Origin of the sequence: Chitinophaga sp. S165, from assembly GCF_003182155.1 — a bacterium.
Classification (GTDB): Bacteria; Bacteroidota; Bacteroidia; order Chitinophagales; family Chitinophagaceae; genus Chitinophaga.
The window spans coordinates 115,343-212,557 of sequence record NZ_QGTG01000012.1; the positions used below are offsets into that span (position 1 = coordinate 115,343).

At 44.2% G+C, this 97,215-nt stretch carries 76 protein-coding genes and 1 tRNA gene (1 of these 77 running past the window's edge); 34 read left to right on the plus strand and 43 right to left on the minus strand.

The features are described from left to right. Window positions 1–91 carry the start of a metallophosphoesterase gene (locus C7475_RS29820; protein WP_110057095.1) on the minus strand. The gene continues 992 nt to the left of window position 1, outside the view, so only the first 91 of its 1,083 coding nucleotides appear in the window; the start codon lies at window positions 89–91; its stop codon lies beyond the left edge, outside the window. 68 nt (window positions 92–159) lie between these two features. Here C7475_RS29820 and C7475_RS29825 point away from each other — a divergent pair, with 68 nt between their 5' ends. Continuing rightward, window positions 160–387: a hypothetical protein gene (locus tag C7475_RS29825; protein WP_110057096.1), complete on the plus strand. Its 228-nt coding sequence runs from the start codon at window positions 160–162 to the stop codon at window positions 385–387. On the opposite strand, the gene C7475_RS29830 is transcribed toward C7475_RS29825, so the two are convergent. Beyond that, window positions 388–669 carry a hypothetical protein gene (locus tag C7475_RS29830; protein WP_110057097.1) on the minus strand — a complete coding sequence of 94 codons (282 nt, stop codon included), beginning with the start codon at window positions 667–669 and terminating at the stop codon, window positions 388–390. It lies immediately after the preceding gene. A 1-nt stretch (window position 670) separates the two neighbouring features. Continuing rightward, complete coding sequence (locus tag C7475_RS29835; RefSeq protein WP_158286654.1) at window positions 671–886, minus strand: hypothetical protein; 216 nt, start codon at window positions 884–886, stop codon at window positions 671–673. 100 nt (window positions 887–986) lie between these two features. On the opposite strand from C7475_RS29835, the gene C7475_RS29840 reads away from it, so the two are divergent. From C7475_RS29840 to C7475_RS33455, 6 genes are all read left to right on the plus strand, one after another. After that, window positions 987–1,841, plus strand: a complete 855-nt coding sequence (locus tag C7475_RS29840) for a DUF4349 domain-containing protein (protein ID WP_110057099.1) — start codon at window positions 987–989, stop codon at window positions 1,839–1,841. A 116-nt stretch (window positions 1,842–1,957) separates the two neighbouring features. Next, window positions 1,958–3,613 (plus strand): c-type cytochrome, encoded by a 1,656-nt coding sequence (locus tag C7475_RS29845; protein ID WP_233260014.1) that lies wholly within the window; start codon window positions 1,958–1,960, stop codon window positions 3,611–3,613. Window positions 3,614–3,834: 221 nt separating this feature from the next. Beyond that, entirely contained in the window at window positions 3,835–6,375 is a 2,541-nt protein-coding gene (locus C7475_RS29850; protein ID WP_146217705.1) for a hypothetical protein, read from the plus strand. 5 nt (window positions 6,376–6,380) lie between these two features. Next, entirely contained in the window at window positions 6,381–10,907 is a 4,527-nt protein-coding gene (locus C7475_RS29855; RefSeq protein ID WP_110057101.1) for a TonB-dependent receptor plug domain-containing protein, read from the plus strand. 383 nt (window positions 10,908–11,290) lie between these two features. Next, a complete protein-coding gene (locus tag C7475_RS33450) occupies window positions 11,291–11,413 on the plus strand; it encodes a DNA/RNA non-specific endonuclease (protein WP_255412675.1) in 123 nt (40 codons plus the stop codon). 7 nt (window positions 11,414–11,420) lie between these two features. Continuing rightward, window positions 11,421–11,660, plus strand: coding sequence for a hypothetical protein (locus C7475_RS33455; protein ID WP_255412676.1), 240 nt, complete (start codon window positions 11,421–11,423; stop codon window positions 11,658–11,660). A gap of 125 nt (window positions 11,661–11,785) precedes the next feature. Here C7475_RS33455 and C7475_RS29865 read toward each other — a convergent pair whose 3' ends face one another. Continuing rightward, on the minus strand, window positions 11,786–13,186 hold the full coding sequence (locus C7475_RS29865) for a right-handed parallel beta-helix repeat-containing protein (RefSeq protein ID WP_110057102.1): 1,401 nt from the start codon (window positions 13,184–13,186) through the stop codon (window positions 11,786–11,788). A gap of 846 nt (window positions 13,187–14,032) precedes the next feature. Between C7475_RS29865 and C7475_RS29870 the strand changes: the two genes are divergently transcribed. Beyond that, a complete protein-coding gene (locus tag C7475_RS29870) occupies window positions 14,033–14,455 on the plus strand; it encodes an immunity 22 family protein (RefSeq protein WP_110057103.1) in 423 nt (140 codons plus the stop codon). Between the two features lie 68 nt (window positions 14,456–14,523). On the opposite strand, the gene C7475_RS29875 is transcribed toward C7475_RS29870, so the two are convergent. The 3 genes from C7475_RS29875 to C7475_RS29885 all read right to left on the minus strand — a co-directional run bounded on the left by C7475_RS29875 (window position 14,524) and on the right by C7475_RS29885 (window position 17,518). Beyond that, entirely contained in the window at window positions 14,524–15,540 is a 1,017-nt protein-coding gene (locus tag C7475_RS29875) for a cytochrome d ubiquinol oxidase subunit II (protein WP_110057104.1), read from the minus strand. 11 nt (window positions 15,541–15,551) lie between these two features. Next, entirely contained in the window at window positions 15,552–16,871 is a 1,320-nt protein-coding gene (locus C7475_RS29880) for a cytochrome ubiquinol oxidase subunit I (protein ID WP_110057105.1), read from the minus strand. 116 nt (window positions 16,872–16,987) lie between these two features. Next, window positions 16,988–17,518 (minus strand): isoprenylcysteine carboxyl methyltransferase family protein, encoded by a 531-nt coding sequence (locus C7475_RS29885; protein ID WP_110057106.1) that lies wholly within the window; start codon window positions 17,516–17,518, stop codon window positions 16,988–16,990. A 169-nt stretch (window positions 17,519–17,687) separates the two neighbouring features. Here C7475_RS29885 and C7475_RS29890 point away from each other — a divergent pair, with 169 nt between their 5' ends. Continuing rightward, window positions 17,688–19,022: a rhodanese-like domain-containing protein gene (locus tag C7475_RS29890; protein ID WP_110057107.1), complete on the plus strand. Its 1,335-nt coding sequence runs from the start codon at window positions 17,688–17,690 to the stop codon at window positions 19,020–19,022. A 424-nt stretch (window positions 19,023–19,446) separates the two neighbouring features. After that, window positions 19,447–21,705: a sugar-binding domain-containing protein gene (locus C7475_RS29900; protein WP_110057109.1), complete on the plus strand. Its 2,259-nt coding sequence runs from the start codon at window positions 19,447–19,449 to the stop codon at window positions 21,703–21,705. Between the two features lie 66 nt (window positions 21,706–21,771). On the opposite strand, the gene C7475_RS29905 is transcribed toward C7475_RS29900, so the two are convergent. The 3 genes from C7475_RS29905 to C7475_RS29915 all read right to left on the minus strand — a co-directional run bounded on the left by C7475_RS29905 (window position 21,772) and on the right by C7475_RS29915 (window position 24,787). Beyond that, window positions 21,772–23,112 (minus strand): DEAD/DEAH box helicase, encoded by a 1,341-nt coding sequence (locus C7475_RS29905; protein WP_110057175.1) that lies wholly within the window; start codon window positions 23,110–23,112, stop codon window positions 21,772–21,774. 63 nt (window positions 23,113–23,175) lie between these two features. Beyond that, entirely contained in the window at window positions 23,176–23,670 is a 495-nt protein-coding gene (locus tag C7475_RS29910) for a hypothetical protein (protein ID WP_110057110.1), read from the minus strand. Window positions 23,671–23,887: 217 nt separating this feature from the next. Continuing rightward, window positions 23,888–24,787 carry a glycerophosphodiester phosphodiesterase family protein gene (locus C7475_RS29915; RefSeq protein WP_110057111.1) on the minus strand — a complete coding sequence of 300 codons (900 nt, stop codon included), beginning with the start codon at window positions 24,785–24,787 and terminating at the stop codon, window positions 23,888–23,890. A 197-nt stretch (window positions 24,788–24,984) separates the two neighbouring features. Here C7475_RS29915 and C7475_RS29920 point away from each other — a divergent pair, with 197 nt between their 5' ends. Beyond that, on the plus strand, window positions 24,985–25,806 hold the full coding sequence (locus tag C7475_RS29920) for a hypothetical protein (RefSeq protein WP_110057112.1): 822 nt from the start codon (window positions 24,985–24,987) through the stop codon (window positions 25,804–25,806). Between the two features lie 5 nt (window positions 25,807–25,811). Here C7475_RS29920 and C7475_RS29925 read toward each other — a convergent pair whose 3' ends face one another. From C7475_RS29925 to C7475_RS29935, 3 genes are all read right to left on the minus strand, one after another. Beyond that, window positions 25,812–26,732, minus strand: a complete 921-nt coding sequence (locus C7475_RS29925; protein ID WP_110057113.1) for a c-type cytochrome — start codon at window positions 26,730–26,732, stop codon at window positions 25,812–25,814. A gap of 17 nt (window positions 26,733–26,749) precedes the next feature. Beyond that, on the minus strand, window positions 26,750–27,460 hold the full coding sequence (locus C7475_RS29930) for a hypothetical protein (protein WP_110057114.1): 711 nt from the start codon (window positions 27,458–27,460) through the stop codon (window positions 26,750–26,752). Window positions 27,461–27,820: 360 nt separating this feature from the next. Next, window positions 27,821–29,164: an alpha-L-fucosidase gene (locus C7475_RS29935; RefSeq protein WP_110057115.1), complete on the minus strand. Its 1,344-nt coding sequence runs from the start codon at window positions 29,162–29,164 to the stop codon at window positions 27,821–27,823. Between the two features lie 185 nt (window positions 29,165–29,349). Between C7475_RS29935 and C7475_RS29940 the strand changes: the two genes are divergently transcribed. The 3 genes from C7475_RS29940 to C7475_RS29950 all read left to right on the plus strand — a co-directional run bounded on the left by C7475_RS29940 (window position 29,350) and on the right by C7475_RS29950 (window position 33,338). Next, complete coding sequence (locus C7475_RS29940; RefSeq protein WP_110057116.1) at window positions 29,350–30,255, plus strand: lysophospholipid acyltransferase family protein; 906 nt, start codon at window positions 29,350–29,352, stop codon at window positions 30,253–30,255. Between the two features lie 44 nt (window positions 30,256–30,299). Then, on the plus strand, window positions 30,300–31,310 hold the full coding sequence (locus C7475_RS29945) for a fatty acid desaturase (RefSeq protein WP_110057117.1): 1,011 nt from the start codon (window positions 30,300–30,302) through the stop codon (window positions 31,308–31,310). Window positions 31,311–31,664: 354 nt separating this feature from the next. Continuing rightward, complete coding sequence (locus C7475_RS29950) at window positions 31,665–33,338, plus strand: C25 family cysteine peptidase (RefSeq protein ID WP_110057118.1); 1,674 nt, start codon at window positions 31,665–31,667, stop codon at window positions 33,336–33,338. Window positions 33,339–33,397: 59 nt separating this feature from the next. Here the strand turns inward: C7475_RS29950 and C7475_RS29955 are convergent, their stop codons facing one another. From C7475_RS29955 to C7475_RS32850, 3 genes are all read right to left on the minus strand, one after another. Further along, window positions 33,398–34,567, minus strand: a complete 1,170-nt coding sequence (locus C7475_RS29955) for a hypothetical protein (protein WP_110057119.1) — start codon at window positions 34,565–34,567, stop codon at window positions 33,398–33,400. Then, window positions 34,564–35,541 (minus strand): DUF2157 domain-containing protein, encoded by a 978-nt coding sequence (locus C7475_RS29960; protein WP_110057176.1) that lies wholly within the window; start codon window positions 35,539–35,541, stop codon window positions 34,564–34,566. The genes C7475_RS29955 and C7475_RS29960 overlap by 4 nt, the downstream gene beginning before the upstream one ends. A 140-nt stretch (window positions 35,542–35,681) precedes the next feature. Then, a complete protein-coding gene (locus C7475_RS32850; protein WP_146217706.1) occupies window positions 35,682–36,032 on the minus strand; it encodes a hypothetical protein in 351 nt (116 codons plus the stop codon). Window positions 36,033–36,681: 649 nt separating this feature from the next. Between C7475_RS32850 and C7475_RS29970 the strand changes: the two genes are divergently transcribed. From C7475_RS29970 to C7475_RS30015, 10 genes are all read left to right on the plus strand, one after another. Further along, window positions 36,682–38,352: a C1 family peptidase gene (locus C7475_RS29970; RefSeq protein ID WP_110057121.1), complete on the plus strand. Its 1,671-nt coding sequence runs from the start codon at window positions 36,682–36,684 to the stop codon at window positions 38,350–38,352. 108 nt (window positions 38,353–38,460) lie between these two features. Next, complete coding sequence (locus tag C7475_RS29975) at window positions 38,461–38,760, plus strand: protease inhibitor I42 family protein (RefSeq protein ID WP_158286655.1); 300 nt, start codon at window positions 38,461–38,463, stop codon at window positions 38,758–38,760. Window positions 38,761–39,043: 283 nt separating this feature from the next. After that, a complete protein-coding gene (locus tag C7475_RS29980) occupies window positions 39,044–41,485 on the plus strand; it encodes a PKD domain-containing protein (protein WP_110057123.1) in 2,442 nt (813 codons plus the stop codon). A gap of 31 nt (window positions 41,486–41,516) precedes the next feature. After that, window positions 41,517–43,475: a gliding motility-associated C-terminal domain-containing protein gene (locus tag C7475_RS29985; RefSeq protein ID WP_110057124.1), complete on the plus strand. Its 1,959-nt coding sequence runs from the start codon at window positions 41,517–41,519 to the stop codon at window positions 43,473–43,475. 439 nt (window positions 43,476–43,914) lie between these two features. Beyond that, complete coding sequence (locus C7475_RS29990) at window positions 43,915–44,724, plus strand: SDR family oxidoreductase (protein ID WP_110057125.1); 810 nt, start codon at window positions 43,915–43,917, stop codon at window positions 44,722–44,724. 334 nt (window positions 44,725–45,058) lie between these two features. Continuing rightward, entirely contained in the window at window positions 45,059–45,742 is a 684-nt protein-coding gene (locus C7475_RS29995) for a response regulator transcription factor (protein ID WP_110057126.1), read from the plus strand. After that, window positions 45,739–47,073, plus strand: a complete 1,335-nt coding sequence (locus tag C7475_RS30000; RefSeq protein WP_110057127.1) for a HAMP domain-containing sensor histidine kinase — start codon at window positions 45,739–45,741, stop codon at window positions 47,071–47,073. The genes C7475_RS29995 and C7475_RS30000 overlap by 4 nt, the downstream gene beginning before the upstream one ends. A gap of 29 nt (window positions 47,074–47,102) precedes the next feature. Then, window positions 47,103–48,503 carry a TolC family protein gene (locus tag C7475_RS30005; protein WP_110057128.1) on the plus strand — a complete coding sequence of 467 codons (1,401 nt, stop codon included), beginning with the start codon at window positions 47,103–47,105 and terminating at the stop codon, window positions 48,501–48,503. A gap of 4 nt (window positions 48,504–48,507) precedes the next feature. Continuing rightward, window positions 48,508–51,723 (plus strand): efflux RND transporter permease subunit, encoded by a 3,216-nt coding sequence (locus tag C7475_RS30010; protein WP_110057129.1) that lies wholly within the window; start codon window positions 48,508–48,510, stop codon window positions 51,721–51,723. A gap of 1 nt (window position 51,724) precedes the next feature. Next, entirely contained in the window at window positions 51,725–52,852 is a 1,128-nt protein-coding gene (locus C7475_RS30015) for an efflux RND transporter periplasmic adaptor subunit (protein WP_233260015.1), read from the plus strand. Window positions 52,853–52,924: 72 nt separating this feature from the next. On the opposite strand, the gene C7475_RS30020 is transcribed toward C7475_RS30015, so the two are convergent. The 5 genes from C7475_RS30020 to C7475_RS30040 all read right to left on the minus strand — a co-directional run bounded on the left by C7475_RS30020 (window position 52,925) and on the right by C7475_RS30040 (window position 61,802). After that, window positions 52,925–54,340, minus strand: coding sequence for a T9SS type A sorting domain-containing protein (locus C7475_RS30020; RefSeq protein ID WP_110057131.1), 1,416 nt, complete (start codon window positions 54,338–54,340; stop codon window positions 52,925–52,927). Window positions 54,341–54,692: 352 nt separating this feature from the next. After that, window positions 54,693–56,546 (minus strand): T9SS type A sorting domain-containing protein, encoded by a 1,854-nt coding sequence (locus C7475_RS30025; RefSeq protein WP_110057132.1) that lies wholly within the window; start codon window positions 56,544–56,546, stop codon window positions 54,693–54,695. 81 nt (window positions 56,547–56,627) lie between these two features. Beyond that, a complete protein-coding gene (locus C7475_RS30030) occupies window positions 56,628–59,996 on the minus strand; it encodes a glycosyl hydrolase family 18 protein (protein ID WP_110057133.1) in 3,369 nt (1,122 codons plus the stop codon). 435 nt (window positions 59,997–60,431) lie between these two features. Further along, window positions 60,432–61,265, minus strand: a complete 834-nt coding sequence (locus C7475_RS30035) for a S1 RNA-binding domain-containing protein (protein WP_110057134.1) — start codon at window positions 61,263–61,265, stop codon at window positions 60,432–60,434. A 30-nt stretch (window positions 61,266–61,295) separates the two neighbouring features. Then, entirely contained in the window at window positions 61,296–61,802 is a 507-nt protein-coding gene (locus tag C7475_RS30040) for a YdeI/OmpD-associated family protein (RefSeq protein WP_110057135.1), read from the minus strand. Between the two features lie 64 nt (window positions 61,803–61,866). Here C7475_RS30040 and C7475_RS30045 point away from each other — a divergent pair, with 64 nt between their 5' ends. Continuing rightward, window positions 61,867–62,370, plus strand: coding sequence for a GNAT family N-acetyltransferase (locus C7475_RS30045; RefSeq protein ID WP_110057136.1), 504 nt, complete (start codon window positions 61,867–61,869; stop codon window positions 62,368–62,370). Between the two features lie 8 nt (window positions 62,371–62,378). Here the strand turns inward: C7475_RS30045 and glgX are convergent, their stop codons facing one another. Next, the gene (glgX, locus tag C7475_RS30050) at window positions 62,379–64,511 is read right to left on the minus strand and encodes a glycogen debranching protein GlgX (RefSeq protein WP_110057137.1); all 2,133 of its coding nucleotides are present in this window, start codon (window positions 64,509–64,511) and stop codon (window positions 62,379–62,381) included. Window positions 64,512–64,590: 79 nt separating this feature from the next. Further along, entirely contained in the window at window positions 64,591–66,408 is a 1,818-nt protein-coding gene (locus C7475_RS30055; RefSeq protein WP_110057138.1) for an alpha-glucosidase, read from the minus strand. Between the two features lie 241 nt (window positions 66,409–66,649). Between C7475_RS30055 and treZ the strand changes: the two genes are divergently transcribed. The 4 genes from treZ (at window position 66,650) to C7475_RS30075 (ending at window position 72,795) form a co-directional block, all read left to right on the plus strand. Then, window positions 66,650–68,443 carry a malto-oligosyltrehalose trehalohydrolase gene (gene treZ, locus C7475_RS30060; protein ID WP_233260016.1) on the plus strand — a complete coding sequence of 598 codons (1,794 nt, stop codon included), beginning with the start codon at window positions 66,650–66,652 and terminating at the stop codon, window positions 68,441–68,443. Next, entirely contained in the window at window positions 68,430–71,054 is a 2,625-nt protein-coding gene (gene treY / locus C7475_RS30065) for a malto-oligosyltrehalose synthase (RefSeq protein ID WP_110057140.1), read from the plus strand. Before treZ ends, treY begins: the two co-directional genes overlap by 14 nt. Before the next feature lie 62 nt (window positions 71,055–71,116). Then, window positions 71,117–71,200 (plus strand) — tRNA-Leu (locus C7475_RS30070). 473 nt (window positions 71,201–71,673) lie between these two features. Continuing rightward, window positions 71,674–72,795: a site-specific integrase gene (locus C7475_RS30075; protein ID WP_110057141.1), complete on the plus strand. Its 1,122-nt coding sequence runs from the start codon at window positions 71,674–71,676 to the stop codon at window positions 72,793–72,795. 51 nt (window positions 72,796–72,846) lie between these two features. Here the strand turns inward: C7475_RS30075 and C7475_RS30080 are convergent, their stop codons facing one another. After that, the gene (locus C7475_RS30080) at window positions 72,847–73,086 is read right to left on the minus strand and encodes a hypothetical protein (protein ID WP_110057142.1); all 240 of its coding nucleotides are present in this window, start codon (window positions 73,084–73,086) and stop codon (window positions 72,847–72,849) included. Between the two features lie 228 nt (window positions 73,087–73,314). On the opposite strand from C7475_RS30080, the gene C7475_RS30085 reads away from it, so the two are divergent. Beyond that, window positions 73,315–74,124, plus strand: coding sequence for a DUF2971 domain-containing protein (locus C7475_RS30085; protein ID WP_158286656.1), 810 nt, complete (start codon window positions 73,315–73,317; stop codon window positions 74,122–74,124). Window positions 74,125–74,215: 91 nt separating this feature from the next. On the opposite strand, the gene C7475_RS30090 is transcribed toward C7475_RS30085, so the two are convergent. From C7475_RS30090 to C7475_RS30175, 18 genes are all read right to left on the minus strand, one after another. Further along, entirely contained in the window at window positions 74,216–75,679 is a 1,464-nt protein-coding gene (locus C7475_RS30090) for a hypothetical protein (protein ID WP_110057144.1), read from the minus strand. Window positions 75,680–75,705: 26 nt separating this feature from the next. Then, window positions 75,706–80,508, minus strand: a complete 4,803-nt coding sequence (locus C7475_RS30095) for a strawberry notch C-terminal domain-containing protein (protein WP_110057145.1) — start codon at window positions 80,506–80,508, stop codon at window positions 75,706–75,708. A 69-nt stretch (window positions 80,509–80,577) separates the two neighbouring features. Continuing rightward, the gene (locus C7475_RS30100) at window positions 80,578–80,784 is read right to left on the minus strand and encodes a hypothetical protein (protein ID WP_110057146.1); all 207 of its coding nucleotides are present in this window, start codon (window positions 80,782–80,784) and stop codon (window positions 80,578–80,580) included. Between the two features lie 24 nt (window positions 80,785–80,808). After that, window positions 80,809–81,780 carry a hypothetical protein gene (locus tag C7475_RS30105; RefSeq protein ID WP_110057147.1) on the minus strand — a complete coding sequence of 324 codons (972 nt, stop codon included), beginning with the start codon at window positions 81,778–81,780 and terminating at the stop codon, window positions 80,809–80,811. An 88-nt stretch (window positions 81,781–81,868) separates the two neighbouring features. Then, window positions 81,869–82,495 (minus strand): hypothetical protein, encoded by a 627-nt coding sequence (locus tag C7475_RS30110; protein WP_110057148.1) that lies wholly within the window; start codon window positions 82,493–82,495, stop codon window positions 81,869–81,871. Window positions 82,496–82,545: 50 nt separating this feature from the next. Further along, window positions 82,546–83,025 (minus strand): hypothetical protein, encoded by a 480-nt coding sequence (locus tag C7475_RS30115; protein ID WP_146217707.1) that lies wholly within the window; start codon window positions 83,023–83,025, stop codon window positions 82,546–82,548. A gap of 11 nt (window positions 83,026–83,036) precedes the next feature. Further along, a complete protein-coding gene (locus C7475_RS30120; protein ID WP_110057150.1) occupies window positions 83,037–84,083 on the minus strand; it encodes a peptidoglycan-binding protein in 1,047 nt (348 codons plus the stop codon). A 1-nt stretch (window position 84,084) separates the two neighbouring features. Continuing rightward, window positions 84,085–84,801: a hypothetical protein gene (locus C7475_RS30125; RefSeq protein ID WP_110057151.1), complete on the minus strand. Its 717-nt coding sequence runs from the start codon at window positions 84,799–84,801 to the stop codon at window positions 84,085–84,087. A gap of 51 nt (window positions 84,802–84,852) precedes the next feature. Continuing rightward, window positions 84,853–85,035, minus strand: coding sequence for a hypothetical protein (locus tag C7475_RS30130; RefSeq protein ID WP_110057152.1), 183 nt, complete (start codon window positions 85,033–85,035; stop codon window positions 84,853–84,855). Continuing rightward, window positions 85,032–85,841: a hypothetical protein gene (locus C7475_RS30135; protein WP_110057153.1), complete on the minus strand. Its 810-nt coding sequence runs from the start codon at window positions 85,839–85,841 to the stop codon at window positions 85,032–85,034. Before C7475_RS30135 ends, C7475_RS30130 begins: the two co-directional genes overlap by 4 nt. Before the next feature lie 11 nt (window positions 85,842–85,852). Next, window positions 85,853–86,167, minus strand: coding sequence for a hypothetical protein (locus C7475_RS30140; RefSeq protein ID WP_110057154.1), 315 nt, complete (start codon window positions 86,165–86,167; stop codon window positions 85,853–85,855). Beyond that, a complete protein-coding gene (locus tag C7475_RS30145) occupies window positions 86,160–86,513 on the minus strand; it encodes a hypothetical protein (RefSeq protein WP_146217708.1) in 354 nt (117 codons plus the stop codon). The genes C7475_RS30140 and C7475_RS30145 overlap by 8 nt, the downstream gene beginning before the upstream one ends. 154 nt (window positions 86,514–86,667) lie before the next feature. After that, window positions 86,668–87,042 carry a hypothetical protein gene (locus C7475_RS30150; RefSeq protein WP_110057156.1) on the minus strand — a complete coding sequence of 125 codons (375 nt, stop codon included), beginning with the start codon at window positions 87,040–87,042 and terminating at the stop codon, window positions 86,668–86,670. Window positions 87,043–87,146: 104 nt separating this feature from the next. Beyond that, a complete protein-coding gene (locus C7475_RS30155; RefSeq protein WP_110057157.1) occupies window positions 87,147–87,881 on the minus strand; it encodes a hypothetical protein in 735 nt (244 codons plus the stop codon). Window positions 87,882–87,941: 60 nt separating this feature from the next. After that, window positions 87,942–88,601 (minus strand): hypothetical protein, encoded by a 660-nt coding sequence (locus C7475_RS30160; RefSeq protein ID WP_110057158.1) that lies wholly within the window; start codon window positions 88,599–88,601, stop codon window positions 87,942–87,944. 37 nt (window positions 88,602–88,638) lie between these two features. Further along, a complete protein-coding gene (locus C7475_RS30165) occupies window positions 88,639–90,381 on the minus strand; it encodes a hypothetical protein (RefSeq protein ID WP_110057159.1) in 1,743 nt (580 codons plus the stop codon). A gap of 2 nt (window positions 90,382–90,383) precedes the next feature. Then, window positions 90,384–90,863, minus strand: a complete 480-nt coding sequence (locus C7475_RS30170; RefSeq protein WP_110057160.1) for a hypothetical protein — start codon at window positions 90,861–90,863, stop codon at window positions 90,384–90,386. Beyond that, window positions 90,860–91,045, minus strand: a complete 186-nt coding sequence (locus C7475_RS30175) for a hypothetical protein (protein WP_146217709.1) — start codon at window positions 91,043–91,045, stop codon at window positions 90,860–90,862. Before C7475_RS30175 ends, C7475_RS30170 begins: the two co-directional genes overlap by 4 nt. Window positions 91,046–92,574: 1,529 nt before the next feature. On the opposite strand from C7475_RS30175, the gene C7475_RS30185 reads away from it, so the two are divergent. Continuing rightward, a complete protein-coding gene (locus C7475_RS30185; RefSeq protein ID WP_110057163.1) occupies window positions 92,575–94,056 on the plus strand; it encodes a PLP-dependent aminotransferase family protein in 1,482 nt (493 codons plus the stop codon). A 91-nt stretch (window positions 94,057–94,147) separates the two neighbouring features. After that, window positions 94,148–94,351, plus strand: coding sequence for a hypothetical protein (locus C7475_RS30190; RefSeq protein WP_110057164.1), 204 nt, complete (start codon window positions 94,148–94,150; stop codon window positions 94,349–94,351). Between the two features lie 169 nt (window positions 94,352–94,520). On the opposite strand, the gene C7475_RS30195 is transcribed toward C7475_RS30190, so the two are convergent. Continuing rightward, window positions 94,521–94,925: a hypothetical protein gene (locus C7475_RS30195; protein ID WP_110057165.1), complete on the minus strand. Its 405-nt coding sequence runs from the start codon at window positions 94,923–94,925 to the stop codon at window positions 94,521–94,523. Window positions 94,926–95,639: 714 nt separating this feature from the next. On the opposite strand from C7475_RS30195, the gene C7475_RS30200 reads away from it, so the two are divergent. Both C7475_RS30200 and C7475_RS30205 read left to right on the plus strand, forming a co-directional pair. Next, window positions 95,640–96,608, plus strand: a complete 969-nt coding sequence (locus C7475_RS30200; RefSeq protein ID WP_110057166.1) for a sensor histidine kinase KdpD — start codon at window positions 95,640–95,642, stop codon at window positions 96,606–96,608. Window positions 96,609–96,732: 124 nt separating this feature from the next. Then, on the plus strand, window positions 96,733–97,017 hold the full coding sequence (locus tag C7475_RS30205; protein WP_146217710.1) for a hypothetical protein: 285 nt from the start codon (window positions 96,733–96,735) through the stop codon (window positions 97,015–97,017). Window positions 97,018–97,215: the final 198 nt, after the last annotated feature.

The following is a 97,215-nucleotide window of genomic DNA, read 5'->3' on the forward strand; positions in this document are numbered from 1 at the left end:
GCGTTAACGACTCGAACACTAACTTCTTATCCGGCCTTGATGAAACTGAGTTTGACAATCGTACGATGATGTTCCTTATAAATTTCTTCATATAACTAATGGCTAAGATTGCTTATCGTTCTGGCATAGTTTTCAGGGAACTAAGTAAAACATAAAACAATGAACCACAAAACATTTTATATCACCTATAATGGGGAGAAAACCCGGGTAGACGTTGACGAGACCTCCGGTACACGAGCATTCCTTGTGTATGTGTCGGGCGAAGACGGACATCTGAACATCAGCATTAAAACAGACGGGAATGGGAATGAGAACTGGTATGAAGGGGAACAGCCTACGCCCCGCGCAAAAGAGATCGGGGAGTTGATTGAACTGGAAACCATGTGATCAGATCCGCTGAAAATCTGCCGGCCCTACCAGATACCATTCTCCGTCCAGTTCAAATACATCTCCCGGTGCTACAGACCGTGTACCTTCCGCCACAGCGGTATCGGGCGTCACCTCAGTTCTGGCCGTCCAGGGTTGATCCGCATTTTGACAAAGCTCGAAAGCTTCGCGCAGATCATTGACGTCTACATCTGCAACATGCTGCAGATTTTCAATCTTTACTTCATTACCAGTCAATGGGAAATCCAGCGTATAATCAGGATTAAAATATACACGTACCATATTAATGCTTTTCCATTTTATCTTCTGCTTCCTCCTGATCGTCTGCATCAGGGACATCTTCAATATTCCCTGCTTCCTTTATATATCTTTCTGCTCTTTCATCAATGGGCTGCTGCCCTTCTGTTTTTTGATCATTGGTTTCCTGATCAGTCCTTTTTTGTTGATCCTGGTTCGATTTATCTGGCATCTTTACAAGTTTAGACTTTTTCAGCAACAAAAAGGATTCCAATTAAAATCGCCGGTTCCCTTTCGACTTTAACATTTCTTTTACGGGTTACCTTTTACCAGTTTATGGTATAAAATGTAAACACCATTTTATGCGCCGTCCCCTATATTATATAGCACCAGTGCTACTGGTAGCTGCATGCTCTGCTGGTCCGTCCAGCTATATCAAAGAAGAGGATTCACCCGCTGCGACAGCCGATTCCACGAACTTTTCCAATGACATTACAGCACTTAATTCTCCTTCCCGGAAAAGGGTTAGGACAGCAGATGTCCGGTGCCGTGTTAACAACGTGTTCAATGCTGTATCAGTTATGGAGCACACCGTTCTTGGCGTAAATGGTATGATTGCAGAAAGCACTATGCAAAATGAATTAGGCCAAATACAGGATGTGCCTTATTCTGCAGATTCGCTAAAGCGCGTACAGTTGTATACACCTACAGCTAACCTTACTTTGCGTATCCCCGTAGCAAGTCTCGATTCTGTTGTACACACGCTGACATCAATGGCCACGTTTATTGATTCCCGTACACTAAAAGAAGACGACAGAACACTGCTTTATCTGCGTAATGCGCTGAAAAATGATGCGCCGGCACCTGCTGCTATAAATCCCGCAGCAAAGGGTACTACATTAGACGTTGTTACCTACAAGGACGAACAACATGACGCAGCTACCGATCGTAGAATTGAGAACCTGGCTATTCTGGATGATGTACACTATGCCACTTTCTCTGTTCAGCTATTTCAGTCGGAGCGTGCAGACATACAGGTGGTCGTTAATCCGGAACGTATTACCAGGGCCGGGTTTGGTACAAGAATATTAACAGCGCTGGCTACAGGAGCCAACGTGCTAAGCAATCTTTTCCTATTCATTCTTTCCTGCTGGCCATTCGTTATAGTGTTAATCGCTGCTTGGTTCGGTTACCGTAAGATCGCCGTAAAGAACTAATATGCTTCCAAAGTGTCCTGTGATCGGGACACTTTTTTAGGTTGTTTGTAAAGATGACTTTCATCATATTCTGATAGATAGTGTCATCTTACATTCACACCATGTAAACTATTACCATGAACAATTTATTCCGTACCTGTGCCTTGCTGCTGCTGTTAGCGAGCTGCAACTCTTTGCCGTCGCTACCACCCCTGCCGGCAATGCTTAATACAACCAAACTTCCTTCTCAATTACTGAACATCAATACAGAAAGGGACACCACATTAACGCTCAAAGGAGGTACCGTCATCACTATTCCTGCAAATGCATTAAAAGCGGAAGATGGTATAGCACGGCTGGAAGTGAAAGAAGCGCTCACTATTGAGCAGATATTAATTGCCGGTTTGCGTACACAAAGTAATGGAGCACCCTTGCAAAGTGGAGGTATGATCTATATCGATGCCGCTAAAGATGCAAAGGTCAGCATACTTAAACCCATTCAGATACAGGTCCCCACTAACACGATCGTTGATGGCATGCAACTGTATAAAGGAGAAGTCGAAAAGAATGGTATTAACTGGGTAGATCCACAACCCTTGTCCGCTAAAACCGATACTGCTATTGCGCCCACTGCGTCAGCAGCACCTGTAACACCGGATCTCGCTACAGGCAACGCGCAAAAAGGAAGGGTACTATTTTACCAAAATTGTGCAGCCTGTCACAATGTACATAAAACAGTTATCGGCCCCGCCTTAAAGGGAGTAATGCAGCGCTGGAACAATGATACATCAGCCGTTTATAGCTTCATCCATAACAGCGGCGCCATGATTGCAAGCGGTCATCCCTATGCTGTCAAGCTTTTTCATGAGTATGGCAAAGTAGTCATGCCGGGATTTCCTTCTTTTACATATTATGATGTCAAAGATATACTAGCATATATACAAGACCCTATCTGTTACGCACCCGCACAATCTCAACCGGATAGTTGCCAGTACTATTGCGAAATGTTGAATATGGCCTATAATACTTATGATGAGGACCAGTTCATAAAGATAACAAACTCTTTCGCAGATACAGCGAACGAGCTCTTAACCGGCAGCGAACTAACAGATACCACAGATTGGACAGATACAACTGATCTGGCAGAAATAGTTCCCGTCACGCCTGATGTACCTATTCCAAACTTTGTCATTCCAAAGTTTAACAGATCTTATTACTATAATATTGAGATCGACAAATTCGGATGGTATAATCTGGACATGTTATTAAAAATGGACAATGAGGTTTTTCAAAGTGAATTGAGCATCGATATCCAGGAAACGGAAGAACAAAGCATTTCGGTATTCCTGATTATACCCTCCCACAAAATAATGGTGGAAGGAGGATATCTGAAAGATGGTAAGCTGTATGGATTTGATGACGAAGATGGCATCACTTCTCTTCCCCAGGGTGTTAAAGCCTATATTGTAGCGATCGGAGAGAACAAATACAAACCTGAACTGTATTTCGGCCGTACGACTTTCATTACATCGAAAAAGCAGGCACTTCATCTCACCCTGGAAGTTTCATCTGAAGCAGATATACAAAAGCAGATCGCAACGCTGCAGCTACCCGATTTTTTGATGAAGACCAATAAAAAAGAAGTTAGCGCCCAAATGCAGGCACTAAGGCAGGAGGCCTTACGGATACAGGCTGACGCTTTGAATGCGCCCTGCGATTGTGGAGGCTACGGAGATACATCTTCCGCCTTGTTACAAGCCAACAACTCGTCCTTTGAAGCTATCTACAACTGAGAGGACAACACCAGAAAGACACCCCGTTAAATAATCAGAACCCGGCTAAAAGCAAACAAGCTTTTAGCCGGGTTCTTCTCTCCGCCCCACACAACAACCTAAAAGCCATCAACTTACATTTTTCCTATCCCATTTTATGGAATCCAATTTCTTCCCGCATCATACAGCCGGAACATGGACCAGCGGAATTACTATATTTATATCACCTAAAATCTGATACCTTGAAATGTACTCTACTCCTTCTCTTATTCCCTGCCCTCGCATTTGCACAGGTCAAACAGAATGTTGAACCTGTAATATCCTGGGATTATATGGAGCAGGTAAGAACGCTCAGAGGTAGCATAGACCCTGTAGATTCTGTCAGTAATAGCAGAAATGTGCTTCTGAAGCTGAAAAGCCAGTTCTATCCGGGTATCCCAATCAAGCGCGTAAAAACATCTGGTGAATACGTGCATATATTGCCACAATCCACACGTTATATTTCTCTTTCAACCACATATAACGGAACAATAGAGATTAAAACCCATAACCGGTTGCCGGAATTGCAAACAGATTACGTACAGGGCCGTTCACTTAACGGAGCCGCCACCTGGAGAGGCCCTGAAACCAGAGAACTGTTTAGTTTTGGTCCCGACATCCACACACTTGAATTTGACGGAAGCAACTATGCCTACGACCAGAACGGCAGATTGATACCGATAGGCACAGGTAATGGGAAACCTGCCACAGTATATAATAACAGCATTTTCAGAACTGCTGTCGCTCACTCCCACCAGTTAAAGGTAAATGGGGAGCTATTCAGATATGGCAAACGTACCTGGAACTTTGGTTTAAAGCTGGGGCAGAACAACGAAAGCACGATCATCAAAGAAAATAAAAGTAAATCCCATACCCTGGGAGCCGACATCGGTACAAGCATCAAATGGTTAACGGTTAAAGGCTCCTACCTATATAACAATCACACGCTTTCAAACGGTAACCGGGCTGGTTTTCTGAACAGAGCTTACCAGAATGCACTGCTGACGCCTTCGTCTTTCAGTAATGCACAAGGCACATTGATAGGGACCGTACAACGTAGCTATAGTAGTATGGCCGATAATCCCCTGTTCCTGTTAAAAGACAATGACAACCGCTACCGCTTTACTGAACAAAATGCCTCCCTCCTTTTAAACCTGGTTTCCGGGACATTCAACGTTAAACTCACCCAATCCCTCCAACATGTGCAGGAGAAAACAATTGAGAGTTATAAACCCGGCACCGCAGAATGGATTACCGGCATGTATACAGACAGGAAAAAAAGAGACCTTAACTATCTGTTACAACTACAGGGTGTTTACAACGTTCAACACAATATTGACGACCTGAATTCCGAATTGGCGGTCTACTATACCTATGGCAATGCGAACACCCGTATAAGGTATAAACCGGATGAAAGTCTGTATAATTATCAGCGGTCCTCGCAAGATATATTCCTCAACCTGCACAATCAATTTACTTGGGACAATGCTCAGTTGAAGGTTAATACTGGAAATAAAGCGTACTTGTCAAACACGGCATCAGAGAATCTCTTTCTCTTACCGGCAATTGATGCCCGCCTGGTATTAGTGAATATACTCCCCAGGTTTGTCGTGAATGTATTATCCTCCTATCATGAAACAAGCAGTGAAGCCCCCATTGATAAATCAATGGCCTATACCAATCTGCTCCACTATACTCCAGGCAATGTATTCAGCTATCGTCCTGTTATAGAAATATCGGGTTATAATGACCTGACGCCGGTCAATCACAGAGAATGGGACGGAGGATTCAGCCTGGTCTATAATTCACGGTTTGAATTCAGCGCCAATGCTTACATAAAGAATACCCGTAATGACGTCTTCCCTGTTTTCGGGAATGGAACGCTTCACCTGAAGAACATGGCTGACCTGCAAACTAAAGGCATTGAGCTTTCACTGCAAGCCTACCAAAGGAACTATATCGGGAACGTCGCCCTTGCCGGTACCTTCTCATTCTTTGCTTACAACAGCAGGGTAACCAGGGTTAATGAAGAAGATAACTATACGCCGATAGCTGGTTTCAGCAATGTACATAAAGCCATTGTACAGGGACAACCACTTGGCGTGATCATGGGGAATGCGTATTTAAAAGATGCTTCCGGCAACGTAGTGATCGGTAACGATGGCTTTCCCCTTACAAACCCTACCCCACAGATCATTGGTAACCCGATACCTGACTTTGTAGTAAAGTTCAGTAATACAGCCAAATGGAAGAACTCAACACTACAGATAAACTGGGAGTGGAAAAAAGGTGGTGAAACCTGGAATGGTACACAGGCTGCACTGGACTACTATGGCAGATCTGCTACTACCGGCACACAGAGGATGATTACAAATTATGTGTTCCAGGGCGTACAACAGAATGGTCATGTAAACGATATTCCCGTCAGCTTTTACGACGCAGCCCAGCCAGTTGAAAAAAATCGCTGGATCAGATACGGCTTATCCGGCGTAGCAGAAGCATATGTGCAGAAAACGGATTATCTAAGGCTAAACAACATTTCGCTTGCTCAAAAGTTCAATCTCAATCGCAGACAACAGGTGCTCACCCTCTCAGCATATGTGACCAATATCCTGCTATGGTCGCCTTACAAGGGAGCAGATCCTGATCAGCTGTTGTTTGATCAGCCCAATACCTCAGGTCTGGACTTTTTCAACCTGCCTGCACTGAAGACCTATGGACTTAACGTTTCACTCCAATTTTAAGACCGATGAACAATTATACAAAAGCTTATAGTTCACTGATACTATTCCTGCTTGCTTTTATGGGCAAGGGGAATGCGCAGCTGGCAGCATATAACGATAATAAGGAAAAGATCTACATACAGACCAACCACGTCTTTTTCAAACCGGAGGAAGATCTGTTCTTTAAAGTCTACCTGGTAAATGCAAAGAACCAGTTGATCTCCGTCATCAGCAACGTCGTGTATGTGGAGATTGTCGGTCCTTCCGGTAGTGTATTACAGAAGATGAATTACCGGATTGAAGATGGATATGCCGAAGGGCACTACCAGTTCAGTAAAGAAGCCACGGGAGGATTGTATAAAATAAGAGCGTATACAACCTGGATGTTGAATGAAAAAGAAACAACCTGGTTCACAAAAGAGATCACTTTACAAAAGGTGATCTCTCCCAGGGTATTAATGAAACTCGATTTTCCCAGAAAAGGTTATGGCCCGGGCGATGAAGTAACTGCTGCTTATTCCATCCGTGATCTGTCAAATAAAGCCATTCCCGACTATGAAATAAAATATGCCGTATCTATTGGTGGGAAAGAGGTCCAGAGAGAAAAATTACGGACTGATGCGGCAGGTAAAGCAAATATCCGGTTCAGATTACCTGCAGGCCTCAATACAAACGATGGTATCCTGAATGTGACTGTTAACTACGCCGCATATACAGAAGCCATTTCCCGAAGTATCCCGATTGCTCTTAATAAGATTGATCTGCAGTTTATGCCGGAAGGTGGTACGCTCGTTGAGAACATCACCACCAACGTCGCATTCAAGGCCATTAATGAATATGGTAAACCCGCTGATGTAGCTGGAGAAATACTTGACAACCTGGGAAATGTAGCCGCTACATTTAACAGCTATCACGATGGTATGGGACAGTTCTCTTTTACACCACAGGCAGGAAAGATCTATAGTGCGCGGGTAATTTCTCCTTCGGGGATAAAACAGCCTTTTGACTTGCCTCCCGCCGCGAAAAAGGGCATTGTCATGAACATTGACAGAAAAGAAAACCTGCTGCAATTTAAAATAAATACCACGCAGGATATGAAGATAAGGCTGACCGGCCAGAGTAAGGACGATGTGTATTACAACAAGGAGATCTCACTTAAAAAAGGCGAACAGCTCATTGAAGTAGATCCAGCAAAATTCCCCACTGGTATTGCACGGTTCACCATCACTGACGAACAACGGATGCCGCTGGCTGAACGGATAGTATTCCTGCATCCTAACCGGATCTTACAGGTAAAAATAACAGCCGATAAAAATAAATACCAGCCCCGGGAGAAGGTAACGCTTCACCTTAAAACGCTGGATGAAAACGGCAGCCCTGTAACATCTAATTTTTCACTGTCCGTAATAGATGATAAGTTATGGTCGCTTGCAGATGATAAACAGGACCATATCCTCTCCTGGTTGTTAATGAGCTCAGAACTGCACGGTAAGATCGAAGAGCCTCAGTTCTATTTCAAGCAAGAGGAAAAAGCGGCCGTTCCTTCCCTTGACCTCGTGATGCTTACACATGGCTACCGCTATTTCGATTACATTGACTATATCGAGAAAACCGGTAAACCAAAATATAGCCCGGACCTGAATAACATACTGAGTGGAATAATACTTGATAAGAACGACCAGCCGGTCCGGTCAACGGTGTATCTCGTCAGCAGTACGGACAAGTCCATTTATACAACTGGTAATGTTGTGGAACAACACACAGGCGATGACGGCCTTTTCTTCTTTACAGATATCTCTCCCGCGATGAGTTATCATCTGATAGCCCGGCCTGAGAGTAAGAAGAAGTCGGTTACTATCAAGGTATTGGAACAAGGTAGCGGTTATGCACCGATGCCTGCCAGAAAGACAAGAGATCCTTTCGATGATGATGATCGCCTGCCTCCTCCTATGCTGGCATTAAACAATCCTGTTGAAAACAAACCTGCCAAACCTGAAGTTTTCTGGCAGAACAGGGATGGTCTCCAGAATAACCAGGGACTTAATGAAGTTGTTGTTGTGGGCTACGGTACGCAGAGAAAAAGCGAACTATCAGGCGCGGTAACTCAAATATCATCCAGTCAGGATGTCGTAACCAGTGCACTGAATTCTTTACAAGGCAGGGTTGCAGGTGTGAACATTTCCCCTGCTACAGGAAATCCTGGTGGAGGTGCCAACATAACGATCAGGGGGGCCAAAACGGTTTCGGGATTAGATCAGCCATTGGTTATTCTGAATGGTATCCCCGTCAGCAGCCTGGAAGACGCTATTAATGTTGCTGATATTGAAAGCATCTATGTACTCAAAGATGCAGCTGCCACCGCCATATACGGCAGCAGAGGCGCCAATGGCGTTATCCTGGTTAATTCGCGGAATGCAAAGTTTCCAAAAACAGTTATTAATCTGGATCGCAATTACAATTATACCTCACAGGCCGTACAGGTTAAAAACAATGCATACACAATTGCCAGACGTTTCTATGCACCTAAATACTATTCTCCTGAAACAACAGAAAGAAATGACTTCCGGGAAACCATCTATTGGAACCCTGTAGTTCAAACTGACAAAAACGGAGACGCTACAGTTGAATTCTATAACTCAGACGCCACAACCACTTTCCGCGCTATTGCCGAAGGCATTGGCTTTAATGGAAAGATCGGCAGAACAGAAATGACCTATGCTGTAGCACCACCTATGAGTGTGGACGCCAAGATCCCGCCTTATATGACTGTTGGCGATAATGCGCTCATTCCGCTTGTTATCAGGAATAGCAGCAACAAGGCCATTCCGGCAAACATCAGCACACAGTTACCCAATAACATAATAGCAGGCAGCTACCGGAATACAGTTGAAATCCCGGCTGATAGCGCAATACAGGTACTTATTCCGATAAAAGCCACTGCTGCTGTAAAAGGAGATATCAGGTTTATTGTCTCCACAGCAACAAATACCGAAAAGCTGTCACTGCCTATTACAGTGAATAGTAACGGCTTCCCTGTTATTACGACTATTTCGGGGAACAAGTCAACTGCTACCAGTTTTACGATCGGCAACATGATGGAAGGTAGTCTTGCAACCGACCTCAAAGTGTTCAATAGTCTTGAAGGACAACTGTTAAATGATATCGAATCGATGCTGAGAGAACCTCATGGGTGTTTCGAACAAACATCCTCGAGCACTTATCCTAACATTTACATCCTAAAATATCTTCGGTCGTCCAATAAGAGCAATCCTGACATTGAGAATAAAGCACTGACCTACATCAAAACCGGCTACCAGCGGTTGATCGGATTCGAAACCAAAGAACAGGGCTTTGAATGGTTCGGCCGGACACCACCACACGAAGCCCTGACGGCCTATGGTTTACTGGAGTTTACTGACATGCAGCAGTTCCTTGATGTCGATAAACAGATGCTTGCACGTACCAAAAAATTCCTGTTAAGTCGCCGGGATGGTAAAGGCACCTTCAACATCGTTAAGAACGGATTGGACGCCTTTGCATCTGTACCTGATAAGATTGCTAATATCTACATCGTCTATGCACTCACACAAGCCGGCATTGGCAACGAGATACAACTGGAATATGAAACCGCAGTCAAGCAGGCATTAAACAGCAAAGATGCTTATCAGCTGGCGATGATGGCACTTGCAGCCAGCAACATGAAGAATGAAACAAACTTCTCTCAATTGATGAAAGCCTTGCAGGAAACAAAACTGAAATCAGAAACCAGTGTAACAAATTCCAGGGAAACATCACTGAGAGTAGAAACCATGGCCCTGTATACGCTGGCGCTTACAAGAGTAAAATCACCTGACCTCGGCGAAATTGCCAAAATGGTATCCCGCATACTTAGCGAAAAAACCTACTATGGTTATGGTTCCACACAAGCTACCATACTGGCATTACAAGCGATCGTTGAATACAGGCGATTAATAGGTGAAGTCGCCGCCGCATCTAAAATGGAAATAAAAGTAAACAACAAGGCAACCCTCGCAGGGAAAGATGTAATTACTAATATCAAAGAAGGCGACAATACCTTTTCTGTAATATACACCAATGAAAAGGAGACCATCCCTTACCAACTCGAGTTGGCGTATTATACGTTACTACCACCGGACAATCCGGAAGCAGAACTGAAACTGTCTACACAACTTTCCACCAATAATACCAAAGTAGGTGAAACGGTGAGATTGCAGATAGAAGTGAAGAATACCAAAAACAGCCTGCAGCCAATGAGCATTGCGAAGATCGGCATACCGGCAGGTTTAACAATACAACCCTGGCAGTTAAAAGAGATCGTTGAAAAAAATCAGATAGCTTACTACGAGATCTTCGATAATTATCTGGTATTATATTGGATGGGATTTTCGGAAGAAGAAACAAAGACTATTAACCTCGACCTCAAAGCAGAAATCGCAGGTAAGTACAGAGGAAAAGCAAGTACTACCTTTTTGTACTATACTCCTGAATACAAACATTGGAATGCTGGTACCCAGATAACAATAACAGAGTAATCTGTCTTGCATTGATCGCAAAGAAGGCTGTTCTGCTCCGGCGGACAGCCTTTTTTCATACGTACTTCGGTGATATATAACGCTGACAATCGGTTGTCATATTCACAGATATCTGATTTGAAGATAGGGGCAGTCAAGGAAACTAACGGCTATCAAAATTTGCCTCCCTCACTATATATATATTTAAGATCACATAAGTCATTAGCTAGCGTACAGAGCCATGTATAAATTTTTTGTTATGCACAAGATTGTATCATGTAATAAACCAGATAAACGGTTTTAGTAATCCTTTAACTAATATTATTTTATTGCAAACCAATATAATCCTGTTCCGTATTGCGGGGCCTATCCATACAAGGTAGGCGCCAGCAGCTACTCAGGCAGTGGATCGCGGGCACAATTGTCCTTCTGCAGACAGGACCTCCACTACCGCCAATTCATCAACTTTCCTGATGACCAATATGATCCCACAGGCGCCACAGAATAATCAACAGACATGGGAATAACCTTGAAATGTACATCCGCACGCTTTTAACAAGCGGTAATAAAGTATATGTAATAATGGGGAATTATGGTACCGGAGGCACGGGAAGTAATGGAGGGACTACAACCACTATTGATAATGGTCATGTAACAGTACCGGTATGTGTATGGAAAGTAATGTTGTTATCTCTAATGGCAATAATGATCTCAGCAGTATTACCACATCCACACGGGTATGATCTGTTATCCAATGTTTCTGTAACTGTATAACAGGTTGTAGAAGCACAGGTAGATATTCTGTAACAGAAATTAAGAATTACGGTTAGCATCATGATTTGATACGAGGATCACCCATAGTATTCAAATCATGATGCTATTTCGTAATTATTGGCCTACTAGAGTTTTTTCACAAACCCGGCAGTGTAACCGCCAGTAAGCGTCTTGTTTGTGATCTGGTACAAGCTGCTGGCAGAAGTACCGGCTTTAGCCACTGTAGGGAACTTGAAGTTCGCCAGTGAGCCTGTTCCTTCAGTTACAACTGCACCATTCTCAAGATAGATGTAGTATTTAGTGTAGATCGTACCAACGCCTTTTACCGGAGCGATGAACACATTGCCATTCACAATGTTCTTACCGGTCTGGCCGCTGTAACCGTTGATACGGAGGTTATTACCTTTGGTGTTAGCAACAGTATTGTTCAAAAACTGTACGCTAGCTCCGGCAGCACCTCTCATGCTTACGCCGTCACCTTCATTATCAGCGAACAGGTTGTTCTTGATAATGTGAGCCGTACCTGAACCATAGAACTGGCACAGTTCACCCCAACCGTTACGAACGATATTGTCGTGCGTATTGGTACCGGTTGTACGTCCGCCGATCAGGATACCACCATTGTGAGCCGAGTTGTGCTGTGTAGCCCAATTCGTCACGGTGTTACCATAGATTTCAACGTTGTCCATCGCAGATGTCTGAATACCATCCAGACCACTGTTAGATACAGTGTTGCTGTAGATTTTCACACCATTCCATTTGATTGGCTGTACGTATGTGTGACCTGCAGTCATACCTGCTGTAGTACCATAGTAAGGCACCCACGCCGTAAGGTCCCAATAGGTTGCAGTGTGACCGAGATACATCGCCTCGTTCCTGGTATTGTTGATGGAAATACCGTGGATGGACAAGTTGTACATAGTTGAGTTAGGATACGCAGTAGATGCATCGCCTTTAACTGGTTCTGTCTTCGCTACGATACCTGTACCACCATTGTTGATGCTCAGATTGTAGATCTCGAAGTTGTCAGTATGGTTGCCCAGGTGAATGTTGAAGTAGGCTTCTCTCGCAGCGCTGGTAGAACCATTCACTACGAAATAAGCTTTACCATTCGGGCTACCTAGTTTAATGTAGTGGCAATTTGAAAAGTCAAGTGCGCATGGATAACCACCACCACTCCATGAAGGATCTCCAAAATAGGAAATTACGCCTGCTGGATTACGGAAAGTGATCGGAGCTGCTGCCGTTCCACTCATGTTAGAAATAAAAACCGCTTTAAATGTCCCTTTCAGGTTTATAATGTCACCCGGCTTGTAAGTACCATTCTTATTGTCTATGATCAATCTTCCGTTCGCATCCGGTACCAACGTAAAAGTCCTTCCAGTTGTAGCGGTAACACTCGTTGCTGAATTTTCGATCGTCTTATCAATGCTTTCGTCTGCTTCTTTTTTACATCCTGCAACAAACGATAATAGTGCTGCTGCGGCAATAAGCGTATGCCTGCGGTAGTTGTGTGTAATTTTCATGGTTTTTCTATAATGTTATGGTCATGCAAGCCGCCATCTTGCGTTTTTCCCCCTGCAAGCGGCTCTAGTGATATGGTTTAAATATTAAAAATACCTCTAATGTTGTTTTACTCTAGATTTTCTCAAAAATTTGGCAAATTTTCTCTGCAATGCATTTAACTTATAACAATACCCCCTTTTTTTTTAGATGTTTTCAAAAAATAAGCAAAAGTACTTTCTCCAAAACGGGAGCGAAGTTAAAATATTATGCCCGGAATAAAACTTTTTTTTCGCCCCAAAAGCCAGACTATCAATAACTAATATACAAAATAAATATACATAAATTTATATAATGTGTTAATTTATTCTAAACTGATTTTGACTTGGAAAAATTAGACCGCTTATTCTGTAACGGAGAAGAATATATTTAAAATCAGCCATTTTCTAACGGCAAAGTCTGTATTTATTTACACTCACTTCTAACGACAAGGGATATACAAAAGAAATATATAATACATAACTGAATTCTAATAATTGCTGGTCTTTATACGAAAGATCCAGCCTTATAGACCAGAACAACGTAGACTATACACGTGAAATATGAGCGTCCCGGAAACCACCTTTTTGTTATCACTATTTATATTCCGATGAGCAATAGTTTATCCTCTTTTGAAGTAAATAATTTAAACAAAACGTAATAAAATTGCATAATCCCTAATGAGCCATTCGGGAAAGATCTATCAAACTAATCTTCTCAACGAACCATAACGAACTGATAATTAACAAACAACACATCTGGAACCGTTTTTGCAAGCACTACCGTATAATCATTTTTGAAAAGCCTTTTATTCAGCAAAACATCTTTATATGAGGACGAAAGCGCAATATGTCGTTGCAGTTTGGCTGGCAAATTTTAACCACGAGAAAGAACTGCATCATTACCTGGAAGTAACATACGATGAAGATGGCAGCCGCCAGTCAGGATTTGGCGATGCTGTCGGCTTGAAACACTTTGACAGTGACTTCCTCGAACATACATCTTTCACCGATACAATGAAGGCTGAAGAGATCATCAGTGGCGTGTCCTTCAGTGAATACTTCAAACAGGACCTCACACCGCTTCTCAATCATGCATCACTATCAGCGCACAATACGATCATATTCCTGTATGGCAAACAGGATGTATATGGCACCATCAACGAGCATATATTCTCGCTGGTTGAAATGCCCAGGAAACCGCTGCCATTCAGTTTTATTGGTACTATAAAATTTGAGATCGAAAACCAGTGACCTGGTTCTAAAAGAGGGTACTAATAAACGAAGGTCTCACTATATGCGAGACCTTCGTTTATTTAAGACTAATGCCATTGTCCTTTATTCTTCTGAAAACTGTAGATCAGGTAAAATAAGGCCGGTAGGATAAAGACGCTGCCCAGCAACAACGCCATTCCTAATGAGTAGATCGTTTTCTCCTGTCCTGCGTGTTCCATTAACGAAAGATACTTCCCTCCTTTCAGGATCACAATATTTGGATAATGCCTTAAGGTAATGGCCAGGAGTATCATAGTTACCTGAAATCCCGCCAGCACACGGATAATATATACTTTGCCTTTCTTCAACAACAGGTACCACAGCAGTGCCAGCGAAAGCAACGCTGCGACCAGCGCAATCACGCCTATTGCACTATCAAACAGCCATTCGTTAAGAGGGATCCCTTCACTATGCGCTACCCAGAATACCAATGCACCTAATATTCCCGCCGCTACGTTCATCTGTTTGGCCTTCCTGATAAAACGGATACGACTGGCATCATCTTTTGTTTCCCCGATAATAAAGATGGCCGCCAGGTAACCGCAAATGGCTACCGTAAAAAAGCCGACCGTTACAGAAAACCAGTTCAGCCAACTAAAGATATAAGCAGCGCCAAAGTCTGCTGCACTGGTATCTATTTTACCCGATACTGCACTAGCGGCGATCACTCCCAGGAAAAATGGCGTTACAAAACTTGAATACACAAAGATCTTATTGTAGACCTTCTGCATATTATCCACTACTGCATCATAATTCCTGAATGTAAAAGCAGTGCCTCTGGCAATAATACCGAACAACATAATCACCAGCGGAATATGCAGATGCGTAGACACTGTTGTATAGATCTCCGGGAAACCAACAAATAATACAACAATGGCAATGATCAGCCACATATGATTTGCCTCCCAAACCGGGCCTATCGCCTGGTACATGGTCGTACGCGTATATTGTTTATTCTTACTTGATGTGAATAATTCAATGATCCCCGCTCCAAAGTCTGCTCCTCCCAATAATATATATAACAAAATGGCTGCCCATAAAAAAGCGATCACTACGTAAATCATGATACTGAAATTTAAGCTGTCGGTGAAACATCATACAATTTATCCACCATTTTGATCTGCCGGTACAGCAGGAACGTTACTATCAGCGACAAGGATATATATACTGCAGTGAAAATGTAGAAAGAATAAACGATCCCCGGCATTGGCGTAACGGCATCTGCTGTGCGCATAATACCATTAATGATCCACGGTTGACGTCCTACCTCTGTTACTGTCCATCCTGCCTCTACTGCAATGAATCCCATTGGCGTAGCCAGTACAAATAAGCGTAACAGCCATTTATGCTGTAGCCAGCTTTTCTTCTTCCAGATTGCTACAAAATAACACAGGGATATTAGCAACATCAATACTCCCAGCCCCACCATTATCTGGAATGCGAAGTGTGTGATCGCAACCGGAGGCTGGTCCTGCTCCGGAATTTTATCCAGTCCGGTTACCGGTGTCTGGAAGTCGCTGTGCACCATAAAGCTCAACATCCCCGGTAATTTAAGCGCATATTTTACTTCCTTCGCTTTACTGTCCGGTATACCTCCTACTATCAGCGGTGCAGCCGCCTCCGTATGAAAATGCGCCTCCATAGCCGCCAGCTTAGCCGGTTGCCTTTTTGCCACATCCTTCGCAGAGATATCTCCGCTCAATGGCTGAAGCAATGCCGCCACACAGGCAAAAACAGCTGCTATCCTGAAAGACTGCATATGAAAACGTACGTTCTTTTTCTTAAGGATCATTAACGCATGAATGCCCGCCACTGCAAATCCCGTGGCCACAAAGGCTGCAATACACATATGCAATGCCTGAGAGAACCATGCATCATTAAACATTGCCTGTATAGGATCTATATTCAGATACTGCCCATTCACATAATCAAATCCCGCCGGACTGTTCATCCAGGCGTTGGCAGCTACTACCAGTATTCCCGACACCAATCCGCTTACTCCTACTACCACACCGGTGAACCAGTGGAACCACTTATTAAATCTTCCCCATCCATACAAAAAGAATCCTAACGCAATCGCCTCTATGAAAAACGCTGTTCCTTCCAGTGAAAACGGCATGCCGAATATCGGGCCTGCATGTTTCATAAACTCCGGCCATAACAATCCCAGTTCAAAAGAGAGTACAGTGCCAGATACTGCCCCTGTGGCGAAAAAAATAGCCACCCCTTTGCTCCATGCTTTCGTAATGTTCCTGTATACAACGTCGTTGGTCCTGAGCCAGTAAAAGTGCGCAACCGCCATAAAAAAAGGCATTACCATACCGATACAGGAGAACACAATATGGAAACCTAATGACAGCGCCATCTGAGACCTGGCAGCTATAAAATCATCCATTGGCAATTTCAATTTACATGTCAAAACTACTAAATACACAACAGGCGACTATGACAAATATCATTTCAGTACAAACAGATATAAAAAAAGCGCTAAGTTGTATTAGCGCTTTCATATTAATAATCGTTAAACTCCAATTTCATTACCTTTTCCTCTTCCCTTATCCGGTTCACCAACGGGATCAGATAAATAGCCATCCCTATCAACAACGTACCCCATGCATGAAAGAATATCGCAAAACCGACCAGTTCCGGTATCACACTTAAATAATAGTTAGGATGTCTTACGATCCTGAACAATGCTGATTTGTTAATTGTATGATAACCGGGAGGAGCGAGGATCAGTTTCAATGTCCAGATATGCCTTATAGAATAGATTACATAGTATAATACCGCTACAGATGCCACAAAGATAGCCAATCCCGCATAACTTATATTGTCATAAAAGAATGCTCCTTTTAGTGCCCCCTCGGTGATACAGGAAAGATAGAACAATATGTGGGCTACTATCAGGAACATCGAATTCCGCTTGCCATATTCCACAGCTCCCATTTTTTTGAGCTTGCGTTCATTGATCCCGGAAATAACCATGCTGACAAGACGTAGAAGAACGGTTAAGAAAAATACGGTTAGAATAATGGTATTCATGAGTAATTATTAAACATTTATATCACAAAATAACGTAATTCTTTTCATGCACTGACATGTATCTGTCCGGACCAATATTTGCACTATCAGACCAGCAATTAAATCGTTTACACGAGCAGCACCATAAAAGACCATCCTCCTTATTAAAGGCATTCAAAACACAATAACCATGAAGATTAAACAATTTGAAGATAAAGCACTATCACAGTATTCATACGCTGTTCTTAGCGAAAACCAATCAGCTGTTATCCTTATCGATCCGGCCAGGGACATCCGTCCTTACCTGGAATACGCCACCGCCTGCCATGCAAAGATCATTGCAGTCATAGAAACACATCCACACGCTGATTTCATCAGCAGTCACAAGGAATTACATGAACAAACAGGCGCCATTATTTATTGCTCGGCGCAAACGGGAGCAGCTTATCCACATCAGGCTTTTGACGACGGACAAACCATTACATCCGGACCGGTCTCCTTTAAAGCGATCAATACTCCCGGCCACTCTCCCGACAGCATTTCCGTGCTCCTCACGTATAATGGAAAAGATCATGCGGTATTTACCGGCGACACCCTTTTTATTGGTGATTGCGGCAGACCTGACCTGCGGGAAAATACCGGTAATCAGAAAGCACTGCGCATGGAGCTTGCCAGACAGATGTACCATTCCCTCCGCGAAAAACTAATGCCCCTCGAAGACCATCTGATCGTTTATCCGGCTCACGGAGCCGGCACGCTTTGCGGAAAGGACCTGCGGGATGCCAATCAGTCTACCATTGGCGAGGAAAGGAAAAACAACTGGTCATTGCAGAAAATGAATGTTGATCAGTTTGTGGCCAAATTATTGGAAGACCCGCCATTCATTCCGCAATACTTTCCATATGACGTGGAGGTGAACCGGCAGGGCGCACCGGCGTTGCAAGCCTCCCTATCAACGATCCACATTACTAAACCGGACGCCGGCTTCATACCCGATGAGATCGTGATAGATACCCGGCCTGCGGCTGACTTTAAAGAAGGACACCTGTCCGGCTCCTTTAACCTGATGTTGAAAGGCAAATTTGAAACATGGTTAGGATCTATACTACCTCCCAATGAGCCGTTCTACCTGCTGGCCGCTGATATGGCTACCCTGCAGCAGGCCCTGGAACGCGCTGCCAGTATCGGCTATGAGCCCTTCATCAAAGCCGGGCTTATTATGCGCACCAGTTCTGAAAAACAGACGCCTTTTGACGCAGAATACTTCAAACAGCACCTTGATGAATTTACTATCATCGATGTCCGTAATGCTTCCGAGGTGAAACACCGGCAGATATTCGACCATGCCATCAATATTCCCCTTCCGGAGTTACGGTTGAGGCTGAAGGAAATACCGCTGGATAAACCTATCGCCGTCCATTGTGCCGGAGGATACCGCAGTGCGGCAGCCAGCAGCATTCTGGAAGCTGCCTTGCCGGATAATATGGAGATTACCGATATCGGCGAACATATCAAATCCTTCTGACAACCGTATTGTGATGAGTGTTATGGTTACATAAAGCGCGCTTTTACCTCCTCAAGTCCACCCATGAAGCATGGATACGTCATGTATACGTCGGGTATAAGCCATGTATAAAGCGTACTTTTAGTCCTGTGCACCTCCTCAAGTCCACCCATGAAGCATGGATACGTCATGTATGCGTCGGGTATAAGCCATGTATAAAGCGTACTTTTAGTCCTGTACACCTCCTCAAGTCCACCCATGAAGCATGGATACGTCATGTATGCGTCGGGTATAAGCCATGTATAAAGCGTACTTTTAATCCTGAAGCATATTCATTTCCTGTGCAGCCACGGAGTATTATCTAACCGGACAGTATAACTATACTGCGGCAGCATTGCCGGATGGTCAGTTATATTGCCAGACTTAAACCACCTGCACTTTATAGATGAAACGTCTTGTAAAAACCATTCTGCTGTCAGGCCTCTCCTGTATAATCTATGCCGGCAGCTATAGCCAGTCCTCCTGGAAGATGCAGCCTGTCGCTATACAGACCCGCTGGGCCAAGGAGGTCACTCCCACGAATGTGTTGCCGGAATATCCCCGTCCCCATATGGGGCGCAAACAATGGGTCAACTTGAACGGACTATGGCAATATGCTATTACAGACAAGGCAGCAGCGCAACCTGCCTCCTTTGACGGGGAGATCCTTGTGCCTTTTTCTGTAGAATCAGCCCTGTCAGGCGTTAAAAAGCCGGTATTGCCAACCCAACGCCTATGGTACAAGCGCAGCTTTGACCGCCCGGCCAAAAAGGACGGAGAAAGAGTATTATTGCACTTCGGGGCAGTTGACTGGCAAACGAAGGTGTATGTAAATGGGAAGGAAGCAGGGCAACATACCGGCGGCTACCAGAACTTCTCTTTTGACGTCACCCCGCTACTGGTCAATGGTAAAAACGAGCTGGTATTAGATGTTTACGATCCTACGGATCAGGGACCCAATCCTCACGGCAAACAGGTATTGGCCCCGAAAGGCATCCGGTACACTGCGACTACCGGCATCTGGCAGACGGTATGGCTGGAAACCGTACCCTCTGTTTCTATTACCGGCCTTGCGACCACTCCCGAAGTCGACGGCGGCTACCTCTCACTCACTGCTCAGACCTCCGGCAACAGTGATTATACCATTGAAGCCACAGCCAGTACGGCAGGAAAACCGGTCAGTACTGTAAAAGGCCCCGCCAATAGGCCCCTCAAACTGCAGCTGCAACATGCGCACCTCTGGAGTCCCGAAGATCCGTTCCTCTACGACTTATCGGTTAAACTACTGAAAAATAATGTCGTAGTAGACCAGGTGACATCCTATTTCGGCATGCGTAAAATAGAGATCAGGAAGGACGACAAAGGACAGGAACGCATTTTCCTCAATAACACCTATACTTATAATCTAGGGGTACTGGACCAGGGCTTCTGGCCGGATGGAATATATACCGCCCCTACCGACGAAGCACTGCGGTTTGATATTGCCGCAATAAAAGGTATGGGATTCAATACCATCCGCAAACATATCAAAATAGAACCGGCCCGCTGGTATTATCACGCAGACAAACTGGGCATGCTGGTTTGGCAGGATATGGTTACCTGCGCCAGCCTGGAACCGGATGCCAAAACTGCTTTTGAGGCCGAAAACAAAGCCAATGTAGACCAGTTGTACAACTATCCTTCTATCATCTGCTGGGTATTGTTCAATGAGGGATGGTACACTTACGATCAGCCCCGCCTCACGCAATGGCTGCAGGAAAGGGACCATACCCGGCTTGTCAATGGCCATACCGGTGAAAACTATGGGAAGGACGGTCCGCAGGACATGGCAGGCAAATGGGCTAACAGTGACCTTACGGACATACATGACTATCCTGGTCCGGGCATCGCTCCTCCCCTTCCCGGTAAAGCCAGGGTACTGGGCGAATGGGGCGGCGTAGGCGTACCCGTAAAAGGACATCAATGGAATGCTGCTGCAGGATGGGGATATGTTAAGATCACCCCTTCCGAGATGACCGATAAATATTCTTCCATGGTTAAACGCCTGAAGGAATATGAAAGCGCTGGACAGTCGGGATCAATCTATACAGAACCTTTTGATGTTGAAATAGAAGAAAACGGGTTGATCACCTACGACAGAGAGGTCGTGAAAGTTCCATTAGAAATACTACGTAATATCCATGCTCCTTTCATCGCCCAGGACCGTAGCAAACTGCTGCTGCCAACGCTGGCGTTGAAAAATGCAGATACGACCTCTATTCCCGATCCACACCGCCGTCAGTTCCTTGCACTGCTGGAAATGGATGCAGATGTAAAGAAAACCAGGAATTACAAAATACTGACTGATACCCTGACCGATTATCTAAGCAGTGGCGGTACCAGTTTTTCCCCGGCTAAGATCAGCAGCATTTCAAAGAAAGTTTTCGAAGGCACTGATGATCCTACCTTGTTGAACCAGGCACTAAAATGGATGGAAAAAGCGGTAGACATGGAAAGAAACTCCTTTACAATGAGCACTTATGCTAACCTGTTATATAAACTGGGCAATAAAGAAGAAGCCTTGAAATGGATGGATAAAGCAGTTGTCCTGGCGCCTGAAAATGAACAACCCGATTATAAGGTGGTAATGGATAAAATGCAAAAAGGAGAAAATACCTGGCCATAACAGCAACCGACATATAACGAAGAAGGCGCCCCGTTACAAAGGGCGCCTTCTTTATGCTCATTCTTTTTATCGTTTTCTCTTTGGCTTTGCCCCTCTGGTTTTGGGCTTGCCATATTTCAGCTTCATCTTATCCGCATGCGAGATCTTTACATTCACTTTTTTATTCTTCGCTGACTTTTCATGAAAAGCAGGCCCTGATTCATCCATAGAAGGCAGTTTGATGAGGAAGTTCTTCATCTTCACCTCCGGCTTTTCGTCATCTGTCAATACATCGGAGATCACCAGGTCTTCCGGTAATGGTGCCATAGGTATCTGGTAGTTCATCAACGCCTCTATCTTCTCCTGGCGCTCCCTTTCTCTGTCAGCAATAAAAATGATAGCGTTTCCTTCTTTATCCGCACGTCCTGTTCTACCGATTCGATGCAGATAACTTTCCGGTACTTCCGGCGTATCAAAGTTGATAACATGCGATACTTCTGCGATGTCAAGTCCGCGGGCTATAATATCCGTAGCAATAATGAACCTGTAAGTGCCATCCTTGAACCTTTTCACCGTATTGAAACGGTGGTTCTGTTCTTTGTTAGAGTGGATCACACCCGCCTGTTCAGGATACTTTGCTTCCAGCTGTTCATATAACTGGTTCGCCATTTCCTTTGTAGCGACGAATATCAACACTTTCGTCATGGAGCTGTCTTTTACAAGCAACAGCTCCAGCAAATTAACCTTCGTATAAAAGTTAGGAACATGGTAGCCTGTCTGGGCGATATTCTTCAGCGGCGTACCTACCGGCGCAGCTTCTACCGTTACCGGGAAATTAAAATGCGTCTCTATCAGTTTCTCTACATCTTCAGTAATAGTAGCAGAGAAGAGCAGATTTTGCCGTTTTACAGGCAACAGGTCCAGGATATGCTGAATCTGCGGACGGAATCCGAGGTTCAACATCTCATCCATTTCATCTATCACAATCCTTTTGATAGCCTTTAGCTTCAGGGTGCCGCTCAACACGATATCCACAAGGCGTCCCGGGGTAGCCACTACAACGTCCAGTTTACCTGCCGCAATGTCCATCTGCGGATTCATATTCACACCTCCGTAGAAGCCCGCAACCTCCACACTCATATATGGCGTCAGCTGTTTTACTGCATCTACAACCTGCACCACCAGCTCACGGGTAGGCACTACGACCAGCAGCTGCGGAAAACGTTCTTTGGAAAACTTAAACTGTCGCAGACAGGGTAACAGATAAGCGAATGTTTTACCTGTACCGGTCTGGGCTATTCCACATACATCCTGCCCGGACATTACCACTGAAAAGACCTTCTGCTGAATGACCGTAGGCGTTGTATACCCCAGATCACTCAATGCATTTAATAAAGGCCGGTTCAGGTTTAATTCATCAAAAGTCATAATACTGATAAAAATGAACGGCAAAGGTACTGCTAATCCTGCACATTCATTATTGGACGGGCATTATCTGTCAAACCGGAGCCAGGAAGGGAGGTAATGTTCCAGGAAAGCCGCACCCGCCTTTGCCCTGATCAGGGGACTAAATATCTGAAGGACCAACAGGAACCCAATGGTCATGGCCAGGGTAATACAACAAAAGATACCTGCTGGTATCTCCCTGGAATACAGGTACATATTCCATTCCTGGGTATTCATCAATAGAAATACCACTGCCCCTGCGGCGTAAGCAAAGATCACTGTCAACAGGGATTTCATAATCCGCAACCAGTAACGGTCTTCTTTGGAAGATAACAGTTCCGCAAAGTTCAGCATCAGCAATATAATACTAAGGCCATAGGTAAAGATGTGTTCCTGGTAAATAGTTTTTCTGTCTGCCTCCAGCAAACTGCTCTTGAAACCCAGGTATAAGATATTGTTCGGGATCATCATTGTTAACCAGTAAATTACGCCAAACCCCACAACAATGCCGATATAAGGAAGAAACCCGCGGAATGCCATTAAAAAAATATTTAATACAAATATATAAACTTAAGAATATATATGTTACTCCCGGTTGCTGTTTAGTTATACAGAACTTATCCCGATCCATCTGTAATGGGGACCCGATTTCCACCAAACACTTAACTATCCATGATAATCAATTATTTAGCTCAGCCAGGCTAACAAAAAAAGGAGCCTGACTAAGCTCCCTTCTCCATTTATAGTACTCATAGATCTATTTTTGCTGATAGCTGCCTGCAACCTTTACAAGTCTGTCAGGATAGTCTGTAATGATTCCGTCTACATGAAGGGAGATCATTTTTTCCATATCCGCCACCTCGTTTACGGTCCAGGGTAATACCTGTACCTTTTTGTCATGCGCCTCTTTTATCAGCTCCGGCGTCACTAAAGAATAATACGGGCTATAGATAGCGGGTGTGAATCCCAGTTTCTCCAGGTTGCCTGCAAAAGTTTCCTTATTCATGATGAGCAGCGCCAATGTCTGTTTCGGATCAGTTTTATGGATCACCTGTAACGTACGCACGTCGAAAGATTGTACAGTTACTCTTCCGGCAATCTTCTTTTTCTTGATCACGTCCATCAGCATTCCAGTAAACACAGCTGGTGCAGGATGATATTTTCCATCACCCTCCGGAGAACATTTCGTTTCAATGTTATAATATACCGGCTTCAGATGATGCTTCTTCACATAGGTTTCAACGCTATCGATCAGGTCTGCCAGCAAAGGCTTATATGCTTTCATTTTCACCTGTTCAGGGAACTGCGCATGAGTTTTCGTACCAACATCAAACTTACGGATGCTATCATAGGTCATCGTGTACAATGCATATCGTTTTTCCTCTTCCTTTGTGATATCTGTACCATCCGGTTTCCGGATAAAAGCGGAAGACATGAATACATCATGAGATACTACGACCTTGTTATCTGAAGAGATCACACAGTCCAGCTCCAGTGTCCTGACACCGAGATCAATGGCATGTAACATGGCAGGAATGGTATTCTCAGGCATTAAACCTCTTCCGCCGCGATGCGCCTGTACATCTGTTTTCTGTTGAGCGGAAGTATGTGCAGCAATCGATACAATTGCAATCAATGAGAGAAAAGTACGTTTCATTATAGTCCTGTTATGTAAGCAAGTTGGTATTTAAAAAAAGAAAACTGAAATTATCTTAATGTTAAGTGTATGAGCAAATAATTTTCTATAGTTTTGTTTTACTATGTAAAATATAATATTTTTGAATCCGCTGTTATAGCGAATGCTTTCTCTTTATTTCCCCTAATTAGTATTTATTGAATTGTTAACTGACAACTATGGGGAATAAATCTTTTTATGATCTCGATTACATTATCGAAATCAACGAACAACGGCTGGAGCAATATGCAAATGCTCATCAGAAAAGTGTCGAACGGTTTACGACTTTGCTGGTGATCTATTCTGCATTATGCATTTTCCTGGTACCGATCATTCAGACATTGTTTTTTACGAAAGAGCAGTGGCACTGGTCCTATTACTGTTCATTTTATGTATTCTGCATTCTTTTCAGCATTTCTATTGTTAATTGCATATTGTTGTTGTCACCTGTATCATCAGATGTACTGCGAGCTCCGCGTATATACTACAGAGAACTCAAAGAGAACTACGAAGAAGCAGGTATCCTTCCTCAAAAAACAGACACCATCATTAAGAATTCGTACATAGTAGAACTTGAGAATGCTATTAATAAAAATGAGAATAAACTGCAACGCAAATTTGCATATTATAACCGGGCATTTCATTATGCAATACTAGCTTGCATTCCTTACCTGCATTGCATTTGGATGCAAATAAACTATGATAAAAAAACGATTAGCAAAAGCGAAATTAGTACAGATTTAAGTAGTTTTACCAAAAATCAATCATATATGTGGAAGTGGAAAAAGAAACCAAAATTCAAAGAAATAGATGAGGTTATGCTTACGCTTGTAAAGTATGGAGGCTTGGGAGGAGTGCATCCAAAAGATATAATACGCGTTGAACCAATACATGGGAAAATGTATTGGTTCGGATTTGTACCTAACAAATTCCAGCCAAAACCAATGCATGAAATTTTATTAGAGCAATTGAGGGAAAGGAAAAGAAATAGCCGCACATAAAACGGCTATTTCTTTTTCCTACTCTGTACAATAGGCCCAAAAGGCCCATACCTGTGTTGCATGACAGAGAATGTATCAGGAAACGGACCAGTAGCTACATCCGCGGGTTTAGTAGACAATACCGGCCAATCGCCTTCAAATATCTTTACAGGCCTCGGCTGAGAATTAATAAACGCCGCTACATCCCAGGCTTCTTCCTCACTCAGATGTGCATCTCCAAAAGGCATATTCGCTTTAACGTATCCGGCCAGCTTTGATAACCTGAAAATACCAGCACCTGTATTGTAACTATGTGGTCCCCACAAAGGAGGGTACAAATAATTTATTGCCGTTGAATCGTATTTCCCCGCGCCATTACTTCCATGACACTGCACACAGTTGCGCTCAAAAACGAGGCGCCCTCTTATTGTATCAGCAGCTCTTTCGAGATAGCGTAGTTCTTTAATGCCACTACCCGGTGGTTTAAATCCTTTAGGCACATCCTTTCCCAGCCATTGCATATAGGCTACTATCGCCCTCATCTCCCTGCTGGTACTGTCGAGCGGACTGCCGTTCAGACTTCTGATAAAGCAGTCGTTGATTTTTTTCTCCAATGATTCTATGGTACCGCTCCGCTCCCTGAACCGTGGATAATTTGCTGCTGATGCCGCGTAATTATTTCCCATGAACTTCGTACCCGCATCGAGATGGCAATTCTGGCAATTCATTCCATTGCTGATATTAGCGACCTTTCCAGCAGGTCCCAGATAAACAGCCGTACGCGCTATCAGCTCCCGGCCATATAAGATCAGTTCACCACCGGCCGTTTGGGGCAGATCGGCAGTGTCAGGAGGAGTCCAATACGTTGCAGTGTTCCTGCAAGTTTCATGCATGACAATCACAACTACTGCCCAACAGATGAGCAGCATCAGCACAACAGATCGCATAGGTCGTGATTAACGGATCAACCGGCGAAACAATAACCACAGTTCTTTTCCTGCGCGCGGCTAATAGCCCATATACCGGATGGAACTATTTGTATGCCCGGCAGCAGTCCTGCTATCCATTCCTTCTTTACTTCTTCGGCTTCAACTCCCATCTGCTGGGCTACGACAGCGCTGTAAACTGTTAATGCCATGTTGCACACACAGAACATTACGCCGCTTGCCTGTAATTCATTGATACCGATGTTAACGTTGCCAACTCCCGGTACTTTAAAATCGCCTTCCTTAGGCTGCCAGAAGGGGTTCCTGGTAGAGGGAGCCTTTGTAAGCGGATCATCTGCTTTAAATACCTCACCTAACTTATACTTCGCCCAGAGTTCATCTTTCATCGCGTAAGGAATGGCATCATGCCGCAACACCACAACCACACCACAATCCTTTTCGGGTACACCTGTCGCCTCATTGGTTAACAGAAATATCTTTGCCCATGCAAAAGGATATATAGCATGCGGGCGGGGCACATCCAATACCAGGCGATGTTTTCCCTTGATGCTGTTGATCCAGGCATCGGGATCTTCTCCCCCCGAAGTAGTAGCATCAGCAGAAGCAAGCGCTTCCGCATGTAATGGTAACGATGCAAATGCAGGCAAACCAAATGCGGTTGCACCCAGCATCATCTTACCCAGGAAGTCACGACGGTTCGTGAACAGTTCTTTGTCTGAATTTTCCATATGGTCAGTATTTAGATATTGTCGTGTTGTGGCATACCAATACCTCGCTGTTTGGGGAACAGATTATATCGGTTTTTCTGAAATAGGCCGGTTACATGTGAAGTGTAGGATCGATGTGATTAGCAGAACAAAAATAGGGAACTTTGATTAAAGTATCAATATTTTCACCAATTGAAAAAACAATCTATCTGTTTCAGTATTACTATCTTATGTAACATTACGCCGATCAATCATACATACGGAAACAGCACGATATATTGATCGGTTTTGGTAACAGCGTATAACCAATACAGGGAGTATCAAAAAAAAATCCGCCGGACTGTATATACTCATACAGTCCGGCGGATGAATATTCACTTTCTATTTAGCGCCGTCGATAGTACTCTGTTTATAATTTGCACTTACCGGACGGTATTTCACGTTTTCAATCTTTATCACCACAGGGTTCGGCCATTTCCTGTCGGTATAGAAGCGTTGTCCGTTCACAGCACTGATCAGCAGTCCCACTGGCGTTGACTGCGAATAGATCCCCGCGTCAAATCCTTCCTTATACTCGACCAGTTCACTGGCATATCCCAGGATGGACACTTTAGTTTTCGGCGTGCCTTCCAGTGAACGGATCACCAGGTCTTTCCTTTCTCCATATTTCCAGTCTTTCCCGCCGGGTACAAATGCGTATACAGTACTGGTATCCGTTCCCCGGGTGAACCATATGTTTCCCTCCCGTGCAATATTCCAGGGTCTTACTCCCTGTACCGACTCTCCGTTTGCCAGGTTCCAGAGCGCCAGTTCACGCAGCAGCGCTTCCTGTTCTATCTGGATCTCGCCATCAGGTTTAGGCCCCACGTTCAGTAACAGATTTCCTCCTTTGGCGCGGGTTTCGATCAACATATTGATCATTTCCGTTCCCGACTTCTGCGGGTCATTGGTAGGCTTGTATTGCCAGTCCGTACCCATAGTAAAGCAAGCCTCCCAGGGTCCCGGCATTATCGCATCAGGCAGTTCCTGTTCAGGGGTGTGCATTTGTCCGCGGGTCACTACAATATCCGGCTGTAGCTCCCAGGCATATTCCTTCAATCCTTCGGCCGGTCCATCAAAGAAAATAAAGTCGATCTTACCATAGTTGGTCAGCAATTCCTTTAACTGCGACTTATCATAAGCCATCAGTCCGGGGTTCTTTTCAGGGAAATGTTGTGGTAACTGCATTCTGCCAATAGGCACCTTATGTTTGTAGAGATAATAGAAATCTTCCGGAGAAAAATAGACGCCTATAGCAATACCCTGCTTACGGAAAGCATCGAAAATAGCACGGGTAGCATCCTTTTTGAAGGGAGTATTCATGATGTTGAAAGGCGTCGTCTTGGTATCCCACATACAAAATCCCGCGTGATGTTTGGCAGTGAAGACGATATATTTCATCCCGGCCAGTTTAGCGAGCACCGCCCAATCGTCCGGATTGAACTTATGGGGATTAAATGTTTTGGGCAATTCGGTAGTAAAACGTTCCAGGTAATCGTCTGAAGCACCAGCCATAGAGTGGCTGATCACCGCCCCAACCTGTACATCTACGCTCCAGTGAATAAACATTCCCAGGCCCAGGTCCATAAACCATTTTTCTTTCGCGGGATCATTGGCCGTTTTTTGTGCGTTCGCATTGATACACATGACAAGGCAGCAAACTGCCGGTAAAATTCGTCTCAACATATTTCGTTCACTTTTGCATGAATGCTAATAATACACAGAAATACCAGCAAATACAAGCAAATTCGGGTGTGCGGATGGGGGTTGTGACAGGGATGTCCGTTACCTATATAGCTGGAAGGATTTTAGTGCATATACAACTAAAATACATTGCTTTATATTAATTTTTAATTTGTATTTTTGGGCCAATGCTGACTTATTATATCGTATTACCGTTTATCTATCTTATATCCCTATTACCGTTCCCGTTATTTTACGGTGTCTGTGATATAATGTTCCTATTGCTTTACTATGTAATCGGTTATCGTAAAAAGGTAGTACTTCAGAACCTGCAAAACGCTTTTCCGGAAAAATCAGCGAAGGAGATCGAACAGATCCGCCGCCATTTTTACCGTTATTTCTGCGACCTGCTGCTGGAGACGTTTAAAACGCTGACCATCTCCCGTAAGGCAGCTATCAGACGTTGCAAACTGACACCGGAAGCACAGTCCCTGTTTGACAAGTTTGCAGCCGAAAACAGAAGCATTATGATCGTAATGGGTCATTATGGCAACTGGGAATGGGCAGGTAACACATTTAGCCTGCAGGGCAAACATCATCTCTACGTGGTATACCATCCACTCAGCAATAAATACTTCAATGGGCTGATGTACCGCATGCGTACCCGTTTTGGTACAGGTCTTATCAGCATGAAAGATACCTTCCGTGATATGGTCGCCCATAAAAATGAGCTGGATGCAACAGCATTCATAGCCGATCAGACTCCGGCACCTAATAGCGCCTATTGGACCAACTTCCTTAACCAGGATACGCCGGTTTTCCAGGGAACGGAAAAGATTGCCCGTAAAATGAACTATCCCGTGGTATATGTGCGGGTACAGCGTGTTAAACGTGGATACTATGAAATTTCCGCACGTACCCTATTTGACCAGCCGGCATCCACCAAAGATGGTGAGATCACCACAGCCCATACTAAAGCGCTGGAGCAGGACATCTGTGCTCAACCTGAAATCTGGTTATGGAGCCACAGAAGATGGAAGCATAAACGTCCGGAACCTGTCAGAGAACCAGCAGCCGAAGCGACCGCCGTCTGATTATCAATACACTATCCAACATAGATTTTTTACTTACAGAACCAATGCTAACCGGAAAACAACTGATCCTTGCCACAAAACCTTTTGCAAAAGAAACCCGTTGGAAAAGCTGGTATTATACCTTCTCCACTGCGGTTATCCTGGCAGGACTTTTTGCAGGGACCGCCTTTCTTCCCTGGCTACTTTTGCGTATTCTCTGCAGTATACTGTCAGGGCTGGTGATCGTCCGTATGTTTGTGATCTACCATGATTATCAGCATCACACCATCCTTTACCAGTCAAAGACTGCAAAAGTACTTTTCAGCGCCTTCGGCGTCTTTATTCTGGCTCCTGCCAGCATATGGAAACGCTCGCATGACTATCACCATGCGCACAATTCCAAACTGTTTACAGCCAGTATCGGTTCCTATCCGATCATGACGCAACAGAAATTCCTGGAATCCACTCCCGCTGAGAGGCGCTCTTACCTGGCTGCCCGTCACCCGGTAACCATCCTGTTCGGATATTTCAGCATGTTTATGATAGGTATGTGTGTACGCTCATTTAGAAGCAGCCCTTCCAGACATCTGGACTCGCTGCTGGCATTAATCCTTCATTTCGTAGCAGCTACCCTGCTGTTTGTTTATATGGGCTGGCTTAGCCTCGTATTATTGTTGGTCGTGCCGTTTTTCATCGCCTGCGGTATTGGTGCTTACCTCTTTTACGCACAACACAACTTCCCCGGAGTGACCTTCAGGGACAAAGAAGGCTGGTGTCATGACAATGCCGCTATGGCTTCCTCAAGTTATATGAAAACGAACGCTTTCTGGAATTGGGTGACCGGTAATATCGGCTATCACCATATTCACCACCTGAACTCCCGTATACCATTTTACCGCCTGCCCGAAACAATGGCGGCAATTCCTGAATTACAGCAGGCTAAAACAACGTCCTTTTCTCCGAAAGCGATCGCTGCCTGTCTGAAATTGAAAATATGGAGTCCGGAAGCAAATAAAATGATCACTATCAAGCAATTACAGACGCTTTCTGTGCCAACACGCGCAATGGCAGTTTGAGCGAGCCACTATACGTAAATAGTAAGCGAGCCGTTCCTTACTGGTATTTTTCGTTTTGAATAGGTCCAGATACCGCTTATGTACCGCTTAGATACCGCTCATCCTACGTTAATCCTACGTTCATGAACGTAGGATTAACGTAGGATGAGCGGTATCTAAGCGGTATATAAGCGGTAAAAAACCGGTCAAGCCTTAATACAGAAAAACTTTACAGTTTGTATTCCCTTTCTCACCTACCCTCCCGCACTTTCTTTTCACGTATAAATACGCTGAAGTCACGTATTTCCTACCTAACCGGTTACCTTTCAGCATCTTAACTTTGTTCTCATCGTTAACAACCAAAACAACCCCAAAATGTCTAAAGAGAAGAAAAACCAGGTATTGGCGGATGAAAAGCAGGCGCTTGTTGACCTGCAACATATCCGCACACAAGTCGTACAGGACAGGACCATCTTCAACCTCGAAGCCGTGGGCCGTAACTATAAACTCGGACAAGCCTATAAGAGCGTCCGTAACCTGAAACTGACTGACAAAGAAAATATACAACTGCAAACCTATAGCGACTACCTGCTACGTTATAAGAAGTTCCTGGACCTGACACCATTGATAGAAGAAAAGCCCCGGCCTTCTTTCCCTGCCGGAGAAAGCTATCTGAACACCTATAACAGGCTCCGGTTTACCCGTGGAAAGGTATTGGTGATGGTACATGCAGATATCTATATACAGGTGAAAGACCGTATTGACCGTTATGTACTTGACCTCGGCCGGGACGGATTCTGGGCTACCATTCACGTAGTAAAAGGTGGCAAACCTGCCTACATCCGGAATTACATCCGTGACAAAGCGCCAGCAGGCGTCGTAATGGTAGGCGCTATTCCTGTGGCCTGGTTTGAAATGGACGACGATTTTTACGGCGCGCATTCCGAATTCCCCTGCGATCTGTTTTATATGGATACCAATGGTACCTGGACAGACGCTGATGGCGATGGTAAATACAATGCCGTAAGTGGCGATGTTACACCCGAAATATGGGTAGGACGCATCTGGACGCCAACGTCAGGTGGCAATGATGTAGCCCTGATCAATAATTACTTTGACCGTAATCATTTGTTCCGTATTGGCTCACTGGGTCATTCCCGTTCAGCGCTGGCATATGTGGAAGATGACTGGACTGGTTTTGACGATTGTGAGATGGACCTGATGACCCCTTCTGCCTATATCACCAAATACACCAACCCTGACATTACGGATGCTGACCTGTATAAAACAGAAATTAACAGGACCCGCTCCTTCGTGCAATTATGTTCACATTCATCTCCTCACGTACACTCTTTCCGTGTTCCGGCAGAAGGTACTACAGAATGGATCGACAGGTCCTATTTCAGAGATGAACGTTGTCCAAACGCTAATTTCTTTAATCTGTTCTGTTGCAGTACGGCACGTTTTACAGAGAACGACTATCTCGGCGGCTGGTATATTTTTGACAAGACAGGTGGAGAAACCAATATGGGATTAACTGTTGTGGGCAGTACTAAAACGGGTTCCATGCTTTTCTTTGCAGACTTTTACGAGCCTATTGGCAAAGGTAGCTGTATAGGTACGGCGCTGACAGAATGGTGGCAGGCCCGTGGCGCAGATCATGACCTGGGAGAAAGACAATGGTTCTACGGCATGAGTATATTGGGAGATCCTACATTGACCTGGTGGAAAGGTGCGGTACCAAGATTACAGGAACCAGTTAACGGATCAGTATTCAATCACTATCCACGGTCAATGACCTTCCGCTGGGCGCCGGTGAATATACCCGGAGTTACCTATTCTCTGGAAGTAGATGCCTTTGGCGCAGTCAATGCCGGTCAGTGGGCAGCACAATCTTTCCGCAGTTTCGGCGTATACCACAACATTACAGGAACTACTTTTAATCACAATTTCGTTGGCGCACAACCCGGACGCTGGCGCGTAAGAGCAAAAGTGGGCGACCGCTATTGCTCCTGGTCCGAATGGTCCTATTTCCGATTCACCATCTGATAATCACCACAAAGCAGGCAAATGCCGGTTGGCCGTTCCTAAAAGGGACGGTCAATCTTTTAATAATCGCCAGAAGCACCACCGCCGCCACCTGAACCACCACCAAACTGCATTTGGTCAGGGCGTGGTGTAGCAGCATGGCTCATGGTTTGTGCTATTATCAGCGATTCTATCTGTATTGCTTCTATTGCATGCCTTTCGTCTGATGATGCTGCAGTAAAACCGTGACGAGGTTCCTTCAGATAACGGATCAATCCATAAGCAATGCCGAGCATCACCATACCGCCCAGCGTCATTGCTACTTCTATCGGCGCTACACTATGATAATAACGGATAGTATACACCATAGCGGCAATCAGCAACAGGCCTACACAAATCAGTATCCTGTCTTTTTTCCGGATACCTGCGTAAATATATACCAGTGGCAATGCCACTGTCAGTATCCAGAAGATCCATCCTCCGGGAATACTTTGTCCGGATTGCAGGTCCAGATTGAACATTTCAATACTTACTTCCCTCACCACGAAATAATTCCCTCCCAGGTACAGGGTGATCAATGCACAGACCTGCAACATCTCCAAACATCTTTTATAATGCCGGTAGGTATGTATTCTTGTCAGTATCACTGATTGAAAATATACACCCGCTGAAGTTATGATCACCATAAACGGAGTGACTACCCTTGTCATACCACCACCACTTTCACAGAGGGAAAAGACCAGTCCGAGCAGGGACAAATGAGCAATGATGATCATGCTGACATCTGCGAAGCGTAATACAAAGAAGATGGATAAGATCAGTGTTACAAAACACCATACCCAGCCGGGGGCATCAAGGTCTGTCGCCACTCCCAGTCCGGAAAGTATGCCGATACCTGCGGCCCACAACAGGGCAGCATCTGCTCCTGATTTATAATGCTTTTTGTCACGTACCATGAATTCCGCTAAAGCATAAGCGCCAGCGCCAAAAATGAAACATAATACGCCCATGGCGGCCTCTCCTCCCGCGTTGAACATTAATGCAAAGAGCCCGAAAGAAAACATCAGGATAATGATCGTTAGAATAAAAATGCCAATACGCATATAGGGATTAGGCATATAGAGATCTACCGGATAGGCAGCTTTGATAGCCTGGTATTCCTCGGGTGTGACACAGTTTGTCTCCCTTGCCTTCTCAGCCTGCTCCTGTACATGCAGGTTATCCAATGTCTTACTGTTATATGCGATCATGCTTTTTTCAGTTTTTTGTTGAGGTTAATCAGTAATAGAATAGCGCCTATTCCAGACACGATGAAATATAACAGGCCAGCATAAATACTGCCCTCATCACCCGTTTCTATCAACAATCTTACTATCATAAAACTCAGGCCTATGTATGCATATAAAGTAATGATCAATACGAAATAGAATGAGCGCTGTTTTATAGCATAGTAATAAAAAAATACTACTGCAGCAACAAGCAACAGGAACCATAATCCGTATGGACCATCATAAGCCGTAAACATTCCTGCAAGATTTGCAATAAGAAAAATATGCGTCCCGAAATTGCTATAGGTAAATGCATAGTGAGCTTTGAAGTTTGACTTGTAACTCAGCAACGCGGTGCCTATCAGTAAAGCGCCCAACAATAATCCCGTGTATATCAGCGTATGGCTGGAAAAGTCGTTAGCGCTTAGTAATTGAAGCGGTGTAACCGTTACTCCCATCCAGGCAGCCAGGTTAGTAATACCCATACTTAATACTCCCAGATGATCAAAGTAGTAAGCCGAGAAAAACAATATCAGCATCGGGATAAAAGTAGCAGCTCCGTATCTGGTACCAAATACGTTGTACTGCACCTGCAGATAAGTGATAAAGGTGAGCATCAGCAAACATCCCAGCAACAGTATATAATCGAAAAAACCATTGGGAGCCGGTACCTTCTCCCGGGAGAAAGGTAACTTATGGCGGAAGCTATAATAAAAACAACCGCCACATGCTAATGCTATCGCCGCCAGGATGGCCTGATGACCTATGGTGTCTATGTTCTTATATATCAGTATTCCCAAGCCACCGCTTAGTAATAAAACGCCCAGGTACAAGATGGTCTTGAGCTCCCAGTGTACAGAGAAAAGCCTGCTGGCTGTGATGGTGCGTACTTTTTCCGCTGATTCAGCTGAAATAGTCCCCTCTTTTTGAAGTCGTTCAAACAATTCAATATCCATAACCTTCGAAATGATGCGAAAAAGTATAACAATAAATTCACATGAACAAGTAGTGATACTAAAATGCCTGTTTTCAGCTACCAAAACCTCCACCGTGATATTTTCTGCAGCAACCAACGCGGCCAGCAAACTTTTCTTTATCAAGACGCTACAATAATACGCCTGACAGTATTGTTCAATAATGCTTTGATCCTTGCTCTCTTTTCGTTAAGTTCTTTTTCCGGGAACTCGTTATAACGTTGGTATACATAATCAAACAGATCTACAAAATCCTGTCTGGCCTCTGCCCGTGTCCTGCCAACGGCGATCATTGCCAACATATCATTCAGGATCATGTATTGGCCAGCTTCTTTGGTCATGACGGAAAGTAAAGGAAAATTTAAAACGTACTTCCTGCCCTCTCCATTTAACACTTTTATTGAAAAGAGATAAGACTTAGGTCGTTTACGTTTGGGTGTGCACTTTTTCTTTTTTACTAAGGCATTTTCCATATGTGTAGTTTTTATTTACGGCATTCGGGAACCTAACAATTGGAAATTATTGCAACAATTGCTGCAGACAAATCTTTGAAAAAAATATGGCATGCTGTAAGAGGAAACCGGGTACAATGAATATCAGCTCTTCATCTTACAAACAATGGCGTTCACGTTCATTCGTTACAGTTACAATCAAACTGTACACAATTATAAAAAACAATTTACAGGATTTAGTTAATTGGAAGTTAATAAGTATTTTATTTTTTCCTCCTGCGATCCATACCTGTCGCAGGCTGCCATGCGCCCGACAATCTTTGTAATTACACCACATCCTTGCATCAGAAATATATTTTACCGCCTGCAATCGTTAGCAATTAAAATTTATTTTTTAAACTTCTGACAATCATATAGCTTTGTTGATACGAGAATGGAAGTATCCCCTTTTTAAGCAAAACCACATCAAGAACCTTATTTTTCTTTCACTAGCTACTCAATCAGAAACACCAGACCGGCAGCACACTGAATAGTTTCCTTTGTGAAGATGATGATATACTCATCAAGAGTAAATCCTGCACGTGCATTCCTTTAGCACTTTTACTTACTTCAAATTCAACTTTGAATTTCGGATCGTTATTTCAGTTCACTCCAAAACATCACTACTCAAATGTCTAAGATCAAGATCTCAGAATTGGTAGCCGACCTTCAAAAGGCCGATACCCAGTGGCAGGCAAGAGAAACTACTGTTTCCCAGCTGCCCGATCCTCAGCAAAAAGCGTTACTGGGTGTTGTCGTAAACACTGCGGAACTCGCATCTGTTATGAACAAGCGTGCTGCCGCAGCTCCGGTAGCCAATTTTGCACAACAGGTGGACTGGCGCAATCGTAATGGTAATCACATCACTCCTGTTAAAGATCAGGGTGGTTGCGGCTCCTGCGTATCATTCTGCGCTACCTCCGTTACTGAAGCAATGGCGTCCATTGAAAAAGGACAATTGCTTAACCTCTCAGAAGCAGACCTCCATTTCTGTTCTTCGCATGGCGCTAATTGTAACGGATGGTGGCCTACTGATGCTTTCAGCCAGATCAAATCAAGAGGTATTCCAGATGAGCCCTGTTTCCCTTATGAATCAGCTTTTCCGGATAATAATATCTGGAAACAACCTCCCAGTTGTAAGGTAGGCCCTAACCGCGATGCAAGGGCGGTAAAGATCACCAACTCTACTACTATTGCAAACATCACAGAAAGGAAAAACTACCTTACCAACAATGGTCCCTGTTCTGCCGTTATGCATGTTTACGAAGACTTCTTCTCTTATGCAGATGGCGTTTACAAACATGTCAGCGGTGCTGACTACGGTCTGCACTGCGTAACAGTGATCGGTTATTCTGAAATAGAAAACTGCTGGATCTGCAAGAACTCCTGGGGCACCGGATGGGGTAAAGGTGGATTCTTTAAGATCGCTTACGGACAAGCAGGCATAGATACAGAATTCCCATTCTGGACTGCAAGCGGTATTAAACTTCCTGCTCCTGCACATGGATGGCATGGATATGAAAACCTGGGCGGATTATTATCATCCAGACCAAATGCTGTATCATGGGGACCAAACCGCATAGATGTTGTTGTACGCGGTATGGATTCTGCCGTTTACCACAAATGGTGGAACGGTACTTCATGGCTCGGTTGGGAATCACTGGGTGGACAGATCCAGGGCGCTCCTGCTATCTGCTCATGGGCATCCGGACGACTGGACATCTTTGCGCTGGGCCTCAATCACCACCTGTATCACAAATGGTATCAGGGTGGATGGAGCGGATGGGAGGATCTCGGTGGATTGTTATCTTCAGAACCTGCCTGTGTTAGCTGGGGGCCAAACCGCATAGATATCTTCGCCCGTGGCATGAACTCTTCTATGTGGCATCTTTGGTGGAACGGCGCATGGCATGGCTGGGAAGATCTCGGAGGCGTTATCAACTCAGCGCCTGCAGTGTCTTCATGGGCGCCGGGACGGCTGGATTGTTTTGCCCGCGGCCTGAACAACACCCTCTGGCACAAATGGTATGATAACAAATGGAGCGGATGGGAAGATCTCAAATCCAGCATGTTTGGCAGTCCCGGTGCAGTATCATGGGGAGCAAACAGGATAGATGTATTCTACCCCGGACAAACTTACAACATGATGCATAAATGGTGGGATGGCTCGAAGTGGAGCGGAGACGAAAACCTTGGAGGTATACTTTCTTCTGACGTAGGTGTATCTTCATGGGCAGCTGGCCGCCTGGACTGCTTTGTACAAGGCACTGATTCCGCCATGTACCACAAATGGTATGTATAAATAGTAGCTTATAATTGCGAATTACGGTCTGCTATATGACCTTCTGGCCCGATGATTGCCGGATGTTATATAGTGACTGTAATTCGCATTTTATCAAAACCCAAAACTATGGAAAGCGAGGCTAAAGAAATAAAAGCTGGGAGTACCCTACCTGTTATTCTGCCAGGACTTGGCACTGCAGGCTTTCAGTGGTTTTACCAGGTCAGCGATACGGCATGTGTTGAGGTAAGACCGTACGACCATGCAGTTGATACCTTCAAACAAAATGTTGGCACCAGTAATGAAGAAGCCTTTGTCATCCTGGGGAAAGCTCCCGGACGGGCGACCGTTACCTTTGAACAGCGCCGTGTCTGGGAAAAAGAAGGCCAGGCCATTAATGGAAGAAGATTAGAAATAACCGTAACCTAATCATTTTTAAATCCTACACCCTTTTAAAAGTGCCCGCTTTAGAACCCGGTAGCTGTAAAAAACAGCCTATCCCTTACCCGTTTTAACTATTGAAATAAAAAATATATATCCCCCTACCCACCCATTTTTCTCTTCTCCGAGTATTTACTGGTGAAAGTTAACTGTTGCTGGCGGAAGCTTCCTTCAGGGGCCTCCGGCGTTGTGCATGGCTATATGCCTATACCCTGCCAATTCATAGAGTTGGACAAAAGCTATAAAAGACCGAAATCTATAATGACCGTTCATGAAGCGTATCTTTACCCTATTATTATTCATCCATACCGGCACACAGCTACTGTATGCGCAAAACTATACTCCGGTGCCTGTTACCGGGTTCAATGCCGACATCGTAGCTGAAGCAGGCACCAATGCTGTGGCTGTCACATCTACCGTTATAGATGGCAGTAATCACATTCTGCATACACAGGCCTTCGCTGCTACTAATTTCATTGGCGGTGGTATCATCAACTCCGGCACTTTTGTAAGTGGCACGCGCACCTACCAGATGAATCCCTATACCGGTCCAAACGCATTATATCTTTCTGCAGGGGGTAATGTGGCGAACTCTCTACCTGCAGGCACACTTACACTGGCCACTCCGGGCAGTTTCAGCAAACTGAGTATCCTTGCTTTCGGCACAGAAAATAATAGTACCGTTACCGTGACATTGAATTATACAGATGGTACGTCCGCGAATGCAGGCAATCTCCAGATCAAAGACTGGTTCTTCGGTACGCCTTTTATATTCAGTGGTATGGGGAGGTTAACCCGCACTACCGCTTCTCCCACTGTAGATGGTCTTCCTTCTAATCCGCGGATGTATGCATTTGATTTTAACATTCCCTGTGCTGATCAGGCGAAACAGATCAGGTCTGTTTCGTTCCTGTATGTACAAGGACCTAATATCAGTTCGAGAGCACTGATCATGGCACTTTCCGGTGTATCGTATACGCCGCTTACCTATACACATACAGTAACGGATGCCATTTGCGGAGGTGCCAGCGGAAGCATCGCTGTAACAGCTGCAGGTGGAACACCGCCGCTTAACTATTCATGGAATACAACTCCGGTGCAAACAACGCCTACTGCCACAGGGCTGGGCGCAGGTTTCTATACGTTGTCCATCAGAGATGCTAATAATTGCATCACTACTATTACGGATACCGTGGAAATGTCATCGCTGGTAAGCCTCACTGCAGCGGCCAATCCTACAAAGATCTGCGCAGGAGAAACGGCTACTCTATCTGTCACGGCGACAGGTGGCACTGCAACGAATTATTCATGGACGCCGGGAGCCGGTACAGGAAGTACCGTATCCGTTAGTCCTGCTGATACGACAGCTTATATTGTTTCCGCGCAGGATGCCTTTGGCTGCCTGATAAAAGATACTGTGGAAGTGGATGTTAAACCTACACCTGTGGCAGACTTCTCTGTGTTACCCGATGTTGTATGCCTCGGTTCAGGCAACACATTAACATTCACCGGAACTGCCGGTACAGCTGCAACCTATGACTGGCACAATTTTTCAGGAGCTACTATGCAAAGCGGTACCGGTGCCGGGCCATATGACATCCGCTTTGATGCAGCTGGTGTTTACCCCGTACGACTACAGGTTACGGAAGATGGTTGCGTATCTGACATTGTCACTCACGATATCAATGTAGCACGGCCGCCAATTGCCGGTTTTACTGTCAGTAAAACGCCTGTTTGTGCAGGTGAGTCCACCACTATTAATTTCAATGGCAATTATACCGGCAACGCTACTCCTGTATGGGATTGGGGAGGTGGCGTCGTGCAAAACGGAAGCGGCTTCGGACCATATACTGTTACTTACCAGCAGAGCGGCACAATACAACTCATCGTACGGGATAATGTATGTACGGATACAGCCAACCCTGTTACGGTTACTGCCATTCCTATACCGGTAGCTGATTTCACCACAGATCTCACCACGGGTTGTGCTCCGGTTGATATCAGTTTTACCAATCGTTCACAACTGGCAGACAGCTATGAGTGGTCGCTCGAAAACGGCTACAATACAAACGATACGGATCCTGTGTATAGTTACAATACTCCAGGAACTTATACTATCACACTGACAGCCACCGCACAGGGCCAATGCTCTACAACCGTTACCAGGACAGCTTTGATCAAAATACTGGCACCGCCTGTGGCAGGTTTTACAGCTACACCAGGAGAGAACGTTCCTGTAGAATTTAAGAACGGCAATTTCGTCTTCAACAACATTTCACAATATGCCATAGATTATAACTGGGATTTCGGAGATGGTAATACCTCTGATGCCGCTGCTCCACAACATAAATATGAACTGCCAGGCAGCTACCGGGTAACACTATATGCAAAAAATGAAATTGGCTGTACCGATAGTGTCAGTCATGCATGGTATATCGTTACGCCAGACCTTGTACTGGAAATACCTAATGCGTTCAGTCCGAACGGAGACGGTATCAACGACCGCTGGAATATAGACGGATTGAAAGCAAGACCGTCTGCTACGACAGAGATCTACAACCGCTGGGGCCAGATCGTGTTTACAGGTATCGGTTATGCTCCATGGGATGGTACCCGTGCGGGCAGGTTGCTACCGGAAGGCACCTATTATTATGTCATCAAAACATCGGCAGACGAGAAGCCTTATACAGGATGGCTCGCACTGCTACGGTAATAAATTTAGTATCAACCAAAAATACAATTGAATGAAACGTGTTCTTATTGTTGCCTCCATGCTGGTAATATGCGCCTGCAGGTTATACGCTCAAACCTATACGCCCATTGCCGTAACAGGTTTCAACAATGACGGAGTAGCCGAAACAGGCGTCAATGCTACAGCTGTGACCACCACAGGGCTTGACATCCAGGAAAAAATACTCTACACATTTGATTTTGCTGCCGCCAATAGTTTAGACGCAGGGATAGCGAACGATGGTGTTTTTTCTACCGGATTGCGTACTTATCAAATGGCGGGTTTTGCAGAAAACAATGTACTGTATCTGTCCAAACTGGGCGGCGTCCAGAATACAGTCGGTACAGGCACCCTGGCATTTACTACGCCCGGTGCATACAGTAAGATAAGCCTGTTATGCTTCTCTACCGAACAGGGAAGTACGCTGGGGATTACGTTCAACTATACAGACGGTACAACATCACCACAGGTCGTTGCAAGCATCCTTGACTGGTTTGGCGGTATCAATCCTGTTTTTGATAGTTATGGCCGTATCAAAAGACAGCCTGCCGGACCGTATGCAGTAGAAGGACTTACCTCCAACGATCCACGTATTTATTGTATTGACATTGCTCCTGCATGTGAAAACCAGGCAAAGCCAATAGCATCTATCACTATAGAATACCTCATAAGCGGCGACTTCAATAACCTGTCCAGGGCCGTCTTTCTTGCTGTATCAGGATTGGCTTATGTTCCCGTTGCTGTTACTCCAGATGTAACGAAAGCCACCTGCGGCAACAGCGACGGTAGTATTGCCATCACCGCTACCGGTGGTGCATTCCCGCTTACTTATTCATGGAATACCACGCCAGTGCAAACCACAGAGGTAGCTACCGGCCTGCCTGCAGGCACGTATACCTGTACTGTTACAGATGCCAATGGTTGTAACGCCGATTTTGCTGCTGATGTTAGTGAAGAATCCATGACGCTGCTGAAAGCCCTTGCCAAACCGGCCGATATTTGTTCCGGCACCACTACAAAGCTGTATGCAATACCTACCGGCGGCAATATGAGATCATACACATGGGAACCAGGCAATATAACTGACTCCAGTTTTACCATTACACCTGATACCACTACTACCTTCAAGCTTACTGCGGAAGACCAGAATGGTTGCCGTGTAATAGACAGCATCAAAGTGACCGTTACTAAAAAACCGGTTGTGCCGCTTGTATCAGCACTGACCATCTGCCCCGATAGTACAGCTACTTTAAAAATAGATAATGCCACAACACCTTTTACCTACAACTGGTACTCCTATCCTTCCGGCGGCGACGTGGAAGGACAGGGAGCAACCTATATCACACCGGCAGTGGGAGCTGAAACCACATGGTATGTGGAAGCAGTAAATGGTCCCTGCAGCAGCGACAGAACAGCGGTAACTGTTACACCGTATGACCGGGCTATCACGCCGGTAGTGAAAGCAGGAAATATTACTACTAACGGTGTTACCTTCACCTGGGAGCCAGTACCCGGTGCAACCGGCTATATTGTTTCTGTAGACGGCGGTACATATGTAACACCAAGCACCGGAAACAACGGTACATCACATCTGGTAACCAGTATTACTAACCAGGAGTCGATATCTATTAAAGTGATCGCTCTTGGCCCTATAGCCTGTCAGAATAGTTTGCCAGGCCTGGCTTCCGCAAAACCGAAACCAGGAGAAATATTCATCCCGAATGCCTTTACGCCCAATGGCGACGGTAAGAATGACAATTTCAAACCGGAGGGCACTACGATATCCGCCATTGACATGAAAGTATTCAATCAATGGGGAGAACTGATCTATCAGACTAATCAGCTGACTGGCTGGAATGGTACCTATAATGGTAAACTGCAGCCTACAGGAGTATACACTTACACTGTAAGAATTACACTGAATAATAAAACCGAACTGACAAAAAAAGGCGCCATAAACCTTCTACGATAGACACTGTTAAAGATCCGTTTTATTCAAGGGCATTCTGAAAGTAGTATACTTTCGGAATGCCCTTCTTTATTATAACACCGTTAGATAATGAGGACCGTACATCATTCCGCCCTGAAAAAACATTCAATGTATCTGAAACACAATCATTCATATAGTAATAGCCCAGACTACTAAAAAAGATAGTACCTTGCCGGGGGAATATTTAACAGCGGGATAAGCGTTTTCTACTCATCTTTGCGCCGTTGCATTTATTAACCTCCCATCAGGTTAAACGTCATGAGAATAGACACAACGGACATGTTGCAGCATATAGAAACCACATCCACCATTAATCATTATAAAAGAAACAACATTAAAGCAGTGTGTATTGAGCATCATGGCTTCAATCTTCTCCAGATGTCTCTCCGTGCAAACACTAAAATTCTGAACTAATCTGACAATGAAAAAAGTAATTCTCGTTACCGGCGCATCTACAGGCCTGGGTTTCGCTACTGCCAAAATACTGGCAGCAGAAGGGCATACCGTTTATGGCACCAGCCGGGATATCAAACGTATTAAAGATGCTCCTTTCAAGCCGCTGCAGATGGACATTACCGACGATGCTTCTGTAAATACTGCCATTGCCCAGATCATCAAAAATGACGGCCAGATAGATGTGGTGGTTAACAACGCCGGTAATGGCATTGTTGCACCGCTGTATGCAACGCCTGTGGACGAAGCCAAAAGACAATTTGAGGTAAATTTCTTCGGTATGGTGCGTGTGAACAGTGCTGTTCTTCCCGGAATGATCGAACGGAAAAGTGGCATGATCGTGCAGATCAGTTCATTGGGCGGTCTGTTCGGTTTGCCTTACCAGGGCATGTACTGTGCTTCCAAATTCGCGGTGGAAGGATACTCAGAAAGCCTTCGCATGGAACTATTATATACTGGCGTTAAAGTAGCTGTTGTAAATCCGGGCGACTTCAAAACCTCATTTACAGACAACCGCGAGAAATTACCGTTTTCCCTGTCGCACGAGAAATTGCAAAAAGACTTCGATGCCGCCGTCGCCTGTATGGGAAGGGATGAACAGAATGGCAGTCATCCGGATGTAGTGGCCAAAAAGATCAGTAAGATCATCTCCAAAGCCAATCCGGCACACAATTATCTGGTAGGCGCCCTGGGACAGACCATAGTACCGACGCTGAAAGCCATCCTCCCCGGAAAGATGTTCGCGAAGCTGATGAACGGCCACTATGGTATTAAATAGCCACATGCTCCTTTGAAGCACTCAGGAATTAGTATATTTTGTAATAGGGTTGATTAATAGCCATTGCGCTTAATCAGCCCTATTTCTTTTCAGAGGCCCTTAAGCAACCCCGTCCGTAAAAAACTTTGATTTTTACAACTATTCATTTGAATGAAACAATAAAACGAACAGGATTCTTGCCAACTTTACATCGTATTTGAAGGTACTCAACGGACAGAAGACAGTAAAAAAGAACCACGTTTGACGGGTGGTTCTTTTTTTATAGAATGTAACAGATATATAAAGTCATTACTTCAAGATTCCTTCAAAGTTTAAAACGAATTATGCAGTTGATATGAAAGTACTGCTCGTTGAAGATAATATGGAGCTGGCCGGCAGCATTAATAATTTTCTCGAAAAAGAAGGTTATCTGTGCGAAGTGAGTTACACCAGCAATGAAGCACATGATAAATTGGTTTCGTTTCAATATGATTGTGTGCTGCTGGATATTACATTGCCTGATGGCAACGGGCTGGAACTTCTTCAGTTTATTCACCTGGAGAAGATTGACTGCTGTGTGCTGATCATTTCTGCAAGGAACTCTTTAGACGATAAGATAACAGGATTGGAGGGCGGCGCCGATGATTATCTGACCAAACCATTTCATCTCACCGAATTGCACGCCCGCCTGAGAGCGATATACAGGAGAAAGAAATTACAGGGTAACAACATTATTACATTTAACGAGATAACATTGAATACCGATACCCTGGAAGCCGTCGTGAATGATGTGAGGCTGGACGTGACACCAAAGGAATTTGACCTCCTGCTTTATTTCCTTGTCAACAAGAACAGGGTCTTATCGCGTCAGTCTATTGCCGCGCATCTGTGGGGCGACTATACCGACAATCTGGCCAATTTTGATTTCGTATACCAGCATGTTAAAAACCTCCGCAAGAAGATACATGCCGCAGAAGGCGGAGATTATATTAATACGGTATATGGATTAGGGTACAAATTTAATACTGCCATGTCATGAAACTGATCAACAAATTCACCTTGTGGTACCTCTGCATCACACTGGCAGCAATGCTTGTAGGAGTGGCGATCGCTTACAATAAAGTAAAGTCAGGGATTGACCAGGCAGAGATCAACAGGTTGAAAGTATTCAATGACCAGATGGCCCGTCAGATGCAAAGAGGCGTATCCCCTGATACCTACATGCGTGGCAGGCCTGCAGAAATTACGCTGTTGCAAAATGAGATACCGGTGAACAGGTTCGAAGTGCATGAGCATACATTCTACAATACCATGTTACAGCACAGGGAATGCCGGCTGACTGTTACTTCTTTTTATAAGATAAACGGGCAGTATTATAGCATCTCCTCCTATAATTATATCACCAAAGCAAAAGAGATCCTGCAGGGATTACTAAGTTCCTTCATCTGGATCTTTGCCATACTCCTGGCACTGGCAGTATTGTCTGCCCGCTTTGTATCACGGTTGATACTGGCGCCTTTTCATCACACGATGAAAAAAGTCCGCTCGTTCAACCTGAAAGATAAGAAGCCATTACAACTGCCGGAGGTCAATGCAGCAGAACTTAAAACGTTGAACAGCTTTCTGAACGGGATGACTGACAAGGCGCTGGACGATTACCGCTCACTGAAAGAATTCACCGAAAACGCATCCCATGAATTACAGACGCCGGTGGCCGTACTGCGGAACAAACTGGAACTGATGACAGAAGCCTACCTGCACGGGAAAGAACCAGATACTATTACGGGGCTGATCGCGGATATGCAAAACGCCATTGACAAGCTATCGAGAATAAACAGTTCACTGACCTTACTAGCCAGGCTGGAAAACAATGAATTTGGCAATAAGCAGTCTATTTCCTTCAGTCAGCTAACGACAGATGCGTTGCAAAGCTTTTCCGAGCTGATAGACATGAAAGCCATTACACTGGATACGAAGATCACGCCAGGCGTATCTGTACAGTTACATCCCGCGCTGACAGATATTCTGCTGGGCAACCTGCTCAGTAATGCGATCCGGCACAATGTACAAGGTGGTACTATCAGGGTAAGCCTGGTTAAATCAAGGCTGATCATCAGCAATACGGGAAACCAGCCGGATGTACCTACTACAGAGCTGTTCAAGCGTTTCAAGAAAGGCAGGAAGAACAGCGACTCGATAGGAATAGGTCTGGCTATCGTGAAACAGATCTGTGCCGTCAACCATTTTAATATTAAATATGACTATGCCGGTGGATGGCATACTATGCAAATAATTTTCGAGGAATCAACAGAGAGCACAATGTCAGATAAGGAAAACGCCAACGCACTATTTCCTGAAAAGCAACATTAGTGTTCATGGTCTAATGTTCAAGTATTATCATGCAAACAAAAAGAATCGTCGTGATCCTGTTCCTGCTGTTATGGCACGGATCGATGGAAGTTTTACACGCACAACAGGTACTGACGTTGAAAGAGGCTGTACAGACAGCACTAGCCAACTACGGATCAATTAAGGCCAAGGCTAATTACCTCAATGCCTCAAAGTCCACCGTCACACAGGCAAAGCGGGACTATCTACCGAACCTTAACCTTTCGGCCCAGCAGGATTACGGTACAGTAAACGGACAGTTCGGTCCATCTTATGGTCTGAATGGGCTGGCGGTATCCTCATCAGGTCCTACCCTGCCATCACAAAACTGGAACGCTGCATTTGGCGGCCTTTATCTTGCCAACGTAAACTGGGATTTCTTTGCTTTCGGCCGTGCCAAAGAGAAGATCAAAACAGCACAGGCAGTAGTAGCCAGAGATCAGGCGGATTGGGAACAGGAACAATTCCAGCAATCAGTAAGAGTAGCTGGGGCCTATCTCAATCTACTGGCAGCACAACGCCTCACCAGGTCATGGTGGAACAACCTGGAACGTGCGGATACATTTCGTGCAGTGGTCGTAACAAGAGCCAAGAACGGATTGATACCAGGTGTTGATTCTACCCTGGCTAATGCAGAAGTGTCCAATGCAAAGATCGCTTATACAAAAGCAAAAGATGTGGAACAGACACAGGCAAACCAGTTGGCAGTATTGATGGGCGTACCTCCTACTGAATTCACACTGGATACGCTGTTCATTGCACGTATTCCCGCAGCACTGACGGATAGTGTGAATACGGCAGTACAGGGGCATCCTTTGCTGAAGTATTATGAAAACCGTATCAAACTGAGTGATGAACAGACACGCTATATACACACACTGAACTTTCCTGCGTTCTCCGTATTCGGTGTTATGCAGACAAGAGGTTCAGGCTTTGACGCCAACTATATAACAGACCAGACAGCATATAACAAAGGCTACTGGGATGGTGTAAAACCCGATCGTAGTAATTATTTACTGGGCGTAGGCGTAACCTGGAACATTACTTCTCCGCTGAGAGTGAAACACCAGGCAGCTTCCCAGAAATTCATATCTAAGGGCCTGCAGGATGAATATGAACTGGTACGTCAGCAACTGACAGCACAGTTATCACTGTCTGACACCCGGATCCAGAATGCACTTGTTAACTATGCAGAAGCTCCTATACAGGTCAATGCGGCGACAGAAGCCTACCAGCAAAGGACTGTCCTGTACAGGAACGGGCTGAATACGATCGTAGACGTAACACAGGTCTTCTACACACTGAACCGTGCGGAAACAGACCGTGATATCGCCTACACTAACGTATGGCAGGCACTGTTACTGAAAGCTGCTGCTACCGGCAATTTCTCTCTATTCATCAATGAATTCTAATTAAATGAACCTGATAAGATCAGCATTACGCAAACCAATATCCATACTGGTAATAGTGGCTGCCCTCTTCTTCTTCGGCATAGGCGCTGTAAGAACGATCAAGGTAGACATCTTCCCAAAACTGGACCTGCCGGTGATGTATATTGCCCATCCATTCGGAGGATATACTCCTACCCAGATGGAAGCATACTTTGGTAAACAATATATCAACGTCCTGCTTTACGTAAATGGTATCAAAACCATTGAAACAAAAAATATACAAGGGCTTACACTCATCAAGGTGAGTTTTTATCCAGGTACGAACATGGCACAGGCACAAGCAGAACTGAGTGCCTTCTGTAACCGTATACAGGCCATTTTCCCTCCAGGCTCACAACCACCCTTCATTATCCGTTTTGACGCCTCTACCCTGCCCGTGGGCGAGCTGGTATTAAGCAGCGAAAAACGTAACAATAACGAGTTGCTGGACCTTGCCAACACTTATGTACGTTCCTCTTTCACCTCCATTCCCGGTCTGGTGTCTGCACCTCCCTTTGGTGGTAACTTACGTACTGTAGTGGTGAAGGCAGATCCTGAACTGCTCCGTTCTCATAATATGACGCCGGATCAGCTGGTAGAAGCATTGCGCATCAACAACCAGACCTCACCATCCGGTAATGTACGTATCGGCGATATTAACTTCATTACACCCGCTAACACCGCGATTCGCACAGTAAAGGACTTTGAGAACATCCCGATTTTCAAAGGAGGTGTACAAAACCTTTATCTGCGTGATGTAGCGACAGTAGAAGACGGAGCTGACATCACCACAGGTTATGCACTGGTGAACGGACGCCGTTCTGTATACTTAAGTGTGGCAAAATCCGGTGATGCGTCTACCTGGGATGTGGTTCAGAAACTGAAAAAAGCATTGCCTAAATTCCAGTCACTGCTTCCGGAAGATGTGAAACTGACATATGAATTTGACCAGTCGGTATATGTGATCAACGCTGTAAAAAGCCTTATCAGCGAGGGTGCTATCGGTGCGATCCTTACAGGGCTTATGGTACTACTCTTCCTCGGAGATCCGAGAGGAGCGCTGATCGTGATACTGACTATTCCGACCTCCATCATAGCGGCAGTACTCTGCTTGAAAGTAGCAGGACAGACCATCAACATCATGACACTAAGTGGTCTTGCACTGGCTATCGGTATCCTGGTGGATGAGAGTACGGTAACGATAGAGAATATACACCAGCATCTTGACATGGGTAAACCGAAAGGACTGGCCATCTGGGATGCGTGTAAGGAAATTGCCTTCCCGAAATTGCTCATCCTGTTCTGTATCCTTGCGGTATTTGCACCGGCGTTCACAATGGGTGGTATTCCGGGATCACTGTTCCTGCCACTGGCGCTAGCTATTGGCTTCGCAATGATCATTTCTTACTTTCTGGCGCAAACCTTTGTTCCTATCATGGCTAACTGGCTGATGAAGGAACATCCGCATACGGGACATGAGCCGGACCATATCCTGAGTAAGAAAGAACTTGCAGAAAGAGCTGATATAAACAGTAACGGTAAGCTTTCGATGTTCGAGCGCTTACGTAACCGTTTCATGCGTTTCATGGAGCGGATCATGCCGGCCCGCAAACTGATCGTATCGGTATATGTTATAGCGGGTATAGGATTGGTTGCGCTGATGCTCAATACTATCGGAAGGGACGTACTGCCGCGTGGTAACGGCAGCCAGTTCCAGTTGAGATTGCGTGCGCCAGAAGGCACCCGTGCTGAAAGAACAGAAGAGATCACCATAAAAACGGTCAATGCTATCAGAAGCATTGTAGGACCGGAAAATGTATCTATTTCATCATCTTACGTGGGACAACACCCCGGACAATTCTCCATCAGCCCGATCTACCTGTTCATGCCAGGACCGCAGGAAGCAGTAATACAGGTTGCGTTGAAAGAAGACTATAAGGTGAATATGGACGAACTGAAAGATAAGATCAGGGAAAAGATGAGGGCAGAATTACCGGGTGTTAGTCCTTCATTCGAGCCGATAGAACTCACCGATAAGATCCTCAGTCAGGGTTCTCCTACGCCAATAGAAATAAGACTTTCCGGCAGGAACAAACAGCTCAATGAGCAATATGCTGCGAAGGTAATCGACAAACTGAAAAAGATCCCTTATCTCAGGGATGTGCAGCTTGGACAGTCTACCAAATATCCTTCTCTGAGGATCACTATTGACCGGGTACGTGCAGCACAGCTGGGAGTGGATGTAAGTGACATCTCCCGTTCGCTGATCGCGTCTACTTCTTCCTCCCGTTACACAGAGAAGAATATCTGGATAGATGAGAAATCAAACTTAAGCTACAGTGTTCAGGTACAGATACCGGAAAATAAAATGACCGCTATTGAGGACATCGCAGAAATTCCTTTGCTGAAGAACGCCAGCAGACCGGTATTAGGAGATGTGGCTACAATAACGAGAGACACTACTTACGGTGAAGCAGATAACCTGGGTGCTATTCCTTCACTTTCTGTTACGGCCAATACAAACAATATTGACCTGGGTACGGCGACTGACGATGTAAACAAGGCGATTGCTTCTATCGGAGAACTGCCACGTGGTCTCAGCGTTGAACTGATCGGTCTGAGCTCAACACTCACTGAAACACTGGACAGCCTGCAATCAGGATTGGTGGTAGCGGTGATAGTGATCTTCCTCATGCTGGCAGCTAATTTCCAGTCCTTCAAGGTATCAATGGTAGTACTGGCCTCTGTGCCGGCAGTATTGATCGGTTCACTGACCTTACTGATTATCACCGGGTCTACGTTGAACCTGCAGTCTTATATGGGTATCATCATGTCGGTGGGCGTATCCATCTCGAATGCCGTGTTACTGATCACGAATGCGGAGCAATTACGATTGGGCAACGGGAATGCTTTACTTTCTGCAAAAGAAGCAGTAGCATTACGTCTCCGTCCGATCCTGATGACCAGCCTTGCGATGGTAGCAGGTATGATCCCGATGGCGAGCGGCCTGGGAGAATCCGGCGACCAGACATCCCCGCTGGGACGTGCCGTGATCGGCGGGTTGATCGCCTCAACCTTCAGCACCCTCTTCATACTACCGCTGGTATTCGCATGGGCGCAGGGCAAGGCTAACACACAATCGGTATCGCTTGATCCGGAAGATAAAGAAAGTAAAAACTATGTACCATCCTTACATGAATAATATGAACAGTCTAAAAGCACTTGCTATCACGATAATATGCAGTTTACCTGCTACTATGCTGCTCAGCAGCTGCAGCCACACAGAAGGTAAATCAGAAAGTAAAGAGGCCGCCGCGCCTGAAGAAGCAGCCATTTCCGCTATCACCCTGCAAAAAGGCAAATTGTCTTCTTCTCTCCAGATACCTGGTGAGCTGATCGCCTACCAACAGGTAGACATCTATGCAAAGGTGAGCAGCTTTGTAAGAAAGCTGCATGTGGATGTAGGCTCGGAAGTAAGCACAGGCCAGTTGCTGGCCACCATGGAAGCGCCGGAGATCACCTCTCAGCTGTCAGGTGCGGAATCAAGATTAAAAGCACAGGAAGCAATATACCTGGCCAGTAAAGCTAATTATGACCGTCTGTACTCTACCAGCCTGACACCGGGAACTGTGTCCAAGAACGACCTGGATATTGCACTGGCCCGTCAGAATTCAGACAAGGCACAACTGGATGCTGCAAGGGCTTCCTACAGGGAAATTACCGATACCCGGAACTACCTGGAGATCAGAGCACCATTTTCAGGCGTTATAAGCGCGAGAAATGTCAGCGCGGGCGCTTATGTCGGTCCAACGGGAAAAGGCTCTGAATTCCCTTTATTTACCCTTCAGGAGCAAAAGAAACTGCGTCTTGTGATATCTGTGCCAGAGGCATACACTGCCTATCTCAATAATAACAGTGAGGTAAACTTCAATGTTAAGGCGTTCACAGGCCAGTCATTCACCGCCAAGGTGAATCGTCTTTCCGGCGCTTTGGATACCAGGTTACGTTCACAACGTATCGAAATGGATGTGATCAACAATGATAAAAAACTGCTTCCAGGTATGATCGCAGAAGTGAACATTCCAATGAACAGTGCTGACAGTGCATTCCTGGTTCCTAAAACAGCAGTCGTAAATTCTACCCTGAACATATTCGTAGTGAGAGTGACAAACGGCAAGGCTGAAAGAGTACAGGTACAGACAGGACGTGAAGCAGACGGAAAAATTGAAATATATGGAAGTAATCTCAACGAGGGCGATACGATCGTAACTACCGCCACCGAAGAGTTAAGAGACGGCGCTGAACTAAAGCATGTAAAAACAGGCAAGTAAGTAAGGATGTAATCAACGAAAAAGGCTGTCACTTGCGGACAGCCTTTTTACATATATATAGGGAGCCGAATACTATTGGATCAATACTTTCTTTGTATATACTCCGGAACCGTTTGTTACCACCAGGATATAGAACCCGCTGGCGATATTACCGGTTGCAAGCGATACACGCTGTGTATTGGTTTTCTTATAAGCCGCTACTTTCTTATTCACATCCAGTAACTGTACCTGCACAGGTTTTGTGGCATCATATTTCTCTACGTTTACAGTCAGGGTCCCACCGCTTACAGATGGATTTGGGAATACACTGATACCGGTACTTTCTTCATGTTGTACATCTGCTGGCGACAATGCAGCAATAACTACAGAAGAAACCTTATCATTCCAGTTAGTCGGATCCAGTAAAGACACATCTGATGTAATTGTCGTACTGGCGCCTGAAAAGTTATTATTAGCATACAATGTAACCTGGTATCCGGCTGTTACTTTCAGTGAAGTAATATCATCATTACGCGCGCCATATGCCTGTAGCTGGGCCAGGGTATAACTACCCACAGGTAAGTGCACACCATAGCCACTGTAGTTGATGTCCTGGAACATGCTCACAGCAATTGGCTGTGGTGTAGAATAAGTAAACGGATACGTTTGTTGTGCCTGCACGAATTGTGTTTCATACTGGGTGGTCCATCCGAAAGCGGTTGTAGCCAATGATTTCAGGTTCACGCCCGCGGCAGCGCTCCAGAAATGTACGAACTCGCCCATATTCATGCTGTTGTAATTGTTACCTGACCTTGAGAAGTACAGGGACAGCTGATTGAAGTAACGGTTCAGTACTTTAGCACCACCGTATTGGTTGTAGATGGGATAAAACCAATCTTTGAACCAGGCAGTGTTAGCTCTCGGGAAATTGTCGCGGGTAGCGGTGAAATCATTGTAAGCTGAAGTAGCCCTGCTTTCCAGACCTAACCCTTTGTACACATCATAAATAAAGATCTCGGCCCATTTGCTGTCGCCCCAGATGCCAAAGGCAGGTGAGCCGTGCATGTTCTTGCCTCCTATTTCCACAATATGGGCTACTTCGTGTGTAAGCAGGTTGTAATCTCCCTGAGTAGCGCTTGTCCACGGACCAGCGCCGGCATCGATCACGTTTCTGTTGTCGTGACTTGCATCGAAATAAGTAGAGGGGTGTCCGCCGCTATATTTGTTCGTATGCAGGATGGCGAACAGGTGCGGGTCGGTACCAAAAGAGCCATAGGTCTTTTTGGTATAACGCCATACATCGCCGAGGTACTGGCGCGGCCAGGTAACAGACGTGCTTACGTCATTGTCAAAATAGAGGGCCAGGTCATTGTCATAAAAAACGCGGGAAATAAGCTGGTTGTGTTCAAACCAGTGCTCCTGCCAGGTAGCAGGAGGTGTTTGTGCTTTTACCTGGGTAACGGGAAATGCCAGGCAGGTCAGGAGTACCAATACGTAGAACTTTTGCATAAAAACGGATTGAATGTTGAAAAAAAACTGACGGACGGTCTGTCCTACAGTGTTATATGAATAAATGATCTTATTGCATAACTACTTTCTTCTTGTATTATTTCTTGCCGTTTACTGCTACCAGTATAAGAATAGCACCGGCCATCACGCCGGTGCTAAAAGGAAACGCAGGATAGAATTGCTTTCTTATAAACCACTGCGGTCCTGCTGACACCCATCAGAAATTTATTTCTGATCTAAACGCTTAAGCGAATCGGGTGCCGGTTGGTCTACACATAGTAATGGTTGAATCTTGAGGGAAAAGCTGCCGGACAAACGTCCGGCAGCGGTATATGAAATCAGGAATATGTCATTACTGAATCAGTACTTTACTGGTATATGTGTTGATACCATTGGTTACTGTCAGTATGTAGAATCCGCTGGCCATGTTACCGGTACCGATATTCACTACAGCAGCATTAGCCTTTTTATAAGCTACTACCTTTTTGTTCACATCAATAACAGATACATTTACCGGAGCAGATGCATTGTATTTTTTAACATTCACAACCAGTGTGCTTCCTTTTGCAACCGGGTTTGGATATACCAGCAGGCTGCCATTAGCTTCAATACTCAGATCTGTGGTTTCAGGCACATGTACAGCTGCTACTGTTCTTGGCGTTGCAAGACCAACGATGCCATAACTGAATTTTTCCCAACCATCGATAGCGGGCCTGGTACAGGTCATTTCAGCTACACCGTTCTCGGAAGAAACATACATACCGTTGTTACCACGCAGGGAAACAGTACCGTCGCTATTAACGATCCAGTCAAACGCCTCCCATCCCTGTACAGATGGCCTGTTGCAGGTGATACTTTTTACGCCGTTCTCAGAAGAAACGAACAGACCGCCATTGCTCAGTGCCACTTTGCCGTTACCTGCATCTGTTACCAGGAATTGGTTCCAACCTTGTACAGCAGTAGCATTTGTCCACATAGCCCCTACACCGCCTTTTGAACTCAGGTAACCGCCATTGTTACCTCTCAGCCACACAGTTTGTCCGACAGGTGCGGGATTTTCAGTAGATCTTTCAACGATAATAGAAGACACCATGTCGTTCCAGGAAGCATCAATCGCGATAGCATCGGCAGTAAACGTTTTGCTGGCGCCGGTGAAGTTATCATCAGCATAGAAGGTCACTTTGTAACCTGGCAAGACTTTTATTGAAGAGATATCGTCATTGCGACCGCCAAAGGCCTTTAACTTAGCCAGGTTATAACTTCCTGGCTGCAGGTATACGCCATAGCCACCGTAATTGATGTCCTGAAACAGACTTGCAGCTGTAGGTCCCCAGGAGGTGTAGGTAAAGGGATATTTCTGTTGCGCTGCTACAAACTGGTTTTCAAATTCGGCCGTCCAGCCAAAGGCGTTTGTCGCCATCGGCTTCAGGTTTACGCCAGCTGCGCCGCTCCAGAAGTGGACGAATTCTCCCATGTTCATACTTGGGTAGTCAGTACCTGACCGTTGAAAATAGAGTGCTAACTGTATAAAATAGCGATTCAGCACCTGTGCTCCGCCGTACTGGTTATAGATTGGATAAAACCAATCTCTGAACCAGTAGGTATTAGGTCTCGGAGAGTTATTCGTTTGCGGATTAAACAGGTTATATGCGCCTGTAGCCCTGCTTTCTAAACCAAGTGCTTTATAGGCGTCATAAATAAAGATCTCTGCCCACTTGCTATCGCCCCAGATGCCGAAAGCAGGTGAATTATGCATGTTCTTACTGGCCCCCTCCACGATGTGTGATACTTCATGTGTAAGCAGATTATAATCATTTTCCGTAGCACTTGTCCAGGGACCGTATCCGGCATCGATGACATTTCTGAAATCGTGACTGCCGTCAAAATAAGTTGAAGGATGACCACCGCCATACTTGTTTGTATGCAGGATAGCATATAATTGCGGTTCAGTTCCGAATGAACCGTAAAGTCTTTTGGTGTAGCGCCACAATGCAGACAAGTGCTGCATGGGCCAGGTAAGAGAGCGGCTTACTTCACTGTCATAGTAAAGGGCCAGATCATTATCAAGGAATACACGGGATACCACCTGGTTATGTTCAAACCAATGCTCCTGCCAGGTAGCGGGAGGCGTTGTTTGCGCCTGTGTTGTTTGAGATGTGATTGCCAGGCTGCCGGCAATCAGTGCCAGCATAGAAAGTTTACGCATTATACAGAGGAAATTATGAGGGAAAATGAAAACTAATAAAGAAGAAGGACTACCATAACTGTAGCCCTTCTGTAATAAATATTACTGGATCAGTACTTTGCTGGTATAAGTGTTTTTACCATTGGTTACTGTCAGTATGTAGAATCCGCTGGCCATGTTACCGGTACCGATATTCACAACAGCAGCATTAGCTTTCTTGTAAGCTACTACTTTCTTGTTCACATCAATAACAGATACATTTACCGGAGCAGATGCATTGTATTTTTTAACATTCACAACCAGTGTGCTGCCTTTTGCAACCGGGTTTGGATATACCAGCAGGCTGCCATCAGCTTCAACACTCATACCGGTAGCAGGTGTGTGTGCAGCCGCTACTGTTTTAGCTGCTAAACCAACAACGCCGTAGTTGAATTTCTCCCAACCATCGATAGTAGGTCTGGTGCAGGTCATTTCAGCCACACCGTTCTCAGAAGAAACATACATGCCGTTGTTGCCACGCAGGGAGATGCTGCCATCACCGTTATCGATCCAGTCAAACACTTCCCATCCCTGTACGGTTGGTCTGTTACAGGTCATGCTTTGTTCTCCGTTTTCAGAAGATACGAACAGACCACTATTGCTCAGCGCAATCTTACCATTACCAGCGTCTGTTACCAGGAACTGGTTCCAGCCCTGTACAGTAGTAGCATTTGTAAACATAGCGCCTACACCGCCTTTAGAGCTCATGTAGCCACCGTTGTTACCTTGCAGCCAGATCGTTTTTCCGATCGGAGCTGTGCCCGGATTTGGATCAGTACCTGGATCTGTACCAGGATCAGTTGTACCGCCTCTCTGTACTACTACTTCATTGATAGCGCTTAAGAGTGAATTAGCACCGGTAACGTCCTGAGAAAGTTCCCAGATCATGATACCACCACCCTGATCGAATGCCAGGTTAGTTTTAGCCTTGATAGTTGGAATACCGTTGTAACCTACGCCCTGGTAAGTATCAGCATTAGGGCTTGCGCCTCTTGCCAATAACTGAGCATAAGATTCCCAACTATCTCTACCATAGAAAGGCACACCGAGGATCGCTTTCTCTTTAGGCAAGCCACGGCCAACCCAATAGTTCAGGGAACGCTGTGCGTAGCTGTAGGTAGAGTGCTGATATGTATTCTCATCATAAGCCATCAGTGTCAGGTAATCTACCAGCGGGAACACACTACTGAGGATGCTACCGCCATTCTCACCAACAACAGCAGCTGTCAGCGCCTTACCACGGCTATGCAGCTGGGTAGACAGTTGAGTCATCAGCAATACATAGTTATTGGCAGAAGCACCATTATCAGGATATTCCCAGTCGATGTCGGCACCGTCCAGGTTATATTGATTTACGAATGCAATTACAGCGTTTACGAAAGTAGTACGACTGGTTGCATTAGCAGCCAGGTTTTCAAAGCCCTGGTCGTTACCACCGTTCCATCCACCGATAGAGATAGATACTTTTACGCCGGCAGCATGTGACTGGGATACCAGCGCCTGCAGCGCAGCCGGGTTATCCAGCGCCTGTAAAGTACCGTTATTGTTAGGCAGGAGGAATGCATAGTTGATGTGTGTCAGTTTACCATAAGGCACTTTTGCAGTGCTTGGGCTACCTGCCCATCCTGGCCAATAACCAACTACTTTGAATTTATTCGGAGAAGGATTATTTACGGAAGTATCAGGAGTTTCCGGATCTTCAACAGGAGGAGTGCCTGTTACGATACCGAAAGAAAATGCTTCCCATCCCTGTACGCTTGGCCTTGTACAGGTCATAGCAGTTGTACCGTTCTCAGAAGAAATGTACAGACCATTGTTACCTCTCAGCGCTATCTTGCCATCGCCGGTTTCCATCCAGTCAAATTGCTCCCAGCCCTGAATTGTTGGTCTGGTAGCAGTAATTGCCTGTTCGCCGTTTTCAGAAGAAACATAACCGGAATTACCTTTCAAAGCAATCTTACCATTACCGGCATCAATTACCTGGAAGAGTTCCCATGCCTGAGGAGCGTCAGCGTCGCACCACATAGCACCTACACCATTCTTGGTTGTAACATATTTACCATTGAAGCCCTGCAGCCACACGGTTTTACCAATCGGCGCATTCGGGGAGCTTTTGCCAGGAGCAACAGCTGCGATGGTATTCGTATTCTTTACGTTATTGGCGAATTTGATGTTGTTCAATACTGCATTCATGTTACCTGCACCATCCACCAGGTATGGAGGAGGGATACGCAGCAGTGCAGCATTTTCACCAGCATCAAAACGTTTGTAAGTCCAATGGAACCAACCCACTCCGGCAGCATTCATTGCAGTGATATTACCGCGCAACCAGTCGCTGTTATTCTCACCGGTTTCACCTACTACAACTGGTACATTATGTGTGTTACGGAAATTGCTGATATTACCCAGCTCATTGATCTGGTTAGCATCGCCATTAGTAGTGGTAGTAGAAAGAGAAGTGCCATAACGGTGTGCATTGTACACCAGGTTACTTCTGTTGGTAAAGGTGAAAGGCTCGAGGTAGTTGTACTGGTTACCCCAGCCATTACCTTCGATCATGAGCAGGTGAGTATCACCTTGAGCGCGGATAGCGTTGATCAGTCTTTCAAACAGTGCATGGATGCTCTGATTAGCAGGCACGTGGTTAGGCTCGTTGATCAGGTCATAAAATGCGATTCTGTCATCATTGATGTAACGGGCAGAAATACGTTGCCATAAACGTACGGTGATGTCCTGATAGATCGGCTTGTTCCACAGGTCATTGCCTACAAATGCATCAGCGATGTTTGCGTCAGTACCAGCGGCGCCAGGAGCAGCATGCAAGTCTAATACAACATACATATTGTTGGCAGAAGCCCATTTCAACAAACTGTCAGTCAAACGGAAACCTTCCAGGTTAGCGTCGTTGAACAGGCTGTTGCTGTTATACCAGGAAGTCAGCGAGCTTACATAACTGTTGTAAGTGTTGAAGTTACGCGCTACACCATTCCTTACTGCACGCTGTGCAGAAGTCAGGAACAGGTCATAGTGCAATGGCAGGCGGATACTGTTGAAACCGAGGGACGCGATGTAATCAACGTCAGCTTTGGTGATGAAGTTATTACGCCAGTTCTGATAGAAAGCTTCTACAGCTGCATCACTCTGGCCCTGATCATACAGGCCCTTTTTAACGGACCATTGGGTGCCGCCACCACCAGGTCTCATCATGTAACCTTCCTGCAATAACCAGCCACCAACGTTGATCCCTTTAAAGATCACTTCCTGGTTACTGGCATTAACAATACGTTTCCCATCGGCCCGGAGGCGGGACAACTGGGAATAAGCCTGCCCGGCCCCAAGACACAGGGCAAGCAAAAGCAGTGAACAAAATAGTCTTAGTTGACGCAAACTTCGTGGAAGGACGCACAACCGGTTTGTGTAATGGATCTTCATAGAGGGTGTTTAAGGTTTTCACATAGAATAATGGTATGGCTACCGGCTCGGTAAAGCCAGACTAACATAGATGTCGCGTCAAAACTCAACAGGTACTACGCAAACGATTGCTTTTTTTTCAAACATTAGATCGGGGGATCACATTACACTGATGTACAGCGGTATAAAGCGTCAAAAGGACACACGCATGTTGCAACAGGTATCAGGCAGTAAAAAAACCTAGACATGAGGTATACATGCCTTATACCCGACGCATACATGACGCATACATGACGCATAGGTGGAGTTGATCGGTCCGAAGTAACAGGGAGCGCAGGAGTAACACCGGTCCAGGCATGGGGAAACATGCGTTCTTTACTATAAAAAGCAACTCCTCCGGAACCGATCGTTATCATTCCTGGAGGAGTTGTTTAATTGAATGCTATCCGAAGAATTTTACTCTTCATCAATCAGTTTAATGCCCGTCTGGGTAAAGATGATCTTACGTTGTTTATACAATGCACCTGTGGTCATCTTAAATGTCTTCTTACTCATACTAAAGAAATCATAGATCTCTTCAGGGTCAGACTTGTCGTGGTAAGGCAGGTAACCATCATTCTCCTTCAGCAGCCTGAGGATCTTATCAGCTTCGCTTTCCACCCTTTCATAACCGGGTTTGCCGACCACTACATCTATCTTATCTCTTTTGATAGATTTTACAAAGCCTTTTAGTTTATCTCCGATATCCACAGTGCCGAATACCTCACTGTAATGTAAGATACCGGTATGTTGATTATTGATGATCACAACAAAACCGATCTCTGAACGCCGGTAAACGATCATGTCCACAACATCCAGTTCTTTTACAGTCAGGTTTTCGTTGCTTAAATAAGGATCAATTTTTTCTGTAGCAGCAACCCTTCCTGTCAGTTCGTCCAGATAGATCTTCACCAGGTAATCCTGTCCGGGATGCATTTTGCTGATCTGTTTGGAAGCGGGTACAAACAGATCTTTCATCAGTCCCCAGTCCAGGAACGCACCTTGTTCCGTAACACCGGTTGCTTTCAGGTTGACAATGTCGCCTACTATGCCATATGGTTCCTGATTGGTAGCCGTCAATCTGTTCTCTGAATCGTGATAAATGAATACTTTGAGCTCATCTCCTTTTTTTGCATCCTGCGGCACAAAACGTTTAGGCATGAGGATCTCCTGTTCTCCCCCATCCAGGAACAAACCGAACTCACTCTCCTTTTTAACCCGCAACAGGTTGTATTCACCTACTTTATACATGTAATCTCTTATTTAGCCGCAAATGTACAATTACTTTCCCTTGTTCGATCGGATCATCGTTCCGTAATCCTGTTTCCGGGCCAGGGCAGTCACCGCCTGGGCAATACGTTTGGCCTTTGTAGGCTCAGTTTTGGCACTTTCTATCCACTTCATAAAGTAGTTCCTGTGGCCTTTGGTGAGGGTATTAAAGAAGGCCAGTGCGTCCGGCTCGTCGTCCAGGCATTCCATCAATTCCGGGCAAGTAACAGGCTCGGGATTGTCATCCTCCATGATCTGTACAACGAGCTGCGCCCCTACCCTTTTAGCAATCCTCTTACGGATCTCCGCATTCAGCGGCATGATAAACGAGCCATCCCCCATGGGCATCAGCGCGACGGCCTCAATAGCGTATTGGTCCAGTTTACCTTTTACGCGAAATGACTTCTTGTTCCCTGGTTTTAATTCCTGCGCAATATCTTCCGGTATAACGATATAGGTCCATCCGGTCTTCTCTCCCTGCTTCTCAAACCTCAACATGGTAGCGGTATACTTAACCATCTTGCTTTTTTTTGCTAACTTACTTAATAGCTATGAATTTTAACAATCTATAGAATACCGTATTATGCTTGTCTGTGAAACATCCAGGTTAATTATCCGCCAGTTTACCATTGATGATGCCTCTTTTATTTTCCGGTTACTTAATTCACCCATCTGGCTGATATATATTGGCGACAGGAATATCAGGGGCATGAACGACGCGCGCAACTACCTTGTGAACGGGCCACTGGCCAGTTATGATCGTTTTGGGTTCGGGTTATACCTCGTAGCGCTGAGAGAAGGGAATACCCCGGTGGGTATGACAGGATTGATCAAAAGGAACGGATTGGAGGAAGTTGATATAGGATTTGCCTTTCTCCCTGAATATACCGGCCAGGGATATGCTTACGAGGCAGCCAGCGCGGTTAAAGAATATGCTTTAACAACCCTGAAGCTGCCCCGTGTAGCAGCTATTACTACTGAAAAGAACCAACATGCCATCTCCCTGCTTAACAAGATAGGCCTTCACCATGAAAAGATGGTACGGCTACCCGGTAGTGACACTGAATTTATGTATTTCATCAATTAGCGTATCTGTCAGTGCATGAGTGTGTGCTTCAGGACAACAACGGAACGGGCATCTACATTTAATGTCTCTTCAGCGTTATATTCCTCTTCTCCACCGTTTATCCGCCGGTCTTTCGTATCCAGCATCTTTGTCCAGTTATGACCATATTTTTCAGGCGGTAATTTAAAGTCGATCGGTTCATAATGGGCATTGAAAATGATATAAAAACTGTCGTCCACGATCTGCTCACCTTTTGCACCGCTTGCATGTAAACCCTTTCCGTTAAAGAATACCGCCATAGACTTTGCAAAATCATGGCTCCAATGCTCATCAGACATTTCAGCGCCATCCGGAAGGAACCAGGCAATATCTTCCAGTCCGATACCTTTAATAGGTTGCCCCTGAAACCAACGTCTACGGCAAAAGGCAGGATGCGCCTTCCTCAGTGAGATCAGCTGACGGGTGAATTGCAGCAGATCGTGATCGATCTCATTCCAATTAAGCCACGAAAGCTCATTATCCTGGCAGTAACCGTTATTATTACCCTGCTGTGTACGACCCAGTTCATCACCTGCTACGATCATCGGAACCCCTTGCGACAGTAGAAGGGTTGCAAAGAAGTTACGCTGCTGTCTGCTTCTCAGGGCCAGCACCGCTTCGTCTTCTGTCGGTCCTTCGGCGCCGCAATTCCAGGAACGGTTATGATCTTCTCCGTCATTGTTGTCGTCCTGGTTAGCCTCATTATGCTTCTCGTTATAAGATACCAGGTCACGCAGTGTAAATCCATCATGAGCGGTCACAAAGTTGATACTGGCTGTAGGGCTACGATAGTCATTCTTGTAAAGGTCAGAACTTCCGGTGAACCTCTCTGCAAACTCACCTAACATACTGTCGGCGCCTCTCCAGTAGTCGCGGATACAATCCCTGTATTTACCATTCCATTCCGCCCATCCAGGTGGGAATTTGCCTACCTGGTAACCTCCCTCACCGATATCCCAGGGTTCAGCTATCAATTTTACCTGCGAAATAACCGGGTCCTGGTAAATGATATCAAAAAAGGCGCTCAACCGGTTTACTTCATGCAGCTCACGGGCAAGTGTAGAGGCCAGGTCAAACCGGAAACCATCCACATGCATCTCCAGGATCCAGTAACGCAGGCTGTCCATCATCAACCTTAATACGTTGGGCAGATAAGCATTGAGGGTGTTACCAGTACCGGTATAGTCCATATAAAACCGCTTATCTTCTGTTAAGCGATAATAAGCAGCGTTATCAATTCCCTTGAAAGATAAAGTAGGTCCAAGATGATTACCCTCCCCGGTATGATTGTACACCACATCCAGAATAACCTCTATACCTGCCTGGTGTAACACTTTCACGAGCTGTTTGAATTCGGCCACCTGTTCGCCCAATACACCACTCGCGGCATACCTGGCGTCAGGAGCAAAAAAACCGATGGTATTATATCCCCAGTAATTTGTCAGCCCTCTTTCCACCAGGTGCCTGTCCGCCACGAAATGATGCACAGGCATCAGTTCGACAGCTGTCACTCCCAGTTCTTTCAGATAATTGATCGTAACAGGATGTGCCATCCCGGCGTAGGTACCTCTTATTTCTTGGGGTATGTCCGGATGCTGTTTAGTGAATCCCTTCACATGTGTTTCATAAATGATGGATTCATTGTATGGTATCTTTGGCGCTTTATCATTTTCCCAGTCAAAGTAGTCATCGACCACAACACTTTTAGGAATGAACGGAACGCTATCCACGTCACTAAAACTCAGGTCTTCTTCCGGGTCGCCCAGTTTATAGCCAAACAGCGCATCACTCCAATTAATTGTACCGGCAATAGCTTTCGCGTAAGGGTCTATCAGCAACTTTTTTGCATTGAAGCGGTGTCCGTTCTGAGGCTCGTAAGGACCATGTACGCGATAACCGTACAGCTGCCCTGGTTTCACATCCGGGAGATAGCAATGCCACACCTGGTGGGAACGCTCTTTGATCTTTATTTTAACGGCTTCAACCTCATCAGCAGTGGTATTGAACAGACATAACTCCACACCTGTAGCATTATCTGCATATAAAGAGAAATTCACTCCTTTCCCGTCCCAGGTAGCGCCTAATGGATAAGGGCTACCGGGATAAACAACAGTCTGGTTCATAATAAATGATTGGCCTCCCACTTTCTCTTCCCTTGATGAGGAAGAGAAAGCAAGGAGTGTTATTTACTTAATAAAAGTGTCAGATAGCAAGTTCATTTGACTCCAGACTTGAATTTTGTTCCTTTATCTTAGTTGCAGGCAATCCTTCTGCAAAAGCTTTCGCTTCATCCTGCAAAGGCGGCAAATCTGTTGGCAGCGGACCAAAGATCAGGGCCTGGTAAGGTGATAGTGTCACCGTATCATTTTCAAGTCTGAATGAGAGTGTGTTATTCACCAGGGGCTCAGTGCCGGTGTCCAGCACAAATGGCAATTTATATAACACTTCCTCCTTAGAAAAGTTGAGTACTATTAGCAGCTTTTCTTCATCCAGTGTGCGGGTATAAGTATATACCTGCGGATGATCGGCATCTAACAGCTCGTACGCGCCGTAAACCAGCACTGCTTTATGTTTTCTCAACAGTACCAGCTGTCGGAAATACTGAAGAATAGAACGCTCATCCTTGTCCTGAACGGCAGCATTGATCAGTTTATAGTTGTCATTGATCTTCAGCCAGGGTTCCCCTGTGGTAAAACCAGCATTAGGTGAATTATCCCAGGGGAAAGGTGTCCTGCCGTTATCTCTGCCGGTTATCTGGGCATCTTTTAGAAAACGCTCCAGATCTCCACCCTGACTTTTCACATACTTATACATATTGATCGTCTCAATATCCTTGTAGTCTTCTATTCTTTCAAAGCGGATATTGGTCATACCGAGTTCGTCCCCATAATAAAAGATAGGCGTAGCCCTCATGGTAAGCAGGAAAGTGATCAGCATCTTTGCAGAGAGCTCACGGTATTGTTCGTCATCATTTCCCCAGCGACTTACCATCCGGGGTTGGTCATGATTTCCGAGATATATAGTTCCCCATCCCTCCTGTTCGAATACTTTATCCCAGCCCGTATATAGTTGCTTGAATTTCTTAAGGTCCAATCCCCCCGGTTCCAAACGTTTATATCCTTCCTTCGCAAACCCGAGCTGTACGCCTTCAAAATGATATAACATATGCAACTCCTTACGATCTTCTTTCACAAACAACAGTGCCTCATCCTTTGTAATACCGGAAGCTTCTGCCAGCGTGGTTACATCCGGCCTATTCAGCGTTTCCTGATGCATCTCCTGCAGGTATTCATGAAGATGTGGACCGTGTGCATAATACCCCGCCCAGTCCGAATGGTATTTCTCTTTGACGATCTTTTCTACATCCGGCCAGGAGGTATCTTTTGAGATATAACAGATGGCATCCATTCTGAAGCCATCTACGCCTTTGTCGAACCAGAAGCGCATGACATCATAGATCGCTTTGCGGACCTCCGGATTCTCCCAGTTGAGATCAGGCATCTTTTCGGAGAAATAGTGAAGATAGTAGGAGTCAGTAGCTTCGTTGTACGTCCAGGCACTGCCTGTTGGATCGAAATGGCTGTACCGGTGTGGAGGTTTTCCTTTTTCTGCCGGCCACCAATGATAGTAATTATAGTAAGGATTTTCCCGCGATTGCCTGGCGTCTGTAAACCATGGATGTTCATCGCTGGTATGGTTTACTATGATGTCCATCATCAGGCGGATCTTCCTGTCATGCAATCCTTTTATTAATACCTCAATGTCTTCTATTGTACCCATCTCCGTCATGATATCATAAAAGTCACTGATATCATATCCATTATCATCATTAGGAGATTTGTAAACAGGATTTAACCATACCATATCTATTCCCAGGCTTGCTATATAGTCCAGTTTAGATATGATGCCCTGTAGATCTCCGATACCATCACCATTGCTATCTTTAAAACTCCATGGATAGATCTGGTAAATTATCGACTCTTTCCACCAGTTTTTATCCCTGATTACTTTATTTGACATAGACCTACATTTCGGGTTAATGACATTATCATCTGCAAAAACCCTGCACAGGTCACTTAACTATATGAATACCGGAAGAAAGTTGTTTTTTTCCCGTCAGACTGTAGAAATAGCGCCGCATTGCTTCCACATTCCAAGTGGTCGATATCGTTTCTATCGGTAGGCGTTTGTACTGGCATACTATTTTCGCTTTTCATGCAAAAAAACATTGGCAGAGAATTATACTTTTGCAGGGGCCGCTTTGCAGCCTGATAACACATGCAAATTCAGCGTTTGGGCGCCCTTTCGTAAACAAATGGTGTTGTCTCTTATTCACCCTCAGGAGACGACGTATTACATGGAACGTGATGACCGTGGTTACTGGCATGTGCAGGCAGATAATGTACAGGCAGGCACACGTTACAAATATTTTCCGGATGATGACGATCCTCTTCCTGACCCGGCCTCCCGCTGTCAACCGGAGGGAGTACATGGCCCATCCGAAGTGGTAGATACCCTTTTCGAATGGACAGATGGGGACTGGCAGGGACTTGAGCTGCATGAACTGATCATCTATGAATTGCATACCGGTACTTTTTCACCTACACATGACTTTCAGGGGATTATTGGTCGTTTGGAATACCTGCGCTCCCTGGGGATTACTGCAATAGAGATCATGCCTGTCGCCCAGTTTCCGGGAGACCGCAACTGGGGTTATGATGGTGTTTACCCGTTTGCCGTACAACATTCCTATGGTGGTGTAAAAGGATTGAAAGCACTTGTAAACGCGGCGCATCAGCATGGCATTGCGGTTATTCTTGATGTTGTGTATAATCACCTGGGGCCTGAAGGCAACTACTTCTCCCAATACGGCCCATGGTTCACGGATAAATACAAAACACCCTGGGGACCTGCCATAAACTTTGATGATGCCTGGTGCGATGCTGTAAGGGGCTATTACATACAAAATGCATTGATGTGGCTGGACGAGTTCCATATTGACGGTTTACGCATGGATGCCGTACATGCTATATGGGATTGTAGTGCAAAACATTTTACGGCTGAGTTATCAGAAAAAGTGGATGAACTGCAGACACGCCTGGGTAAGAAGAAATTACTGATCGCAGAATTGGACCTTAACAGTCCGCGGTACATCACCCCTCGTGAGCAGGGAGGTTATGGTATGCATGCGCAATGGATAGACGAGTTTCATCATGCATTGCGCAGTCTGCTGACAGGAGATGTAAACGGGTACTATGCTGATTTCGGCGGACTTGCACCGCTGGCAAAATCATTCCGCGACTCTTATGTATATACCGGCCAGTATTCAGTAGTACGTAAGAGAAATTTCGGGATCGATCCCTCGGGAAAGGATTACCATCAATTTATTGTCTTCGCTCAGAACCATGATCAGATCGGTAATCGCATGTTAGGCGATCGTCTGAATACTAATATTCCTTTTGAAGCACAGAAGCTGGCGGCAGCCGTACTGTTATTATCACCACATGTTCCGATGCTCTTTATGGGCGAGGAATATGGAGAAATGCGGCCATTCCAGTTCTTCACCAGTCACAGCGACAAAGACCTGATAGCGGCAGTCACAGAAGGCCGCAGAGAAGAATTTGCTTCATTTGCGTGGGAAGGAGAAATTCCCGATCCTCAATCGGATGATACCTTTAATAATTCAACACTCAGCTGGGACACAACGTCTGACGAGGCGAAAGCATTAACCGAGTTGTATCGCTTTCTTATCGCCTTCAGGAAAACCCGTAGAGCGATGGTAGAAACCTCCCGTGACTGTGTGGAAGTACGTACGCCATCAACACATCTATTGGCAGTAGAACGTACCGCAAAAGGCGACAGGCTTTTACTACTCTTCAATTTCAGCGAACACACTGTTCAATACATACACAACGGCGATGAAGCACTGGAAAAGAAATTTGATTCCGCCGCCGCTATATGGAACGGACCCGGGAGTGACGCTCCTGATGAAGCTAAATCATCAGCAGTTATAACATTACAACCATACTCAGCTATCGTATATGAACTCATATAATCCGCCTTCAGCTACTTACCGTTTACAGCTACATGGAGACTTTACTTTCGATGCCTTAAAAGACATCCTGGACTATCTGCATATGCTTGGTATTTCCACCATATATGCGTCTCCAATATTTACTGCAACACCAGGAAGTATGCATGGCTATGATGTAACGGAACCTCATCAGATCAATCCGGCGATCGGCACTATCGAACAACTGCGTGAAATAAAGAAAACTCTCCAGCAAAAAGGTATGACGTGGTTACAGGATATCGTGCCTAATCATATGGCGTTTCATCCATCCAATGCCCGTTTGTACGACGTAATGGAACGAGGCCCGTTATCTCCGTATTATGAATATTTCGACATAGACTGGCAACACCCGGAACTATCAGGCAAAGTAATGACGCCTTTCCTGGGAAAACCATTGGATGCCTGTATAACAGATGGCGAAATAAAACTTGTCCTAACAGATCAGGGGTATGCCATTAGTTATTTTGAACAGACATTTCCGCTGTCTATCTCCGCATATGATTGTTTACAATCTGTTCTGACAGACAGTGACGTTAAACCCGTATATGAATTGCTGGATGCCCTTTATCAGCATGCCACTACAGGCGGCGCGCTAAAAGACTGGCAACAGATGAAACATCAGTTATATACATCTGCAAACCAAACGTTCCTGAAGGGCATTGCTGACCGTGTTAATAACGATAAGGCCTTACTGACCAACCTTATGCAACAGCAGTATTATCATTTATGTAATTGGCAGGAAGCTGATAAACAGATGAATTACCGCCGTTTTTTTACTGTTAATGAGTTGATCACGCTTAGAATGGAATCGCCTGCCGTATTTGACGAATATCATACCTTCCTGCACAGTCTTTACAGGGAGGAATTAGTCCAGGGGCTTCGTATTGATCATATTGATGGTTTACGGGACCCGGAAACCTATATTCAACGGTTGCGGCTTCTCTTTGGCAGCAGCTGTTATATCATTGCTGAGAAGATCCTCGAAAGCCAGGAAAATATACCTTCTGACTGGGCATTGCAGGGTACCAGCGGATATGAATTCCTTTCCATCACCAATCACCTGCTGACTAACCCGGCAGGCGAGAGACAACTACAGGCATTCTATCAGGAGTTGTTTCCTGACACCGCCAATTACCAGGACATCGTATTCGAAAAGAAGAGACTGATCCTCGAACGATATATGGGTGGTGAATGGGAGAACCTCGTTCGCTACTGTTATGCCTTAAAACTGGCTGATGCACGCACTAATCGCGATCAATTAAAAGAGGCACTTGCCCTGTTTATTGTCTGCCTTCCCATTTATCGCCTCTATCCTGCTCATTGGCCGCTGGATAGTTATTCAGAAGAGATCATCCGAACTACCTTCGCCAGCATGCGTTCCCTGAACCGCCTTGCCGAGACGGAGATAGCGTTGCTTGAATCGCTATGGGAAGATATTCCGGATGGTGACAAAGCCCGTAACAGGCTCCTCTTTCTCCAGCGACTGATGCAGTTTACCGGCCCTGTTACAGCCAAAGGCGTGGAAGATACCACCTTCTATGTGTACAACGCCCTACTCTCACACAACGAAGTAGGTGACAGTCCGGCGATAACCGGTTATTCCACCGATACTTTCCATCAACGGCTGACCGCCCGGCAACAGCACACACCTTCTTCTCTGAACACTACTGCGACCCATGACACTAAACGTGGCGAAGATGGCCGTATTCGCCTGAATATGCTGTCGCTCATGCCGGATGTCTGGCAGCAACAGGTTAGCCTGTGGAGAGACTTAAACGGCCCTTCTACCCTCACTCCCGGTGATGAGTACTTTATTTACCAATCCATTGTTGCAGGTTTTCCGGCAGATGGCATTGTTACTCCAGTCTACATTGAACGCTTGCAACAATACTTTATTAAAGCCATCCGGGAAGCGAAAGTCAATACCTCCTGGGCTGCTCCTGAAGAGGCCTACGAGACTAATGGCACCAATTTCATCCAGCAAATCCTGACAGATGAAAATGGTTTTGTTGAAAGCGCCCGCTCCTTAGTTGAAAAAGTCAATCAGTATGCCTTTATCAGCTCACTCGCTCAAGTGTTGATAAAAATAACTGCTCCTGGCATTCCCGATATCTACCAGGGCTGTGAACTATGGGATTACAGCTATGTTGATCCGGACAATCGTCGTCCGGTAGACTATGCCATTCGCAAACAATACCTCGAAACGATCATTGCGAAAGAAAATACACCAGAGTTCTTCAGTTATCTTTCAGAACACCGTCTGCTCGGATTCGAGAAGTTATTTGTGACCTGGAAGGCGTTAAACTTCCGTCGTACGCATGCTGATCTATTTCTGACAGGCGATTATATTCATTTACAATGCAGTTCCGAAAAAATAGTTGCATTTGCCAGGGTGCTACGGCAACAATGGGTGGTTGTTATCGTTCCCCTACCCGGAGAGCGGGATACAACCGGTTCTGTCTCGCTACCAGCAGGCGCTCCGTCGTCCTGGCGGAACATTTTTACCGGTGAAATGTTAGATAGTAAAGGGCAGATATTAGTGGCGGATATCTTTAAAACTTTTCCAATGGGACTGCTGACAAATGAAATTTGAAAAAAAATTTGTTGGTTTTAAAAAAGTTTCTACATTTGCACTCCCTGACACGGAAATCAGTTGCCCAGATGGCGAAATTGGTAGACGCACTGTGTTCAGGTCGCAGCGCTCGCAAGGGTGTGCTGGTTCGAATCCAGTTCTGGGCACGTAATGGCTCTGTAAGTCTTTGATTTACAGAGCTTTTTTTATGCCGTGATGTCAATAATTCACTGATTTTAACGCTTTCTACCACTATTATTGACACTCAATTGACACACGGTATGACACACAAAAATTGTGGTACCTCTCTATCGATTAGCCATCGAAAAGAATCCAAACAAAATTCTCTCAGCTATGGTTTCCACCTGCAAGGGTATGATGGCTACACGCTATACTCCATTAGCTACTTGAACTCTGCCAAAAAGAATACGACTCATATTTATGGCAGTTTAAGAATCGCCGTTCTGGCAGTGCATGACAAACTTGTCTCGTTTTTTTACAAAGTTTTTTACACCCTCTTTTTGACACTATTTCACTTACTTATTCATTGCGGTTTAAAAACCACGTTTGCCCTGCTATTGCCAGATGGTACGGCATATTCGTTGTGCACTAAATTCTATAACCTTCAAGCCACAACGATATGAACATATTAGAGCGCCCAAATAGAAAAGGAGATAAAATCACCTTTTATTATGACTATGGTCGTGGCCGTGGTCAGCGACCTTCAACTGGTATTTTTGTTTATACCCGTCCCAAAAACCAAACTGAAAAAAATCACAATAAACAGGCGAGAGACCTACTTGAGGTTAAGAAAAGTCACTTAATAATTGAACAACAGGCCATAGGTACGGGATTTATACCAGCCCATAAGTTTAAAGCTAATTTCCTTGAATACTTTGAGGAATATGTGAGACTAAATAAACGAGATGGAAATCGGCACCTAGCTAACAGCCTTGTCCAATTTAAAGAATTTATTGCCTGTGACTTTATATCTCCTGTAGATGTGACGGAGAATCTTTGTAAGCGGTTTAGGCAGTTCCTTCTCGATAAATTTACTGGGGAGACACCTGCCAACTATTACGCAAGATTGAAGTGGGTTCTTAAAGCGGCAACAAGCGACGGCTATTACAGAGTAAATCCAACAGAAAAAATTAACTCAAAATCAAATCCCAGCATTCAACTGAAAGAAAACTTAGAAGTTGAAGAATATCTTGCTTTACTCAATACTCCTTGTTTAAATGAGGAAATACGAGAGGCGTTTGTTTTCTGCTGCTATACTGGCCTTCGTTGGGTTGACGTTGACTGTCTTTTCAATGATCATATTAAAGAGGGTATACTTACCACTCGGATTATCCAGGCAAAAACAGGACAGCCAGTTACACTTACGCTACATCCCATAGCTCAGGCAATTGTGGCAAAGCAGAGGAAGAAAAAAGGTAATCTCTCTAGTAATACCAAACTTTTTCAGATTCCAGGCCGCAATGGCTGTAATAAAACATTGGAGAAATGGGTTAAATCCGCTGACATAAAGAAACATATTACTTGGTCTTGTGCTCGCCTTTCTTTCTCAATACTCCTTCAGGATAAAAATGTAGACGATGCCACAGTCGCAGCCCTATTAGGCCATACAACTACTACTCAGGTGAGAAAAGTATATAAAAGACACAGACCTAAAGATCAAACCGAAACGATTAGCAAATTACCATCACCTAACATCAGTCAATACTTTCTGCACTTGCCTGAAGGAGTAAAAGAGGAATAAAAGAAAAATGGCTGTCCGCATTGGACAGCCATTTTTCTTTCAATGCAAATCTCAACGTTTCTTTTTCAGATCAGCCTCCATCACTGAAACTTTTTCACCGGCCAACATCTTTTCAAGATTTTCTCTTTTGTAGTAGCCATTGTCGTTCTTATATAGGCCAAATTCCTCACATTTTTTGGCAAACTGCGTACGGCCAAGATTGCAGAAAATTAATGCCTCTTCCGGTTTTAAAAATGGTTTGAAACAAAGGGCAATAGCTCTCATAGTAACTAATTCATCCTGTTTTATCATAAAACGGTTTTGAAAGCAAATATGAAGTATTCGGAAAAGACAGTTTCCTACTATTACTCTGTATTGCCCACTTTGGCCAAACAAAGTTGAATTATACTTAGTATTGCTCAAAACTATTTTTTATAGCCATTGGAATTGACAAGCTGATAGAGGAAATTACTCAATTCCTATGCATACTAATATAGTACACCAAAAATAAATTATTTTCAAGGTCATAATTATATGTTTATGAACCAACCCCGTCCGGCTGATCTTGGCACACTCTATAAATATCGAATATGGAATGATAAATATGCGAAGAAAACGTTGACTGATTCAGAAGTCTTCCTTTCCTCCCCCGACCAATTTAATGATCCCTTTGATGCAACTTTTCCTTTTCGCTACAAAGAGGAAGATCTTACTCCCGATAACATATTCAAAAAATTGTATGAGTTAGGGAAAAGAGAATGGCCAGAAATGAAAGACGAAGAATTGCACCAACTATGCTATGAACGTCAAATGAGCGTGGATTTTACAGCAGATGCATTTTGGATGGATGAGTATCCAAGCTGGAAAGCAGATATTAATGCAAAATTCGGTATACTATGCTTGACTAAATCGAAAGATAATTTGTTAATGTGGTCACACTACGGTGACTCCCATAGAGGGTTTTGCGTTGGATTTAATCCGGAAATTTTATTTGATTGCATTCAAGGCCAATTGGGGCCAGTTATTTACTCAAATGATTTTCCAGTTTTGGGGCTTTTTGATAATACACAGGAGGGCTTGACAAGAATATTATGTACTAAATCGGAACATTGGCAATATGAGGATGAACACAGATTTGTAAAGATCGACGGATCCCGAAAGATCATTAAATTACCAGACGAGGCTATAACAGAAATTATACTTGGCTGTAATATGCCTGACGCCTTCAAAAAAGAAATTATTCTATTAGCAGACCAGAAATTTCCAGGGGCAAAAATATTTGAAGCGACAGTAGATTTAAAGGCATTTAAACTAAATATGATTCCGATAATAAGAGCCGTTGCCGCCTAGTTTTTTTTATTTAAAAGATATTAACAAAAAGTGCGAACAGACGTCCACGTTTTGTTAACAACAAACTGTTAGTTTTCTTAATACTTTCGAATTACATGGCTTGTGCATAGTTATCATCAAACACGTCCAACTCTCCTCCTTGATTGTATCTGCCAAATTGAATTGCCTTTCCCGGCTGTGGCAGCTCAATTACCACATCCACATCATGCTGAAAATCATTCGCCCCTCTGAACTGCCCCCCCTTAGTAACCTGGAAAATGTATATGAAGGATTTACCTGCGTTGGTCGCTTTCAGCCTGCGCAGATCATCAGGTGTCAAACCGAGACGAGTAACACTGTCAAGGAAAATGTACTGGAAGGAACTAAGATCTGCCGGTAAGGAAGATGCTACCATAAGGCGAGGATGCCTTACCCTTTCCAGCTTATCCCGAAGTGTCTTGCTGAACCCTTCTTCTTTGGCAACAAATAAAACTGGCCCATGTGAACGGGCAAGATACCCAGCAAAGTCAGCGCAAAGAGTGGATTTCCCAAATTTGGGACGTGCAGAAACCATCGCAGTAAAACCAGGAGAAGGATCACCTATAAAATCCCGCCACTTCCCAGTAAAACCAATTGTAGGAAACTCCTTTTGTACAAAATCAACGCTACTTATAACTTCCGGCACTTCATCAAGACCGTTCAAAGAATGATTGCCACAGGCACAACCGTCTAGGCCGGATAATATGCCCTGCAGTCCGAATAATATTGCAGGTTCAATACTTAGTACTTTCGTATTTCTATCTGCTATGAAATTTTGCAGATTCTGCTGTATCGTGAGCATATGAGAAGTATAAGGGTCGCTATTCGTTAGACTACCCTTATTATAGGCGCGATCGATCTGCGCCAGCAAAGCTGTAGCCTTATCCTTTACACCGGCCTTTTGATGCAGACCAATATACCGTTTGATAAAGCCTACAGAAGATAATAATTTTTCGCCTGTCACAGACTGTTTAAACTGTTCCCGGGTTTCTGGTGTCAGTATAATGGTTATTTTATCCTTCATTGTATTGTGGGTCTCTATCAACCGGTTCTGTATGTAGGTGATTTGCTCCGCCCACTGAGAAGTCTTTCGAATGCGCTTCTCTACAATAGCTTTCTGTAGCGCATTAATAAACCTGAGTATCTGCTCCTTAACCTGTGTTTTCTCATGCATATTTAAAAAACGCCTGATAAACCTCAACTCATCCGGTATACGGGATACCATCAGAGGGGCTGTATTGTTATCCTCCTTTGCAGCTTTCTGCTTTAGTGAGTCAGCTTTCGTTTTTTTTTCTTTATTGGGTTTTGGCGTTGCCCCCTTGGCGGTTGCTACTCGCTGCTTCGCCTCATACTGCTGCATTTGTTCTAAATGGAGGTCAATGGCTTCTTTTATGGCTTGACTACTTTGATAGCCTGCCCAGCTTGTACCATTTTTCGTTGCCTTCACAATGAACTGATGGCTTTCCTGTAATAATGCTGGAAGACTGTTTATACTGACAACCTTAATCCGGTCGAAATAATTGTCTGTTGTAAACATGGAGTAGATTTTAGAGAAGTTGATCGTTATGCAGCCATGCGCATACGTGATTGCAACTTTAGTTTTATAATAAGCGCTTCAGCTTCCAATTCCAGTATATCCATATCTGGCTCTGCTGGAAAAATATTTACAGGTTCCTGCTGCTGATTTGCTCTCATCTCAGCGCTTTCGTCCAAAGGTGGTGGGATGGCAATAACCCTACGCTCTGCAGTGGTAGTAATTTCTTGCTCTATCTGGCGGAACTGAGCACCATTCAGGGTTACAGAAACGCCATGTTTATCACCCAATATCCGCACAAAGTCATTTATTCGGTTCTCATCCAGCCAGGCGCTCATATTATTGGAGACTTTTTCAAAATTGTTCCCCTCAACCAGTGCAAGTAGATCTCTATCTAAGTAAATATCCCCCGAACGCTGACGAGAACCGGATACAATAACCCGGAACTTACCCACCTTCTTAAAAAAGGAAATCCCGTTATCTGTAGTAAGTTGAGCGCCGTTGACAATTGAACGGATAAACGGAAGCGCTTTTAAGATAGGCACGGTAACATTGTCAGCAACTTCTTCCCCAGGATTCCAGTGTTCCGGCATTAAAATGCCTTTCTTAGTTTGTCCATCTATTGTCGTATAGCTTACCAATTTTCCCCGGAAGTCCGAAAAAGCTTGTAGGAGATTGCCGGTAATGATATGGCGGGTTGTACGGTCTACACTGCTTTGTTTTACATATTCAGCCCAATTGTCCAATAACGCTTCTTTGCCGGATGGTTGAATTATATCACTGCTCGCTCCGATAATCTCCAACAGGTTTGCGGACATAGAGGCCGGGAAAACTATGTACTTGGTGCTACCAGCAATAGCAAATCGTAGCCGCACCTGCGAAGGGGTAAATGGGTTTTTCTTTTTATTATCAATGGCCACACCTAAGAATACAGCCGGTAACATTTCTTTCCCCCCTGAATAGCTTTCTACCGGGTAAAGAAGCGAACGAGAGATATGAAAAAACTTAAACAGGCGCAGTAGATAAACTTTCCTATTGTATGCGGTTGTTTCAGCATTGTGTAATTTCTTCTCCCTGGCCTCTTGCAATTCCGTTTCTCGTGCCGTTACTGCTTCCTGCCATTCCATAGTGCCATTCTCTATCTTTTGTATCTTCTTTTCGTTAGGAATGTCACGGATTATGCCCTCGTAGTAGTTCCGTATTTCATCCAGCTCCTTATCCAGGCGTTGTTGCCAGTCTGTTTCATAAGTATTAATGAGAGACTGTTTGAGTGCATCCGACGTTCCGTCCTTCAGAGCATCAGCCAGAAGATTATCCAGTTCCGTATGGCTAAAAGGTTTCTTTAGGACGTTCGCCTTAACTGTTTCAAGTACACTGTCTGTACCAAACACGCTGCCCGCTCCATTACCCATTTTCACCACACGGGCGCTGGTCGTCTCTGCCTGTAAGGCCATAGCCTCGACTTCCAGATCATACTCGCCAACTTGCTTTAGATATTCCACGTAATCACCGTACCGCTCCGCAATTTCGTTGTAAAAATCTGTCTGCATTTTTGTTGACAACACCGCTACGCGCCCACTTACACGCATAGCCGCATCTTCGCTGTTAGAGGGGGTGGCACCTTCACTATCCTCCTCAGAACGCAATATATGAAGGGGATCGTCCAGCAGTTTGTTTACGTCTGGATTTTCTATCAGGTATTCCTTTACGATCTTATCACCGTATTTATTCAGGAAGTCCGGCACGTCGAGTATTTTTGTCGATTGCTTCTGGTTGCTAGTAGTATTGGCATCCAGGGATTTTAATTTCTTTTGGAGCATCATCATGAGACGTTGCTCTGCCGGTATTGAACTTATAAGGTAATCGTAGATTGGTTTAAGTATCTGTCCCGTGCGGTTGATACGTCCACGCTTCTGTACCTCGGTCGAAATATCTAGCTCTGCCTGCAGCACAATCATTACACGCTGCCGTACCTCCTCCCTTGATACTCTACCTGTAGGTATTGCGTGTGCGGAGGCACCAGTACTACCAGATTGATTAATCATCAGCACATCTACCTCGTTATTATTGAACCTGCGGAATGCATCATTTACATTCAATCTCCTGCGGGAAAGTACCAGTCCCATACCCGTCTGCCTGTTGAGTTGTAGTTCATATTTCCTGCCGGTAACTTCTGCAACACTGTAACCTTCTGCTCTAAGTCTCTGTACAATAACATCAATGGGAGAAATAGTAATACCAGTCGATACATCACTTATACGTTCGCTAATACGCTGGTATTCCAATGAAGCTGCTTCTCCTAGTTCATGCACAGCAAACTTTTTATATACCGGTTTGCCTGTAACATCTTTTTCAGTGTATCGTAAAACACCATCCAATCCCCGCCAGAGCACCTCGGAAAAATCTGCGTTGATTGTGTCGCCGTCTGACACAGGCATACCCGTCTCAGCTTCCAATGTCTCAATGAAACTCCCCATTGTACTGGCAAACGCAATCACAGGTTTTTTGCCCTCTTTTAGTCGCATGATGGTACGTTCAGCAACCGCGTCTGCTTTCAGGGAGAACAGCATTTGATTGATAACCTGAAAGATCTTCGAAAAGTATGGGAGATTATCGACGCCAGCCTGCGAAGTCCCTTCCCGTAAAGTAGTTTCTTTACCTTCCGCTGCTGCTATTTCATCAAGTGCCTCCACTTGTGCGTCTACGTAATTTTTCTGGAAGGCAATAATATCACGAAGTATCTCGGTAATATTATCAGCTATAGCCTTATGTTCTTCGGACATATCTGCCAGGGTAAGATAGTTCACTTCTACTCCCTCAAATGATCGCTCACGGCGCAACATCTGGCCCTCACTTACGAGTTGTGCACTCAATACCTCTTGCAATGCTACGCCACCTCTTGTAATAGCCTCCACTAATGCCTCCTTGCTCATGGTACAATCGGCTATAGCCGTCTTCATGGCATAGATCGGCATATTATCTGCGCGTTTGGCAAAAGTCGCAGATAGGAATATTACGCCGCGCGTTTCAGCCACTACACCCTGCATAAATCTACCGGTATTAGATGCGCCGCTGGAGTTATGCGCTTCGTCCATGATAATGATATTATCCTGCGCGATGTTTTGTAAAAAACGCGGCTTCTCCGGCTTTTTATCTGCACTGTTAAACTGGCTATAAGTGGCAACCACAAAGTCATAGATCGCAGGAAGTGTACCACTGGCAGTAATATTTTTCTGTTGCTGCAATTCGGGGGCCTGATAGATCACATTGCCATCCTCATCTTTTATATCCGATTTTGATTCTCGGTTATTGACAATGAATGGGCGAAGATGACCACTTCCGATAGCAACCAAATCACGATATATGTCAGAGAATAGGTTTGCCTTCTCCGTCAGAAATACCGGCTTCAATCCTTGTTCGGTCGCATACCTGATAATGGAGGCGGCAACTCGCCCTTTCCCGATTCCGGTTTGATCGCCAATTATCATGCCCTGTGCTCTCGCCTCGATATTGTAAATAGCCACACCTACAGCGTCGATCTGTTCCGCACTGAGCGCACGGCATAATGCTACTTTGGTATCATAGCCCAGCCGGTGCCGAACAAAGTTATCCATGTCGCCACCCACTTCTCTGCGTATCCTGTCTACTGCGGATTGTGTCTCAAAGGCCATACTATCAGGCACTTGTGTATTCAGTACCACGCAGGCCTGGGAGGCTGGCGAGTAGGGAGCACCAAGTGTTTCACCAGCGATACTTTTACGGAGCTTGTTTACCAATTTCAAGGCTTCATCTTCAAGTTTCATATCGAATGTCTTTATCACCGGAAATTCAGTAATAGTGTGCATATGTTTCTTAATCGGTGTCACTACACGATCAAAGAGTTCATCAAATCCACGTACTACAGTATCCCGTAGTGGCTGATGGAGCGGGGCTACACCTTCAGGGTGAGGTTTACGTCCGTTTATCAAAATCAATCGAACGTTGAAAGCTGTTCCCTGCCTACTGTACAGTTTTCTGCCATCAATATTGATTACATCTTCAACATAATATCGAGAGTACAGGTAATTAAAAAAAATGCGGTTCTTACCCGCCTGTATCCTTCCCCGGTCATCCCATGTTGTATGACCACCAATTATAATCGCCGCTTTTCCATTGCTGACCATTGTATTTAAAGCATATATTGCCATTACATGTTCAAGGCTTGAAATCTTGTAACCATCAAAGTATATTCCCACGTCCAGGGTGCCAAAGGGAGGATTAGTTAATACTGCCTGAAATGTATTCTCTAAATCAAAGAAAGGCTTTGTTGCATCTCTGCTCCAAACATTCGCGAATCCTTGTACTTGCAAATTTCCACGCCGGATAGCATCGATTTCATTCACATACACCTGATTCGGCATTGCAGCAATAGTAAGCAATCCGTTGCCTGCTGACGGCTCAAATGCAAGCCCACCAGTAGACGCTAATTTGTCCAAGCCACAGAAAACGCCCATCAGGTAACCAATTGGCGCGGGGGTACTATATTGCTGTAATAATATGCTCTGACTTGTGCGGTGAGAAAGGTTTACCTGCCTCTGGTATAGTTCTACAATCTTTTCAAAACGTTGTCGTACAGTACCGCTACTGCTTGCATAGTGCCGGGCTGCCTTCACGATTGCCAATTCGGTCAACTCTTTTACTTCCGTTTTGTCTGTAATGCCGTATTCAGAAACTGCTAACTTCTCTAAACTAATTTTTGTATGCTTATCATTTTTTTTTTGAAGTAATTCCTTCATTACTTCCCGCACAAAAGATTGCCCTTTAAAACCTAATGACTTTGCTTCGTTCGGCATATTACGTGTATTGACGTTGGGCTAATGGTGATCTGTCATCAAAGAGGACCGGATATATTCGTATGGTATTTATTCCATTTCTATTCTGTTGGCAACTGATTTGTTGATTGGCCCACTCATACGCTCTGCTAATGCTTCACCTATCAATGTTCCTAAAAATGCACCTACCATAACATAGGGTACCGCTTCCTTTCTGGCAGCCCTGGCGTAGGAATAACACAATAGCGAGGTGATAAGCGTTGAGGTTGATATTATTACTTTCTCTGTATTTTCCATGTTTTATAAAATGCATACCTACTTTCAGTGCCGCACTACCATATATGTCACCGTGCCGCCTAGTATAAGCAGGCACGTAGATAGTAGCTTACTCCGTGCCCTATGCTGCTTTACCTGCTTTTTTAAGTCAAGATTGTCAGTAAGTAATATTTGCTGCTGCACGAGATTACGATCATAGTTCAATTGCAGATAATTATACCGTTGATCCTGTGCTGTGATTGTGCTATCTTTTATCGCCACTTGTTCCGTCAGTGCAGACGTTAGGCTGTTATACAAGCTATCCTTTTCCATACACGATACAACAAGATCACTGGTCAAACTTGCAAGGCTATCACAGTTCGTCAGTCGTTCCTCAGTATCAGTCAGTATGGCATTGTCTTCAATTCGTTGGTGTAGCTGTTTCTGTAAATTGGTATTTGATTTGATTGAACGAGAAAGGGCATTTCTCGCCTCTAAAACCTGTTTTTCTAGTGTGGAGTTTTGCGTGCTTAGATTCGCTATGCGTCTATTATAATTAGAAATGATTTTTTTCTGTTCCTTTAGCTCATCGTTGGAAGGCGTATCTGTACCTACTACAACCTCTTCATGTACCCCTTTGTTGCAGCTCTTGAAAAATTGTGTTGTGCTCAATGTGGTGAGTACCCCCAATAAAAAGAAAAGGGTGCGGGCAACCCCAAACATACGCTTGACAATAGGTGTTTGTGTAATCTCTGTTATCTTTTTCATTCTGTTTTTTTTGAGATGAGAGATGAATTTGTTCCTATTCCTGTTTACCTGGGTTTGAGGTGGTAGGCTTTTTTCTAGGCTATAGCCCAACAAACCAGCTGCGATAAGCCCTCCAATGGTGAAAAACATGAACTCCGGAACGGATTTATTAAAAAGCTGTTGGATTATCCAACTGACTATCAGTGCTACCAATAGTGTGCACACTGTCATTTCCCTAATGGAATACTGTCCGTTCTTATCCTGCAATAGCGTCAATAAAAATTTCTTCATAATAATTTTGATTTAACAAGCTTGTAAGAAAGTAGTGCAAGTGCTGTTGCCGCCAGGGTCCCCGTAACAATAATCACTGGCACAGCAGTTATGCGGCCTCCCCCAAAGGGAGAGGCGAGAGACGGGATGCCAATCCTGCCGGTAACTCTGATTGTTCAATGAGTGTATAGGTGAATTTGTTGCCATACAACTTTTTGTGCTGGTTGCAGAGCTGCATGAATGCTGCGAAATCTGTAGCGTTAGCGAAAACCTGACACCCTGCAGAATGGCTGGAGACATATTTGGTCGTACCGGCTGTCTCAGCCCTGTGTATATTGATACCGAACATGCCTGTTTGTTCTTTGCCAGATTGAAAATCCAACCGTCCGTCCTTGTTAAAATCCCTGATCACTGTAACCGGCGATTGCTGTACTAGCGCTGTATATAACCCGCGATGCAGCCCAGTGGCATAGCAGTTAACGTATTGTCCAGGTTTGAGAATGGCAGTACCGGCATTATTTATAGGTTGCTTCAAATAGTGCATACCAGGATCGGTGGTTGCCGGATAATTCAGAAGTTGCCATTGCGTACCATTGGAGTAGAAAACAAAGATAGTATCATCAAAGGCATTTGGCACATTTGTAACCGCTCGGATTCCTATTATATTTAATTCATATGGGCGTGAAAATACCCTGTACCCTTTCGCAGAAAGGGCCTGCTTTAATTGTTCGATCATAATATAATTGTTGTTGGAATGAAGAGTGCGTTGCGGAGATGTCGAAAGTCTTATGCTGCACGTAGAACGGCAGGAACGTAGTCCGTTATCCATTGAAACAGGTTAAAACCTGGATTCGGATAAGCGTATAAATAGACTTTGTCGGCAGGTACAACTTTTGCATTTGGGTGTTTTTCCAAAAGCTGCACCAGCTTATTAAACAGTGTCTCATTCTGGCGTTCAGTACGGCAATCCAGTCTATTGCCTTCTTTGTCCAAACCGCCAACGAGTGCAATTTCTATAGTTCCCTCCGTGCTTAGTGTTGGCCGTAGCTTTAGCAACTTTCCTGCCCTGGTCACAATGAAATGATAAGGGAGCTTGTCCAGATCACTCAGTAACATATCAGGCTTTGTTCCTGTGCTATGTATGACAATATATCGAATGTGGCTGGTTTGATATCCTATTCTACCTTTGCCTGTAGCTATACGGGAGGATCGACGGTTTACTCGTGAAACTTGTTTTTCTGTGAATTGAATTCTTTGTCTTTTCATAAAAGAGTTGATTAAAGATGTTTTATACAATTTGAGTGTACAAGAAAATGATGACCATTATTGACGAACAACACATACTGAAGCCGCCTCGCCACTTCGTTGCCTAATATCGTATGCGGAGGTACTGTTACAGCTGTTGTGGCGTTAACCCAAACTTTGGCAGGAACAGTAGTTAGTATAGGAATGCCGTCTATACCGGAAAGGCTCCATTTACTACCATCATAAGTAAGTCCCATTGTAGCAAACGCAAGACGTAGTTGTTCCTTCTGTGTGGTGGCGCTGAAAGTATCGAGTAAGCCAGTGACAAGAGTTTTTCGCACCCCGCCAATACGGTACTGTTTAAAAGCCTCGCTCACGGTACTATAATCACCACTGCTTTTTATGCTTTTTAGCAATGATAATACAGTGTTAAAATCACGTTTAAGTGTTGCATTGTAAATTTTAGTGGCGAGACCTGATAAATTTGTACTGCTACCCGCCGTAGTATCGCTTCCCTGTGTCAATACGTTAAAAAAGGTTTCGGAGATACTAACCGGCATCTTTAGTTTCACAAGCGCATTGGCTGTCTCGGAACCAAAATCACCATCTGCACCATATTTGGGAAGCGTTTTACTACCATATTTTCGGATGAGCGCCTCTTGAAATTTACGCACATTGTCGCCCTTGCTACCCTTTTTCAACGGGAAATCATCGGTTGCTTTAGTACTCTTGCCGCTGCCCCTGTTGGGTATGGATATTGGAGGAATATTAACGTTGTCTGGTATAGAACTACCGGCGCCGGGTACTATAGGTTCTAATGAAATGCCTGAAGGAAACGTATTACCTCTGCCGCTCCCGTTATTCTGAAGCAAGGTTTCATCGAGGTTCGCCCCCTTTTTTGATTTGCGGGATTTCATATACTGCCAGCCCAGATATCCTAATATTCCGATTGCTCCAAGAGAAAGCGTTGTCAGAACAATCTTGCTGCCGGTTATCCTGCTAGTCCTTGTTTTACTGGATCGCACCCGTCCTTTAGCAGTGCGACCTCCCGCTGTCTTCTTTTCCTTTTTTACTGCCATACTACTTAGGCTTTTGCGTTATGATCTGCATGTATGATGGATATTCCCAAAATTCAAGTTCTCGTTTCAAGTCAGCAATCAGATCACGGCCATACAATGATTTGTAAATGACGCCAGTCTGAACAAATGAAGACTGTGTTGGCATTTCGTTAAACACTGCACTGATCGCGTCCTCGTCCGTACCAGGCATCGGGCCATAGCTTTTGTCAAATGCGGCTTTCAGACGGGAGGCCCAACTTTGATAGTGGACAACAGTCAATTGTTGTGTAGGAGTGCCCGCTTCGTATTTTTCCGGCTTTACAGAAATAATAGCAAGCATTTCGTTGTACTCCGTACTTTGCAACTCGTTTTCCATATCACGTAATAAAGAGCGGTTGTATAACTTTTGGTAACTATCGATTACCTGACGCATTACTTGTTTTGATGGTAACCGAGTTATGGTTTCTCTCATGGCATTTATATTCGTCCCAAACCATCCATCATTATTAAATGCCATTCTAAGTTGCTTCGCATACGTTGCAGCATTACCATCTACATAGCTCTTGTTTTCCTCTGCATCTGCCTGTCTCTTACGGATCAGGCCACGGGCAATAATAACAGCTCCACCAATAAAGATGACACCAACCAACCCAAAAGCAAGTTTTTCCTTTAGCGTAAGGCCACCAACTTCAGACTGGATACGACTGGTACGATAATATTTCGGATACTGTGAATACATGCCATCGATTATGAATTACACCATTACTTTCTCAAGGCCCAATGCGAGGCGCTAAAGACCCAGATAGGTTTTTGCCATTGCTGTTTTTACCGGATCATATGTTACAACCTGTGCTAACTTCGCAAGTTCTTTTGCTGATAGCATTGCTGCTAAGACCGTGAGTGCCTTTACCTTCTCTTCTGCATCTGTTTCTGTCTTAGCTTCAATTGTTACCTTAAAATTGTGTTTTTTCATGTTTTTAAATTTTCAGTTAGTAATGCAATGATTGTCGGGATTTCTGCAGGATGTTCTGTCAAGTATCCGATGATATTTAGAACCCCAATGATCTGCTGCTCACTTAATCGTTGTTGCATTTGTTCCAGTAGTGCAAGGCGGCTACGCGTGTGTTCGTCAAAATCTTCCGTTTTGCTATAACTCGCTCGCCCTTCTTGCGATTCATTCAGGCCACCGTCAGTTATTTTAGGAGTAGTATCTAAATCAAATAGCCCTGATAGCCCCTGTGGTAGTTTGTGAGCGTGATTGCGTAAGACCCCCATAAGGATAGAGGCACCAAGGTCACCCCATTTCATCATCTTACCCTTACTTTCCTGCTCTAGTTCTGCAATGCGAGCCTGCAATGTTCCGCTATATTCCTCTGCTTCTTCAATTTGTTCTTGTGCTTCTTGCAATTTCTCTCGCAATCGGTTAAGCTCATAGTCCCTTTCACGATCTGACAGCTTCTGTGCAACGATTTGGTCTATTTCTCCTAATGTTGCAGGTTGTTCTATCGACTGTTGATTATTGTGAAATGAAAATGAATAACGGGTGTTTCTGTTCGTTCCAGGGCCATCAAATAATAGGAAAGAAACATTGCGGGTATTTGTTCTGATCTCTTGTTCGTAATCATCGAATTCATTCAGGTCACTTGTGCGTGGCACTACCTTAAAACCATCAACAAAAATTTCATAGTCTCGTGGTTTGCCTTTATCTGATTCTCGTTGCAAACTGCGACGGAGGCTATCTACGCGAGTCTGTTCATAGCGCTCTTCTACAATAGGCATATAATAAATTTTTATTTGGGAACTGCCTGGACAAAACGAACATGGACTGCTCTGTCTCCAGCATAGCTCTTAATTTCAATTATCCCCGTGTGCTCGTATTGTAATTCATTGCTAAGATTTAGAGACAAATCAAAGTAGCCTGTGTTGCTGATAATTTCCACCATTTCTACAGGTTCAATCAGTACCCAAAGTTGATTATAGGCATCTATATCGATTTTACTTCCGGAGGACAACACTATATGGCGAAGCAATAGATTGTATCTGTCCCCATGTCCTAACTCAATCATTCGCTTTTTTATGTATTCTATAACTATGGCGCTATTCATGGAATGGAACGTTATAAAGGTCATTGACAGTAACCCACAAATGAATGGAAAGCCGGTAGCTCAAGTTACGGGCCATCGTGACGCCCCACATGTCGGTATATACACCATAAAGTATGCTAGGGGCTGCTATATCCAGCACATCGGGTTCTTTCGAAGCTGATTGTGGAATAGTTGATGTGCCAACGAATGACCACGGGATAAAACCAGCGTCGAACACGCGATATCCAAGATCTGTTGGGAGTAGCGTACTTTGCTCCACCATTACATAATTGCTATAACATCGATCCGCGCTGTCGGGAGATTGTAACGAGAGCAAGCCACCGGTAAAATCCCACCGCCACGGCATGAAAGCGCGGCAGTACCTGCTACGTATACTTGTTTCTATTCCTAATATTCGAATAACGTCAGGCGGAATTTTTATTTGGAAACATACCCGTTGTCCTTTTTTTCGGATCAAAACGTTTGAGCAGATGACGGTACTCAACAATTTATTCGACATCTTAATCAGTTTGAAGACAGTTGAGATATAGCGAAACTCGATACGCTTCAAATGGCACTCGGTTGTCTTCCCGATCTGTATAGGTCATCTTTACTTGACCATTGCCTGCGGGCATATCGCCGATCTCATAGAAGCGCAAATTCGGTGAAAGATTAATACCGGACATGAGCAATTTAGATTCATAGTTATCCGGAACAATTTCGCCCTTGTTCATCTCTATACGTTGACTGCCTCTGTAATAGATCAAATCATCCTTGTCAGATGTAATCAAAATACTTTTCACATGGGTGATGTTTTTATCAAGTTCAAAGGTCTGGCTGACGGTCTGAAGCGCAGCAGTTATGTTTATATCAAATCTTTTTTTAACGATACTCATGTTTTTCAATTTATTGTAAGTGAAAGCGCTAAGATTAACAACAGAAGGGTCGATATAAATAATATAATGCTAGGAACTGCTGTTTGCCATGCCAAATACATAGTTTATGGCGTTGTGATAGTGCCGTGTAAAGAACAATAGATATAAGTGTTTGCCGGTATTCCGTCCTGTGTTCCTAATTCTACAGTGGCTTCAATAAGCACATCATCAACGATTAAGCGCGGATTACTTAACTTGTAATAACCAATAGGCACAAAATGGAAACTATTGGTTTTAAACATTGCAATGGAAGTTTCCGGTACCAACTGCTTTTTATTTGCCTTCAGGTTAAATTCTCCATTGACAATAGCGGGAAAGCCTTCCAGCGCCTTAAAGTCGGTTGCAACTATCTTATCTTTTGTTGCATCGGCAGAAGTACCTGCCAACAATGTGATGCCACTGACTAATAGCGCTTGATTTTTGGGAAGTTTCGCATTACTAATATTACGTAATCCTACTTCGCGATCATCCTGCGGCTCCCATAGTTTAATAGTCCGGCTGGAGACAGGTTTTATGCTATAAATCATAGTATCTGCAAGACGTAAGTCACCACTTTTTAAACCAGCTTGGATATAAGCAGGAATCTCATTAAAGTGCTTTTCCATTTCTGCACGGCTACCTTTGGAGGGAGAAGCAGGAGACGCTAGTTTATTAATTGTACGCTGGCGTTTAATGGGATTCATTCTCTTAAGTGCTCCTAATAGCTCTTCGCCTTCAAGACCGTCCAACCCGAACAGTGCTCCGGCATTATTGTATTCTTCAGCAGCTCCCAAGCTGCTAAGTCCATCTAGTCCTAACATATATACAAATTTTTGATGATTTTTGTTACGTGTGATTATTATACTTTTAAGAGCAGTTTTTTAGAAGTTATAATCAGAAACATCTGCAAAACCTATAGCACCATCCAGTTCGGCACTTCCTACAGTTGGTCCTTGCAGCTCCAATTCTGATAAAGCACCAATTGTTCCTACTTCTTCTGCGCCTTGTAATCTCGCCATCCCGACATCCGCCAGACTTTGTTCAATCTCATCAAGCGCTCCCATACCGTATAACTCTGGATTATCAGATGTACCAGACACTTGTCCGTAATCGAAATATTGCAATGCCCCTACAGTACCGTTAACTGTCTCTTTCTTAATAAATTTGTCCAGATAGGTACGTTGAAGCATGCTGTCTTTAAATGCCTGCATCCGTTCTTTAGCGCCTTCCAGCCCATCCATGCCACTTACCGAACCTCCCACGATGTTACCGCCTGCCATCATACCAAGACCGAAAGTGCTGGCCAGCGTATTACCCGCAAAATGACCAATACCTGTAACACCCAGACCAACCAAAAAAGCTGGCTTTCCGATCAGTGCTGCAACCAGCCCGCCACCCAAGACACCGATAAGCAGATCCTTACCTGTCTCCATTGCAGAATGTTTCACATCACCTTTTGTTTCGAGCCGGGAAGAAAGTTTAGCCAGTGTAGCCTGCTTAGTCGCAGCTTTCTGGTATCTGTTCCTTTTCGCTTTTGCCATTGTAAATTTTTTAAATGAAAAGATGTGATATTTACTCCTACATTAATGCTATTGGAGCTTTGCGCTTCCTTCCTTTACTCTTACCTCGGTTGCTATCTCCGCGTGGTTTGCGTCGGTAGTTTTTTGAAGCTGGTGGCCCATTCAGTGTTCTTGAATGTGCCGGGGCCGGCGAGGACTTTTTACGGGCTATTACATAAGCACCTATCACCCCGACGCCTACACCCATTGGAATTATCCATTTTTTGTTATTACTCCAGAAGCCCTTTGGTGTATTAGTAGAGTTGGGCGCTGATGTACTATCTTCCATAACTGTCCCAGTGTCTGATGCAGATCGCACCATTGCTGTAGAAGGAGAAGAATTGCCACCATCTTCGGATGCTAAAAATGTAGATGCAGCAGTAGCAGTAGCCGGATTTGTTGCCGCAGCAGTGGGGGCGGCTACTTTGACTGCTTCCACGTCTGTGTCCGCAGCTGCGGCAGCTTCCTCAGAAAAGTCCTCGCTACCTTCTGTCTTTTTGCCCTTGAATATGTCACCTATCTTTTTTAATGAAGCGGCTATAGCAGCAATAACAGAAGAGGCAGCAGCAACAGTAGCTAAAGTGGCTGGTTCTCCTAGTTCGCCAAAACCTTCAAACCCTTCCATGCCACGCACGTTTTCGTCATAGTAAATCTCAGGGCCTAGTAACTGAGGAAGAGGCGTATAGATGTTCATACCCATAATGCCATCATCTTGCATGATAGCGCCCAATCCAAGCAAACCATTAACCGCATGGTCTTTGTTGCCCTTTCCCTTCAGAATAGCTTTCTTCATATTGGCCGGATTACCACCCGCGTTAGAAAATATATCTTCCAGCTTTTGCCGCGTTTTTACGAGCTGCTGATAACGTGCTATGTCAATTCCCTTCGCTTTTGCTGCATTGGGAGAAAGATAGCTCCAGCGTAAGCGGCTGCCGATCTTTCCGATATTGAGTTTCATAGCGACCAGAACACCGTTACGCAAAGCCAGTGTTACAGGGTTAACTTTATTGGCGACATTTAGTATCTTTTTGAAAAACCCTTTTTTCTTTTTCTTTCCGGTTCCAGGAACGGCATCGGGGGTTTTCATCGGGTCATTATCTTCTGCCTGCTTTTTCTTCTTTTTTCCAAACAGTCCCAGCTCACCGAAATTCTCATCGCCATCCAGGCCATTTACGATGCGGTCATCAGCGCTTGAGTAGGGCAATAGCGTGCCAAGTCCATCTAAATATTGTAAATCCATATACACATCTTTTTTTTCTGAGTAAGGAACTTCGTAATCAAATTTGTCCGTAACACAGTCCACTGTAATGCACCTATCTCCATAGGGAACTACCGGATATATATGTTGAAAATGCGGCCTGGAATATTTCGTTATCCTCAGTATGTGCGGTATTCGCAGGTTACACAGAATACTACTGATAAACGTTGTATAGCAATCACAGTCAACACCCATTTTGCGATCGTCCCAACTACGACGTGGGCTGCGTACTTGCTCATAACCATCTTTGTCTTTCTTATATCGAATATGCTTATATACAAAGTGCCATATATTACGACAGGTATCGTATGTATTGCTTCCTTTCAGAACGTTGGCGATACCACTGGTTTGTTGTAGCGTTTCTGGTACAATCTTCTGGATAAATGTCAGTGTATCGCCAACCGTCGCATCTGTTTTAATCGTCTTTATAATACCGGTTGCAATAGGGAACAGATGCGCATACTGCGCCCCATCCTGCACCTGCCTGTTGGTTGCTGCCTGCATTGCTATGGTTTTAATGTTATCTCTGATGCGCTGTTGTAAGGTATCCTTGACCAACCAAGATCAATGGTCGTGATAACAGTTGCAGATAGTTTCACAGACTTTTTATCAAACAGTGTTTTTATGATGCTGTATGCACTGGATGCGATGCTTATCACTGGCAGTTCTACCATCATACTATCGATTACAACCTGTCCAAACGATGGAATTTGTATATCCTTATTTATAACCTGGCTACTGCCAAGCAGTGAGCCATCGTATGTAACTCGGATATACGGGAATTTGACTTTAAAACTGGCGCGAGTAGGATTCTTTAGGAGTGCGTCTACTCTCAAAGTCAGAGCCGTCCATGAAAGACTGTGTATATATGCTTTTGGTATGACCTCCAATTGCACGCTTGCGCGGCGCATGTTGTAGAAATAGCTCCCACCAGCAACAGCACCTCCGATTACAACAGCTCCAGCCAGTAGCTTACTTACAGTCATTGTCCAGTTGATTTGCGTTTACGATCATAATAATCTGCAAGAATTTTAAAGCCCAACCAAATGCCACCGCCTACAAGTGCTTTTAATCCGTAATCAAGTAGACCGCTCACATCAACATTCGCCAGCAAGAGCGTACCAGTAAGAAGTACGTTACTGAAATAACCGCTTGTTTCTGTTTTCATATCTAACATTTTGAGTTGACATTTACGATACAAAGATGCAGCGATCCTATTCCCCTACTTTCCACCATCTGCCTACAAATGCTCAAATCCCACCAACTCTTGCAATTCTGTCCACTTCTGCTCGGTTAATCGTCCAATGGAATTTCTGATGGCAAGCCGATTTTATCAATAATTATCTGAACCTGACGAATGTTATAATAGTAGCCTTGTCGTTCCCCGATCTCTGACAAGAAAGGTCGAAGCCACCCTTTAAAAGTCCGCTTATTAACACCATATAACTTTGCAAAAGCCACAATTGTATATGCTTGCAGCTTGAATGTTTGCCCAGATTCGGCCATAGATTTCACAGTAACCATAAGTAATTAGATAAGTTTGGAATGAAAAAAACTGTAATGGAATATCGTCCTGTACAAAAGAGATAGTAAATCAAAAGCATTCAGTCTTAACAAAATTCTTCGGCAAGTAACCAACGTTGAGCGTCTATTCCCATAGCTGTATTTGTAGTAATTGGATACCAAAATAAAATAGTCGCTACGGTATCCGGGAACATCCAACCTTTTATACAAAAGCCGCTGATATTTATTGTTGGTGGCACTATATCCTTCCAGATAATGTGGCTGCAACCACACAGATGGCTGTGGCAAACAGTTAGGCTGCCCAAGATTTATCGCCTCATGTGCAAGTAATAATCGCTCATAAAATTCGATGAACCGGGCCTCCATAACTATAGGATAGTCAAGATGCGTTCTGATAAGGACAATGGAGCGCTTATGTTCCTCATCATCAAATGACTGCTCGGGCCAAAGAACGGCACACATAAAATGCCATGCGGCATTACAAAGGCGACCTGATATCGTGCGATCAGCCAAGGGCAAAGGAATAATTCGTCTCATGCGATGTTTTTTTATGAAAACAAAGATGAGGGACCGACAAATTGTAGGTTCTCAGATTTAACCGAATATTGATAAAGCAGATACTTTTAACAATAATCTGTCAGCTTTGGCAAATTTTTATGAGATTAAGCATAAAATTGTTCAAATTCGATTAGTACCTGTTGGCTAAGAAAAATTAAAGCGTAACTTTTTTTCATATTACGTTATGCAATTAACGACAGAGAGACGTCCGTACAGTTAAGAACTGTTTGCCTACCATTTACCTTTCATTTGACCGGGTTTGAAAAACATTAATAAGATTTGAATTAAGTCGAGATTGTTTTGTCCCGAGACAGCGAGTGATTGATTTTTATTGCATAATTGTTACACTACAAGACAATTTTAACAATTGTATAACGTTAATATAAATTGATACAATGGGCCAGATTGACACAATATTTATTAGGCCAGATTGTTGTATCTTAATAGCACCTATTTTCGTATAAGCATTAAAGAAGTAATACCTATTGGAACTAAAACGTAAACCGATGTGATTGTTACACCCATTTATAGCTGTTGTCAGGTTTTCTTACTTCTAACCAATGAAGGGGGATATTAAATATACTAAGTTTTTGTTAAGACCATTTCCTACGTACTATGGCATTATTGAGAAGGTGGAACACCATTTTATTTTTTGAACTCGACAGAACAAAAATCATTCACGATCAAATTTTGAATGGAATAATCCGCGAAATAAAAAATGGACATCTGGAAGCTGGTATGCTATTACCAAGCTATAGAGAACTCGCTAACTTATTGAAAGTAAACAGAAATACGATCGCACAGGTTTATGAGGAACTTACAGACAGAGGCATTCTTCGAACTGAAAGACGTAAAGGAACCTTTGTTAGTGAAGGTCTACTACCGAAGCGAAATCGGCTAACTCATCTCATAGCTTCGACAGTTCCATCACATTCTGAAAGCAACTTTTCTTACAACAAATTCCCGGAACCAATTGTTAGTTCCGAAATTCCACCTGGACACTGGAAGATAAAGTTTGACGACGGATATCCTGATCCTCATTTGGCTCCCAGCAGTAAATTTATAAGTGCATACAAGCGTATGTCTTCTCGAAGTACAAGGCAGAAGAAATCAGATTATGACGGTGGCTACAGTTATTATTTACTAGCCCGCGAGATATGCAATATGCTACGTAACAGTCGGGGTTTAAATTTGCGAGAGGAAAATATCTGCACTATACATAGTACACGTATGGCATTGTATATGGTTGCAAGAGTTATTCTACTTCCTGGAGATAATATAGTAGTTGAAGACCCTGGCAGCTCAATTAGCTGGCAGACTTTTGAGCAGGTCGGAGCAAGCCTTATTCCCATTTCAGTTGATGATGAAGGCATCTCGACCACCCGACTGGAACAAATATGTAATGAAAAGAAAATCAAAGCCGTCTTTGTTACACCGGGGTGTCAATACCCAACAACTGTGACACTTTCTCAGCAGCGCAAAAAACATCTGCAGCTATTATCAGAACAATATGGATTCGCAATAATTGAAACAGATCATAATCATGAATTTTGCTACAACATTGGATCTACATTGCCAGTTGCTTCCGCGAGTATCGAGAAAAACGTTATATACATCAGCAGCGTAAGTAGGTTAATGGCACCATTGAATTTGATGGCGTTCGTAGCCGGCCCTCGCGAGTTCATTCAGTCGCTACGGGGGTTCTATAATACTATATACCAACGTGGTGACGCCATTCTAGAGCAAGCAGTAGCCGACATGATGAAATCCGATATAATAGGACAATATGCCCGTAGTAGTTTAAAGATCTATCAACATAAAAGGGATTTCATGGCATATGTATTAGATAAAAATCTAAACAAGCATGCAAATTACAACATTCCAAATGCCGGGCTTGCGTTCTGCATACAGTTAGACGCTAAGCATGACGTCAATACAACGCGCAAAAAACTAATAACATGTAATATTTGGATTCCGCCGCCAGAACTTATCATATCGGGAACTGATATTCCAAACATCCTGCGTATTGGGTTTGCATCTCTTTCAAACTATGAACTAGAAAAAGGAATAGAAGAAATAGCAAATTCCTTAAAATAACTACCGTCAGCATACTGGCGCAAACATGAACTAGCTAAATAATGTCCTTATTTAACCTACAATATATAGTATACCCATTAAACACCACAGTATGAAAGAGAAAGAAGAGTTTCGAATCAAAGCTATGAATACAAAGGAGCTTGCTAATTCATATGGAGTAAGCAGACGGGTTTTCAACACATGGCTTCAGCCTTTTATATCAGACATTGGACCCAGGCGCGGATATTATTTTACAGCTCTACAAGTAAAAATAATATTGGATAAATTGGGGCCCTATAATTTAGCAGCTGAATAGACTATCAGCATACGTTAACTACTACTCAATTCTTCCGCGCTTACTTTCAAACATTAAGAAAAACACCACAACTTAGAAAACTTAGCAGATTGACTTTATATCAGTTAACAGGCAGCATAAAATCACACATTTAGGAGAAACACTACATCCTTGCTTATATGTATTCAACTTATTTTGAGTTGTATTGCTTCATATCTTGAACACTCTTAAATTTTTTCAAGTCAGCTACAAGGGTACGGTTAGTAGAAATCTCCTTATCTGCCTGCTCGGAAATTAACTTTTGGTCGATACCGATATAATAAGCGAACCTATACATCTCTTTCAAACTAAACTCAACAGGATTCTTAAACTTGCCTGAGAAATTCGTGTGACTAACGCCCATCTCATTGGCCATCGCTTTAGTGAAAAGAGATTCCAGTTCCCGTAGACTGGTGAGACTTCCAGACTCAAATATGGATTTTATCGACAAGCGTTTCGTAGCGATGTCTTGCTTCAAGTCTTCAACAGTCTTGGTTTTCCTTCCTCCACCTTTTTTTGGAACTTCCAACGGAGCGCTTTTAGTTCTTTTAGCCATCCCGAGTGATAATTTTTATAAAAATGATAAAAGAAGTTGAAAAACAACTATTTATCCACTAATAGAAAATAAATATCCCAATCAATGTATTTTTATCCACTATACGTGGATTTTTATCCTTACTTTGCAGACATAATTACTGAGTTAGTATATAGCTATAAATAATAAGTTCGCTTTTGGGCAGAAAATATTATTTTGCGCTACTTATATGATATTAAGTAAGCGTTTAACGAATCTCGTCTCTCAAATCTCACAAGTTTAAAGCACGAGTGTAAGTTAAGGCGCCCGATCCAAATAAAAAGGGTTGGGCCTACTTACGTATTGTGCTTTAGCCACCGAAAGGTGGTTGGCTTTGTGAGAGCCAGAGAGGCAGTGCGGGTAGGTTCCAACCCTATTTATTTCCGCAAAGAAACGCCACTCTATTCTCTATAAGTGACGCCAAATTTAGATACATCTCACCCGAATCAGCTTCATATATTAACCCCTAATCCTGAACAATAAGTTTAAACTAGTAAAAAGCCTAGTTATCTGGACGCATTTACTTTATTATAGGCATGTCCTTATATGAAGGAATCCATATACGATCAAAAGATAAACCTGACATTTCAAATAGTGTAAGGGAATAATTCTATACTACTATGTAATATCAGCAGTAAATCGAATACTGCCATATTAAATACTTGAACCCATTATTCTTAACAATAATTCTCGTTTATGAATAAAAATCAAAAGTTGACTCAGAAAAACAGATTTCCGTTCTGTCTATCAGATGAGGAAATGCAAAACCCAATGGATGTCTTTTATTTATTCTGTGGAAGTTCTGATTTAAGAACAGAAACTCATAAGCTTGATCGGGTTTTAGCATCAATTTCCCGATCGGGGTATGAATATAATCTTCTGTGTTATGATCTAGTGGATAAAGATTATCGACGGTTAATCGAAGCGGCATTCTTACTTACCGATCGTAAAACGTTGGAAGAAGTATCAGTAGAAAGATTTCTTGGACTATTTGCACATGAAATTAAAACTCAGTTATCGGGTGCCTCAATCGCCGTTGAAGCACTTATAGAAATTATGAGTTTATTTTTTCCCTCTCAACCGAACGTTTCATACTATTTAGATACCCTTAAATCCATCCTTTTCAACAGTACTCAGATACTATCAAATATGATCACTACTGTGCAATTCAAAGATGGATGCTTTTCGCTAAGGCCTAATAATCAAACATTTGGAGTAGTTGAGTTTATAAATGAATGTACAATGCCCTATCTCCTTATGAATGATGGCTTAAATAAAAATCTTGTTGTCGAACACAATCAACTAGATGCGAAATCTATTGTCACCGATAAAGCGAAACTCAGACAGATAATTCAAAACCTTCTAAGTAATGCCTATAAATATAGTACCGGAGAAGACATTCAGCTAATTGTTACAGGTTTTGCCCACTATATATCTTTCTCAGTTATCAGTTTCGGCCATACAATTCCGCCAGAAGATACCACCAAATTATTAAAACTATATTATAAAGTAAATCCCGGCGGTGCAGGAGCGGGAGTTGGATTATATCTATGTCAACTATACGCCGAAATCCTTGACGGAGATATAAAGATCACTAGTAACAACGGTGTTACAAGCTTCACAGTGAGCATACCTTATGACATAATAGACTATAATGCAGCATAGTTCATAAATGCTGTCCGATTGTATTCATGCTAAGCCGCGTTCATCCATAATTAATTCCTATCTACTATTATCACAAAAGAACTTTACTCTTATCCGTTAAACGTTAATGCTAAAATTATTAAACATGAAAAAAACGATGCCCTTGTCGCAACCGGTTAATTTATTACAGGATGTGCATTCAAGAATGATCAATTTACCAATTTATTTTCGTGAGCGTGTTTGCGAAGAATGTTCATGGAGTATACCCACCTTTTATCGCAAGATGCGCAACATCTTAAAACCAGGCACCAACAAGGAAAGAATCGTTCCAAATCTTAGCAATGCAGAGAAAGAAAAGATCATCGCAGTTGTTGATGAAGTGTATGGTGATTTCGCGACATACTGTGAGAAGTATAGAAAAAAGAAATAGATATTCTGGAAGATACATAGTCAATCCATGCAATATTATATCAACAAAACTACAAGAAAATGCAATCTAACAAATCTGTTTTATCAAGTCTTAAAGATCGTAGTGTGTATTACGCTTGATGTTGACCACCCCTAACGCTCATCTTGACCACCTATTTCCGGATTCGCTCATATTAACAATTGATAATCAACCTGAATC

Coding starts and splice junctions, on each gene's coding strand:
- C7475_RS29845 (WP_233260014.1), top strand. CDS start 1,958: ATGAACAATTTATTCCGTACCTGTGCCTTGCTGCTGCTGTTAGCGAGC.
- C7475_RS30205 (WP_146217710.1), top strand. CDS start 96,733: ATGAAAAAAACGATGCCCTTGTCGCAACCGGTTAATTTATTACAGGAT.
- C7475_RS30190 (WP_110057164.1), top strand. CDS start 94,148: ATGAAAGAGAAAGAAGAGTTTCGAATCAAAGCTATGAATACAAAGGAG.
- C7475_RS30120 (WP_110057150.1), bottom strand. CDS start 84,083: ATGGCAGTAAAAAAGGAAAAGAAGACAGCGGGAGGTCGCACTGCTAAA.
- C7475_RS29910 (WP_110057110.1), bottom strand. CDS start 23,670: ATGGCATTCCGCGGGTTTCTTCCTTATATCGGCATTGTTGTGGGGTTT.
- C7475_RS30115 (WP_146217707.1), bottom strand. CDS start 83,025: ATGAAAAGACAAAGAATTCAATTCACAGAAAAACAAGTTTCACGAGTA.
- C7475_RS30155 (WP_110057157.1), bottom strand. CDS start 87,881: ATGTTAGGACTAGATGGACTTAGCAGCTTGGGAGCTGCTGAAGAATAC.
- C7475_RS29970 (WP_110057121.1), top strand. CDS start 36,682: ATGTCTAAGATCAAGATCTCAGAATTGGTAGCCGACCTTCAAAAGGCC.
- C7475_RS30040 (WP_110057135.1), bottom strand. CDS start 61,802: ATGGTTAAGTATACCGCTACCATGTTGAGGTTTGAGAAGCAGGGAGAG.
- C7475_RS29975 (WP_158286655.1), top strand. CDS start 38,461: ATGGAAAGCGAGGCTAAAGAAATAAAAGCTGGGAGTACCCTACCTGTT.
- C7475_RS33455 (WP_255412676.1), top strand. CDS start 11,421: ATGTACATCCGCACGCTTTTAACAAGCGGTAATAAAGTATATGTAATA.
- C7475_RS29940 (WP_110057116.1), top strand. CDS start 29,350: ATGCTGACTTATTATATCGTATTACCGTTTATCTATCTTATATCCCTA.
- C7475_RS30095 (WP_110057145.1), bottom strand. CDS start 80,508: ATGCCGAACGAAGCAAAGTCATTAGGTTTTAAAGGGCAATCTTTTGTG.
- C7475_RS30025 (WP_110057132.1), bottom strand. CDS start 56,546: ATGCGTAAACTTTCTATGCTGGCACTGATTGCCGGCAGCCTGGCAATC.
- C7475_RS30185 (WP_110057163.1), top strand. CDS start 92,575: ATGGCATTATTGAGAAGGTGGAACACCATTTTATTTTTTGAACTCGAC.
- C7475_RS30140 (WP_110057154.1), bottom strand. CDS start 86,167: ATGAATAGCGCCATAGTTATAGAATACATAAAAAAGCGAATGATTGAG.
- C7475_RS29935 (WP_110057115.1), bottom strand. CDS start 29,164: ATGTTGAGACGAATTTTACCGGCAGTTTGCTGCCTTGTCATGTGTATC.
- C7475_RS30055 (WP_110057138.1), bottom strand. CDS start 66,408: ATGTCAAATAAAGTAATCAGGGATAAAAACTGGTGGAAAGAGTCGATA.
- C7475_RS30105 (WP_110057147.1), bottom strand. CDS start 81,780: ATGAAGAAATTTTTATTGACGCTATTGCAGGATAAGAACGGACAGTAT.
- C7475_RS29985 (WP_110057124.1), top strand. CDS start 41,517: ATGAAACGTGTTCTTATTGTTGCCTCCATGCTGGTAATATGCGCCTGC.
- C7475_RS30130 (WP_110057152.1), bottom strand. CDS start 85,035: ATGAAAAAACACAATTTTAAGGTAACAATTGAAGCTAAGACAGAAACA.
- C7475_RS29870 (WP_110057103.1), top strand. CDS start 14,033: ATGAGGACGAAAGCGCAATATGTCGTTGCAGTTTGGCTGGCAAATTTT.
- C7475_RS30125 (WP_110057151.1), bottom strand. CDS start 84,801: ATGTATTCACAGTATCCGAAATATTATCGTACCAGTCGTATCCAGTCT.
- C7475_RS30030 (WP_110057133.1), bottom strand. CDS start 59,996: ATGAAGATCCATTACACAAACCGGTTGTGCGTCCTTCCACGAAGTTTG.
- C7475_RS30000 (WP_110057127.1), top strand. CDS start 45,739: ATGAAACTGATCAACAAATTCACCTTGTGGTACCTCTGCATCACACTG.
- C7475_RS29930 (WP_110057114.1), bottom strand. CDS start 27,460: ATGGAAAATTCAGACAAAGAACTGTTCACGAACCGTCGTGACTTCCTG.
- C7475_RS29925 (WP_110057113.1), bottom strand. CDS start 26,732: ATGCGATCTGTTGTGCTGATGCTGCTCATCTGTTGGGCAGTAGTTGTG.
- C7475_RS29955 (WP_110057119.1), bottom strand. CDS start 34,567: ATGATCGCATATAACAGTAAGACATTGGATAACCTGCATGTACAGGAG.
- C7475_RS30170 (WP_110057160.1), bottom strand. CDS start 90,863: ATGACTGTAAGTAAGCTACTGGCTGGAGCTGTTGTAATCGGAGGTGCT.
- C7475_RS29945 (WP_110057117.1), top strand. CDS start 30,300: ATGCTAACCGGAAAACAACTGATCCTTGCCACAAAACCTTTTGCAAAA.
- C7475_RS29830 (WP_110057097.1), bottom strand. CDS start 669: ATGGTACGTGTATATTTTAATCCTGATTATACGCTGGATTTCCCATTG.
- C7475_RS30135 (WP_110057153.1), bottom strand. CDS start 85,841: ATGCCTATTGTAGAAGAGCGCTATGAACAGACTCGCGTAGATAGCCTC.
- C7475_RS30085 (WP_158286656.1), top strand. CDS start 73,315: ATGAACCAACCCCGTCCGGCTGATCTTGGCACACTCTATAAATATCGA.
- C7475_RS30165 (WP_110057159.1), bottom strand. CDS start 90,381: ATGCAGGCAGCAACCAACAGGCAGGTGCAGGATGGGGCGCAGTATGCG.
- C7475_RS29890 (WP_110057107.1), top strand. CDS start 17,688: ATGAAGATTAAACAATTTGAAGATAAAGCACTATCACAGTATTCATAC.
- C7475_RS29980 (WP_110057123.1), top strand. CDS start 39,044: ATGAAGCGTATCTTTACCCTATTATTATTCATCCATACCGGCACACAG.
- C7475_RS29995 (WP_110057126.1), top strand. CDS start 45,059: ATGAAAGTACTGCTCGTTGAAGATAATATGGAGCTGGCCGGCAGCATT.
- C7475_RS30160 (WP_110057158.1), bottom strand. CDS start 88,601: ATGGCAAAAGCGAAAAGGAACAGATACCAGAAAGCTGCGACTAAGCAG.
- glgX (WP_110057137.1), bottom strand. CDS start 64,511: ATGAACCAGACTGTTGTTTATCCCGGTAGCCCTTATCCATTAGGCGCT.
- C7475_RS30080 (WP_110057142.1), bottom strand. CDS start 73,086: ATGATAAAACAGGATGAATTAGTTACTATGAGAGCTATTGCCCTTTGT.
- C7475_RS29990 (WP_110057125.1), top strand. CDS start 43,915: ATGAAAAAAGTAATTCTCGTTACCGGCGCATCTACAGGCCTGGGTTTC.
- C7475_RS30175 (WP_146217709.1), bottom strand. CDS start 91,045: ATGAAAACAGAAACAAGCGGTTATTTCAGTAACGTACTTCTTACTGGT.
- C7475_RS29905 (WP_110057175.1), bottom strand. CDS start 23,112: ATGACTTTTGATGAATTAAACCTGAACCGGCCTTTATTAAATGCATTG.
- C7475_RS30015 (WP_233260015.1), top strand. CDS start 51,725: ATGAACAGTCTAAAAGCACTTGCTATCACGATAATATGCAGTTTACCT.
- C7475_RS30020 (WP_110057131.1), bottom strand. CDS start 54,340: ATGCAAAAGTTCTACGTATTGGTACTCCTGACCTGCCTGGCATTTCCC.
- C7475_RS29915 (WP_110057111.1), bottom strand. CDS start 24,787: ATGAAACGTACTTTTCTCTCATTGATTGCAATTGTATCGATTGCTGCA.
- treY (WP_110057140.1), top strand. CDS start 68,430: ATGAACTCATATAATCCGCCTTCAGCTACTTACCGTTTACAGCTACAT.
- C7475_RS29885 (WP_110057106.1), bottom strand. CDS start 17,518: ATGAATACCATTATTCTAACCGTATTTTTCTTAACCGTTCTTCTACGT.
- C7475_RS30010 (WP_110057129.1), top strand. CDS start 48,508: ATGAACCTGATAAGATCAGCATTACGCAAACCAATATCCATACTGGTA.
- C7475_RS32850 (WP_146217706.1), bottom strand. CDS start 36,032: ATGGAAAATGCCTTAGTAAAAAAGAAAAAGTGCACACCCAAACGTAAA.
- C7475_RS30090 (WP_110057144.1), bottom strand. CDS start 75,679: ATGTTTACAACAGACAATTATTTCGACCGGATTAAGGTTGTCAGTATA.
- C7475_RS29950 (WP_110057118.1), top strand. CDS start 31,665: ATGTCTAAAGAGAAGAAAAACCAGGTATTGGCGGATGAAAAGCAGGCG.
- C7475_RS29855 (WP_110057101.1), top strand. CDS start 6,381: ATGAACAATTATACAAAAGCTTATAGTTCACTGATACTATTCCTGCTT.
- C7475_RS30045 (WP_110057136.1), top strand. CDS start 61,867: ATGCTTGTCTGTGAAACATCCAGGTTAATTATCCGCCAGTTTACCATT.
- C7475_RS30200 (WP_110057166.1), top strand. CDS start 95,640: ATGAATAAAAATCAAAAGTTGACTCAGAAAAACAGATTTCCGTTCTGT.
- C7475_RS30035 (WP_110057134.1), bottom strand. CDS start 61,265: ATGTATAAAGTAGGTGAATACAACCTGTTGCGGGTTAAAAAGGAGAGT.
- C7475_RS29900 (WP_110057109.1), top strand. CDS start 19,447: ATGAAACGTCTTGTAAAAACCATTCTGCTGTCAGGCCTCTCCTGTATA.
- C7475_RS29875 (WP_110057104.1), bottom strand. CDS start 15,540: ATGATTTACGTAGTGATCGCTTTTTTATGGGCAGCCATTTTGTTATAT.
- C7475_RS30145 (WP_146217708.1), bottom strand. CDS start 86,513: ATGCCGTGGCGGTGGGATTTTACCGGTGGCTTGCTCTCGTTACAATCT.
- C7475_RS29865 (WP_110057102.1), bottom strand. CDS start 13,186: ATGAAAATTACACACAACTACCGCAGGCATACGCTTATTGCCGCAGCA.
- C7475_RS29880 (WP_110057105.1), bottom strand. CDS start 16,871: ATGGATGATTTTATAGCTGCCAGGTCTCAGATGGCGCTGTCATTAGGT.
- C7475_RS29825 (WP_110057096.1), top strand. CDS start 160: ATGAACCACAAAACATTTTATATCACCTATAATGGGGAGAAAACCCGG.
- C7475_RS30100 (WP_110057146.1), bottom strand. CDS start 80,784: ATGGAAAATACAGAGAAAGTAATAATATCAACCTCAACGCTTATCACC.
- C7475_RS30150 (WP_110057156.1), bottom strand. CDS start 87,042: ATGAGTATCGTTAAAAAAAGATTTGATATAAACATAACTGCTGCGCTT.
- C7475_RS29960 (WP_110057176.1), bottom strand. CDS start 35,541: ATGGATATTGAATTGTTTGAACGACTTCAAAAAGAGGGGACTATTTCA.
- C7475_RS29840 (WP_110057099.1), top strand. CDS start 987: ATGCGCCGTCCCCTATATTATATAGCACCAGTGCTACTGGTAGCTGCA.
- C7475_RS30195 (WP_110057165.1), bottom strand. CDS start 94,925: ATGGCTAAAAGAACTAAAAGCGCTCCGTTGGAAGTTCCAAAAAAAGGT.
- C7475_RS30075 (WP_110057141.1), top strand. CDS start 71,674: ATGAACATATTAGAGCGCCCAAATAGAAAAGGAGATAAAATCACCTTT.
- C7475_RS30110 (WP_110057148.1), bottom strand. CDS start 82,495: ATGATCGAACAATTAAAGCAGGCCCTTTCTGCGAAAGGGTACAGGGTA.
- C7475_RS29920 (WP_110057112.1), top strand. CDS start 24,985: ATGGGGAATAAATCTTTTTATGATCTCGATTACATTATCGAAATCAAC.
- C7475_RS30005 (WP_110057128.1), top strand. CDS start 47,103: ATGCAAACAAAAAGAATCGTCGTGATCCTGTTCCTGCTGTTATGGCAC.